General features: G+C 63.1%; 127 protein-coding genes, 2 tRNA genes, 1 pseudogene and 1 riboswitch (2 of these 131 running past the window's edge). Of the genes and pseudogenes, 54 read left to right on the top strand and 76 right to left on the bottom strand.

Going from position 1 to position 108,486, the window contains the following annotated elements:
• The 8 genes from QEG70_RS15785 to QEG70_RS15750 form a co-directional block, all read right to left on the bottom strand.
• On the bottom strand, positions 1-207 hold the beginning of the coding sequence (locus tag QEG70_RS15785) for a tyrosine-type recombinase/integrase (protein ID WP_308721483.1). It extends 639 nt beyond the left edge of the window; the window shows 207 of its 846 coding nt (coding positions 1-207); it begins with the start codon at positions 205-207; its stop codon lies off the left edge, out of view.
• A gap of 62 nt (positions 208-269) precedes the next feature.
• Positions 270-581, bottom strand: a complete 312-nt coding sequence (locus QEG70_RS15780; protein ID WP_308721482.1) for a helix-turn-helix domain-containing protein — start codon at positions 579-581, stop codon at positions 270-272.
• Positions 574-1,017 (bottom strand): hypothetical protein, encoded by a 444-nt coding sequence (locus QEG70_RS15775; protein WP_308721481.1) that lies wholly within the window; start codon positions 1,015-1,017, stop codon positions 574-576. The genes QEG70_RS15780 and QEG70_RS15775 overlap by 8 nt, the downstream gene beginning before the upstream one ends.
• Positions 1,014-1,259, bottom strand: coding sequence for a hypothetical protein (locus QEG70_RS15770; protein ID WP_308721480.1), 246 nt, complete (start codon positions 1,257-1,259; stop codon positions 1,014-1,016). Before QEG70_RS15770 ends, QEG70_RS15775 begins: the two co-directional genes overlap by 4 nt.
• Entirely contained in the window at positions 1,256-1,453 is a 198-nt protein-coding gene (locus QEG70_RS15765; RefSeq protein ID WP_308721479.1) for a hypothetical protein, read from the bottom strand. The genes QEG70_RS15770 and QEG70_RS15765 overlap by 4 nt, the downstream gene beginning before the upstream one ends.
• A complete protein-coding gene (locus tag QEG70_RS15760; protein ID WP_308721478.1) occupies positions 1,450-1,707 on the bottom strand; it encodes a hypothetical protein in 258 nt (85 codons plus the stop codon). Before QEG70_RS15760 ends, QEG70_RS15765 begins: the two co-directional genes overlap by 4 nt.
• Positions 1,704-1,826 (bottom strand): hypothetical protein, encoded by a 123-nt coding sequence (locus QEG70_RS15755; protein ID WP_265001319.1) that lies wholly within the window; start codon positions 1,824-1,826, stop codon positions 1,704-1,706. The genes QEG70_RS15760 and QEG70_RS15755 overlap by 4 nt, the downstream gene beginning before the upstream one ends.
• Positions 1,823-2,014, bottom strand: a complete 192-nt coding sequence (locus QEG70_RS15750) for a hypothetical protein (RefSeq protein ID WP_308721477.1) — start codon at positions 2,012-2,014, stop codon at positions 1,823-1,825. Before QEG70_RS15750 ends, QEG70_RS15755 begins: the two co-directional genes overlap by 4 nt.
• Before the next feature lie 10 nt (positions 2,015-2,024).
• Here QEG70_RS15750 and QEG70_RS15745 point away from each other — a divergent pair.
• Positions 2,025-2,423, top strand: a pseudogene (locus tag QEG70_RS15745) (hypothetical protein); the annotation flags it as partial.
• 99 nt (positions 2,424-2,522) lie between these two features.
• Here QEG70_RS15745 and QEG70_RS15740 read toward each other — a convergent pair.
• From QEG70_RS15740 to QEG70_RS15725, 4 genes are all read right to left on the bottom strand, one after another.
• Positions 2,523-2,858 carry a hypothetical protein gene (locus QEG70_RS15740; protein ID WP_308721476.1) on the bottom strand — a complete coding sequence of 112 codons (336 nt, stop codon included), beginning with the start codon at positions 2,856-2,858 and terminating at the stop codon, positions 2,523-2,525.
• 98 nt (positions 2,859-2,956) lie between these two features.
• On the bottom strand, positions 2,957-3,163 hold the full coding sequence (locus QEG70_RS15735) for a ribbon-helix-helix domain-containing protein (protein ID WP_308721475.1): 207 nt from the start codon (positions 3,161-3,163) through the stop codon (positions 2,957-2,959).
• A 188-nt stretch (positions 3,164-3,351) separates the two neighbouring features.
• Positions 3,352-3,660 (bottom strand): DUF4113 domain-containing protein, encoded by a 309-nt coding sequence (locus QEG70_RS15730; protein WP_308721474.1) that lies wholly within the window; start codon positions 3,658-3,660, stop codon positions 3,352-3,354.
• A 45-nt stretch (positions 3,661-3,705) separates the two neighbouring features.
• The gene (locus QEG70_RS15725; protein ID WP_308721473.1) at positions 3,706-3,888 is read right to left on the bottom strand and encodes a DinB/UmuC family translesion DNA polymerase; all 183 of its coding nucleotides are present in this window, start codon (positions 3,886-3,888) and stop codon (positions 3,706-3,708) included.
• A gap of 86 nt (positions 3,889-3,974) precedes the next feature.
• Between QEG70_RS15725 and QEG70_RS15720 the strand changes: the two genes are divergently transcribed.
• From QEG70_RS15720 to QEG70_RS15710, 3 genes are all read left to right on the top strand, one after another.
• Positions 3,975-4,568, top strand: coding sequence for a hypothetical protein (locus QEG70_RS15720; protein WP_374762620.1), 594 nt, complete (start codon positions 3,975-3,977; stop codon positions 4,566-4,568).
• Positions 4,569-4,776: 208 nt separating this feature from the next.
• A complete protein-coding gene (locus QEG70_RS15715) occupies positions 4,777-4,935 on the top strand; it encodes a hypothetical protein (protein ID WP_308721471.1) in 159 nt (52 codons plus the stop codon).
• Between the two features lie 200 nt (positions 4,936-5,135).
• Positions 5,136-5,738, top strand: coding sequence for a hypothetical protein (locus QEG70_RS15710; RefSeq protein ID WP_308721470.1), 603 nt, complete (start codon positions 5,136-5,138; stop codon positions 5,736-5,738).
• Positions 5,739-5,795: 57 nt separating this feature from the next.
• Here QEG70_RS15710 and QEG70_RS15705 read toward each other — a convergent pair whose 3' ends face one another.
• The 4 genes from QEG70_RS15705 to QEG70_RS15690 form a co-directional block, all read right to left on the bottom strand.
• Complete coding sequence (locus QEG70_RS15705) at positions 5,796-6,248, bottom strand: hypothetical protein (protein ID WP_308721469.1); 453 nt, start codon at positions 6,246-6,248, stop codon at positions 5,796-5,798.
• Positions 6,245-7,969, bottom strand: coding sequence for a putative bifunctional diguanylate cyclase/phosphodiesterase (locus QEG70_RS15700; RefSeq protein ID WP_308721468.1), 1,725 nt, complete (start codon positions 7,967-7,969; stop codon positions 6,245-6,247). Before QEG70_RS15700 ends, QEG70_RS15705 begins: the two co-directional genes overlap by 4 nt.
• 108 nt (positions 7,970-8,077) lie before the next feature.
• Positions 8,078-10,315, bottom strand: a complete 2,238-nt coding sequence (locus QEG70_RS15695) for an EAL domain-containing protein (protein ID WP_308721467.1) — start codon at positions 10,313-10,315, stop codon at positions 8,078-8,080.
• 172 nt (positions 10,316-10,487) lie between these two features.
• Positions 10,488-11,609, bottom strand: coding sequence for a lysophospholipid acyltransferase family protein (locus QEG70_RS15690; RefSeq protein ID WP_308721466.1), 1,122 nt, complete (start codon positions 11,607-11,609; stop codon positions 10,488-10,490).
• 206 nt (positions 11,610-11,815) lie between these two features.
• On the opposite strand from QEG70_RS15690, the gene QEG70_RS15685 reads away from it, so the two are divergent.
• Positions 11,816-13,018, top strand: a complete 1,203-nt coding sequence (locus QEG70_RS15685; protein WP_308721465.1) for an ABC transporter substrate-binding protein — start codon at positions 11,816-11,818, stop codon at positions 13,016-13,018.
• Here QEG70_RS15685 and QEG70_RS15680 read toward each other — a convergent pair.
• From QEG70_RS15680 to QEG70_RS15665, 4 genes are all read right to left on the bottom strand, one after another.
• Positions 13,009-13,740: a CbtA family protein gene (locus QEG70_RS15680; protein ID WP_308721464.1), complete on the bottom strand. Its 732-nt coding sequence runs from the start codon at positions 13,738-13,740 to the stop codon at positions 13,009-13,011. The two genes, QEG70_RS15685 and QEG70_RS15680, sit on opposite strands and share 10 nt — an antisense overlap.
• Positions 13,741-14,103: 363 nt before the next feature.
• Complete coding sequence (locus tag QEG70_RS15675) at positions 14,104-14,727, bottom strand: peroxiredoxin (protein WP_308721463.1); 624 nt, start codon at positions 14,725-14,727, stop codon at positions 14,104-14,106.
• Between the two features lie 34 nt (positions 14,728-14,761).
• Entirely contained in the window at positions 14,762-15,895 is a 1,134-nt protein-coding gene (locus QEG70_RS15670; protein ID WP_308721462.1) for a transglycosylase SLT domain-containing protein, read from the bottom strand.
• A gap of 163 nt (positions 15,896-16,058) precedes the next feature.
• Positions 16,059-16,892 (bottom strand): aldo/keto reductase, encoded by an 834-nt coding sequence (locus QEG70_RS15665; RefSeq protein ID WP_308721461.1) that lies wholly within the window; start codon positions 16,890-16,892, stop codon positions 16,059-16,061.
• A 188-nt stretch (positions 16,893-17,080) separates the two neighbouring features.
• On the opposite strand from QEG70_RS15665, the gene QEG70_RS15660 reads away from it, so the two are divergent.
• The 4 genes from QEG70_RS15660 to QEG70_RS15645 all read left to right on the top strand — a co-directional run bounded on the left by QEG70_RS15660 (position 17,081) and on the right by QEG70_RS15645 (position 21,126).
• The gene (locus tag QEG70_RS15660) at positions 17,081-18,106 is read left to right on the top strand and encodes a dipeptidase (protein WP_308721460.1); all 1,026 of its coding nucleotides are present in this window, start codon (positions 17,081-17,083) and stop codon (positions 18,104-18,106) included.
• Between the two features lie 79 nt (positions 18,107-18,185).
• Positions 18,186-19,484 (top strand): adenosylhomocysteinase, encoded by a 1,299-nt coding sequence (gene ahcY, locus QEG70_RS15655; RefSeq protein WP_308721459.1) that lies wholly within the window; start codon positions 18,186-18,188, stop codon positions 19,482-19,484.
• Between the two features lie 66 nt (positions 19,485-19,550).
• A complete protein-coding gene (locus QEG70_RS15650; RefSeq protein WP_308721458.1) occupies positions 19,551-19,946 on the top strand; it encodes a DUF3597 domain-containing protein in 396 nt (131 codons plus the stop codon).
• Between the two features lie 79 nt (positions 19,947-20,025).
• Positions 20,026-21,126: a transporter gene (locus QEG70_RS15645; RefSeq protein ID WP_374762619.1), complete on the top strand. Its 1,101-nt coding sequence runs from the start codon at positions 20,026-20,028 to the stop codon at positions 21,124-21,126.
• Positions 21,127-21,140: 14 nt separating this feature from the next.
• Here QEG70_RS15645 and QEG70_RS15640 read toward each other — a convergent pair whose 3' ends face one another.
• Both QEG70_RS15640 and QEG70_RS15635 read right to left on the bottom strand, forming a co-directional pair.
• Positions 21,141-21,365: a hypothetical protein gene (locus QEG70_RS15640; protein ID WP_308721457.1), complete on the bottom strand. Its 225-nt coding sequence runs from the start codon at positions 21,363-21,365 to the stop codon at positions 21,141-21,143.
• Between the two features lie 127 nt (positions 21,366-21,492).
• A tRNA-Gly gene (locus tag QEG70_RS15635) sits at positions 21,493-21,567 on the bottom strand.
• Between the two features lie 223 nt (positions 21,568-21,790).
• Between QEG70_RS15635 and QEG70_RS15630 the strand changes: the two genes are divergently transcribed.
• The 3 genes from QEG70_RS15630 to QEG70_RS15620 are packed head-to-tail and all read left to right on the top strand — an operon-like array spanning position 21,791 to position 23,754.
• The gene (locus tag QEG70_RS15630) at positions 21,791-22,756 is read left to right on the top strand and encodes a tetratricopeptide repeat protein (RefSeq protein WP_308721456.1); all 966 of its coding nucleotides are present in this window, start codon (positions 21,791-21,793) and stop codon (positions 22,754-22,756) included.
• Positions 22,753-23,523 (top strand): LON peptidase substrate-binding domain-containing protein, encoded by a 771-nt coding sequence (locus QEG70_RS15625; protein WP_308721455.1) that lies wholly within the window; start codon positions 22,753-22,755, stop codon positions 23,521-23,523. Before QEG70_RS15630 ends, QEG70_RS15625 begins: the two co-directional genes overlap by 4 nt.
• 36 nt (positions 23,524-23,559) lie before the next feature.
• On the top strand, positions 23,560-23,754 hold the full coding sequence (locus QEG70_RS15620) for a Trm112 family protein (protein WP_061273711.1): 195 nt from the start codon (positions 23,560-23,562) through the stop codon (positions 23,752-23,754).
• Positions 23,755-23,819: 65 nt separating this feature from the next.
• Here the strand turns inward: QEG70_RS15620 and panC are convergent, their stop codons facing one another.
• On the bottom strand, positions 23,820-24,677 hold the full coding sequence (gene panC / locus QEG70_RS15615) for a pantoate--beta-alanine ligase (protein ID WP_308721454.1): 858 nt from the start codon (positions 24,675-24,677) through the stop codon (positions 23,820-23,822).
• A 176-nt stretch (positions 24,678-24,853) separates the two neighbouring features.
• Here panC and QEG70_RS15610 point away from each other — a divergent pair, with 176 nt between their 5' ends.
• The 5 genes from QEG70_RS15610 to QEG70_RS15590 all read left to right on the top strand — a co-directional run bounded on the left by QEG70_RS15610 (position 24,854) and on the right by QEG70_RS15590 (position 29,815).
• Positions 24,854-25,003, top strand: a complete 150-nt coding sequence (locus QEG70_RS15610) for a hypothetical protein (RefSeq protein ID WP_019087433.1) — start codon at positions 24,854-24,856, stop codon at positions 25,001-25,003.
• 86 nt (positions 25,004-25,089) lie between these two features.
• A complete protein-coding gene (gene cysG, locus QEG70_RS15605) occupies positions 25,090-26,487 on the top strand; it encodes a siroheme synthase CysG (RefSeq protein WP_308721453.1) in 1,398 nt (465 codons plus the stop codon).
• Between the two features lie 98 nt (positions 26,488-26,585).
• Positions 26,586-28,658, top strand: a complete 2,073-nt coding sequence (locus QEG70_RS15600; protein ID WP_308721452.1) for an FUSC family protein — start codon at positions 26,586-26,588, stop codon at positions 28,656-28,658.
• Positions 28,658-28,852 (top strand): DUF1656 domain-containing protein, encoded by a 195-nt coding sequence (locus tag QEG70_RS15595; RefSeq protein ID WP_061273645.1) that lies wholly within the window; start codon positions 28,658-28,660, stop codon positions 28,850-28,852. Before QEG70_RS15600 ends, QEG70_RS15595 begins: the two co-directional genes overlap by 1 nt.
• 12 nt (positions 28,853-28,864) lie before the next feature.
• Positions 28,865-29,815, top strand: a complete 951-nt coding sequence (locus QEG70_RS15590; RefSeq protein ID WP_308721451.1) for an efflux RND transporter periplasmic adaptor subunit — start codon at positions 28,865-28,867, stop codon at positions 29,813-29,815.
• Positions 29,816-30,025: 210 nt separating this feature from the next.
• Here the strand turns inward: QEG70_RS15590 and QEG70_RS15585 are convergent, their stop codons facing one another.
• On the bottom strand, positions 30,026-30,295 hold the full coding sequence (locus QEG70_RS15585; RefSeq protein WP_308721450.1) for a hypothetical protein: 270 nt from the start codon (positions 30,293-30,295) through the stop codon (positions 30,026-30,028).
• A 135-nt stretch (positions 30,296-30,430) separates the two neighbouring features.
• On the opposite strand from QEG70_RS15585, the gene QEG70_RS15580 reads away from it, so the two are divergent.
• On the top strand, positions 30,431-30,961 hold the full coding sequence (locus QEG70_RS15580) for a hypothetical protein (RefSeq protein WP_308721449.1): 531 nt from the start codon (positions 30,431-30,433) through the stop codon (positions 30,959-30,961).
• Positions 30,962-30,989: 28 nt separating this feature from the next.
• On the opposite strand, the gene QEG70_RS15575 is transcribed toward QEG70_RS15580, so the two are convergent.
• The 6 genes from QEG70_RS15575 to QEG70_RS15550 all read right to left on the bottom strand — a co-directional run bounded on the left by QEG70_RS15575 (position 30,990) and on the right by QEG70_RS15550 (position 39,649).
• Entirely contained in the window at positions 30,990-31,535 is a 546-nt protein-coding gene (locus QEG70_RS15575) for a hypothetical protein (RefSeq protein WP_308721448.1), read from the bottom strand.
• A 147-nt stretch (positions 31,536-31,682) separates the two neighbouring features.
• Positions 31,683-34,103: a TonB-dependent receptor gene (locus QEG70_RS15570; RefSeq protein ID WP_308721447.1), complete on the bottom strand. Its 2,421-nt coding sequence runs from the start codon at positions 34,101-34,103 to the stop codon at positions 31,683-31,685.
• A 238-nt stretch (positions 34,104-34,341) separates the two neighbouring features.
• Positions 34,342-36,393, bottom strand: coding sequence for a M1 family metallopeptidase (locus QEG70_RS15565; protein WP_308721446.1), 2,052 nt, complete (start codon positions 36,391-36,393; stop codon positions 34,342-34,344).
• Positions 36,394-36,504: 111 nt separating this feature from the next.
• Positions 36,505-38,613, bottom strand: coding sequence for a penicillin acylase family protein (locus QEG70_RS15560; protein WP_308721445.1), 2,109 nt, complete (start codon positions 38,611-38,613; stop codon positions 36,505-36,507).
• Between the two features lie 208 nt (positions 38,614-38,821).
• Positions 38,822-39,358 carry a nucleoside deaminase gene (locus QEG70_RS15555; protein ID WP_374762618.1) on the bottom strand — a complete coding sequence of 179 codons (537 nt, stop codon included), beginning with the start codon at positions 39,356-39,358 and terminating at the stop codon, positions 38,822-38,824.
• A 39-nt stretch (positions 39,359-39,397) separates the two neighbouring features.
• On the bottom strand, positions 39,398-39,649 hold the full coding sequence (locus QEG70_RS15550; RefSeq protein WP_308721444.1) for a hypothetical protein: 252 nt from the start codon (positions 39,647-39,649) through the stop codon (positions 39,398-39,400).
• Between the two features lie 128 nt (positions 39,650-39,777).
• Between QEG70_RS15550 and QEG70_RS15545 the strand changes: the two genes are divergently transcribed.
• Together QEG70_RS15545 and QEG70_RS15540 are read left to right on the top strand one after the other, a co-directional pair.
• On the top strand, positions 39,778-40,095 hold the full coding sequence (locus tag QEG70_RS15545; protein WP_374762617.1) for a helix-turn-helix transcriptional regulator: 318 nt from the start codon (positions 39,778-39,780) through the stop codon (positions 40,093-40,095).
• Between the two features lie 213 nt (positions 40,096-40,308).
• Complete coding sequence (locus QEG70_RS15540) at positions 40,309-40,620, top strand: hypothetical protein (RefSeq protein WP_308721442.1); 312 nt, start codon at positions 40,309-40,311, stop codon at positions 40,618-40,620.
• 152 nt (positions 40,621-40,772) lie between these two features.
• Here the strand turns inward: QEG70_RS15540 and QEG70_RS15535 are convergent, their stop codons facing one another.
• The 4 genes from QEG70_RS15535 to QEG70_RS15520 all read right to left on the bottom strand — a co-directional run bounded on the left by QEG70_RS15535 (position 40,773) and on the right by QEG70_RS15520 (position 42,796).
• Entirely contained in the window at positions 40,773-41,483 is a 711-nt protein-coding gene (locus QEG70_RS15535) for a M15 family metallopeptidase (protein ID WP_308721441.1), read from the bottom strand.
• 33 nt (positions 41,484-41,516) lie between these two features.
• Positions 41,517-41,750: a DUF2171 domain-containing protein gene (locus tag QEG70_RS15530; protein WP_308721440.1), complete on the bottom strand. Its 234-nt coding sequence runs from the start codon at positions 41,748-41,750 to the stop codon at positions 41,517-41,519.
• A gap of 215 nt (positions 41,751-41,965) precedes the next feature.
• Positions 41,966-42,424, bottom strand: a complete 459-nt coding sequence (locus tag QEG70_RS15525; protein ID WP_308721439.1) for a hypothetical protein — start codon at positions 42,422-42,424, stop codon at positions 41,966-41,968.
• 153 nt (positions 42,425-42,577) lie between these two features.
• Positions 42,578-42,796, bottom strand: a complete 219-nt coding sequence (locus tag QEG70_RS15520; protein WP_308721438.1) for a DUF6911 family protein — start codon at positions 42,794-42,796, stop codon at positions 42,578-42,580.
• Positions 42,797-43,222: 426 nt separating this feature from the next.
• Here QEG70_RS15520 and QEG70_RS15515 point away from each other — a divergent pair, with 426 nt between their 5' ends.
• Positions 43,223-45,763 (top strand): excinuclease ABC subunit UvrA, encoded by a 2,541-nt coding sequence (locus tag QEG70_RS15515; protein WP_308721437.1) that lies wholly within the window; start codon positions 43,223-43,225, stop codon positions 45,761-45,763.
• A gap of 96 nt (positions 45,764-45,859) precedes the next feature.
• On the opposite strand, the gene QEG70_RS15510 is transcribed toward QEG70_RS15515, so the two are convergent.
• A complete protein-coding gene (locus tag QEG70_RS15510; protein ID WP_308721436.1) occupies positions 45,860-47,269 on the bottom strand; it encodes a GntT/GntP/DsdX family permease in 1,410 nt (469 codons plus the stop codon).
• A gap of 331 nt (positions 47,270-47,600) precedes the next feature.
• Entirely contained in the window at positions 47,601-48,125 is a 525-nt protein-coding gene (locus QEG70_RS15505; RefSeq protein ID WP_308721435.1) for a hypothetical protein, read from the bottom strand.
• Between the two features lie 340 nt (positions 48,126-48,465).
• Here QEG70_RS15505 and QEG70_RS15500 point away from each other — a divergent pair, with 340 nt between their 5' ends.
• Positions 48,466-48,645, top strand: a complete 180-nt coding sequence (locus tag QEG70_RS15500; RefSeq protein WP_308721434.1) for a hypothetical protein — start codon at positions 48,466-48,468, stop codon at positions 48,643-48,645.
• A gap of 41 nt (positions 48,646-48,686) precedes the next feature.
• On the opposite strand, the gene QEG70_RS15495 is transcribed toward QEG70_RS15500, so the two are convergent.
• Positions 48,687-49,214, bottom strand: a complete 528-nt coding sequence (locus QEG70_RS15495; RefSeq protein WP_308721433.1) for a hypothetical protein — start codon at positions 49,212-49,214, stop codon at positions 48,687-48,689.
• 149 nt (positions 49,215-49,363) lie between these two features.
• The gene (locus QEG70_RS15490; protein ID WP_308721432.1) at positions 49,364-49,975 is read right to left on the bottom strand and encodes a hypothetical protein; all 612 of its coding nucleotides are present in this window, start codon (positions 49,973-49,975) and stop codon (positions 49,364-49,366) included.
• Positions 49,976-50,290: 315 nt separating this feature from the next.
• On the opposite strand from QEG70_RS15490, the gene QEG70_RS15485 reads away from it, so the two are divergent.
• A complete protein-coding gene (locus QEG70_RS15485; protein ID WP_308721431.1) occupies positions 50,291-51,211 on the top strand; it encodes a hypothetical protein in 921 nt (306 codons plus the stop codon).
• A 101-nt stretch (positions 51,212-51,312) separates the two neighbouring features.
• Here QEG70_RS15485 and QEG70_RS15480 read toward each other — a convergent pair whose 3' ends face one another.
• Both QEG70_RS15480 and QEG70_RS15475 read right to left on the bottom strand, forming a co-directional pair.
• Positions 51,313-51,681: a hypothetical protein gene (locus QEG70_RS15480; protein WP_308721430.1), complete on the bottom strand. Its 369-nt coding sequence runs from the start codon at positions 51,679-51,681 to the stop codon at positions 51,313-51,315.
• A 94-nt stretch (positions 51,682-51,775) separates the two neighbouring features.
• Complete coding sequence (locus QEG70_RS15475) at positions 51,776-52,213, bottom strand: surface-adhesin E family protein (RefSeq protein ID WP_308721429.1); 438 nt, start codon at positions 52,211-52,213, stop codon at positions 51,776-51,778.
• Positions 52,214-52,387: 174 nt separating this feature from the next.
• Here QEG70_RS15475 and QEG70_RS15470 point away from each other — a divergent pair, with 174 nt between their 5' ends.
• The gene (locus QEG70_RS15470) at positions 52,388-53,575 is read left to right on the top strand and encodes an aldose epimerase family protein (protein WP_308721428.1); all 1,188 of its coding nucleotides are present in this window, start codon (positions 52,388-52,390) and stop codon (positions 53,573-53,575) included.
• 82 nt (positions 53,576-53,657) lie between these two features.
• Positions 53,658-53,831 carry a hypothetical protein gene (locus tag QEG70_RS15465; protein WP_308721427.1) on the top strand — a complete coding sequence of 58 codons (174 nt, stop codon included), beginning with the start codon at positions 53,658-53,660 and terminating at the stop codon, positions 53,829-53,831.
• Between the two features lie 22 nt (positions 53,832-53,853).
• Here QEG70_RS15465 and QEG70_RS15460 read toward each other — a convergent pair whose 3' ends face one another.
• Both QEG70_RS15460 and QEG70_RS15455 read right to left on the bottom strand, forming a co-directional pair.
• Entirely contained in the window at positions 53,854-54,009 is a 156-nt protein-coding gene (locus QEG70_RS15460) for a hypothetical protein (protein ID WP_244192101.1), read from the bottom strand.
• Between the two features lie 407 nt (positions 54,010-54,416).
• The gene (locus tag QEG70_RS15455) at positions 54,417-54,593 is read right to left on the bottom strand and encodes a hypothetical protein (RefSeq protein WP_308721426.1); all 177 of its coding nucleotides are present in this window, start codon (positions 54,591-54,593) and stop codon (positions 54,417-54,419) included.
• 181 nt (positions 54,594-54,774) lie between these two features.
• Between QEG70_RS15455 and QEG70_RS15450 the strand changes: the two genes are divergently transcribed.
• The gene (locus QEG70_RS15450) at positions 54,775-54,936 is read left to right on the top strand and encodes a hypothetical protein (protein WP_308721425.1); all 162 of its coding nucleotides are present in this window, start codon (positions 54,775-54,777) and stop codon (positions 54,934-54,936) included.
• A gap of 102 nt (positions 54,937-55,038) precedes the next feature.
• On the opposite strand, the gene QEG70_RS15445 is transcribed toward QEG70_RS15450, so the two are convergent.
• Complete coding sequence (locus QEG70_RS15445) at positions 55,039-55,509, bottom strand: phosphate-starvation-inducible PsiE family protein (protein ID WP_308721424.1); 471 nt, start codon at positions 55,507-55,509, stop codon at positions 55,039-55,041.
• Between the two features lie 258 nt (positions 55,510-55,767).
• Between QEG70_RS15445 and QEG70_RS15440 the strand changes: the two genes are divergently transcribed.
• Together QEG70_RS15440 and QEG70_RS15435 are read left to right on the top strand one after the other, a co-directional pair.
• Positions 55,768-55,944, top strand: coding sequence for a hypothetical protein (locus QEG70_RS15440; protein ID WP_165165659.1), 177 nt, complete (start codon positions 55,768-55,770; stop codon positions 55,942-55,944).
• 267 nt (positions 55,945-56,211) lie between these two features.
• Positions 56,212-56,634, top strand: coding sequence for a hypothetical protein (locus tag QEG70_RS15435; protein WP_308721423.1), 423 nt, complete (start codon positions 56,212-56,214; stop codon positions 56,632-56,634).
• 82 nt (positions 56,635-56,716) lie between these two features.
• Here the strand turns inward: QEG70_RS15435 and QEG70_RS15430 are convergent, their stop codons facing one another.
• The 3 genes from QEG70_RS15430 to QEG70_RS15420 form a co-directional block, all read right to left on the bottom strand.
• Positions 56,717-57,049 (bottom strand): DMT family transporter, encoded by a 333-nt coding sequence (locus QEG70_RS15430; RefSeq protein ID WP_308721422.1) that lies wholly within the window; start codon positions 57,047-57,049, stop codon positions 56,717-56,719.
• 2 nt (positions 57,050-57,051) lie between these two features.
• Complete coding sequence (locus QEG70_RS15425) at positions 57,052-57,255, bottom strand: hypothetical protein (RefSeq protein ID WP_308721421.1); 204 nt, start codon at positions 57,253-57,255, stop codon at positions 57,052-57,054.
• A gap of 320 nt (positions 57,256-57,575) precedes the next feature.
• Positions 57,576-58,667, bottom strand: coding sequence for a restriction endonuclease (locus tag QEG70_RS15420; RefSeq protein WP_308721420.1), 1,092 nt, complete (start codon positions 58,665-58,667; stop codon positions 57,576-57,578).
• A gap of 72 nt (positions 58,668-58,739) precedes the next feature.
• Here QEG70_RS15420 and QEG70_RS15415 point away from each other — a divergent pair, with 72 nt between their 5' ends.
• Both QEG70_RS15415 and QEG70_RS15410 read left to right on the top strand, forming a co-directional pair.
• Entirely contained in the window at positions 58,740-59,426 is a 687-nt protein-coding gene (locus QEG70_RS15415; RefSeq protein WP_308721419.1) for a GDSL-type esterase/lipase family protein, read from the top strand.
• Between the two features lie 48 nt (positions 59,427-59,474).
• Positions 59,475-59,870 (top strand): hypothetical protein, encoded by a 396-nt coding sequence (locus QEG70_RS15410; protein ID WP_308721418.1) that lies wholly within the window; start codon positions 59,475-59,477, stop codon positions 59,868-59,870.
• Positions 59,871-59,953: 83 nt separating this feature from the next.
• Here the strand turns inward: QEG70_RS15410 and QEG70_RS15405 are convergent, their stop codons facing one another.
• Positions 59,954-61,609 (bottom strand): phosphoethanolamine transferase, encoded by a 1,656-nt coding sequence (locus QEG70_RS15405; RefSeq protein WP_308721417.1) that lies wholly within the window; start codon positions 61,607-61,609, stop codon positions 59,954-59,956.
• Positions 61,610-61,841: 232 nt separating this feature from the next.
• Between QEG70_RS15405 and QEG70_RS15400 the strand changes: the two genes are divergently transcribed.
• Complete coding sequence (locus QEG70_RS15400) at positions 61,842-63,062, top strand: NADP-dependent isocitrate dehydrogenase (protein WP_308721416.1); 1,221 nt, start codon at positions 61,842-61,844, stop codon at positions 63,060-63,062.
• 75 nt (positions 63,063-63,137) lie between these two features.
• Here the strand turns inward: QEG70_RS15400 and QEG70_RS15395 are convergent, their stop codons facing one another.
• Positions 63,138-64,397, bottom strand: coding sequence for a dicarboxylate/amino acid:cation symporter (locus QEG70_RS15395; RefSeq protein ID WP_308721415.1), 1,260 nt, complete (start codon positions 64,395-64,397; stop codon positions 63,138-63,140).
• A gap of 1,050 nt (positions 64,398-65,447) precedes the next feature.
• Between QEG70_RS15395 and QEG70_RS15390 the strand changes: the two genes are divergently transcribed.
• Positions 65,448-65,936, top strand: a complete 489-nt coding sequence (locus QEG70_RS15390; RefSeq protein ID WP_308721491.1) for an RrF2 family transcriptional regulator — start codon at positions 65,448-65,450, stop codon at positions 65,934-65,936.
• A gap of 9 nt (positions 65,937-65,945) precedes the next feature.
• Here the strand turns inward: QEG70_RS15390 and QEG70_RS15385 are convergent, their stop codons facing one another.
• The 14 genes from QEG70_RS15385 to rlmB all read right to left on the bottom strand — a co-directional run bounded on the left by QEG70_RS15385 (position 65,946) and on the right by rlmB (position 76,829).
• The gene (locus tag QEG70_RS15385; RefSeq protein ID WP_308721414.1) at positions 65,946-66,533 is read right to left on the bottom strand and encodes a DedA family protein; all 588 of its coding nucleotides are present in this window, start codon (positions 66,531-66,533) and stop codon (positions 65,946-65,948) included.
• A 369-nt stretch (positions 66,534-66,902) separates the two neighbouring features.
• On the bottom strand, positions 66,903-67,031 hold the full coding sequence (locus QEG70_RS15380; protein ID WP_308721413.1) for a hypothetical protein: 129 nt from the start codon (positions 67,029-67,031) through the stop codon (positions 66,903-66,905).
• A gap of 3 nt (positions 67,032-67,034) precedes the next feature.
• Positions 67,035-67,400, bottom strand: a complete 366-nt coding sequence (locus QEG70_RS15375) for a hypothetical protein (RefSeq protein ID WP_308721412.1) — start codon at positions 67,398-67,400, stop codon at positions 67,035-67,037.
• Positions 67,401-67,414: 14 nt separating this feature from the next.
• On the bottom strand, positions 67,415-68,059 hold the full coding sequence (bluB, locus tag QEG70_RS15370) for a 5,6-dimethylbenzimidazole synthase (protein ID WP_308721411.1): 645 nt from the start codon (positions 68,057-68,059) through the stop codon (positions 67,415-67,417).
• 13 nt (positions 68,060-68,072) lie between these two features.
• Positions 68,073-68,717, bottom strand: coding sequence for a hypothetical protein (locus QEG70_RS15365; protein ID WP_308721410.1), 645 nt, complete (start codon positions 68,715-68,717; stop codon positions 68,073-68,075).
• 108 nt (positions 68,718-68,825) lie between these two features.
• Positions 68,826-69,053 carry a hypothetical protein gene (locus tag QEG70_RS15360; protein WP_308721409.1) on the bottom strand — a complete coding sequence of 76 codons (228 nt, stop codon included), beginning with the start codon at positions 69,051-69,053 and terminating at the stop codon, positions 68,826-68,828.
• A 187-nt stretch (positions 69,054-69,240) separates the two neighbouring features.
• Positions 69,241-70,110: an aldose 1-epimerase family protein gene (locus QEG70_RS15355; protein WP_308721408.1), complete on the bottom strand. Its 870-nt coding sequence runs from the start codon at positions 70,108-70,110 to the stop codon at positions 69,241-69,243.
• 61 nt (positions 70,111-70,171) lie between these two features.
• Positions 70,172-70,702, bottom strand: a complete 531-nt coding sequence (locus tag QEG70_RS15350) for a hypothetical protein (RefSeq protein ID WP_374762616.1) — start codon at positions 70,700-70,702, stop codon at positions 70,172-70,174.
• 143 nt (positions 70,703-70,845) lie between these two features.
• Positions 70,846-71,283 (bottom strand): CHRD domain-containing protein, encoded by a 438-nt coding sequence (locus QEG70_RS15345; RefSeq protein WP_308721407.1) that lies wholly within the window; start codon positions 71,281-71,283, stop codon positions 70,846-70,848.
• Positions 71,284-71,445: 162 nt separating this feature from the next.
• Positions 71,446-71,583: a hypothetical protein gene (locus tag QEG70_RS15340; RefSeq protein WP_308721406.1), complete on the bottom strand. Its 138-nt coding sequence runs from the start codon at positions 71,581-71,583 to the stop codon at positions 71,446-71,448.
• A gap of 341 nt (positions 71,584-71,924) precedes the next feature.
• Positions 71,925-72,926 (bottom strand): SDR family oxidoreductase, encoded by a 1,002-nt coding sequence (locus QEG70_RS15335; protein WP_308721405.1) that lies wholly within the window; start codon positions 72,924-72,926, stop codon positions 71,925-71,927.
• Between the two features lie 208 nt (positions 72,927-73,134).
• Positions 73,135-73,485 (bottom strand): RidA family protein, encoded by a 351-nt coding sequence (locus tag QEG70_RS15330; RefSeq protein ID WP_308721404.1) that lies wholly within the window; start codon positions 73,483-73,485, stop codon positions 73,135-73,137.
• Positions 73,486-73,603: 118 nt separating this feature from the next.
• Positions 73,604-75,748, bottom strand: coding sequence for an FUSC family protein (locus QEG70_RS15325; RefSeq protein ID WP_308721403.1), 2,145 nt, complete (start codon positions 75,746-75,748; stop codon positions 73,604-73,606).
• Positions 75,749-75,998: 250 nt separating this feature from the next.
• A complete protein-coding gene (gene rlmB, locus QEG70_RS15320; RefSeq protein ID WP_308721402.1) occupies positions 75,999-76,829 on the bottom strand; it encodes a 23S rRNA (guanosine(2251)-2'-O)-methyltransferase RlmB in 831 nt (276 codons plus the stop codon).
• 118 nt (positions 76,830-76,947) lie between these two features.
• Between rlmB and QEG70_RS15315 the strand changes: the two genes are divergently transcribed.
• The 10 genes from QEG70_RS15315 (at position 76,948) to QEG70_RS15270 (ending at position 85,653) form a co-directional block, all read left to right on the top strand.
• Positions 76,948-77,033: transfer RNA gene (locus QEG70_RS15315), tRNA-Tyr, on the top strand.
• A 163-nt stretch (positions 77,034-77,196) separates the two neighbouring features.
• Complete coding sequence (locus QEG70_RS15310) at positions 77,197-77,523, top strand: colicin immunity domain-containing protein (RefSeq protein WP_308721401.1); 327 nt, start codon at positions 77,197-77,199, stop codon at positions 77,521-77,523.
• Between the two features lie 15 nt (positions 77,524-77,538).
• Positions 77,539-77,889 carry an immunity protein Imm33 domain-containing protein gene (locus QEG70_RS15305; RefSeq protein WP_308721400.1) on the top strand — a complete coding sequence of 117 codons (351 nt, stop codon included), beginning with the start codon at positions 77,539-77,541 and terminating at the stop codon, positions 77,887-77,889.
• A gap of 193 nt (positions 77,890-78,082) precedes the next feature.
• Positions 78,083-78,535, top strand: coding sequence for a cupin domain-containing protein (locus QEG70_RS15300; protein ID WP_308721399.1), 453 nt, complete (start codon positions 78,083-78,085; stop codon positions 78,533-78,535).
• A gap of 218 nt (positions 78,536-78,753) precedes the next feature.
• Positions 78,754-81,282, top strand: coding sequence for an EAL domain-containing protein (locus QEG70_RS15295; RefSeq protein ID WP_308721398.1), 2,529 nt, complete (start codon positions 78,754-78,756; stop codon positions 81,280-81,282).
• Positions 81,283-81,555: 273 nt separating this feature from the next.
• Positions 81,556-81,783, top strand: a riboswitch (cobalamin riboswitch).
• 149 nt (positions 81,784-81,932) lie between these two features.
• Positions 81,933-83,552: a carbohydrate porin gene (locus QEG70_RS15290; protein ID WP_308721397.1), complete on the top strand. Its 1,620-nt coding sequence runs from the start codon at positions 81,933-81,935 to the stop codon at positions 83,550-83,552.
• Complete coding sequence (locus tag QEG70_RS15285) at positions 83,552-83,677, top strand: hypothetical protein (protein WP_308721396.1); 126 nt, start codon at positions 83,552-83,554, stop codon at positions 83,675-83,677. The genes QEG70_RS15290 and QEG70_RS15285 overlap by 1 nt, the downstream gene beginning before the upstream one ends.
• Positions 83,678-83,760: 83 nt before the next feature.
• A complete protein-coding gene (locus tag QEG70_RS15280) occupies positions 83,761-84,339 on the top strand; it encodes a hypothetical protein (RefSeq protein WP_308721395.1) in 579 nt (192 codons plus the stop codon).
• A gap of 166 nt (positions 84,340-84,505) precedes the next feature.
• Positions 84,506-85,138: a hypothetical protein gene (locus QEG70_RS15275; RefSeq protein WP_308721394.1), complete on the top strand. Its 633-nt coding sequence runs from the start codon at positions 84,506-84,508 to the stop codon at positions 85,136-85,138.
• A 17-nt stretch (positions 85,139-85,155) separates the two neighbouring features.
• On the top strand, positions 85,156-85,653 hold the full coding sequence (locus tag QEG70_RS15270; RefSeq protein WP_308721393.1) for a peptide deformylase: 498 nt from the start codon (positions 85,156-85,158) through the stop codon (positions 85,651-85,653).
• A gap of 90 nt (positions 85,654-85,743) precedes the next feature.
• On the opposite strand, the gene QEG70_RS15265 is transcribed toward QEG70_RS15270, so the two are convergent.
• Both QEG70_RS15265 and phoU read right to left on the bottom strand, forming a co-directional pair.
• The gene (locus QEG70_RS15265) at positions 85,744-86,472 is read right to left on the bottom strand and encodes a response regulator (RefSeq protein ID WP_308721392.1); all 729 of its coding nucleotides are present in this window, start codon (positions 86,470-86,472) and stop codon (positions 85,744-85,746) included.
• A 5-nt stretch (positions 86,473-86,477) separates the two neighbouring features.
• On the bottom strand, positions 86,478-87,182 hold the full coding sequence (gene phoU / locus QEG70_RS15260) for a phosphate signaling complex protein PhoU (RefSeq protein ID WP_308721391.1): 705 nt from the start codon (positions 87,180-87,182) through the stop codon (positions 86,478-86,480).
• A gap of 179 nt (positions 87,183-87,361) precedes the next feature.
• Here phoU and QEG70_RS15255 point away from each other — a divergent pair, with 179 nt between their 5' ends.
• Complete coding sequence (locus QEG70_RS15255; protein WP_308721390.1) at positions 87,362-89,689, top strand: TonB-dependent receptor; 2,328 nt, start codon at positions 87,362-87,364, stop codon at positions 89,687-89,689.
• Here the strand turns inward: QEG70_RS15255 and QEG70_RS15250 are convergent.
• From QEG70_RS15250 to QEG70_RS15240, 3 genes are all read right to left on the bottom strand, one after another.
• Positions 89,638-91,011, bottom strand: coding sequence for an MFS transporter (locus QEG70_RS15250; protein WP_308721389.1), 1,374 nt, complete (start codon positions 91,009-91,011; stop codon positions 89,638-89,640). The two genes, QEG70_RS15255 and QEG70_RS15250, sit on opposite strands and share 52 nt — an antisense overlap.
• The gene (gene panB / locus QEG70_RS15245) at positions 91,008-91,838 is read right to left on the bottom strand and encodes a 3-methyl-2-oxobutanoate hydroxymethyltransferase (protein ID WP_308721388.1); all 831 of its coding nucleotides are present in this window, start codon (positions 91,836-91,838) and stop codon (positions 91,008-91,010) included. Before panB ends, QEG70_RS15250 begins: the two co-directional genes overlap by 4 nt.
• Positions 91,839-92,117: 279 nt before the next feature.
• On the bottom strand, positions 92,118-92,255 hold the full coding sequence (locus tag QEG70_RS15240; RefSeq protein ID WP_308721387.1) for a hypothetical protein: 138 nt from the start codon (positions 92,253-92,255) through the stop codon (positions 92,118-92,120).
• Positions 92,256-92,265: 10 nt separating this feature from the next.
• Here QEG70_RS15240 and QEG70_RS15235 point away from each other — a divergent pair, with 10 nt between their 5' ends.
• The 3 genes from QEG70_RS15235 (at position 92,266) to sodC (ending at position 96,292) form a co-directional block, all read left to right on the top strand.
• On the top strand, positions 92,266-93,261 hold the full coding sequence (locus QEG70_RS15235; RefSeq protein WP_308721386.1) for a hypothetical protein: 996 nt from the start codon (positions 92,266-92,268) through the stop codon (positions 93,259-93,261).
• A gap of 168 nt (positions 93,262-93,429) precedes the next feature.
• Positions 93,430-95,454, top strand: a complete 2,025-nt coding sequence (locus QEG70_RS15230; protein ID WP_308721489.1) for an AAA family ATPase — start codon at positions 93,430-93,432, stop codon at positions 95,452-95,454.
• A 277-nt stretch (positions 95,455-95,731) separates the two neighbouring features.
• Positions 95,732-96,292: a superoxide dismutase[Cu-Zn] gene (sodC, locus tag QEG70_RS15225; RefSeq protein WP_308721385.1), complete on the top strand. Its 561-nt coding sequence runs from the start codon at positions 95,732-95,734 to the stop codon at positions 96,290-96,292.
• Positions 96,293-96,390: 98 nt separating this feature from the next.
• Here the strand turns inward: sodC and QEG70_RS15220 are convergent, their stop codons facing one another.
• Positions 96,391-97,236, bottom strand: a complete 846-nt coding sequence (locus tag QEG70_RS15220; RefSeq protein WP_308721384.1) for an acid phosphatase — start codon at positions 97,234-97,236, stop codon at positions 96,391-96,393.
• 155 nt (positions 97,237-97,391) lie between these two features.
• On the opposite strand from QEG70_RS15220, the gene QEG70_RS15215 reads away from it, so the two are divergent.
• A complete protein-coding gene (locus QEG70_RS15215) occupies positions 97,392-97,601 on the top strand; it encodes a hypothetical protein (protein ID WP_061274818.1) in 210 nt (69 codons plus the stop codon).
• Positions 97,602-97,710: 109 nt separating this feature from the next.
• On the opposite strand, the gene QEG70_RS15210 is transcribed toward QEG70_RS15215, so the two are convergent.
• Both QEG70_RS15210 and QEG70_RS15205 read right to left on the bottom strand, forming a co-directional pair.
• Positions 97,711-98,475: an SDR family NAD(P)-dependent oxidoreductase gene (locus QEG70_RS15210; RefSeq protein ID WP_308721383.1), complete on the bottom strand. Its 765-nt coding sequence runs from the start codon at positions 98,473-98,475 to the stop codon at positions 97,711-97,713.
• Between the two features lie 103 nt (positions 98,476-98,578).
• Positions 98,579-98,962, bottom strand: a complete 384-nt coding sequence (locus tag QEG70_RS15205) for a YidB family protein (RefSeq protein WP_472369435.1) — start codon at positions 98,960-98,962, stop codon at positions 98,579-98,581.
• Between the two features lie 202 nt (positions 98,963-99,164).
• Here QEG70_RS15205 and QEG70_RS15200 point away from each other — a divergent pair, with 202 nt between their 5' ends.
• The 3 genes from QEG70_RS15200 to QEG70_RS15190 all read left to right on the top strand — a co-directional run bounded on the left by QEG70_RS15200 (position 99,165) and on the right by QEG70_RS15190 (position 102,000).
• Positions 99,165-99,482 (top strand): hypothetical protein, encoded by a 318-nt coding sequence (locus QEG70_RS15200; RefSeq protein ID WP_308721381.1) that lies wholly within the window; start codon positions 99,165-99,167, stop codon positions 99,480-99,482.
• A gap of 93 nt (positions 99,483-99,575) precedes the next feature.
• Complete coding sequence (locus QEG70_RS15195) at positions 99,576-101,009, top strand: cryptochrome/photolyase family protein (protein WP_308721380.1); 1,434 nt, start codon at positions 99,576-99,578, stop codon at positions 101,007-101,009.
• A gap of 352 nt (positions 101,010-101,361) precedes the next feature.
• The gene (locus QEG70_RS15190) at positions 101,362-102,000 is read left to right on the top strand and encodes a hypothetical protein (RefSeq protein ID WP_308721379.1); all 639 of its coding nucleotides are present in this window, start codon (positions 101,362-101,364) and stop codon (positions 101,998-102,000) included.
• 276 nt (positions 102,001-102,276) lie between these two features.
• Here QEG70_RS15190 and QEG70_RS15185 read toward each other — a convergent pair whose 3' ends face one another.
• From QEG70_RS15185 to QEG70_RS15175, 3 genes are all read right to left on the bottom strand, one after another.
• Positions 102,277-102,483, bottom strand: coding sequence for a hypothetical protein (locus QEG70_RS15185; protein ID WP_308721378.1), 207 nt, complete (start codon positions 102,481-102,483; stop codon positions 102,277-102,279).
• A 117-nt stretch (positions 102,484-102,600) separates the two neighbouring features.
• On the bottom strand, positions 102,601-103,245 hold the full coding sequence (gene grxB / locus QEG70_RS15180; RefSeq protein ID WP_308721377.1) for a glutaredoxin 2: 645 nt from the start codon (positions 103,243-103,245) through the stop codon (positions 102,601-102,603).
• Between the two features lie 10 nt (positions 103,246-103,255).
• A complete protein-coding gene (locus QEG70_RS15175; protein ID WP_308721376.1) occupies positions 103,256-103,441 on the bottom strand; it encodes a YqaE/Pmp3 family membrane protein in 186 nt (61 codons plus the stop codon).
• Positions 103,442-103,601: 160 nt separating this feature from the next.
• Between QEG70_RS15175 and petA the strand changes: the two genes are divergently transcribed.
• Positions 103,602-104,237, top strand: coding sequence for a ubiquinol-cytochrome c reductase iron-sulfur subunit (gene petA, locus QEG70_RS15170; RefSeq protein ID WP_308721488.1), 636 nt, complete (start codon positions 103,602-103,604; stop codon positions 104,235-104,237).
• 242 nt (positions 104,238-104,479) lie between these two features.
• Here the strand turns inward: petA and QEG70_RS15165 are convergent, their stop codons facing one another.
• The 3 genes from QEG70_RS15165 to QEG70_RS15155 form a co-directional block, all read right to left on the bottom strand.
• Positions 104,480-105,571, bottom strand: coding sequence for an L-dopachrome tautomerase-related protein (locus QEG70_RS15165; protein WP_308721487.1), 1,092 nt, complete (start codon positions 105,569-105,571; stop codon positions 104,480-104,482).
• Positions 105,572-105,788: 217 nt separating this feature from the next.
• Positions 105,789-106,325, bottom strand: coding sequence for a DUF1269 domain-containing protein (locus QEG70_RS15160; RefSeq protein ID WP_308721375.1), 537 nt, complete (start codon positions 106,323-106,325; stop codon positions 105,789-105,791).
• A gap of 133 nt (positions 106,326-106,458) precedes the next feature.
• A complete protein-coding gene (locus QEG70_RS15155; RefSeq protein WP_308721374.1) occupies positions 106,459-107,205 on the bottom strand; it encodes a lytic transglycosylase domain-containing protein in 747 nt (248 codons plus the stop codon).
• A 122-nt stretch (positions 107,206-107,327) separates the two neighbouring features.
• On the opposite strand from QEG70_RS15155, the gene QEG70_RS15150 reads away from it, so the two are divergent.
• The 3 genes in view from QEG70_RS15150 to QEG70_RS15140 are tightly spaced (each overlapping or abutting the next) and all read left to right on the top strand, a layout consistent with a single transcriptional unit that may run on beyond the window.
• Positions 107,328-107,549, top strand: a complete 222-nt coding sequence (locus tag QEG70_RS15150) for a hypothetical protein (protein ID WP_308721373.1) — start codon at positions 107,328-107,330, stop codon at positions 107,547-107,549.
• A complete protein-coding gene (locus QEG70_RS15145; protein WP_308721372.1) occupies positions 107,546-108,448 on the top strand; it encodes a TrbG/VirB9 family P-type conjugative transfer protein in 903 nt (300 codons plus the stop codon). The genes QEG70_RS15150 and QEG70_RS15145 overlap by 4 nt, the downstream gene beginning before the upstream one ends.
• Positions 108,445-108,486, top strand: the beginning of a protein-coding gene (locus tag QEG70_RS15140) for a TrbI/VirB10 family protein (protein WP_308721371.1). Its footprint extends 930 nt past the window's final position; only the first 42 of its 972 coding nucleotides appear in the window; its start codon is at positions 108,445-108,447; the stop codon falls past the right edge of the window. Before QEG70_RS15145 ends, QEG70_RS15140 begins: the two co-directional genes overlap by 4 nt.

The raw sequence follows: 108,486 nt of genomic DNA, 5'->3' as shown, positions 1-108,486 counted from the left end.
GGTGCCGTCACTGATGGGGCGCCACTGCCCGGCAGGCAGCCCGCGCCATCCCTGCTCACGGCGTTTGTCTGCATAGCCACGGCAGACCTGCGTTGTGAGATCATCGGGTTTCAGGAAGCCTAGATGCTCACATAAAGCTGCCGCTGCGTGTGCAAGGGTCTGAAAGCTCGCGACCCGCTCCCGCCGGTCATTCAGGTAACCCTCCAAGATCATATCCACCGAGGGTTCAGATGGGGGTGCAGGGGATGCCACCCCTGCCATGAGCCGCCCTAGCGCGCGTGTTGCTGCTGACCGATCTTTTGTCCCAAGCGAAACACGTCTCTTGCCCCGCTGGGGATCCCACCACTGGGCGTAGAAATAACCGTTTCGGACTGCGAGGCTGTAGGTCGGGGCTGGTCGGTCTGACATTTCTCTCGGTTTTCGTAGGCGACAACATCATCTGGGCGAATACGGAACAGCGATCCGATTCGGATGGCCGGTAATTCTCCCCGCTTGATCAGGTTACGAACATGCTGGTGGGAGCAGCCCCAGGCTGTCGCCACATCCGCAATACGCAGGCGCTTTTCTGGTAACTCACCCATTGGGATCATCCTTTACTTCGGTCTCTTTGCTTACCCATGCCTGCACACCACGCGCCCGGATCAGCCTGACATCGCCTTCCCTGACCAGAGGCCCACGGAAAACAATCCTGCTAGGGCCGCTCTCCTCGAGCACGATGCCGAGGTATTCACCCTGACCGTTGCCATAGATCTCGACATCGTAGATCTCCCGGCCGAACTGGAGGCCCCGCAGGCAGGGATGCGCCTGGTCATCGAGGGCATGAGGTTTCAAGCCCTTGGATGCGTAGGCCGCCGCGATCAGGACATTGGCAGCAGCCCGGCGGTAGGTCTGCCAGTTGGGCACTAACGTATTGCCTTTGATCGTCACGACCATTGCATCGGGGCCATGCGGGTCATTGTATGACTCACACAGTGCACGGGCAGCCGCTTCCACGACCGCGCTGGGAATGGTGGTCATGAGGCGACCTCCTTGAGCGATGTGAGCACGGTCTTGACGGTGCACAGTTCGATGATACCCAGAACAGTGTCCTGATCCATGCCAAGCGCTTCCCTCACCGATCCGATCGTTGCTCCAGAGCGGATCATATCGAGAGCCTGCTGACGTTGCGGCTGAGTGAGGGCGCGTGCTTTCTTTTTCCATCCTGCTTTGATGGTTGCGGCTGTGATGCGCCTGAATTTCATCGGGTTGGCGCTACTCATCTCACCTCTCCCGTAATGGCCAAACGACGCATACACTCCGGCATGGCGTAGCCCCTGCGTCTGCACGCGGCATAGTCAGGGTTGCTGAAATTGTCGTCATGGACGTAACCGAACACCAGCGACCCGACAGCGCAGCCGGCCAAGGCAAGGATCACCCCGATATATTTCAGGCAATCTGTTTGCTCGTAGCTCACGCTGCACCCCCTATCCTGCCGGGCATGCTGTAGGTGACCACGAACTCGCCGCGCTGGTCCTGATGGCCGCTGGTGGCGAGCAGGCCCTTGTCGACCAGGCTGTTCAGGATGCGCGTGACGTGCGACCGGCGTTTGAGGCCGGGCATGCAGCGCCATACGGTGCGGGCGGTTACGGACGGCTCGCGGGTGATGCGGATCGCCTCGCGGTGAGCGCCCAGAACCTTTTCCTGCATGTCGCGCTCTTTCGGCTTCATGGCAGGCACTCCAGCACGAGCAGCAGGCTGGCGCCCCACATGAGGGCGTAGAACACCACGCAGCCCAGCACCTGCTGGGTGGTGGGAAGCTGCTGGCGGATTGGCCGGGGTAGCCTCATGACCGCACCTTCCCCGCCTTGCGGCGCTGGGCGAACAGGCTGGCCTCGATCTCGCCGCCGGTGCGGTCGATGGGGGCGCCCCCCAGCAGCATGTTTTCCATGTCCTGCCAGCGGGCATCGGCCTGCCTTGTGGCATGGCGGCAGGCCTGCGGGATGCCCTCGGCCCTGGCCTGCTCAGCATCGATCATGAAGCGGTGTGACCTGAATGGCGTGCGCAATGTCATGGCAGGCCTGTCGGCAGCCTATCTCGGCGTGCAACTTGCCGATGCCGATCTGTGGGAGGATGAGAACGGCGCGCTGGCTCCGGTGTGGGATACCGGCACCCCGGCCGGACATGGTGACCCGACCCCCAACCCCGCGAACGGCCATTGCCTGCTGGGCTGGGATTATACCGGCACCGATGACACGGACATCGTGACCCTGCTCACCTGGGGCACCACGCAACGCGCGACCTGGCGCTGGGTGCGCTCGCGCATCATGGAAGCGCACGCGCTCGCCTGGCGCCAGCTGCTGCCCGCCTCGGCTCTGGCCCCGAGCCAGCCGGACTGGGAGGCGCTGGTCGCGGCCAATGATGCGTATCTGCAAGGCATGGCCTAAAGCACCAGTTCGGCCCAATTATTATATACAAAACACCCTGCTCCCTCTCCCTGTTTCATTAAGTATGAGACAGAGATTAAGAACAGGGCATGTCTAATGTTACTCTTTCTTGTGACCAGAGGCGGTCCCAAAATAGAAACCTACTACAGTCGCAACGATCGGAACGATCGAAGCCATTACCGTTGAGATGAACTTAATAACATCCTCATCAGGTAGTCTTTTCTTGTGGAATGCAAGAAGCAACCCACCCAGAAAAATAATAGTCAGAAGACCTAGCACGAGATAACGCGCAATGTCCCCACGGGTATTTTCTCGAGTTTCTTCGACGTCGATCTGGTCTCGCGCAGCCTCATCGTCGAGCGAGATAGGACCTTTACTCCCTACCTCCTCTACTGTTAGATTAGCAGCGATATTGCCTAGTTTGATTTCTTCCATGCTTAAATCTCCTTTTTGTTATTGGCATTAGATAAGTTCCTTGTAAATCGAATGTTTTCAAAATGATTATCGTATAAACATCAATTATGAACAGTATTTTACGCTGACATAAGTATCTGTTTTTTTTCTCCATCAGGAGAAAGAACGGTTAGAGTGTTACTGCTGTCTGCATTCTGGTTCGCGACTAGTGCCAATGCCAGTGCTTTTCGAATGACTTGAGCGTTTGTTTTTACACCAAAAGATTTTTTCAAACTTTCAAGTGCCTTCATCGTATTGGCATCGACCGCGAAAGTGGTCTGAGCCATGCTGTGTTACCTCCTTTCTTTGTTACATTCTGGAACCTAGACCAATCCTATGGGAATGTCAAGCAAAAATGGTACCATTTTGTAAGTTTTATGCACACGCTCTTGGGTGACTACCCTTTGAATATAAAAAAGCCCCTCTGCCCCACTGTGCTTCAAATAAGCATATAACTTTCCAAATATTTCTCCCATCACCATATTTTCGCCTCCGTGATGTCCCAGAGGTACGTCGCATAGACTAGGAAAAGCATGTTCTGCTGGGCACGCCATGTCCGGTCGAGACCGGTGGAAAGAGACCTAATCGTGCCTCGGCCATAGCGCCCATTCACCGCATCGGGCGCATCCATGAGCCGGGACGACTTCATCAGGTCACGCATCTGGCACAGACCGCCTTGTAGCCCGGCCGGGCACAGACCATCTAGCATCACATCCACCTTGAAATACCGACACCCCTGCTTCCAGATCTTGCATAGGAGCCGGAGCACCTCGGTGATCAGCACCAGCGTGCCGTAGGTCGGCTCAATGCCGCATAACTACTGATTGGCTTACCAGCCTGTATCCTTCTGATACGGGTTGGTGTGGATAAACACGGTCAGGAACGATGCGGTCATTCCCTCGGCCCGCAGCTTTTCCGCTGCCGTGGTGGCATAATGGGAAATGGCCATGCCCAAGTCTATCGGCCCCTCGGCGCTGTCAGACGCAAAGTCCGTGTCCTTGTCCCCTGACATAATTCGCCCATCCCTCTCAGATATGAAATGAACATAACATGAACAAACTAAACAGTGTCAAGTTTGTTCTCGTAATGTTTTGCTGCATGGTGCTGTCTGCCTGCGCAAACCATCCCGCGAGGATCTCCACCACCATCCCGCAGGCCATGGCGGGCATCCAGTCCAGTCTGGCGCAGGCCGGGGTGGTGTCGGTCTCGCATGCGGGTGACTGGACGGCGGAACAGGACGCCCGGTTCACGCGCGCCGTGCGCACTGCCCAGTGCAGCCAGCATACGCCCGACCCGGTGATCGGCACGATTGCAGGCGACGTGACGCTTCAGCTCTCCGGCCAGTTCACGCAGGGCGGCCAGTTCAGCGTGGGTGCAGCCACTACGGTGCCCACATTCGGGGTGCAGGCCGATGCCAGCCGGACGCGCGGGCAGGCTATCAGCCTGCCGGTGGCCTATGCGGCGCTGTCGTCCATGCCTGACGTGGAAATGGGGCGGCAGCTTGGCTATGAGGCATCCATGTTCGCACAGAACGATGATGCCCGGCACGCCGAGGCTGCCAGGATGATTGCCGACCGCGAGGAATTGTGGGGAAGGGTGCAGGCGATGATTGATACCTGGTCCGCCAAAGAGTGCATTGGACCTATCCCGGTCGCCCCATTCGTAGGCAACCCGACTCGACATCGACGATAACGAATCGAGAAATACCCCTCTGGTCCACTGGACCAGAATCGCATGCACGAATCGATGCCACGTTTAATTTATTGGCGGCATTCTTGACGGAATGCCTCTGATTTTGCGGGGAGGATGTGTTTTGGTAAGGGAGAGGTCGACAGTTCAATCCTGCCCAGCAGCACCATTTTTTCCCGATCAATTTAAAAGCCCTCAGGGGCCTGCCAGAATGATTCTTGTGGCTTCCACGCCCAAGCCCTGTCAGCACGCGAATGCGGTCCGCTACTGCGCATGGCGCATCCGGTTGCCTGCCCGCGCAGCCAGAACTTCCCCCACCCTGCCGCGTTACCGTCTCGATACGCCAGATGGCTTCAGGACAACGCACTGATAGAAATAATGAAAGTTTTTAAGTGTCGCTTTTTTTCAAAAGGGCGACATTTGCCGAAGCTTTTTTGAAAAAATATTCACCGGCAGCGCCCTACAGTTTGCAGGCGCAGGCTTGCGTGCCGGCTTTCACTTTATTCACTCACGCGCGGCCCTCATCGCCACACCGGGCCTGCACGGGTCCAGATATTTGACAGAGGCACCATGCATGCACCCGTAACCACCCGTTTTACTGCCCTGCGGCCCTGCCTGCGCCTGTGGCAGGCTACAGCGCTTGTGGCAGGGCTGGTGGGCCTCAGCGGCCTTTCAGGCTGTGGTTATACGGATTCGCGCGCTGCCCATCGCGCGCAGATGACCATGATCGGCATGAACAGCACGGATGTGCAGTCCTGCGTGGGCATTCCCGACAAGACCAAGAAAATCAGCGATGCAGTGCAGATTTTTGAATATTCGCGCACCCTGAACATTCCCTCCACCAATGATTCGACGCTGATCCCGCTCCAGTCGGTCGTCAACCTGACCGAAACGACACTCGGTGGCGCAGGCAAGACCTGCATTGCCGATATCCGCTTTGAAAACGACCGGGTCACCCAGGTACATTACAGCGGCGATGATGATGAAATGATGGGCACGGATGGTGTGTGCTCCATCGTCACCCGTGGCTGCGTGCGCCAGCCGCTTGCGTCCATGCGGCATGTGAAGAAAGGGGTCTTCGGCCCCGTCTCCGCCTTTCACTCGCCCAGGCTCGAGCCACAGCCCGCTACGCCGCCGACACCAGACACGCCAGCACCGGCAAGCGCAAAATAAAAGTTTCTGGGTGCCGCCTTTTTTCAAAAAGGCGGCATTACCTGAAGCTTTTTATAATCAGGAAGTCATCTCGAGCGGCAGCGCCGCAATATCCGCAGGCGGTCCGGCCAGCATGCAGGCAACACCGGTCGTGCGGTCAACAAGCATGCGGATCTCGACCGGCCCTTCCTCCGCCCCGAACAGGTCGGATGTGACATCATAGACCGGGCGCAAGGGCGCGTCCTGCGCCGCATCATGGCGCACCACCTCGGTCATGATACGGCCAAGGGCGCGCTCGAGCCCGTCCATGACACGCGAGGGCGCGAGGCGGGGCCGGTCGCCCTCCCCCGTGCAATGCAGTTCCAGCAACCGCGCCCATGAGGCGGCGGGAATGAACATGGGCATGCGCGAGCCATCATTATGCCGCTCCGCATGCATGATGCGCCGCGTATTGGCCAGCTCAATCACGTCCACGCGCGGCAGGTCATCGCCAATGCGCGCGGCCACCATGCGGGGCGCATCATCGCTCACAGCGTCACCCCTTCAAAACGCGCGGGCAGCTTGAGAATATCCTGGGAAGACAGTGCAGACGAGACAAAGAAACCCTGGATGCGCTCGGGCCTGAGCGCCTTGACGAGTTCAAACTGCTCGCGGTTTTCAACACCCTCGACCGTGACTTCCATGTTGAAGCCCTGCCCCATGTCGATCAGGCTGGACAGGACCATGCAGGCATCGGGGTTGCCCACGATGTTAGTCACCATGCTCTGGTCGATCTTGACCTGCGAGAACGGCAGTTCGCGCAGGTGGTTCAGCACCGTGATGCCCTTGCCGAAATTATCAAGCGCGATCCGGAAACCCGCCCGCGCCAGTTCACGCAGGTTGCGGATGCCCTGCTCGGCCCGGCGGCCATGCAGCATGGCTTCCGTCACTTCCAGCACAAAGCTGTCGGGCGACATGTTGAAGCGCCGCAGCGATTCCTCAAGCTCGCGCTGGTAGTCATCGCGGATCAGGTCCATGCGCGAGAGGTTGATGGCAAGCTGGCGCGGCGGCTGGCCTTTCTCGTTCCACATGCACACATCGCGCCGGAAGGCCTCGATCATGCGCGGCCCCATCGCCTGGGCGAGGCCCGCATCGGTAAACACGTCGGAGAAGTCTTCCGCCGCGAGCAGCCCGCGCTCGGGGTGCTGCCAGCGCAGCAGCGCCTCGATCTGGTCCACCTCCATCGTGTTGCAGTTCACGATCGGCTGGTAATAGACCTCGAACTGGTTGCGCTCGACCCCGCACCGCGCCTCGCTCAGGATCGAGACACGCGCCTGTGCGCGCTCGCGCAGGTTCCTGGTGAACATCTGCGACTGCTTGCCGCCCGCGCGCTTGGCAGCGTACATCGCCATGTCGGCGTTTTTCTGCACGTCTTCCATCGTGTCGGTGCCATCGAGCAGCACCGCGCCAATACTGCCCGCAACGCTCACCGTTACCGTCTCGATATCGATGGGGCGTTCAAGGATGGCCTGCAGGCGGTCCATGTACCGCTCAAGCGATACATCCTCGAGCGTGCGGTGCAGGATGACGGCAAACTCATCGCCACCCAGCCGGCTGACCGGATCATCGGGGTGGGTAAGCTCGATCAGCCGCGAGGCAATGGCACGCAGCACGATGTCACCCGCATGGTGGCCATGCACGTCATTGATCTGCTTGAAGCCATCGAGGTCGAACATGGCAAGTGCCGGGTGGGCGGTCATGCCCGGCTCGCGGCAGCGCGCGATCTCATCGGCCAGCGCCGTGTTGAAGCCGCCGCGGTTGAGCAGGCCGGTCAGGGTATCGGTCTCGGCCAGTTCACACAGCCGGTCGCGCGTGTTCATGAGTTCGGTAATCTCGAACCGGCTGGCCACATACCCCGTAATCGTGCCCTGCCGGTCGATCTTGGGAATGATGGTGGTGGCCACCCAGTACAGCGACCCATCCTTGGCGCGGTTGCAGATATTGCCCCGCCACAGTTGCCCCGCCTTGATGGTGCGGTACAGATCCCGGAAAAAATCGGCATCATGGTAGCCGGAATTGACGATCCGGTGCGTCGATCCCACCAGTTCCTCGCGCGAGTACTGGCTTATCTCGCAAAAGCGGTCATTCACGTAGGTGATGACCCCCTCGCTATCCGTAATCGCGACAATGAGGACATTATCAACCAGATCAGCCCAGAAATCCGCATCCTGGTGCGTCAGGGCCCGCAGCCGATCATCGTGTTGCAATGCCATGTTCCCGCCTGGAATCCGTAATGAAAAACAAACTGTTATGCGTCATGAACTCAAACCGGCCCCCGCATGCCCCTGAAACACCGGTGCCAGTGCGGGGCACCACATGCTCTATGCCGTCGTTGGAATAAGGAAGGAGCCACGCTCCTGCCGCTCGCGGAACCATTTTTCCAGTTCCGCTGGCGGTAGTGGCTTCGAGAAAAGATAGCCCTGCATCACATCGCAATGCAATTCCTCCAGAAGGCGCCACTGCTGCTCGGTTTCCACGCCTTCGGTCACCACCGTCATGCCCAGCCGCGAGCCGATGCCGATCACTGCCATGGTCACGGCCTGGGCGTTGGTGTCATGCTCGAAGTCGTTGATGAAGCTGCGGTCGATCTTGATCTCGGTCAGCGGCAGGCGGGTCAGCCGCGAGAGCGATGAATACCCCGTGCCGAAATCATCCATCGACAGCCCGACATCAAGCCTGCGGATGGCATGCAGCACCTCCTCGGTCTCGCTGCTGCTGTCCATCATCACGCTCTCGGTTATTTCCACCGTCAGGCGGTCCGGCGTCAGGCCATGGTGCTTGAGCAGGTTGGCAATGTGCTCGGGCAGCCCGCGGTTGCGGAAATGCACGGCGGAGAGGTTGACCGCCACGGTCGGCACCCGCACGCCGTCGCGGTCCCACTTCACCATCTGGCTGCACGCTTCCTCAAGCGACCAGCGGCCAATGGCCTCGATCTGGCCCGTCTCCTCCGCCACGGCAATGAAGCGGGAGGGATAGATGTTGCCCAGCGTGGGGTGATGCCAGCGCGAGAGCGCCTCCACCCCGTAAAGGCCGCCGGTCATGGTCTCGACCTGCGGCTGGTAGTTCAGGTTGAGCATGCCCTTGGAGAGCGAATCGCGCAGCGCCGAGCCCAGCACCAGCCGGTCCTGCGCCACTTGGTTCTTTTCCTGGCCGGCAAAGCGGAACAGGCCACGCCCGTCCTCCTTGGCCTGGCGGGTCGCGGCATCGGCATGGCTGAGCAGGGATTCGCTGTCCGGCCCGTTGGCGGGGAAGGTGCTGATGCCAACGCAGCACGAGATGCTGAGCGTGTTCTCGCCCACCTGCAGCGGCCTGGCGATGGCGTTGATCAGGTTCTCGGCAAATTTCTCGGCGCGTTCATGCGAGCATTCAGGCACGACGATGATGAACTCATCACCGCCGGAGCGGCTGACAATGTATTCATCCTTGACCAGATGGCGGATGCGGCGACCGATCTCTATGAGGAAGCGGTCGGCATTCACATGGCCAAGCGCGTCGTTGATATCGCGGAAGCGGTCGATATCAACCATGAACAGCGAGAACTGGCTGTCGCCGCCGCGCATGATCAGGCGCTCGATGATATTGTGCAGCGACGTGCGGTTGAGCAGCCCGGTCAGGCTGTCGAAATTGGAAAGCTGGGCGATATGTTGGCGCGTCTCGCTCTGCTCGATGGCCAGCGCGCAGAACGGCATGCTGGTCGAGACCACGCGCTGCGCCCAGGCCAGATCGGCCTCGTCGCCACGCAGGTACAGCGCGAACACGCCCATGACCTGCCCCGTGCGCGAGATGATGGTGGACGAACAGCACCGCTCCAACCCCAGCGAGCGGGCCAGCGAGGCGTAGCCATCCCACACCACGGTGTTGCTGCCGGCGGGGTTGGCGCGCAGCATTTCAAGCTGCTCGGGGGTAAGCTGCATGCTGTCGAGTGCCGCGCGGTAGCGCTTGGGCATGGAGGGCGAGGCACTGACCGAAAGCCTGCGCGAGCGGTCGATCAGCATCAGCGCGCCAACCGCGCCGGGCACGAAACTGTCCGCCCGGCGGCACAGCAGGTCGCCCACTTCCTGTATGCTCATGTCGGATGCGAGGGCCTGGAGCACATCATTTTGCAGCACCAGTATCTTGCGCTGGCGGCTTTGCTCGGTCACGTCCTTCATGACCGCGATGTAGTAGATCTTGCCGCAATCATTCACCTGCACGCGCGAGATGGACAGCTCGCCACAGACATACTCGCCATTGGCGCGACGGAATTCGACCTCGCGCGAGGTGCCGACAATCCGGCCGACCCCGGTCTCGCGATTGCGGTTGATGTAGTCATCATGGCGATCGCGCTCGGGTTCGGGCACGAGGCAGCTCACATTGCGACCCATGACCTCTTCGCGCGAGCAGCCCCATATCTTCTCGGCCGCCGCGTTGAAGAAGATGATGAGGTTATGCTCATCAATCACGACCATGGGATCAATGGCCTGCTCCATAGCAGAAAGCAGGACATCGGCGCTAATCTTCGGCTGATCCACCGTAAACTCCAGAACATCGGCACGCCCAACCGCGCCATGTAAGATCATTTTCCTGACCTGGGCAGGCATCCGCCTGGCGCGTCATCAAGCGGTCAGATTCGATCATGGCCATGCGGAAACAGGCATCGGGACCACTCGGCGCAGGCATCATACTATGATTTATGCCCATGCGGAAACATGACATGCCTCAATCTTGACACAAAGCCGCCAGCGTCGCGCCTTATCTGCCGTGGCGTTCAAGATCCTGCGGCAGCATGCCCGCAAGCGGGCGGCAGGCATAGGCGCTGTCCTGCTCGGGCTGGGCCTGGTTCTGGCGCAACTCTGCCGCACCCGCCGCCACCGCACGCCAGGCCGCCTGCGCCAGCGCCTTGCGGCTGGGAAAGTCGTCGGGGTCGAGTGCGGGGTGCAGCAGCACGGTCGCGCGCATGGAGCGCCATTTGAGCAACTGCCACACATGCGGCCCGAGTTCCATGTCGCCATACCACGCAAAGACCGGGCGGCGGGCATGGTTGACCGGCAGGCCCTCAAGCTCGTCATACACCACCGAGACCGGCTGGATCAGCGGCGTCATGCCGGGACGCGCGGCAATGGCGGCGGCCTCGCTGTCGGGCTCGACCGGCCCCTTGCCTTTGGGCAGGCGCGGCGGCTTGGCAATGGCGAAGAAGGCCGACAGGAAGGGCAGCACCCTTGAGCCGTCCGATGACGTGCCTTCGGGGAACAGGATCAGGTTGTCGCCTTCCACCATCAGGCGGTGCAGCATCTCGTCGCGCTCGCGCCCCGTGGTGCTGCGCTGGCGACTGACGAATATGGTGCGGCCAATGCGCGAGACCAGCCCCATGATGGGCCAGCCCTCGATATCGCCCTTGGCCACGAAGTTGGATGGCAGCACCGTGCCAAGCACCGGCACGTCAAGCCATGTGGAATGGTTGGAGACGTAAATGACAGGCCGCTCGCCATTCTGTCGGGCCTTGCGCCCGCCCACGCCACCGGCCCTGCGCCCCACCACCCGGATGCGCAGCGACAGAAGCAGGCACAGCCCGCCCCAGACCATGCGCGTCCAGCGGATCTTGGCGGTGCCGGGCACGAGCAGCAGCACGGCCTCGAACCCGACCGAAAGCGGCACCCACACCGTAATGGCCGCAAGCCGCCCCACGCCGCGCGCTGTCCGGGCATAGTCGCGCAGGCGGCCCGCGGGCATGACCGTGGTGGTGGCAATGGCCTGCGCCGCCTCCGAGCCCGGGGCGGGCGCGATCACCTGCCGCGAAGCCCGCACGGCGGATCGGGACATGGCAGGTGAGGCGGAACGACGCCGGGCAAGGCGGCGGATGAAATCGGCGATCATGCGGCTATCCATAGCCCGCCATCATGGCGCGCGACAATATGGGGCAAACCGGCAGGCAGCCCGGCGTGTCGTGCACGCCACGCCTGTCATGACACGCGCCCGCGCCCGTTGGGCGTGCGGAATGACCGCGCGAAACGCCACCTGTACACTGGACCTCACTCCCCGACCCGTTCATGCTGGGGGTTGATCCTGGAGGAGAATTTCCCATGCCCGCACGCAGCCGTCGCAGCGCCCTCGCTGCCGCGACCGCCTTCTCGCTCCTTGCCGCCATGGCGCCTGCGCCGCTATGGGCGGCTGACGAGGTTCTGAACGTGCTGACATGGTGCGACCATGAGGACCCCGAACTGCTCGGCCCGTTCGAGCAGGCCAACAGGGTGCGCATCCATTTCAAGGATATTGACGGCACCGAGGCCGTGCGCGGCATCCTGCGCCAGGCCCAGCCCGGTGACTGGGACGTGGTGATCATGGAGGAGACGGCCGCCGCGCAACTTGCAGCAGCAGGCCTGCTGGCCCCGCTCGACCCGGCGGATTTCCCCAACACCGACATTCCCCCCGCCATCGCCAACCCCGCAAGCGGGTCGTATCAGGGCCAGCTTTATTCCGTGCCGGAAAAATACGGCTTCCATGCCGTGGCCTTCAACCAGGCCCGCGTGCCCGCCGCCGAGATGGACGACATCAACGCCCCGTGGCAACCAAGCCATAACGGGCACATCGCCATCTATGACAGCTACCTGCTCATCCTGTCCTACGTGGCGCTCGCACTCGGCCTTGACCCTGCCCATCTGACCGAGGCCGACCTGCCTGCCCTGCACGACAAGCTGGCCGCCCTGCGTGCCAATGCCACGCTGGTGGGCGATACGGCGAGCGTGCAGCAGGCCCTGGCCGACGGGCAGGTGGATATTGTGGTGGGCGGTGGCGGCTGGACCACGGCAGGCGTGGATGAAGGCGGCACCGTGACAACAGCCGATGCCCATGCCCCGCAGCCAAGGCCGGACCTGACCTTTACCCTGCCCCGGCAGGGCGGCATCCGCTGGCAGCATGGCATCTCGATCGTCGAGGCCTCGCAGCGCAAGGCGCTGGCGCTGGCCTTTGCAAAATACCTGCGCACGCCCGCAGCCCAGGCGCGGCTGGCCACCTCATCATGCTACTGGGGCATGCCTGCCAACACGCGCGCGCCGCTTGATGACACGACACGCGCCGCCCTGCACTGGGCGCAGCAGCCCGCCTATATCGCGGCAAGCCACACCTTCCCCATCGTGGATGACGCCATGGATGCCAAACTGCGCGCACTCTGGGCCGATGTGATGAAGGATACCGCGACAGCCAGCCCGCCTACCCCCGCCAGCATGGCCACACCGCGCCCTGCGGGCGATGCAGCCACAACGGATGCGCCAAGCTCTCAGCCGTAATGGCGCAGGGCGTTCGGGCGGCCGAGCACGCGCTCGGCCAGCAGGCCGAAGCCAAAGCCCATGCCGCCCCATAGCACAAGCTGCATGCCCAGCGCCGCCTCGCGGAAGTGCCACAGCACCTGGGCGGGAAAGTTGTCGGGCACTTCATTGACGCTCGGCAGCGCCCATTGCAGCAGGCCCGCCAGCACCACAAACGCCACCACGCCGCACAGGCTGGCATTCCAGTTGCCCAGCCTTGGCGCAAGCCACCGCCCGGCCAGCACCGCCATGATCAGGGCGCAGATGGAAAAGACCACCATCTCGAAATAGGCCGCCGTGCGCAGGCCGATGGTCTCGTGGTTGCCCACGCCGGGCGGATTGGCCGGGTATTTGAGGTCAGGCACCAGCACCACGGCCAGAAAGCCCGCTGCCGCCAGCAGCATGGCCAGCATGCGCGGCGAAAAACGGCCAATGCGGCCATAGGCGGTGGCGAATACCAGCGCGAATACCCCGCCATAGGCCGCGCCATACATGACCGCCGCCGTCAGCAGCCCCGCCGTGGCCTGCACCGCGCGGCTGACAAGTTCCACCTCCGGCGGCTCGCCCGCAGCCGCATCCATCGCGGCTTCATAGCCGATGGCAAGATTGACCTGGGGCTCGCCAAACACGCGGGCGAAGAAAAAGGCAAGGCAGGCGGCCACGATGCCGGCCAGCATGCCACGCAGCAGCAGGCGACCGGCCATCAGGCCACGCCCCGGCATGAGGGGAAGGAAAGGAAAGTCATGATGGCTATGCTCCTGTCGGGAAAGCGCGTCCCGTATCGGAAATGATGCTTGTGAACTGTCGGGGAGGTCTGACTTCCGCATGGTCCATGCGGTGCACAGTGGCGCGACCGTGCCGGAATCCCACCGGCTTCCCCCCGATGCAGGGTGAGCGTGCAGTCAATAGCGCGCATGCCCGCCAAGTCAATGTCGCGGCGGCGACGCACGCCACCCCCCACCCGGACCGGCAAGGGGCAGCAGGATGCGATTTCAGGGACTGTTTTTGCAGAAAGCCTGAAAGAACGCCGCCGTTTTGAAAAAAGGCGGTACCCGTAAATTTTTATCCTATTGAGCCGTAGGGGCCGCGGGCAACGCCACTTTGCTGGCCTGCCCCCGCGCGGCCTGCCACTGCCGCAGCGCATCAAGCGTCTTGCTCACGTGGCCGGAAGGCGAAAGCGCGCTGTAGGCGTAGATCACCTTGCCATCAGGCGCGATGACATAGGAGGTGCGACTCGCGCGGTTGAGCAGCGGCAGGCGGCTGTCATACTTGCGGGCAATCTCGCCATGCGGGTCGGCCGCCACGGGAAAGCGGCCATGGCCCTCACTGACCGAAAAACGGTCCAGCGTGGGCATGTCATCGGTGGAAACGCCAATGACCGTGGCCCCAAGCGCCTTGTACTGGTCCATGGCATCAGCGAAGTCATGCGCTTCTATGGTGCAGCCACGGGTAAAGGCGGCGGGGTAGAAATACAGCACCACCGGCCCCTGCCTGAGCGCATCAGCGAGGCGAAAGCTGAACTCGCTGCCATTGCGCGTGGCCTGGGCATCGAACAGCGGCGCCTCGCTGCCCACCGGCAGGGCGGCGCGCGCGGGCGAGAAGCAGATGAACCCGGCAAAGGCCATGAGGCCCACCAGCGGCAGGCACAGCCCCGGCAATGCCCCGCGCGGACGCCTGTAAAAATACCTCATGTTTCCTCACACCCCGTTACAGAGGTCAATGTCATCATGTGGCCGGCGGCAAAATCTGACACCCGGAACCACCAAGCCTCTGGCACAGCTGCTGGGCTGCATCGTGCGAAAGGCCGGTCAGCCTTGCACGATAGACATGACCATGCCCCGATGCAACGCTTGCAACATGGGTATGCACGCCGCTGAGCGAAACCTTGGCCCGTGCCTGCCCCGCTGCATGCTCCGCCTGCCCTGCCGAACCATAGGCGCCGACCTGCACGCCCCAGTCATGCCCCCCCGCCATGCTGATCACGCCCGGGTGCTCGCCCGCGGCCACCATGGGGGTCATGCCGTCCTGCGTGCGTGCGCGCCACGCCGCCCGCACGGCGGCGGCCTCGGGCGAGGGGGTCTCGAGCGCGGTGCCGTTCGGCACGGAGGCCAGCATCCGCTGCCCACGGCTGCGGCTGCTCAGGCTGTTCTGGGCAGCCTGCGCGCGGGCCATGGCACGTGCCTCGACAAGCAGGTCGGCCTGCGAGCGGTTGACGGGCGAACTCCCCGCGATGCGTGGCCCGATGGCCGCCACGTAGTTGCGCGTCTCCTTGGGCAGGGTGCGATAGTGATCGACAAAATCATCCAGCCGCCCCGGCCCGCTGTTATAGGCGGCCAGGAAGCCGGGCGAGCCGTAGATGTCATACATCTCGCGGATATAGGCGGTGCCCGCCATGATGTTGTCATGCGGCTCGAAGGCATCGGGGCCAAGGTCGTAGCGCGCGCGCATCGTATCGTAGGTGGGGGGCATGAGCTGCATCAGGCCCATGGCGCCGGGCAGCGAGGTCACGAACTGCCCGTTGCGGTAAAGCTGGCCACCCGATTCGCGGTGCATTACCTCACGTATCCACACCGCGGGCACGTCAAAGCGCTGCGACGCCTCGGTAATGTAGGGGCCCCACGGGTCATCGGGCGGGCCGGGCGGGGTATAGCTGCTATGGGCACGGGCGCGGTAGGCCTCGGCCTCGTGGACCATCTGCTCTTCGCTCATGGTGCCCACGCTGTTATGGGCGCAGGCGGCAAGCGCCCCCGCAAGGCCAAGCGCCAGCCAGCGCAGAAGGCGGCGGGGCGATGGACGAAATGGCCAGCCAACCCGATTGTCCGTTTCACCGGATGGTGCGTATGCCTGCGCTACTGCCATGTCGTGCCGTAATCCTGCTCATGCCCGCACACCCAATGAAGGACGTGCCAACATGGCCCGCCCGGCATGGAACGGGCGCCGCACCATAACAGCGTGAATCCGGCTTGCGCAATCCTGCCCTGCCGCCCCGTGGCCACGGGGCGGCAGGGCCATTCCGGCGTGGTTATTCCTCGATATAGGTGGCCGGGTCGCCGCCGGTGCGATGGGCCGGGGCATCAAGGGTGGCGAGGTCGCGCATGTCCTCATCGGTCAGTTGAAAATCGAACACCCGCAGGTTGGCGCGCATGCGCTCGGGGTGGGCACTTTTGGGAATGGGCACCGAGCCTGTCTGCACCACCCAGCGCAGCATGACCTGCGCGGGCGTGCGGCCATGCCGCTCGGCCACGCGGGCCAGCGTGGGGTCCTTGAGGATGGCGCCACGCCCCAGCGGGCTCCATGCCTGCGTGAGAATGCCGAGCTTGCCATCAACCTCGCGCTGTGCAGCCTGCGCGAAATCGACATGCATCTCGATCTGGTTGACCGCGGGCGTCACACCCGTTTCATCCACCAGGCGCTGCAGGTGCTCGGGCAGGAAGTTGGAGACGCCGATGGAGCGCACCCGCCCCTCCTTTTGCAGGCGGATCATCGCCTTCCAGCTCTCTACGTACAGATCCTTGGCGGGCAGCGGCCAGTGGATGAGATACATGTCGACATAGCTCATCTTGAGCCGCTCGAGGCTGGCCTCGAAGGCACGCAGCGTGCTGTCAAAGCCCTGCTCGGCCCCGCGCAGCTTGGTGGTGACAAAGATGTCTTCCCGCCCCACATCAAAGCTGAGCAGGCCGGTGCCGACCCCGCTTTCGTTGCCGTAGCGCGCTGCCGTGTCGAACAGGCGGTAGCCTGCGGCAAGCGCCTCGCGCACGGCGGCCTCGGCCTGCGGGTTGTCGAGAGGGTAGGTGCCAAACCCGATCGCGGGGATCTTGCGTCCATCATTGAGGGTCAGCAGGGGGATGGTGGTCATGGTCGTTCCTTCGCCTGGCGCCCCGGCGTTGCATGGTGCCCCGGCGCAAGGGCGGCAGGGTGGCGACCTGGCCGGGGCAGGACGTGTCGCCGTCTGTCACCCTAACGACATCACGCGGCTTTTGTTTTATGCCCAGTTTTCAGGACTGGGCTGCATGTGGTTCATTATCAGCACCAGACGAGGACCGAATGACCGATACATCCGCCGACCTGCACCACACCATCCTGACCCTCGATACCCATGTCGATATTCCATGGCCCGACCGGGGCGACTTCGCCACCGGCAGCCCCTCGCGCCGGGTGGACCTGCCGCGCATGCGCGCGGGCGGGCTGCGGGCGGCCTGCCTCGTGGCCTATGTGGGCCAGGGCGCATGCGATGCAGCCGGGCATGCAGCCGCCTCGGCCCGCGCGCTGGCCATGCTGCGCGTGATCAACGATGCGGGCCGGATCGGGGGCGTGCGCGTGTGCGATACGGCGGCAGGCGTGCGCGCGGCGTATGAAGCCGGTGACATCGCCATCGTACCCGCCGTGGAGAACGGCTACGCGATGGGCGACAACCTCTCGCTGATCGGGCAGTTCCGCGCCCTGGGCGCGCGCTACATGACGCTGACCCATAACGGCCATAACGCGCTGGCCGACTCGGCGCGCCCCATGCACCACCTCAACGACCCCGACAGCCTGCATGGCGGCCTGTCGGCGCTGGGCCGGGCTGCAATCGTGGAAATGAACCGCACCGGCATGCTCATCGACGTGTCACACACCGCGCGCGACACCATGATGCAGGCGGTCGAACTCTCGCGCGCGCCGGTCTTTGCCAGCCATTCCTGCGTGCGCGCGCTGTGCGATCACCCCCGCAACCTCGATGATGGCCAGCTTGATGCGCTGCGCGCATGTGGCGGCGTGATCCATATCACCGCCATGGACGCCTTCCTCCGCCCGCGCGACGTGCGCGACATCCGTCCCGTCACGGTGGCGGATTTCGTGGACCATATCGATTACGCCGTGCAGCGAATCGGCATCAAGCATGTCGGCATTTCATCGGATTTCGATGGCGGTGGCGGCATTCGCGGCTGGGCCGATGCCTCGGAATCGGGCAACCTCACCGCCGAACTGCTGCGCCGGGGCTATGACCACGCCCAGATCGCGGCCCTGTGGGGCGAAAACTTCCTGCGCCTGCTCGACCAGGCCGATGCGGTTGCCCGCACGATCGCGTGAAGACAAATCCCGCCCGCTCTGGATCAGTCGCGCCCAAACGGGTATATCCTGTGCCGAATTAACGAATACAGGATAAAACATGACCACCAGCACCGACTACAAGGTCAAGGACATCTCGCTCGCCGAGTGGGGCCGCAAGGAAATCTCGATCGCTGAAGGCGAAATGCCGGGGCTGATGGCGCTGCGCGCGGAATATGGCCCCTCCCAGCCGCTCAAGGGCGCACGGATCGCAGGCTGCCTGCACATGACGATCCAGACCGCTGTGCTGATCGAGACCCTGACCGCGCTCGGCGCCGAGGTGCGCTGGTCGTCATGCAACATCTTCTCGACTCAGGACCAGGCCGCCGCCGCCATCGCCGCGACCGGCGTGCCCGTGTTCGCCTGGAAGGGCCTGACGGAAGACGAGTTCAACTGGTGCATCGAGCAGACCATCCACGGGCCGGATGGCTGGACGCCCAACATGATCCTCGATGATGGCGGCGACCTGACCGTCATGATGCACGACAAGTATCCCGAACTGCTCGAGAACGTGCGCGGCCTGTCGGAGGAGACCACCACCGGCGTGCACCGCCTGTGGGAGATGGAAAAGAAGGGCACGCTCAAGGTGCCTGCCATCAACGTCAATGACAGCGTGACCAAGTCGAAGTTCGACAACCTGTATGGCTGCCGCGAAAGCCTGGTTGACGCCATCCGCCGTGGCACGGACGTGATGATGGCGGGCAAGGTGGCCGTGGTGGCCGGTTATGGCGACGTGGGCAAGGGTTCCGCCGCATCGCTGCGCAACGCGGGCTGCCGCGTGCTGGTGACCGAGGTTGACCCCATCTGCGCGCTGCAGGCCGCAATGGAAGGCTACGAGGTCGTGACGATGGAAGAGGCCGCGCCGCGCGGCGACATCTTCGTGACCGCCACGGGCAACATCGACATCATCACCATCGAGCACATGCGCGAGATGAAGCACCGCGCCATTGTGTGCAACATCGGGCATTTCGATTCCGAGATCCAGATCAATGCCCTGCGCAACTACACGTGGGACAACATCAAGCCGCAGGTCGATGAGGTCGTCTTCCCCGACGGCAAGCGCCTGATCGTGCTGTCCGAAGGGCGGCTGGTGAACCTTGGCAATGCCACGGGCCACCCCTCGTTCGTCATGTCCGCGTCGTTCACCAACCAGACGCTGGCGCAGCTTGAACTGTGGCAGGCGCCCAAGGGCAAGTACAAGAACAAGGTCTACACCCTGCCCAAGCATCTTGATGAAAAGGTGGCCTTCCTGCACCTGGCCAAGGTCGGGGCCCACCTGTCGCGCATGACGGATGAGCAGGCAAAATACATTGACGTGCCGGTCAACGGTCCGTTCAAGAACAAGGATTACCGTTACTAAGGGCCAGTCACGCGGCCTGAAAGGCCCGGCACCAGCCGGGCCCATATTTATGGAGTTGAAGATACCATGAGCATTTTTGGCACGATCCTGTCCAAGATTTTTGGCAGCCACGCTGCTGCCGCCACCCCGGCCGCAACCCCCGCAGCCGGCGCAACTGCCCCTGCCGCCGCGGCTCCCGCAGCAGCCCCCGCAGCCCCGGCCCAGCCGGTGGACGTGAATGCCGTGCTGAGCGCGCTGGCAGCGAAGTACCCCCAGAAGCTGAACTGGCAGGTCTCGATCGTTGACCTGATGACGCTGCTCGGCCTGGACAGCTCGCTTGCCGCGCGCCGCGAACTGGCCACCGAACTGCACTACACCGGTGACATGAACGATACCGCCCCCATGAACATCTGGCTGATCAAGCAGGTCATGCAGAAGCTGGCGGAAAATGGCGGCAAGGTCTCCCCTGACCTGATGAAATAAGGCGCAACTGCGTGATGGCGGGCGGACGCGTGGCCTGTGGCCGCCGCCCGCCCGTTTTCATGTCAGCCACCGCCCGGACATGACAGCCGCAGCAGGCGGCATGATGGAGGGACAAGCGATGGAAACCGTTCCCGACTTTCCCGTAGCCGACGCCGCCATGCCGATGGAGGGCAGGCCGCCCGCCACGTCCATCTCGAACGGGCTGGTCTGGGCCATTGGCTGCCAGTCCGGCCACCGCCCCGTGCGGCTCAATGACGAACAGATTACGCGCGCACTTGAAGGTGGCTCGCCCGCCAGCCCCGATTCATGGGTCTGGCTGCATTACGATATCGTCCACACCGCCAGCCGCGCCCATATCCAGGCCATACCCTGCCTGCCCGAGGAAGTGCGCCTTGCACTTGGCAGCACCGACCGCGGCACCAATGTGGAGGCGGAAGGCGACATCGTGTATGGCGCCCTGCCCGGCTTTGATGATGCCATGTCGGAGGATGACAAGAACCTCTCCGCCTGGCGCTTTGCCGTGCTGCCCGACCTGCTCATCACCACGCGCCGCCAGCCCGTGCCCGCACTTGGCGTGGTGTACCGCGCGCTGCAACGCAATGAATCCTTTGATTCGCCTGCCGAGGTCGTGGACCACACGCTACTGGAATTCGCCGATACCGTGCGGCGCAACATCGCCATGCTCGATGACCAGCTCGACCGCGCCGAGGACCTGCTGCTGACGCTGGACCAGCACACCGATTTCGGCCGCATCAGCGGGCTGATCGGCCGCGTGCGCCGCCGCTCGACCGAATTGCGGCGCGTGATCTCGCCCGTGGACCGCATCTTCCACAACGAAGACCTTGAACTCCCCGAATGGGCGGAAGATGACATACGCGACCGTTCGCAGCGCCAGATCCACGCGGCCCTCGATGACCTTCTTGCACTCCAGGACCGCGCGCGCTCGCTGCAGGATGAACTGGCATCAGGCCAGGCGGAAGAAACCAACCGCCGCCTTTACACCGTCTCCATCGTGACCACGCTCATGCTGCCCGCCACCTTCGTAACCGGTTTCTTTGGCATGAACACCGGCGGCATGTTCCTCGCCTCGGGCGGCATGGGCACGGTGGAGGCAGGCGGCATCTGCTTCATCTTCATGATGATTACGTGGTTCCTGCTCAAGGTCATGAAGCTGCTCTAGCCCGGCGCCCTGCTTCAGCCTGCGCTATCTTCCTCGCCATCATGCTGCGGCAGGGTGAGCGGATCGGGCAGGTCGGTGGGAACGGGCTCGGGGCGGGGCTTTTTGCTGGCATCAGGATCAGGCCGGGCCTCGGGCGGCGAACTGACGCCGGGGGCCGGATAGCGCTTGCCTTCGCCTTCGCCAGGGCCAGATTTTTCAGGGTCATCATGCGGCATGGCCTGAACCTTCCCATCATCCATCACCACGCCAACGCCTGTAGCACCAGCGGGTTGCCCCGTGGGGCAGGACAGCAGACAGGAAAACGCCCCAAAACGACGAAAGCCACCTTGCGGCGGCTTTCTCGTATCCAACTGATTTTTTACAATCTGGAGCGGGCGATGGGATTCGAACCCACGACCCCAACCTTGGCAAGGTTGTGCTCTACCCCTGAGCTACGCCCGCGCTCCGTGTCGGTGAAGCGGGTTTTACGGTAAACCCGTGGGGGCCGCAAGAGGGAAAAATGCATTTCCTGAAGTTTTTTTTCATCGCCCCACAAGGCGGTTGCGACACTCGCGGGGAATGCCAATCTATTGCACAAGAACGAAAGAACGAACCGGCAGGACGGGCCATACTGCGCGAGCACCCCGCCCACGCCTGCCGCCAGACCGACAGGATATGCGACCATATGGACTACATCATCGGCCAGACCCCCCGCCCTGACAGTTCCGGCCCGGCAGGCGCAGTGCCCGGCGGTGGCCCCGACCCGGTCATGGACGGCACGCAGAACACCTTCATGCACGACGTGGTGGATGCAAGCCGCGACATGCCGGTGCTGGTCGATTTCTGGGCCACGTGGTGCAACCCGTGCAAGCAGCTCACCCCGGTGCTGGAAAAAGTGGTGCGCGCGGCCCGCGGGCGCGTGCGTCTGGTCAAGATTGATGTCGATGCCAACCGCGCGCTGGTGCAGCAGCTTGGCCAGATCGGCCTGCCGGTGCAGTCGATCCCGCTCGTGGCCGTGTTCTGGCAGGGCCAGATCCTGGACATGATGCAGGGCGCCAAGCCCGAGGGCGAAGTGCGGCGCTTTGTCGAGAATGCCCTCAAGGCCGCAGGCGGCGGCGCCCTGCCCGCAGCCGAGCTGATCGAGGCGGCGCGCAAGGACATGGCCGAGGGCCGGGCGGAGGCAGCAGCGGGCCTGTTCTCGCAGGTGCTGGAAATCGAGCCCGAAAACCCTGCCGCATGGGGTGGCCTGGCCCGCGCGCTGATCGAGATGGGCGATGATGAAGGCGCCGAGACCGCACTCAATGACGCCCCCGCCGCCATTGCCAGCCATGCCGAGATAACGGGGGCGCGGGCGGCCCTCGAACTCAAGCGCGAGGGCCGCAAGGCTGCGGAGGAAGCAGAAGAAATCCGCGCCCGCATTGCCGCCAATCCGAAGGACTACGCCGCCCGCTTCGAGCTGTCGGCCGCGCTGAACGCCGCGGGCAAGCGCGCGGAAGCCGCTGATGAGCTGCTGACCATCATGAAGGAGGACCGGCAGTGGAACGATGACGCCGCCCGCCTGCAGCTCATCCGCCTGTTCGAGGCCTGGGGCCAGACCGACCCCGACACCGTGGCCGCGCGGCGGCGCATGTCCTCGCTGCTGTTTTCGTGACGCGGCATGACGAAAGCGGGGTGGTCGTCATTCATGATGACATCCCGCGCCGCATCCCGCTGGTGAGCGAAATGACGCTGGCGGACTTCCCCGCCGAGCTCGGGCTGTTCCCGCTTGATGAAGCCCTGCTGCTGCCGCAGGGTCGGCTGCCGCTCAATGTGTTCGAGCCGCGCTACATTGCGCTGGTGGAGGACGCGCTGGCCAGCAACCGGCTGATCGGCATGATCCAGCCCCGCCTGCTCAATGGCATGGATGACACCCCGCTTGACGATGAGGCCGATGACCCCGGCATGGATGATGGCTACAGCCACACCCCGCCGCTGTACAACATCGGCTGCGTAGGCCGCATCACCGCCATGACCGAGCGGGCGGATGGCACCTACGCCATCACGCTGACCGGCATCGCGCGCTTCCGCCTGCTGCGCGAGACGGGGCTGCGCCGTGGCTACCGGGTGGCGCGGGTCGATACATCGTCCTTCGTGGCCGACCTGACCGATGTGGAAGACGAGATTCCCTTCGACCGCGAGGGGCTGCTCAACGCGCTGCATGATTTCTGCGAGGCGCAGGGGGTCAGCACACAGTGGGACGCGCTGCACCAGATGGATGACGCCGCCCTGCTCGTCACCCTGCCCATGATCTGCCCCTTTGGCACGGCGCCGCGCCAGAAAATGCTCGAGGCCCCGACCCCTGCCGACCGCGCGCGCATCCTGCGCGATCTGCTGGAAGGGTCTGGACAGGAACCCGATGAGGGTGCATCCCCCGCATGACCATTACCCACCGCAACCTGCATGGAACCCGCCACCATGACCGAAAAGCCCCTCGCGCCGCCTCTCGACCCCCGGCTGCTGTCCATCCTCGTCTGCCCCGTGACCAAGGGGCCGCTGGTCTATGACCGCGAGGCGGGTGAACTGATCAGCAAACGCGCCGGTCTGGCCTTTCCCGTGCGCGACGGCATTCCCATCATGCTGCCCGATGAAGCCCGCAGGCTTGATGCCTGAACATAATGAACGTTTCTGGTGACGCTTTTTGAAAAAAGGCGGCACCCAGAAACTTTCATCTTTATTCAGCCTGCCAGCGTGGGCACGGCCATGCCATCGATCAGCCGCACATCGCCCAGCCATGCCGCCGCCAGCACGCGCGCGGGCGTGCCCGGCGGGCAGGTGGCCAGCGGTTGCAGGCTCTCTGCGTGGCGCAGTTCCACATAATCCACCGGGCCGAAGCCTGCCGCGCGCACCTGCTGCGCCACCCGTTCCAGCGCCGTGGCCACCTCCGCGCCGGTGGCGATCTCGTCCGCGCAGGCCGCGAGCGCACGGGGCAGCGCCACCGCCACCTGCCGCTGTGCCGCGGTCAGCCGCCGGTTGCGTGAGGAAAGCGCCAGCCCGTCCGCCTCGCGCAGGGTGGGGCAGGAGATGATCTCGATGGGCAGGTCGAGGTCGGTCACCATGCGGCGCACCACCTGCACCTGCTGGAAATCCTTCTCGCCAAAAAAAGCGCACTCGGCCAGCGTCTGCATGAACAGCTTGCACACGACCGTGGCCACGCCATCAAAATGACCGGGGCGGGCGCCACCGCACAACCCCTCCGACACGCCCGACACGCTGATGCGCGTGGCGAAGCCGGGCGGGTACATCTGCGCCACGGTGGGCGCATACAACAGGTCCACCCCGGCCTCGGCCAGCAGCCGCCCATCTTCCGCCAGCGTGCGGGGATAGGTTGCCAGGTCATCAGCGTTGTCGAACTGGATGGGGTTGACGAACACCGTGGCGATCACCCGGTCCGCCTGCGCGCGCGCGGCCCGCACCAGCGACAGGTGCCCTGCATGCAGCGCGCCCATGGTCGGCACCACGCCCACGCGCGCCCCTGCCTTCTTCCATGCACGCACATGCGCGCGCAGTTCGGCCACGGTGCTTACGGTTTCCATCAGCGGCAACTCCCTGTTCGTGCCCCGGCATGCCATGTGGCCGGGCCAGCGTGGCTTACCATCTTTTGCCACTGGCGTGTGAGGGGACGGAAGCGCATGTGCATACATGCATACGGGGCGTGGTGATGGCGGGGCTTTTCTGCTAGGCTTGCGGCTGCGTCGTGCAGGAGGTTTTTTTGGCCCGTTTTCTTCCCGTTCTTGGCATCTGTGCCATCGTGCTGTCACTGGCCGCCTGCGCCACCAACACGCCGGGATCGGTCAAGGACCGCTCGACATGGGCACGCTGGGGCTATGCCGAAGGCGTCAAGAACGTCGCCTCCCACTAAACCCGCCCCACGCCCCTGCAAGGCGCGGAAACCGACAAGCCTTCCCCAGTTGACAGGACGCCGGCACGCCCGGCGACTTTAAGCGCATGACCAATATTTCCGAACCCGCATGGTTTCCCATCGCGCTGCGGCTGGACGGTGTCCGGGTGCTGGTGGTGGGGGGCGGCATGATCGCCGCCAACAAGGTGCGCCTGCTGCTCGCTCACCGCGCAAGGGTGGAGGTGATCGCAGGCCGCCTCGATGCCGAGATGCAGCGGTGGGAAGATGAGGGCAGCATTACCCGCATTGCCTCCACGGCGGATGAGGCCACGCTGCGCGCCGCCATGCCCGGCTGCCGGCTGGTCTATGCCGCGACCGATGACCGGGATGTCAACCGGGCTGCCGCCGCGATCGCGCGCGCCATGAACATTCCCGTCTGCGCGGTTGATGACCCGCAGCCTTCCACCTTCATCACGCCTGCCCAGATCCATCGCGGGCTGGTGCGCATCGCCATTTCCACCGGGGGTGCCGCCCCCGTTCTGGCGCGCCGCCTGCGCGAGCAGGTGGAAAGCACCATACCCGAGGGCACCGGGGCGCTGGCCGTGTTCATGCAGCAGCAGCGCGAGCACGTGGGCACCGCCTGCCCCGACATTTCGCGGCGCAGGCAGGTATGGGAAACCTTTCTCGATGGCGCGGGCGCGCAGGCGGCGCGCAATGGCGATGCCCCGCGTGCGCGTGCGATACTCGATGACATCATCGCCACCACCGCCACCCGGGGCGAGGTCTGGCTGGTGGGCGCAGGCCCCGGCGACCCGGACCTGCTCACGCTGCGCGCCCTGCACCTGATGCAGAATGCCGATTGCGTGCTGTATGACCAGCTTCTCTCCCCCGCCCTGCTCGACCGCGTGCGCCGCGATGCGGAACTGGTGTTCGTGGGCAAGCGGCGCAACAACCACACCATGCCGCAGGAAGAAATCAACGCTGAACTGATCCGCCGCGCGCAGGCGGGCCAGCGCGTGCTGCGGCTCAAGGGCGGCGACCCGTTCGTGTTCGGGCGTGGGGGCGAGGAAATCGAGGCCTTGCTTGAATGCGCCATCCCGTTTCAGGTCGTGCCGGGCATTACGGCGGCCAATGGCTGCGCTGCCTATGCGGGCATTCCGCTCACCCACCGCGACTGCGCGCAGGCCTGCCTGTTCGTGACCGGCCATGCCCGCGCCGACGGCACGCTGCACCTGCCGTGGGACAGCATGGCCCGCCCCGGCCAGACGGTGGTGATCTACATGGGTGTTTCCGCCCTGCCCGCTCTATGCGCAAAACTGGTTGAGCACGGCCTGCCGCCCCAGTGGCCTGCCGCCATTGTCGAGCGCGGCACGCGGGCCGACCAGCGCGTGCTGACCGGCACGCTGGGCGACCTGCCCACGCAGGCCGCGCAGGCGGGCGTAGCCAGCCCGGCGCTGATCATTGTGGGCGAAGTGGTGCGCCACCGGGTGCTCTCGCCTGCATGAAACCTGCCTCCGGGCCAGGGCGCGTACATCATTTGTTATGAATTTGCTGCAACTTCCGTTGTATGGAATGCCAAGACCACCGAACGGTCAGGGAGACCATGTCCGATACATCGGCAGCAAACGCAGGACAGCGACTGCGCGACATGGCACGCCTTTACCTTCCCTGGACAGACAGGTTGCCAGCCGGATGGCTGGGCTTCAGCCTGCGCACGTGGTTCTCGCTTGTCATCGGGCTGGCCACAGCATTCTGGGTCCAGATCGACAATCCGCTCCTTGTCGGCGTGACCGTGATGATCCTGGCGCAGCCGCTGCGCGGGCAGGCGCTCTCCAAGGCGTTTTACCGCATTATTGGCACGGTGGTGGGCATGGGCGTGTCCATCGTGCTCGTGGCGGTGTGGAACCAGCAGCGCGGGCCGTTTCTGGGCGGGGTTGCGCTGTGGCTGGCGGCGTGTGCGTTCGTGGGGTCGCTCGAGCGTGACTTCCGCTCCTATGGCGCGCTGCTGTCGGGCTATACGGTGGCGCTCGTGGCGGTCAACTGCATCGACACGCCACAGAATGTGTTCAACATTGCCGTATCACGCGCCTCGGCCATCACCATTGGCGTGTTTGCGGTGGCGGTGGTCAATATCCTCTCCGGCTCGCCCGAGGCCACGCGCGGGCTGGCCGACGGGCTGAAGCAGCTTACCCGCCCCATCAGCGAGACCGCGCGCGCGGCCCTGCAACATCTGTATGACCGGGGTGCGCAGGCCGACATCAAGCTGGCCGGAGGCATTCTGGCGCTGACCACGCGCCTGTCCTATGCCCGCACGGAGTTCGAGCGTGGCGGCATGCGGGCCAACGGGGCGCGGCTGGCCATGGTGTCCATGCTGACGGTGCTTGACTGCGCGCGCGGCCTTGGCCGCCACACGGGCCACGGCAACATCGACCCCGCCGTTGAGGAGGCCATTGCCCGCATCGCGCGCCAGACCGACCTGCGGCTGGACCAGGCGGGGTTTACGCTGCGCATCCTTCAGGCCATCCGCGATGCGCTTCCTGGCCATGTGCCCAATGCCGATGAAGCCTTTGCCATCGAACGCGCCGCCCGCATGCTCACCGCGCGCGTGCGCCTGCATGCAGGCCAGCAGATGCTGGTGGACGGCACCGGCAGCGCTGCGGACAGCAAGACCATTGCCATTGCAACGCAGCCCAACATCCTGCTTGCCTTCATCGGGGCGCTGCGGGTGCTGGTAGGCTTCTCGTTTGCGGCGGCAGTATGCGTGATCACCGGCCTGCCGGGTGCGACCGTGGCACTGGCCCAGACGGCGCTGACCCTGACGCTGGCGGCCACCAATGTCGATACGGCCCGCTTTGGCATGGGGGCGGTCATCGGCATTCCGTGCAGCGTGCTGGCTGCGGCGGCGCTGAACTTCTTCGTGCTTCTGCACGGGGCGGACATGCCTTTCCTCGCACTGGCGCTGCTGCCGCAGACCTTTCTGGCCTGCCTTTTGCTCATGCGGCCGGGCACGGCGGCGATCGGGTTCAATTACGGGGTGTTCTTCTTCGCCATGCTGGGGCTGGACAACCACCAGAGCTACAACCCCACCGAATTCCTCAACCGCAACATCTTCTACCTGCTCGCCGCGCTGCTGGCCTTCATCATCCTCGTGCTGCTGTTTCCGCCTTCGGCGCGCAGGCAGCGCTTCTGGATGGCATCGACCATCGTGCGCGCGCTTGAACGCCAGATGGCGGGCCGGGGCGAGGCCGATGGGCCGACCCGCCTCACCCGCGCCTATGACCGGCTGGCCCAGATGCAGTTCTGGAATGACCGCCTGCCGCCCAGCCCCAGCGGCGCCCGGCAGCTTGAAAGCTTTACCGCCTTTACCGAACTCGATGGCGCGCTGGCACGCGCACGCGCCTATGCCCACCAGGCGCAAGGCCATGCCCTGCTGCGGCCCGCGGCCGAACTGGCGGCACGCGAACTGCGCCTGCACGCGCCGCCCTGGGGCGACCTCGAGGCGCGCCTGCAACACGCCTGTGCCGCCGTTCCCGCCCCCTCCCCCCACCTGCCGCAGCCCGATCAGGTCGCGGCACTCAACCTGCTGGCGGGGCTCGATGCGGTGCTGCACACATGGCGCGCAGCCCAGCCCCGGCTGCGCCATTACGGCATCATCAAGACAGGGAAGGCAGGCTGATGCGGCAGGTCGTGGATGTGGAAGGCGTGCTGGTCTCGGCCTTTGTCATGAACCTCGGGCTGGCGCTGTGCACGCTGCTCGTGCTGCGGGCCGCGCTGTCGTGGTTCAACCTGTGGCGCTTTGTGTGGAACCCGCCGCTAGCCCAGTTCGGCCTGCTGATCTGCCTTGTCGGCCTTTATACCCTGATGTTGTGAAAGACTGCTGACGTGTTCGCATATGCAAACCGCTTCGTGCGCCTGGCCATTACCGCGACCATTCTTTTTGTCGCGGCCATCGTGGTGATCGTGCTGTGGGATTACTATACCGCCTCGCCGTGGACACGGAACGGGCAGGTCCGCGCGCAGGTGGCCAATATCGCGCCGCGCATTTCGGGCCAGATCAATGAAGTGCGCGTGCATGACAACCAGTTCGTGCACAAGGGCGACGTGCTGTACGTGATCGACCCGTTCGACTTCCGCGTGAAGGTGGATGTTGCCGAGGCGGCGGTAAACGAACGCCGCGCCGACCTTGAGTTCAAGACCTCGCAATACGAACGCCGCCAGAAGATTTCGGGCGTTGCGGTATCGGGCGAGGAAAAGCAGCAGTTCGAGGCCGTAGCCCAGCAGGCGGAAGCCCAGTATGCCGCAGCCTTGGCCGACCTGCGGCAGGCGCGCATCGACCTTGAACGCACCGAGGTGCGCAGTTCGCTCAACGGTTATGTCACCAACCTGACCATGCGCGCGGGCGACTATGCCAGCGCGGGGCATGTGAACATCCAGATCATCGATGTGGATTCTTATTGGGTGGACGGGTATTTCGAGGAGACGAAAATCCATTCCATCCGTGAAGGCGAGCCCGTGCGGCTGGACCTGATGGGATTTCATGAACCCCTGTTCGGCCATGTGGAAAGCATTACGCGCGGCATTGCCAGCAACAACGCCGCCACCTCCATACAGGGGCTGCCGGCGGTGGACCCGGTCTATACCTGGGTGCGGCTGGCGCAGCGCATTCCCGTGCGGGTGCATATCGACACCGTGCCGCCCGGCCTTGTACTGGCAGCCGGCATGACGGCTACCGTAACTGTGGTGTCAGAGGCAGGAAACCGCCGCCACATGTCGGTGCGCGACGCGCTACGCCATGTGGGCGATGACATGCAGCACCTTGCGGGGCACCGTTGAGGGCAGGTGAGAAGACGTCGCCTTTTTGAAAAAAGGCGACACCCAAACACTTTATCTTCTTTTCATCGGCTCTGTGGGCATCTGTTTATCCCCAGATTCGGGGGAAGGATGTCCGGGCAACCCTGTGGAAAGACCTGTCAGAAACAGGGGAAAACGGGCACGTTTGTCACGAATCCTTCACATAACAGGCACGATGGCGACCGCCCGGCTTCAGCCTTCACTCGCACGGGAGGGCGCGGCGTAAGGGTCCACCACAGGAGCGGCGGGGGCCACCCCCAGCCGGTGGGCGCGGTAGAGCAGGCCATGGCCAAGCTTTTCAATCAGCAGGCCGCGACGCTGCAGGCGTTCATGGCTGATGGCATAACCGGTTTCGCGCACGATCTGGCCCCACAGCACCTGCAACCAGCCCCGCAGGGCAAGCTTCATCCGTGTCATATCGCGCGCACTCCCGTTCACCGCCACGTCAGTTATTATATTCATGGCAGATAAGCCTTATGCGCATGACATTCAAGTCAACACATATGGCCTGAACGGTTATTTTTATTTAATTCCTGTCATGACATGAAGGCTGCCCGCCACCGGGCGCACCATCATGCCCGCCCATCCATGACAGGGATGAACCGGTCTAAGTCCGCCATGGGGGATATCTTGCGCCATCTGTTCGTGTTTCTTGCCCTGCTGGGGTGGGGGTGTGCCACCGCAGCCGCCCAGACACCGGCCTCACAGGTCATCAGCACCCTGTTTTCTGACAAGCTGACCATGATGGACCTGGGCCTGATCCGCGCCGAGCGCGCCATGCAGCACGAAATCGACAGCCTGCCCGACACCTATGACAGCGACATGGTGCCGGTGGCCGATTTCGACCCGAGGCGCAACAGCATCCTGGTGGGCATATGGTACCAGAACCATGACAGCTTCAGCCGCCCGCAATGCGACAGGCTGCTTGATACGATCCGCAAATCATTTGGTAACCAGCCCACCACCATCATCGCCTCATGGTTCCGCCATCATGGCTATACCTCGCTGCGCGATGCGGGGCAGTTCTATACCGGGCTGCGCAACATCATCTGGCTGGTGGTGACCGATGGCGACCGCGCCTGCTCGTATTCCATGGCGACAGGGCAGACGACGGTGAACGGGTTCTAGCGGGCAGGAAGCCACGGACGGTGTCGTGCTATTTTCGTAGCAGCAGTTTGGCCACCACTGCCGATACCTGATTTTCATACCCGCCAGCCGCCATGCGGCTGAGGCGTTCACGCAGCCACGCCTCATCCCACAATACCCAACCCTTATCGACGAAATGGGTTTCAAGCTGCATGCGGTCATTTGCATTCCGAATCTTGCCGCAGGCAAGGGCCAGCCGGATAACCGGGTTTTCCCGGCAGGCCCCCATGGCAACAAACTGCTGCTGAAGCCGCCCGAAAACAACATCGCGCAGCGCATCATCAGTAAAGAGTTTGTAGCGATTGGCCTGCGCGGTATTACCACCCACAAAGGCCGCAGCATGAACGCCGCTTGAATCAAGATAGCTCTTGCATTCAACAACCTGCAGCACATTATCGCGGGCACAATATCCCACCAAATCCAGTTCCCAACGCGGAGCGGATGGGCGACCGATCGCACGCTTCTCTTCCTTGGTCAGTTCGACTTTGACCGAAGTGCGGACCCAATACCCTTCCTGCCACAGAATTTCACTGACAAGCTGTTCAAACGCATCCATGTCGGGAACTTAGAGAGTGTTTAAAAACAAATCATTGATAAAAAACAGGAACAGTTTTGGAGTGTCGCCTTTTTGAAAAAAGCTTCACAAAAAACTTTTGTAATTCCAATATATTAGCAGTTTTTAGAAAAAATCTTTACCACCCGATCAGAAGCTTGCGCCAACCGTCAGGAAGAACATGCGCGGCGCCATGGGGTAGGCCGTATACTGCCCGCTTGCCTGTGAGGTACTGAGGGTGGACCAGGCACGGGTATTAGTCAGGTTGGTGATATTGCCCTGCACCTTGAGCCCCTGCACATGCGGAATGCCCTTGATGGTATAACCGGCATTGATGCTGAACAGCGCATAGGACCCGACCGAAAGGTCGTTGGTATAGGTGGTGTAACGGCGACCGATGACATCACCGATGAACTGGCCATAGAAACGGCCCCAGTTGGTGGAGGCCACGAATTTTTCGGTCCAGTCAGGCAGGCCGACAACATTCTTGCCCGCCGTATGCACCTGTGTGGTACCTGAGAAATAATCATCATTATAAACGGACTTGTTATAGGACAGCGCATTATAGAACGAGAAATGCGGGCCGAACTGTGCCGTGAACGAGAAATCCATACCATCGGTCGAGACGGAACCGACATTGGTCAAGATGGTAGATGAACCGATAATATAGGAAACATTGCTGTTGTACGCCGATGATGCCACGGCAAGCAGGCGGTTGGAGAAATGGACGTGATAGTATTCAAGCTGCCCGCTGATATGGGTCAGCGGGCCGAGCTTGACGTTGCGGTTGGTACGCAGGCCGGTTTCATAGGTCCATGATGTTTCGGGCTTGCCGTTTTTCTTGAAGTTCTCGAATGCGGACTGGCTGGTCATGCCCCAGGGGCTGGCATTGCCGTAGCCCGTATCCTGGAACGAACGCATGTTCTCCTGAATATTGGCGAACCACTGCTCATGCGGCGTGAAATTCCACAAGGCGCCAAAGGAAGGCAGGAACGGCCTGACCGTGGCAATCCGGCCACCGGGAATGGTTTCAGCCGTTTTGGGGGAAAGCGACCCCGGCAGGGCGGCAACCGGCAGGGTACCGTTTGTATAGACCAGCTCGGACTTGAAGCCCGCATTCAGCATGAAGTTCTTGGTAATCTGCCAGCTATCCTGCAGGTGCGTGGTCCAGGTATTGGTATAGAAATAGTTTGTGTACTGGTGGATCAGCGGATTCTGCTGGCGGTCATAGGGGGTGGTGGGGTTGTTGATGTCAAAGGCATACCAGCGCCGGGCCTGGGTGTTGTTATTGCGCTCGTACCAGCCGCCAAGTTCAATATGGTGGTGGCCAACCTCATAGCGCAGGGTGGATATCAGGCCGCCGCGGTTATCCCAGTATTCGGTTGTACGCGTTGCCATGCCCGAGCCGCCAAACACGTCGGACAGGTCGCCAGAAGATGCATTGGGGTAATAGGCCCCGAAAAGAGTCGGCAGCCCGGCAGCACTGATCGGACCAGCCACTACGCCCTCGCCCATGTCATGATGGTAGTAGATCTGGTTGGTCCAGTGCAGGTGCGCGCTGAAATCATGCGTCCATTTGGTATAGGCCAGGAAATCTTCACGCTGGGCATCGGAGTAATAGTTACGGTAATTATTACCTGCGATATTGGCCGCGTTCTTGTAATAGTTCACGGCTTCGTTCAGGTTGGGGTACAGGAACGGGCGCACGTACATGTTCCCGCCTGATGGCTCGACAATCCCGTCTTCATTGGGTTCCACCTTGTCGGACCAGTCAAAGAAAGTCGTGATCTTGTCGTGCGATCCGTCATGCACGAACTTGGCATTGACCTGATTGCCACCCTGATGGCCCGCAAAGTCCCATGCCCGCGCATCCTGTCGCGCCCATGAAACATAGGCCGAGTTGTTATGGCCAAAATCGCCTGTATCAACCCGGGCAAAGGTGCGGAAGGTGGACCAGCTGCCGAAGGTCTGGGAAAGCTGGCCACCAGCCTTGTGCAGCGGGTCCTGTGTCGTGAATTCCAGCGAGCCGCCAAGGTTGCTAGTCGAGGCCGTGCCAAGCGCGCCCGCACCCGTTGCAACGGTAGCGGAACCGATATTCTCGCTTATGGCCGCGCGCTGGGGCGAGAGGCCGTTGTAATTGCCATAGGACTGGTCACCCAAAGGCACGCCATCAAGCGTAAAGCCAAGCTGGTTCTGGTTGAAGCCGTGAATGTAAAGCGATGAATTCTGTTCGTTATTGCCCCACGGGTCAGCATTTTCAAACACGACGCCCGGCAGGATCTCGAGCGCCTTGACCGGGTTGATGCCGGGCAGGATGCGCTGCAACTGGGTGCGGTTGACGGTCTGCTCGGAGCGTGTGCGGCGGGCGGTTGCCATGATCTGCTCGGCATTGGCGGAAGCAGACCGCGCATCATCCTTATGGACTCCGGCCGCCTTTTTATACGACGCCCGCTCAGGATTTTTGTCTCTGGAGGAAGGCTGGAGCGTCTGTGCATGCGCCGTGGAGAGCGCCAGGGCAGAACAGAACAGGCCAAAAGCAACATGACCATTACGTAGTAACTTGATCGACACCTGAAGGTCTCCGCGATGAGAAGGCGGACCACCGTCTATCAGCGCAGTTACACTTTTTGATGTGAAGGTTTCATGACAGTGCGGCAATGCCACACCCCTGAAACAACATTGGTTTACTTGTGTGAAGTTTTTATGAAGGCACCCGGATCGCACGGACTATGCTGCCATACCCGTTGTTTTGTTTCTTGCACGTCATTTTATATATTACCCCGATAGCCCCCTTGTTTTCTGCTGCCTGTCACGGCCTTATGTTGCGCCGCGCCACGACCATGTTCATGCCAACAGCCACCGGCGTTACGGACGTGCTTTCATTGTTGCTGCGGTCGATATCGGGAATGGCATGGTCGGGGTCGAGACTGACCGCGCGGACCGGCCTGCCACCGGGCAGGGTCACGACAGCCTCGTTGCCTTTCGCCCATATCTCGGTCGGCAGGATGCGGCGGGTGGTCGTGCCATCGGCCCAGGTTACCTGCAACGTGACCGGCAGCGGCAGGGCACCCTTGTTCCGCACCGTCACCTGCACCCCTTTTGCCGGGTCGTTCCCGACATATTCCAGCCCCGCCAGCGCGTAATCAGGGGCGGCATTGGTAAAATACCAGCCGCGCCAGAACCATGACAGATCCTCGCCCGCGTCGCTTTCCATCAGGCGGAAGAAGTCGGACGGCGTCGGGTGGCGATAAGCCCAGGCGGCAATGTAATGGCGAAACGCCGGGTCAAACCGCGCAGGGCCAAGGATCTGGCTGCGCAGCAGTTCCAGCCCGTACGCCGCCTTGAAATAGGGCATGGCATGCCGGTCGCCCCGGCCGGGAATGTAGGAAGGCGCCATGAGCGGCTGGTAGACCGGGTCCTTGAGCACCCTGACGATGTCATCAGCCGGCCTGCCGGTATCGGGTGCGTATTCGCCATCATGCTTGGGCGCGAACTCGCCGTTGTTGAAATGCAGCGAGGCCAGTGAATCGATAAATGTGTTGAAGCCCTCATCCATGAAGCCGTTACGACGCTCGTTGGAGCCGACAATCATGGGGAACCAGGTGTGGCCGAGTTCATGGGTGGTAATCCAGAACAGCTTGGCATCGCGGTCGTGCATGCCATCAAACACGATGCCCGGATATTCCATGCCCGCGCCATGCCCGCCTACATTGATCGCGGTGGGCCACGGGTAGGGGTACCAGTCGTGTGAGAAATACGCGATCGTGTGCCTGACATATTCGGTCGAGCGGTCCCATGCCTGCGGCCCCACGCCTTCCACGGGGTAGACCGACATGCCAAGCCGGGCCTCGGGCTTCATGCCCGGCGCGGGGGCCATGGGCGGCAGGTCCAGCTTCGCCGCATCCCACAGCAGGGCGGGCGAGGCGACGAAGGCCACGTCGCGCGTGTTGTCCATATGGAAGCGCCATGTGCGGCTGCCTGCGGGTGGCGCGTGGGCTGCCGCCTCCACATCCGCCAGATCGCGGATCATGACGCGCGTGTCGCTGCGCCGGGCCTGAGCAAGGCGCTGCTGCTGCGCGGGCGAGAGCACCTGTGCCGGATTGACCAGCGCGCCGGAGCCTACGACCAGAAAACTGGCGGGAACCGTGACCGCGTAATCAAAATTGCCGTAATCGAGATAAAACTCATCGCCCACATAGGGCAGCGTGTCCCACCCGCGCACGTCATCAAACACCGCCATGCGGGGGTAGAACTGCGCGATTTCATAAATATCGCCGTTTTTTGAGGGGCTGACCGCCGTGCGCCCGCCCCATGCGCCCGGCATGGTGTAATGCCACCGCACCTGCAACACCTGCGTCCTGCCCGGTGCCAGCGGGTGCGGCAGGGTGATCTGCATGCGGGTATCGGAGACCAGCGGGGTGACCTCCTGCATCGCGGCGCCCTCCATGAGGGTCACCGACCCGATCTGCATCCCATCTGTATGTGGCGCGCCAGCGGGACCGGACAGGGCGGCACGCCTGCTGTCGGCGCGGTACATGTTCTGGTCAAGCTGCATCCACAACACCGGCAGGCTGCTCGGGCTGTTATTGTGGTAGGTGAGTGTTTCCTCGCCCGTAAGCTCATGGGTCGTGGGGTCGAGGGTAACGGCAATGCGGTAATCGGCCTGGTTTTTCCATGCCATCGGCCCCGGCGTGCCATCACCCGAGCGATAGGCGCTGACCGGTGTGGGCATCGTGACCGGGCTGAAAATCTGGTTGGGGTCAGGCACCACACCCTGCGCCCGAACCGGCCGGGGCGAGAGGCTGACCAGCACACCACAGGTTACGAGGTAACAAAGCCGCATCGTGTAAGGGGCTGACATTAAGGGGCGTCTCCTTGCCACCCCGGAACGGGGAGCAGCATGCATTGCGGCATTATGCGAAGCTTTTTGAAAAACGCTTCGCCAAAAACTTCTTTCATGACCGGCGGCCCCTCAGTCAGGCAATGGATCAACCGATTCCACATGCTGCGTCACCACATCGCGGCTCAGCCACAGGTCACGCAGGGTCTTGCTGCTCAGATAGGAGAGCTGGTCAGAATGATGGGGCGAACCGGGCTGGCTGGAATTGCCGTAGCTCAACAATCCCTTCGCCTGCATGGGCGTGGAAAAACTGACAAGTGACACCCATGTCTCGCCATGCAGGGGCGTACGCTCGCCATTTTTCATGGCCCCCCACGTGATGGTGCGGAAAATGCCGGTATTGCCAAAGCCGCCATTGCCCGGCAGGTCGACATTATTGATGTGAAAGCGTGATACATCGCCAAACGGTCGGTCGATTGCGCCGTACAGCTTTCTGGTCTCGACCGCCGCCTGCGCCAGCAGGTCGACCGCGTGGGCAGGGTCACCCAGCCCCGAGGGCGTGCCGATCGGGTCATCAAGCGACCATTGCCGGGCAAACCCGTCCGAACCTGCAAATTTGGGGCCCATGAACAGCCGCGCCCATGTCTCGAACAGCAGGGCGCCCCGGCTGGTGGCGTCATCGGCGCCATCCCAGTTTTGCAATACCCTCACGGCTGCCTTCACATCCGCACGGCGGTCTTTGCGGGCGGCTGTGAGGAGTTCGGGCAGGATCCGCTCGGCCAGCAGCGAATGGGTGTTGAGCTTGCGGGCCATGATATCGTCAAACGACATTTTCACGTCACCCGCCAGCATGCGGGTCGACATCTGGGCGCGCAGCGTCATCGGGCCGGTCTGCGCCACATAGGCCGGATAGGCTTTGGGGTCGAGCAGGCGCGGATAGGTGGCAAGCCATGGCGGGTCATTGGCATTCTGCACAAAGCCCGATGGCGGGTCGATCACCTTGGGCAGATTGTCATAAGCGACAACGCCCTTGGGTATGTTATCCGACCGGTCACCCGGCACGATGTTGTTCCAGTAATCAAAGTCGCCATTATTGTGTTTTGGCAGGATACCGTTGTCGAGATACATGACGTGCCCGTCATGATCGGCATAGACAATGTTGAACATGGGCACCTGCAGCGTCTTGAGCGCGGCCTGGAACTCACTGAAATTGTGGGACCGCGCCATATCCCAATACTGCCTGAGCATGCCGGGGCGATCGAGGCCCGCCACATACAGCGCAATGGGCGTGCCATCCGCCTCGTTGAAAACCGGCCCCTGTTTTGCATAACGCTGCACGAAGCTGTGGGTGACCAGCGTGCCATCGGGCTGCCTTACCTTGTAGGACAGGGTGCGGGTGGTGAATTTCCGCTTCCGGCCATCGAGCCGGTATCCATCGCCATCAGGGGTGAGCCTGTAGCGCACGGCGCCCAGAATGGTGTTGACGGTATTGGTAAAGGCGACATCGGGCGTAAAGGCAAAGCGCAGCACCGGCAGGCCCACCTGTGTTGCGCCATAAATGCTGAAGCCGGGGCCATTAAGCTGCGCTTCGTAATAAGTGTAGAACGGCGTGCTCCATGGCAGGTGCGGGTTGGCCAGCAGCACGGCATGCCCGTCAGTCGTGCGCGAGGGCGCAATGGCCCAGGCATTCGACCCGCCCGCCCTGCGCTCGGGCGCATCGCCGAGCATTTTCCGCTCCTCGGCAATATAGACATAATTCATCAACCGCAGGCCGTGGGCCACGACATCAACGCCACTGACCGGCAGGACGGCACGCATGTCATCGGCAATATCCGCCGGGTGGCGGGCCGCATAATCGTTTATGCCGCGCGCGAATGCATCGAGATCCCTGCGAAAGCCCGGCATCTGGCGGGCATAGAAGATTCTGGCGCGTTCATACACGCCATTGCCCCGCACCCAGCGATCCGACTCTTCTTCCGCCGCACCCCAGTATTCGGCGGCCCGCCCGCGGGCGGTGCCATACAGCTTCAGGACGATATTGCCGTGACTATGCGCCTGCGCCCAGCCAAAGCCGTAGAAGGCACCGGCCTCGGTCGTGGCATAGATATGGGGCACGCCAAACGTATCCCACAGGATTTCATCCTGACTGGCCCCTGCAGCCCTGGCCACGTAACTGCCACCCGCCATGGCCAGGCCCGCACCAAGGCACAGCCCCAACCGCCATTTCCGTGCCAATTCCATATGCCTCTCCCTTAACCGCCGCGGCATCACGCTCGATTTTGTCCGGCATTATAGATTGAATCCGAAACGATTTGCCAGAAGCGCGCGTGCAAGAGAGAGGCAATATTCGGCTCACGGCAGGCAGAACAATAGACGTACCGAGCACCGCCTTATTTCAAAAATACGTTATTATTTCAAAGCTTTTTGAAAAAATCTTCACCAGAACATTTTATGATCGGGCAGCTTTGTTTTCGTTCCAGAAAGCCTGCTGCAGGGCGGCGGCCTCGGCTTCAAGCAGCGGGCCGATCACCGCCACCGGGCGCTGGCCTGCGGCAAACACCGCGCGGCAGGGCAGGTCGAGGGTCGGGTTCTCGGGGTGGTTGCCCGTCATTTCCTTCAGGCTGTGTTCGCTCTGGCCAAAAACCACACGGCCAATGCCGCTCCAGTACACCGCACCCGCACACATCGCACACGGCTCAGCTGATGTGTACATGGTGTGCGACGCCAGCACGGCGGGCGGGAAGCGCTTCGAGGCCCGCGTGGCCAGCAGGCGTTCGGCATGGGCGGTCATGTCCCCGCCTTCGGCGGTGTAGCCATTGCCCTGTTCCAGCACTACCCGGCCCTGCGCATCAACCAGAATGCAGCCAAAAGGATGGTCGCCGCCCTGGCGCGCCCGTTCGGCCACCGCAAAGGCGCGGCGCAGGAAATGCGCGTGATCGAGATCGGGCAGCAGGTCGGTCATGGCGCATTCCTCATCATGCAGCATCCGCCTTGTCCGGGCGGCTCTGTTCAGACCCCGACCGGCCTATTCCGGCAAGGGGTGCGCCATGTGCTGGCGCAGCGTCTGCATCTCGTCATCAAGGTAACCCACGATGTCGGTGCTGTCATATGCGCCATCAAACCGGGTGGCAGCCAATTCGGCCCGCATGGCGGCAATCCGCTCAAGCTGGCGGGCAAGCTGGGTGGTGTAGCGGGTGACCCAGGCAGGCTCGTCAGGTGCGAATCGGGCATCGATATCAGCCTGCGTGCACCCGGCGGGCAGGTAGGGACTTTGCATCTGTTTTCGCTCCATGTGTGCCAATAAAATACACAATGGATAGGAAGGTAGCGATGAAGGCGCAAATGTTCTCATAAAGTTCTTGCTGTATGTGTGGTTTTTCAGCACATACTCTGTGTATGAAAAACATGCACAACATCACCTCCACAGCATCCGCCCCTGCCCCGCCACGCCGCACGCGCCCGCCGCGCGTTGACTGGGCCAGCCTTGCCCCGCGCGTGGCCAGCCTGCGGGCACAGGGCTGCTCCACGCGCGAGACCGCCCGCAGGCTGAACATGAACATCAAGACACTCGAAGCCCATCTGCGCCGCCACCGCATCCGCCATGCCATACCGATGGACCGCCCCGACCAGGTGCGCCGCACCTGCCTGAACTGTGACACCGCCTTTGTGGCCGATGGCCGCTTTTTACGGCTGTGCCCGGAATGCCGGGCCATGTTCAGCTAACACCGCACGGAGACTGCCTGAAAAGTCAGCCCCGAAAACATCCAGAACACTTCGAAGAACGCCGCATTTTTGAAAAAAGGCAGCATTCAAAAACTTTTGTCATTGTTATCAATAAGTTGATTTGAAACGGTTTCTCACATTCCCGTGATGCAGGAACCGGAACGGAGATTGCCCACTTAAGGCTGCATATGACATCGCAACAGGATATCGGGCATGGATAGCGCCTTACGCAACCGCACGCACACCCCTTCCGGCACGGAGCCAGCCCGCCTCCAGTTCCGCATTGCCCTGCACCATTTCACGCCCGCACCGGCCGCACCACGGCGGCGCCTGCGCTCCGTTGCCGCCCTTGGCCTGGCCCTGATGGTGGCAGCTACGGGGCTGAGCGGATGCAAGCGCCACCACGAGACGACGGGCGAGAAAATCGATCATTTTGGCGACAAGATGCAGGACACCTTTGATCCGCCCAAAGGCCCCGGTGAAAAGGCAGGTCGCACGATCGACCGCACTCTGCATGATGACTGATATTTTTTAGAACAATACTGAAAAATGCCGCCTTTCACTTCAAAAGGGCGGCATTTTTATTGCCATGCAGGCAAAAGTTTTTGGTAAAGCTTTTTTCAAAAAGCTTCGTAAAGAACACCGCTTTTTTGAAGAAAGGCGGCATCCAGAAACTTTCACGCCTTTTCAGCCTGCGCCACTGCATCAAACGAAAGATCAAGCACCGGGTAATCTGCCCAGTCCGCGAAGTCGAAATGCCACCATTCCTCCGCCAGCGGCACAAAGCCGCTGGCCTGCATGATGTGTGCAAGCAGGTCACGCCGCCGCCGTGCCTGGGCATCACCCCCCGCATAGTCAACATGGGCGCGCGGCGTCATTTCATCAAAGCCCGATGGCATGGGCACAACACAGCGCGTTGCCAGCTCCCACAGGGTCAGGTCAACCGCACAACCCCGGTTATGGCGTGAGCCGGTGGCCGGATCACCCACGAATTCATGCAAGGACTCCGGCACGGCAGCACGGAACAGCGCCGTGACATGCCAGGGTCGATACGTATCATAAACCAGCAGCCCATAACCATGCTGCCCGGCCAGCCTGCGCGCGTGCGACAGGGCGAGTGCTGCCGGGCGCTGCAGGAACGCCCGCGCCGCCGGATAAACCGGAAAGCCCAGAAAATTCCGGCGGCCAGCATAGCGGATATCAAGCGCAATCGCCGGATCAACCCGCGTTATGTCAACAAGGTCCGCAGTCCTGCGTGCTGGCGCAAAGGCGGGCATGACTGCCTGCCCGGCCAAAGCCTGCAATGCACCGGGCGCAAGGCGCGCGGGCACGCGAAACAGGTCATCGGCCTCCAGCACAGGGCCGGACGGGGAAGCGGGTGCATGCATTACCACATCCCGCTCAGGGGCAGCGCAGACCCTTCAGTTCGTGGGGGGCGTGTAGGCCTGTACATCTTCCACCGTATGGCTGAGCAGGATCTTGCCGTTATCGGCAGACTGCACCCATGCTGCGGGAATGGTAAAGGCGCTCTCGGCCGGGCCATCAACAGTAACCTGAATCGTGCCATCCGTATTGACGGCCGTGAGCGTGCCCATGCGGCCCGTGCCTGCCGCGATCACGTCCTGACCCAGCATGGCCTGCGTTACATCCGTCATGAATTCCCTTTCCTTGCCGGGCATGCGGGCTGGCACCTGCGTGCCGCCCCTGCCCCTTTTCTCGCATGGCAAGCCCTGTCGGCCGCCTTCTGTGCGCCGGAGTTCTTTACAGTCCAACCACTCCGGACTTTCCCCCATGCCGCACACGCCCGGCACGGGTCGCTGTGGGCGCATCTGCACGTTGAACGCCCGGCATGGGCTGAAGTTGTTTTGGCCTAGTTCACACCAAACTGGCTGCGCTGGGCCATGACCTGATTAAGCTGCTCGTTGTAATGGTGATAGGTGCCCTTTGGCACGCAGCCCATTTCCTCAAGGTCTTCGAGCTTGATGCTGTCATTGAGCCAGGAATTGACCTCATTGAACTGGATCTTCGCCGGAACCGGGCGCCCGCTGAAAATGACCGGGTCATCCTGGCCCTGCACATAGCCGAATTTTTTATACACCCCATCGGCAGGCGGGTTGTGTTCCGCCATCTCGCCGCACACGACGGCTGCGCCATCCATGGCATGCACCACGGCATTGCGGAAGGTGGCGGCATGCGGGTCGGGCAGGGTGGCGGCCACATGGCGCTCGGCCTCGGTGATGACGGCCGAACTGCCCCGCCCGCTGCCCGCCGCATGGGCCAGCCCGGAAAACAGGCACAGGGACACGCCTGCCATAATGACTCGTTTCATGCTTCCACCGCCTGCTTACTCATTTTTAGCCATAGCTTGCGCTCATCCATATCCCTGCCGTAGCAGACTGGATCAATCACTAACAGTGCCTAATTCTCATTGCAGGCCTTTGTGTATCGTTTTATTGAAACACGACCTTGAATTGTAAAATATTCATACCATAAATCCTTCTGGTATATTGCCGTTTTTATAAAATTCTGTGAAAATATGCGTAACAACATCATAATTATTCGTTAATGTTCTTAAATCATAAAAATCTCCCAATATAATAACCATATTGTCAGGCTTGCTATCATCATACAATGTTTTGACAACTACATCATCATCTTCATCGTCATCGCATAAGTATGTAAGAAGACATTCTTCCCCCATCGCATCTTAATTGTAAATCTGATGTTTCATTTAAATAGTCCAAACCAACGACTCCCCAAAATTTATGGGTCATCTCCAATTGGCGTATTAAATGCCCCAGTGTGAAATCTTTTAAATTTCCACAGCCATGGCATCCTTTCTCACCAATGTACCAATACATCTTCCTGCTTTTTTCCATGGGAGGATCAATCCATATCCTGAACCGTTCGCATAGCGTAAACCCAACATAACTTCTTACCGCTATTGGGATGCGTTGCCTGACCTGACCGGTCAAGCCGAATGCCCCGTAATCCAACAATAGCAATACCGTTATGAGTGATAATATGAATACCGCAAGAGGGGGCGTGAACCACGCGCCAGCCGGGTTATAACAGGTTCCTCCTGCCGGCCCCGTGGCCGCCCATTGCATCAAAGGCCCGTCTTGCCATGTCACAGCGCCCCGTTCCTGCTCCCGCGGCTGATCCGTCCACCCGGCCCGACTTCGTGCATGTGCGCGGCGCGCGCGAGCACAACCTCAAGGATGTCAGCGTGGACATTCCGCGTGACCGGCTGGTCGTGTTCACCGGCGTGTCCGGCTCGGGCAAATCCTCGCTGGCGTTCGGCACGCTGTATGCGGAGGCGCAGCGGCGCTACCTTGAATCGGTCTCGCCCTATGCCCGCAGGCTGTTTCGGCAGATGCCGGTGCCCGATGTCACATCCATCGAGGGGCTGCCGCCTGCCATTGCGCTCCAGCAGCAGCGCGGCACCGGCACCGGGCGCTCCACCGTGGGCAGCATCACCACGCTGTCGAACCTGCTGCGCATGCTCTATTCCCGCGCGGGGCATTACCCTGCGGGCATGACGCGGCTGGAGGCGGAATCGTTCTCCACCAACACGCCAGAAGGCGCCTGCCCGCAATGCCACGGCCAGGGCCGCATCATGGACACCACCACCGCGCTGCTGGTGCCTGATGACAGCCTTTCCATCCGCGAGCGCGCGGTCGCGGCGTGGCCTACGGCATGGCAGGGGCAGAACCTGCGCGATATCCTGATCACCAAGGGCGTGGACGTGGACTGCCCCTGGCGCGACCTGCCGGAAAAAACCCGCAACTGGATCCTCTACACCGAGGAAACGCCCACCTACCCCGTCTATCCCGGCCTTGACCACGCAGCCGTGCAGCGCGCGCTGCGCGACAAGGTGCCCCCTGCCTATAACGGCACCTTTACCGGTGCGCGGCGCTACGTGCTGCATACCTTTGCCACATCGCAGAGTGCGAACATGCGCAGACGGGCCGAGCGGTTCCTCACCGCAACCCCGTGCCCCACCTGCCATGGCGGCCGCCTCAACCCCGATGCGCTGCGCGTCACCATCGCGGGGCTGAACATTGCCGAACTCACGCGCCAGCCGCTGGCCACCATCGCGCGCACGCTGGCCCCGCTGGCTGACGGCACGCAGGCACCCGAGCACGCCCCGCAGGCGGGCGACGCCACCGCCATTGCCGCGCGGCGCATGGCCACCGACCTGCTCGGCCGCATTGCGGTGCTGGAGCATCTGGGCCTTGGCTACCTGCAGGCCGACCGCTCGGTCACCACCCTTTCGCCGGGCGAATACCAACGCCTGCGGCTGGGCACGCAGATCCGCTCCAGCCTGTTTGGCGTGGTGTATGTGCTTGATGAACCTTCAAGCGGGCTGCACCCCGCCGATGCCCACAACCTGCTTGATGCGCTGGAAGGGCTGAAGCAGGCCGGCAACTCGCTGTTCATTGTCGAGCATAACCTCTACCTCATCCGCCGGGCGGACTGGATTGTCGATGTCGGCCCCGATGCGGGCACGGGCGGGGGCGCGGTGCTGTATAGCGGCCTGCCCGATGGCCTGCGGGGGGTCAAGAACTCCCGCACCGCGCCCTACCTGTTTGGCAGTGACGCCCCGATAGCGGGCACGCCCCGCCCGGCCAGGGGGTGGCTGAAGCTTGCGGGACTGACATGGAACAACCTGCACGATCTGAGCGTGGAGATTCCACTGGGCACGTTCGTGACCGTGACCGGGCTGTCAGGCTCAGGCAAGTCCAGCCTTGTCAGCCAGGCGCTGCCCGCCATCATGGCGCACGCGCTGGGGCAGAAACTGCCCGATACGGCAGATGCCGATACCATCGAGGACATGCCCGAAGGCACGCCGCAGGGCCATGTGGTGTCGGGCGCCAAGCAGATCAGCCGGCTGGTCATGATCGACCAGAAACCCATCGGCCGCACCCCGCGCTCCAACCTTGCCACCTATACCGGCCTGTTCGACATGATTCGCCAGATCTATGCCGCAACCGATCTGGCCAGGTCGCGCGGGTATGACGCGGGTCGTTTTTCGTTCAACCTGCCCAAAGGCCGCTGCCCCACCTGCGAGGGCGCAGGCTCGGTGATGGTGGAGCTGCTGTTCCTGCCCAGCGTGTATTCCCCCTGCCCCACCTGCCACGGCACGCGCTACCGGCCCGAGGTGCTGGAAGTGACCATAGGCGGCAAGTCCATTGCCGATGTGCTGGCCATGACGGTGGATGAAGCCGCCGCCTTCTTTGCGCATAACCCGGCCCTGTCCAGCACGCTCGCCACATTGCAGCAGGGCGGGCTTGGCTACCTGCGGCTGGGGCAGCCCGCCACCGAGCTTTCAGGCGGCGAGGCGCAGCGCATCAAGCTTGCCACCGAACTGCGCAAGCAGCGCCGGGGCCATACGCTCTATATTCTCGATGAGCCCACCACCGGCCTGCACCCTGCCGATGTGGACCGGTTGCAGGCCCACCTGCAATCGCTGGTGGATGGCGGCCACACCGTGGTGGTGGCCGAGCACGACATGCGGGTGGCCGCCCGAAGCGACTGGATGATCGACATGGGGCCGGGCGCGGGCGACGGGGGCGGCACGATCGTGGCCGCTGGCACGCCGCATGACGTGGCGCGTGCGAAAGGCAGCGCGACTGCGCCATTCCTGCTGCCCCTTACGGGCTGAAGTACAGAACAGAGGTTTTTGGATGCCGCCTTTTTTCAAAAAGGCGGCATCCTTCCGCAGCTTTTTGAAAAAAGCTTCACCAAAAACTTTTACCTGTTACCCGCGCGAGGCGGGCAGCACGCCCCACAGCGCCGCAACACCTGCAAAGACCAGCAGCGATGCCACCAGCGTCATGAGGCTCCAGCTCCGCAGCCCCTCGCGCACGTTCACGCCGCACAGCCTTGTTACGATCCAGAACCCCGCGTCATTGACATGAGACAGCGCCATGCCCCCCGCCCCCATGGCCAGCGCCATGAGCGCCAGATGGGTCTGGTCAAGGTGCAGGCGGCCGATCATGGGGCCAAGGATGCCCGCCGTGGTCATCAGCGCCACCGTGGTCGGCCCCTGGGCTACGCGCAGGATCATGGTCAGCACGAAGGCCAGCACCAGCAGCGGCAGGCCGGTAGAAGCCAGCAGGCCACCCAGCGCATCGCCTACGCCGCTCCCCACCAGCACCTGCGCAAACGCGCCCCCCGCCCCGGTAATGAGAATGATGATGGCGGTGCCCGGCAGGGCGGCGGCCACGACATCGGATACGGTAGCCAGCGCCATGCCACGCCGCAGCCCCAGCAGCCACGCGCAGAGCAGCACGTCCAGCCCCAGCGCCACGAAGGGAATCCCGGTAAAGACCAGCACAGTGCGCAACCGCCCTGAGCCCATCAGCTCGCCCGCCAGCGTGCCCGCCACCATCAGCACCACCGGCACGGCGATGACGGTCAGGATCTCGCCCACGCTCACCGGGCTGCGCACGGTGGCCTGCGTGAAGGCGCCTGCCGCGTCATCACCCGCCCCCTGCCCCTGTGCAGGCGTGCGGGCCTCCTCCACCACGGCGCGGATATCGGGCGCGCAGCCCAGCGGTTGCGCCATGATGGGCCGGGTCAGCACATAGGTCAGCACCGTGGCCACGGCTGCCAGCGGCAGGCCGAGCAGCAGCATGTGCCCTGCCCCCACGCCAAGGGCTGCCGCAACCGCCACCGCGCCGGGGTGGGGCGGCAGCAGGGCATGGACGGTCAGCATGGTCACGGCCATGGGAATGCCGAACACGGCGGGCACGCAGCCCGTCTGCCGCGCCATGCCATAGACCAGCGGCATGAGCATGATCACGCCCACCTCGAAAAACACCGGAATGCCCACGCCAAAGGCGGCAATGACCAGCGCAAGCGGCACATGGGCGGACCCCACGCGGCGGACCAGCGCATTCGCCACGGTTGCCGCCCCGCCCGAGAGGTCAACCATGCGCCCGATCATGGCCCCGAAGGCCACGATAATGGCGATATGGCCCATGATACGGCCCATGCTGCCCTGAATGGCATCAGCCAGTTTTGCAACGGGCATGCCGGTGAGCAGGGCCACGGCCACGGCCACGGCCAGCAGGGCTATGAAAGAATGCAGCCGGAGTTTGAGAATAAGCAGGAGCAGAACGGCAATGGAACCGATGCCGGTCAGGATCAGCGTGAACGAAGTCATGGAGCGGTCCCGTGCATGAGAGCGGCCAGTCTCATCCAGCCAGACGCGCCTTGTAAGGGGCAGCCATGCGGGAAAGCAACAACCTTGCACGCACCCCCCGAAAGCCTGCCCGGCACGGAGGCATGCCCAAGGCGGGCCTGCCAGCGTTTGAGAGACTGCCTGAAACGTCAGCCCGGAAAATATCCAGAAATCATGAAGCGTTTTTCAAAAAGCTTCAAAGAATGCCGCCTTTTTGGAAAAAGGCGGCACTCAGAGACTTTTATTATTTTTTATCAATGCGTTGTTCTCAAACAATGCCTGAAAACCGACAATGCGCGCACAGAAAAGGCTTTTACTTCAACGAGTGCACGACACCCGCTGCATAGAACTCGGCCTTGCTGATCTTGGCAGTGCCTTGGGCATTGCAGATCAGTTCCTTGGTTTCCCCCGCAAACTTGCAGGTGCCAGTCGCATCTTCAGCATAAGACTGACCATTGGTGATGACCTGGATCCCGTTGATGTTCTGGCCAATGGTTGTACTATTGCTCGCAGCATCTGAAAAGAAACCATAAAATACGACCTGCATATTATTGTTTCCGAATATTTCCGTGCTGATGAACAGCCTGTTGTTCACTTTGTATAAGGCAACATTGCAGGTGTCTGACCGATCAGACCCGTTTTTGTATTCTACGCGGACATTACATTTCTCATGCGTGGCAATGGAAAACAGGTTTTTGGTATCCGGGCTGGCCATGGCCGCCCTGATCTCGGGCACGGCCTGCTGTTCACTCGGGGTAGACGCGTACGCACCTGGCACAACCGTCAGGCAGGCTGCCGCCATGATCCACTGATAAAAACGCATGAGCTGTCCTGTCATCCATTCATTGAAAACGGGGGCTTATACCCCACTCTCGACAGGCGCAGTCCTGTTGGTCTGGCTCCCATGACCGTTCAGCCAGACACCTTGACGGCATCCATACGATTCTTCCCCCAACGGCTGAGGGCACAGGCACCTGCGGCACGACCGCCCTGCAGGTAAAACATGCATGCGTGCGTGGAAACAGCCTGAAACCGGGATTTTTTTCCACCTGCCAACTCCATGCCGCGCCTGCGGCCGTTTTTCATGCTTGACAGCGTGCCGCCATGTCTCCATTACGCGCCACCGGTTACGCACCGCAGTCGCTTTTTTGGGCCCTAGCGCCCCGGGACGTCACGCCATGACAACCATGCTCAATCCATCCCTGTCGCCCATGCGCAGCCCGGCCACGCGCCGCGCCATGACGCATGTGACAACCTTCATCCGCGAGGCGTGGATCGTGCCGATGGTGGTCATGGGCAGCATGCTGTGCGGCGGCGTGTTCACCCTGCTCTCGCATCTGCTAGGCCACGCGGGATAAAAAAACGCCGCCCGTTTTTCAACTGGGCGGCGTCTTTCAAATCAGCGGGCGGCCTGCCGCATGGCGCGATGGCCATCACCCTTTTTGGGGGCCGGTTCCGCCAGCCAGTGAATGCGGACCTGACGCAGCTCGAAATTGCGCTGGCTCTGCACGCCCATATCCCCAAACGGGTCATAGACCACGCCGGTCACATCGGCACGGCACTGCTCATGCTGGCCGGTATCCCCACAGATCTGCTGCGCCTTGCGAAAGGAGGCTTCCTCCATCGTGGGGCCATCGAGCGGGATGGCGCCATTCCAGTCCACCTTGCCCGGCAGGTCGGCAATGCGGAAGGCCGCGCAATCCGCCCCGCCCGAATTGGCCGAGGTAATGGTGCACCCCTCAATGTGCACGGGCTTGCCCACATACTGAGCGGCCTGCGCCTGAAAGGAAGCGACATCAAGCGTGGGTGGCGGCGCGGGCGGGGCAGCATGCCCCCTGGGGTCGCGGGCCATGGCGGGTGTGGCGGCCATGCCCGTGGCCATGAGAGCCAGCCCGGCCAGCGCACCAAGTTGAAAACGTCGCCTCACGTCGTGTCGTCCTTCCGTCAAGAAATCAGCCTGCGGCCTGCATTCGGCAGGGCCATTTTTGCCATAGACACGCAGCCTGTGACCACAACGCAACGTGCGGGCAGCCATGCATGCGCGGCTGGACGGCGGCTGGACGGCCGGTCAGACGATCAGAACGGCGAGGATTTCTGCCCCGCACCCTGGCCAAGATCGGCAAAATGCTGGGTTTCCGCGCAGCCACGAAAGCGGTCGAGCACGGGCACGCTGCCAGCAAGATTGACGCTGAGCGGCGGCTGGTTGCCAAAACGCACCACCGCAAGGTGCTGGTGGGCCATGGCATCGAGCAGGCTGGTCATGTCGGCTGCGGGCATGTTGGCGACCAGCGTCGTGGCATCATTGGCCTGCATGTGAAAGACATGCGTATAGGCGCCAACCGTGACCGTCATGTCCCCCTTTTCGCCATTGGCGAGGGTCCAGTGATCATCCGCGCTGCGCACCTGTAGCGAGTCGGCATCGGCGCGGAACATCAGGATCTCGCTTTCCGACCCGGCGATGCACAGGTCGGTATGCACCCCGGCATCGGGCGTGTGATGGATGGCGACCCAGCCGCCGCCATGTTCATCAACGAGCATCTGCGACGGGCTGGGACTGCTGTCTTCATCCTGCGGCTGCATGGCCACCGGCATGGCATGCGCCGTGTTGTCATAGGACTGCGCCCACGCCCCGCCCGGCAGGGCAAGACAGGTGAGGCAACCCAGAAGAACCTTAAATTTCGTGCTCACTTTGCGACAATCCCATTGCAACAAGGACCGACGAATCGGAATGGTGGGTGATTTCAGCTTCACCCAGGCGTGATGTTGACATATATTGTCATAATTGTGGATAAGGAAAGGGCCTGCCTGCCCCGCGACAGAGCATGTCGCTCCACCCAGCCGATGCCTGCCACGCGGGCACGCATAATAATACTAAAGAAGATTTTCATTTTCCCATCCCCACACGGCCGCCGTGCGCGCACGGCATTGGCCTGCGGGCGCGGGGCCGTTATCATGTGGTTCGCCCACACTGTTTTTTCATGGATCTGGAAGGAAAAAGCCGGGATGCGCCTGTTACCTGCTGCCATCCTGGCAATCGGAACCCTTTGCGCCTCAACACAGGCGCGCGCGGCCGATCCGGACTGGATCTTTGCCAATAGCGGCCCCGGCGGCCAGCCCATGGTCATATCGCATCAGGGCACGCTGGATGTGATGTTCTACCGCGCGGCCAGCGGCACGCTGGGCATTGCCTTTCACCAGCGCCATGGCAGGTACCGCAACCCCAAGGGCGTGGAAACCGCCATGGCGATGATCGGCAAGTTCACCATAGCCCTCCAGACCTTCCTGACCGGCCAGAAATGGGACACGGCGGGTGGCGACCTCAAGCCCGATACCGTGCCCGACCTGGTCAACGCGCTGAAAAACGCTGGCACCGGCGCGCTCATTCCCTTCGAGCATGATCCCATTTCGTTTTCGCTCAAGGGCGCGATGCCCGCCCTTGAGGACCTGGCCCATTACGCGATGGCCCATGGCGAGAGCCTGCCACCACCGCTTGAACCCGCCGTTGCCACAGCCCCCGCCCAGCCGGGGCTGGACATAGAAAAACTGGCCCACCACCCCTATGACACCCAGCGCGGACGCAGGGTGGCGCTGCCGCAATACGACATTGCCGCCAACTGCGACCGCGCCCATGTGGAAATGCTCGATACGGATGGCGAATGCGTCAGCGCCGAGCAGAAAAGCCAGGCCGCGCTCAGCACACACTGGACCGGCTATGACAGCGACCTGCGCGGGGCCTGCCTGTCGCTGGTGAATGATCCGGGCCGGCTGGAAAAATATCAGGCCCTGCTCATGTGCCTCTCGCGCTATCAGGATGACCGGCGGCAGTGGCAGCTCGTATCAGGCTCGAGTGGCAGCGATGACATCCTGCCCGCCAAGAACGCAGCGCCAGCCGCGACAGGACAGGCCCCTGAGCAGAAACAGTAAACGGTTCTTTATGGAAAAAGGCGGCAGCCGGAAACTTTCATGATCTGAAAGCGGTTGCGGGCACAGTCATGCAACCTGCGGGCGGCACCACCGTTGAAGTGTCAGTTGGCCGCGTTGTCGCGCCGCAGCGCCTGTATGAAAAAGATCACGCCGCTCAGCAGCAGGCCGAACAGGATGACCAGCGGCTGCACGTAAAGCACCACCAGCACCACGAAAAGCACAAGAAGGGAGCCGTATTTCAGCTTGCGGTCCTCATTCGAGAACAGGTCGATAAACCCGTCTGAAATCAGGCGTAGGGCGGATTCGCCACCTGCGGAGGTCACGCTCAGCCCCTGCTGTTCAAGCCGCTGCATGAAGGCGCGGGCCTGCTCGCGCGCGGCGGGGGTGAGAGCGGGGGTTGCCCCGTCCCCTTCCAGGGCTGTTGCCACGGCGTCAATCACATGACTGTCCACAGTCGCCTGATCGCTCATTTTTATCTGTTCCCTCAGCCATGTGGTGCGTAAGCCCGTGGCTCGTCCACCCGTTTATCCACATTATTTACTGTTTTATCCACAGGGTGAAAACTCATTCCCCCTCGCCATGCGCTCCCTTGCCGCAGGCAATGCGACGTCCATCGCGCAGGGAGGGGTCAACCGTCATTTCGCCACGCGGCACCGGGCCATCGGCAATGCGGTGGCCGGTGCCCATATGCCCCGACCAGGTGGAATAGGCCATTGTGCGATAGGTATCGCCCGCGCAGTTATAGACAACGGAAAACCGCACCGAGGCAAAAGGCAGCCCGTGGCGGATCATGTCCTCGTCAAAATCCTGGATGAAGGTGGCCGACGAATGGGTGCCACGCGCCTGCACCGAGGCAAGGTCGATATATTCGTTCACCTTGTTCTGGTACGGCGGCAGTTTCTGCAGGTTCGCCGCCACGTGCGGGGCGGGGGAAGCAGGTTCCTGCGCCAGTGCCGCCCGCGCGCCGCCCGCCAGGCCACCGCAGGCGAGTCCTCCGGCCATCACCGCCAACACTACCCTGTATCCCATTGTCTCCCTTTCATTGCATTGCATGGACGATGCCCATGCATGCCAGACCCTACATCACGAGACTGTTTTGCAGGATCATGCCAGGAGCGGCAAGACAAACCACCCGCAAACACGTCGCATATCGCTTCGCGCTGACAGGAAGCCGCCATGCAGGCCCTTTTTTCACGCCCGAACGCCGCCCTGCTCGTGGCGGCCCTGCTCATGCCCGCCCCAGCCGGGGCGCAGCCCCTGCCCGCGCCCACCGTGACCCGCGCGCCATTTGGCGCCGCGCCCGACGGGCAGCGGGTGGAACGGTTCACCCTGGGCAATGCGCACGGCATGCGCGTGCAGGTGCTGAGCTATGGGGCCATCATTTCCGCCATCGAAGCGCCGGACCGCACCGGCCATGTCGATGACGTGGTGCTCGGCTTCCCCACGCTGGCGGGCTATACGGTGGACAGCGCACAGGGCGGCCTGTTTTTTGGGGCGACAGTGGGCCGCGTGGCCAACCGCATCACCAACGCTACCTTCGTGCTTGAAGGCCAGCGCTACCATATTCCCCCCACCGAGGGCACGACCGCGCTGCATGGCGGCCGCAGGGGGTTTGATAAACAGGTCTGGACCGTTGAGGCTACGGGCCACACGGCAGACACCGCCAGCGTGACCCTGAAGCTTGTCAGCCCCGACGGGCAGGAAGGCTTTCCCGGCACGCTGACCACGCATGTCACGTTCGCGCTCAACACGCGCAATGAACTTTCACTGCACTACCGCGCCACGACAGACCGGCCCACGGTGGTCAACCTGACCAACCACAGCTACTTCAACCTGAGCGGCGAGGGCAGCGGCACGGTGGAAAACCATGTGCTCCAGCTCAATGCCGATGCCTATACGCCCACCGATGCCAATGCGCTGCCGCTCGGCACCATCGCCCCGGTGGCGGGCACGGCGCTTGATTTCCGTACGCCCCAGCGCATCGGCGCGCGCCTGCGCGACAGCATGCCCCAGATGCTTCATGCCCATGGCTATGACCAGAACTGGGTCATCAACCGCGCCCAGGCCGCAACACTGGTGCCCGCGGCCCGGTTACGCGACCCGGAATCGGGCCGGGTGCTCGAGGTGCTGACCACCCAGCCCGGCATGCAGGTCTATACGGCCAATTCCCTTGATGGCGCCTATGCCGGGCCTTCAGGCCGCACATACCGGCAGGGTGATGGCATAGCGCTCGAAACCCAGCATTATCCCGACAGTCCCAACCACCCGGACTTCCCCTCGATCACACTCCGCCCCGGCCAGACATATGATGAAATGACAATCTACCGCCTTGGCGTGGAACCCGTTGCAGCCTCCGCCCCTTGAAGATGAGGGGGAAAGGCTTTGATTCTGGCAGCAATGTCCTTACATACCTCGCCATATCGTGATCGAAGGACGCAAACCCTCAATGAAAAAAATTACCGTTCTGCTGCTTCTTGCAGGGCTGGCAGCCTGCCAGGCCGGCCATCCGCCCACCGATCCCGACCAGAGCGGCGGCGTGGGCGGCATGACCGGCTCGCCCGGCCAGGACTCGCTCAGCGACGGACCGGGCGGCTCAGGCGGCCCCGGCATGGGCGGTTAGGCCCCACGGCCCCGGCGGGCGGTCAGTCACGCCCGCCACTTATGTTGATGATTCCCAGCCCCAGCAGGCCAAGCCCAGCAAGCCCTTCGGCCACCATCCATGAGATGGGGCCAATGCCATCAGCCGTCATGCCGCGCACCAGCACGCCCACGCTGCCCATCATCAGCAGAAGGGACACGATGGTCCCCCATTTTACAATCTTGCCGCGGTTCATCAAATCTCTTCGCTGTCTGTCTGGTTCCCGGCGGGGCCGGCGTGCGTACTTCTATCACCATGTAACTACAACCGTCCAAACCCGACATGCGCGGCGGCAATGCGCCAGCCGGGCAACGGCGCATTACTCATGCAGATGTGATACCCGCCCCGGCCACTTTCATGCTTGCATTTCGTTACAGGGATAACCGGCTGGCCTTCTGGCCCGTCCACCTGTGCAAAAGCATTCAAGGAGCACGGCCATGCAGATACTGACAGCCCCCGCGCCCGCCGCCGACTGGTCTGGCCGCATGATGCATCTGATGCGGAGCTGCATGGCCTATCCATACGCCTTTCTGCGCCTGTGGGATGGGGACTGACCACACGCCCCCGCTATTCGTGGCGCAGGTCGCCCGTCGAGAACCAGGCATCATTACCGGTCCTGTCGTTACGAACGCGCACCTGCCCGTTTTCTATCATTTCCACGATGGCCCCCTTGAAGCCACGCTGCTCGGGGCTGACCGCGGCATTATCCTTCACCACCACGATATCGCCGTCCTTGAAATCCATCAGCCCTTACTCCTTTCCCTCATGCGCGTTGAAATTCCTTCGCGCATCATGCCAGCACGCCTGCGCGCTGCAAGCCACTGATGCGCCATGGCATACCACATCCGCGCAAAGAACAGGTTGCGCCATCCCCAACGCATTCCGACATGAACAGGAGCAACATTTTTCATGGAGCCAGTTTCATATGTCCGCAGACCATCACATGCCGTCCAGCACCGACCTCGAGCGTGAACTCGAGCAGGTGCGCCGCGACCACGCCATTGCACTCAAGGACCGCCCCGAGCACGCCCATGCGCTTGCCGCGCGCATGAAAAAGCTTGAAGACGACCTCGCCCGCGCAAAATAAGACCTGAAAAGATAAAAATTCCTGTTGAAGCCTTTTTTCAAAAAGCTTCGTAAAAAACGCCGCCTTTTTGAAAAAAGGCGGCACCGGGAAGCTTTTGTTCTTCTACTCTTCAGGCGTGGTGGGTGCCGTGGCGCCGGGTGTTGGCGCGCGCACCAGCCAGTAGACAATGCCCAGTGACAGCACGGCCGCCGACAGGGCCAGCAGTTCCATCACATCGACTTCCTTGAGGTCGATGACGATGAACTTGCGCACCGTGGCCAGCATGCCGATCAGCAGCACCGAGCGCATGCGGATCATGCTGTGCGGCTGCGCATCGGGCAGCACCAGGATGGAATGCTTGAACTCAAGGGCAATCAGCACGGTAAAGAACATGCCGAAAATGCCCTGCAGCACCTCCGGGCTTGTCGGGTTCAGCCCCGAGGTCAGTACCATGCGCCCCACCGCCACCACCACATGCACAAGCGACGTGCCCGCGATCACCACGATCAGCAGGGTCAGGATGAGCATCACCCCCTCCTCGAACAGGTCGAACAGGCGGGCCATCTGAAAAAAACCGGGCAGGCGCTTCATCATATGCGGGGCGGTATCCTTGCTGGAGGGCGCTGGCGGCCATCATGCCGCGCCACGAAAGGCAACCCTTGTAACAAGCTTACCCCGCCCCGTGCAAAACCGGCGGCTGGCCTCTGTATCGCGCGGCGCCATGTCAAGATTGCGCCGCGGCATCCTGCCATGCAGGCGCGGGTCTGGATGATGGCCCTGTGCCACCCCAATTATGGTGGAACGGACACCGCGTGTGTCCCTGATACACAACATGACGAACAGGATGCCATCATGAGCAAAGCCGTAGCGACCGGACCCGACGCACAGGGCAAATTCGCGCTTGAAATCAACATCGGTGGCCTGACCGGCGCCATTGCGGGGTTCAGTTCCAAGATGGAAGCGGAAGACTACGCAACCTCGCTGCTGCGCCGCGTCAAGGAACTCGCCAAGGCCGATGGCCTGAAATAAGCGGGCTGGCCGGGATGGGAAGGTAATGCCTTCTCCCCCGGCCTTTCCCTTTTCCCACGGCGGGAAAGACGTGCAAAAAACGGCGTTTTTTGCGGCGTTGTGAAAAAAGCTTCACCAAAGACGTCTTTGCGTGAAAAAACAGGACCACGGTTTCCCCACGCCCTTGCATGTGCGTGAAAAGACCGGAACAGTCGCCTTAATGCACTCATATGCGCCCCGCAGGCTCAGACCCTGCCTCCGCAATGACAATCAAGGACGAGCTGCCCCATGAAAAAACTGACCCGATCCCTCTGCGTACTGGCCGTGGCCAGTGGCCTGAGCGCCTGCGTGGACGGTCCGCCCGGCCGCTATTATGGCGGGTATGGCGACTACGGTTATGGTGGCGGCGGCTACTACAGTGGCTATGGCGACTATTATGGTGGCGCACCGGAATATATCGGGCGCGGCGGTGGTCCCCGCGGTCCCCGTGGCGGTGGCTTCAGGGGTGGCTTTGGCGGCCCGCGCCGGGGTGGTGGCGGTGGCCCGCCGATGGGCGGCGGCGGACCGCGCGGCGATCATGGCGGTGGCTTCGGTGGGAGTGGCCACGGGCCTGGGGGCGGCGGCGGACCGGGAGGTGGCGGGCGTGGCCCCGGCGGTCCGGGTGGTGGCGGCGGTCATGGTCCCGGCGGGGGTGGTGATCATCACCGCTGAACATGACATGGGCTGGCTCCACGCGGAGCCAGCCTTTTTTAATGGGCGGCATCCAGCTTGAAAAAAGCTTCGCCAGACCTTTTCATCCGTGCTGCCCTGCTCCGGAAAGCAGGTTCATGACCAGCACGCCGCACACGATCAGGGTCATGCCCGCAATGGCGGCCAAGTCGAGTTTCTGCCCCAGCACCACGCGGCAGACCAGTGTAATGAGCACCGTGCCAATACCCGACCAGATGGCATAGGCCACGCCGGTGGGAATGACCCGCAACGCCAGCGACAGCGCATAAAACGCCACCCCATACCCCACCACCGTCACGCATGATGGCCCCACCCGTGTAAAACCAACGGACAGGGTCAGGCAGAACGTGGCCGTCACCTCCGCCACGATGGCGATGATCAGGTAACAGTACGCCACCCTCAATCCCTTGCGGGCGGCGTCGCGCGCGGGGGCAGGCCGCGCAGGCGGGTGCGGGGCGCACGCGGCCGCGGGGGTGTTTCATCGCGAATCGCCACGGCGTTCTGCCCTTTGGCCTGCAGGGCGGCGGCAAAGCGCTGCACATGCGTCCACTGCGCGCCGGCATAGAGTTCACGCCCGTCCAGCATCACACGATGTCGTCTCAAGCCCTGATCCTGTCCTGTTCTGTTCCGCCCTACAGATGGGGATGGCGGCCATGAGGCGCAACAGCAGCATAAAATGCGGCCATTTTTCAGGAAACCTTCGCTTTTACGAAACGATTCATGTATGAAGAGGATAGGAGGTATGATCCATGAGCAACTCTGCACGTATGATCGCCCATCTGCTGATTACAGTTCGGCTGAGCACGCGTAATCGGCCTTCTTCAACAGTTTCCCAGCCCACGAAGGACTGACCGCCTCTCCCGCAGGGTGGGGCGCGCAAGCGGGTGGGCAGGCACCTGTCATGTTATGACATACTATGTCCGTCACGCCTTCTTTCGCGCCCGCGCCAGCCGGGCGGCAAAGGCTGGCAGTTCATCGTGATGCAGCAGGAACACGTTGTTGGACCGCGCAAGCTGCCGGGCCGGGATCGTGTAATCCGCATTCGAGACCACGGCCGCCACATCCGCATGGTAATGCAGGCGGGCGGCTGCAATCTGCTGCACGGCCTCATTGCCCACGGCGTTGCGGTACAGCTTGCACTGCACCACCAGCCGCACAGGACCATGCACGGCAATAACATCCGCCCCCTGGTCACCGCCCGGCGGGGTGGCGTGGGCATCCCAGCCACAGGCCCGCAGGCGGTCGGCGCAGTACCGCTCATAGGCGATGGGGTCCATGTCAGGTGAAAAGCCATCCGCTGCATCACTGCCGGAGGGGGCCTGACGCGCCACCTGATCAATCAGCGCCAGCACGCGCCGGGCGAGGGCAGGCCACGTTGCCGCCAGCCTTTTGCCGCGCAGGGCAGGCTGGATGATCGTCTTGACGAATTCCGCCTGCTCGCGCTCCCATTTCGTGGTGCGCTCCACCCCGTAACTGTTGAACTGCACCAGTTGCCGGCGGCGGATGCGCAGGGCCTCGCCATGATGGTGCACCAGTTGCCTGCACAGCCGCCACGCCCGCCTGCGCCGCCACCATCGCCTGCCATAACGCAGCACAAGCCACAGCACCATCACCACGCCGCCCGCCAGCACAAGCCGCCATACCCCTGATGGCAGCACTGCGGGCGTGGCCCCCGCCACACCCACGGCACTGACGGCACTGGCGGCAAAATATAGCGGCGTGTTTCCCCGCCGTGCGGGCAGCGGGCGCAGCCGCGCCACGGTGTCGTCGTCGCGCCTGCCCAGTAATTGCCATGTTCCCGCCCCGTCAACGCGCTGGCAATGCAGTTGCGCCAGCGCCTGCGCGTAAGGAGCAGCAGGCATGGAAAGGGACAGCTCCCCCACCCGGCGCAGGCTGGCGGCCTGCATGCACCCTATGGCGCCAGGCGCGACCTGATAGGCGGTGGGGGCTGCCAGCACGGGCACGGGGACCAGCAAAAGCCACAAGCCCAACCCTGGCGTGATGCCTGCCCGCATTTGTATTTCTGCTCCCCTGCATTCGTGACGCAACCAGTCTAAAACGTGAGAACAAAATAAGAAAGTAGAGAAATGCCAGTGCCTTCGCACCGGGTGTGGGCCTATCATGCCCGCATGCGACTCTGCTTTATCGGTGACAGCTATGTCACGGGAACGGGCGATGAAACCTGCCAGGGCTGGGCCGGTCGGCTTTGCGCAATCGAGCGGCAGGCGGGGCATGATCTCACCCTCTACAACCTTGGCGTCAGGGGCCAGACCAGCCACGACATCGCGCAACGCTGGCAGGCTGAAGCACAGGCCCGCCTGCACGGGCGCGATGATGGCGGCATAATCCTGTCATTCGGGGCCAATGACGCAAGGGTCGATGCCGCAGGCCAGCCCCGGCTGGCGCTACAGGACAGCCTGCATGCCACCGAACGGATCCTGCGCAGCACCCGCGCCACGTGGCCAACCCTGATGATCGGCCCTCCGCCCGTAGGGCGGCCCGGCCCCGACCAGCGCACCCGCGTGCTGGAGCAGGCGATGGCGGCATTATGCAGTCGGGCTGGCGTGCCCTTCCTGTCTGTCTGGGCACCGTTGCTGGGCAGCGCCGCATGGTGTGGCGGGATTGCCCAGGGTGACGGGCTGCATCCCGGCGGGGCGGGCCATGCCGTGCTGGCCCGGCTGGTGCATGACTGGCCCGCCTGGCGGAACCTGATGGCCGGGGCGAAACGCATATCCCCATTCCCCTTGGCAGGAACAGGCATTATGGCCACATAAGGCACGCAGCTTCGTGCCGCGCTTTTTCGAATGAAGGCATACAGAGACATGAACAAGATCATCACCTGTGCCCTGCTGGGCGCGCTGGCCGTGGCCTGCATGCCCGCCGCCCGCGCCGACGTGCCCGAGGCGGAACTGAACTCGCTGTATATCCGCCCCGAGGTGCAGCTTGCAGCACCATCGCTGACATTCCCCAACTATCCGGTGGTCGATGTCTGCACCACCGAGTTTGGCGATGAAGTAACCAATGCCTGCGTCACGGCGGAAAAGGAGCGCGCCCTGGTGCTGCAACCCGCATGGGAGGAATACAAGGACAGCGACAAGATCGCCTGCCAGGAGGAAGTGACCCATATCCGCCACATCCAGCTCTATCGTGACCTGGCCTACTGCCTGGACAAGCGCCGCTATGACGCCTGGCGCAAGGACCACCCCAACGGGAAGTAAAATCCTGAAAAAATAGAAGTTTTTGGGTGCCGCCTTTTTTCAAAAAGGCGGCATTCTTTCGAAGCTTTTTGAGTCATAAGCGGTCAGTCGCTCGCGATATGACAGCTCTGGTCGTCATGGCTTTGGTCGTAATCCACGTTCTGGTTGGCAGCATTATCGCCATGCACGATCCGGCGCGGGCGGGCCGGGTCCGCTGACAGCACCGACAGGCTACGATCCAACCCCGCATAGGCCAGCCCCGCCGCCTCAAGCACGCTGGCGGGCATGCTGGCCAGCGTAAACGGCGCATGCACGTTGGCGCGCGCGGCCTGCATGGCCGGGGCGTGGGCGGCCTGCCAGTCAGGCGAGGCCCAGAAATAGAGCGGCACTTCATAGGCTGCGCGCACATCGCCATGCGCGGGAATGCCGCCGGTGCATTCATTCACCCGCACCCCATGGTCCGGCACGTAAAACAGGGCCGATTCCCCCCCATGCGCCTGCAGGCTGGCCTGCACGCGGGCAAGGATGTGGTCGGTATAGGCAATGCTGTTGTCATAGGCGCTGCCCAGATGGGCGAAGCCCGGCGGGGCGCGGTCCGCCGCGTTCTCATGGCTGCCAAACAGGTGCAGCACGATCAGCACCGGCCCCTTCGCCCCGGCAACCGCCTGATCGAACACGGGCAGCATCCGTTCATCAAGCACCGGCCTGCTCATCACGCCACCCTGCACGGTGGTATAGGCGATGTGATGCGCCTGCTCCGAATAGGCGCCGATCACGCTGTCATACGGGCCAAGGCGGGGGTGGTTGCTGATCCACCACGTATCGAACCCCGCCGCGTTGAACACGGATACAAGGTCATGCCCCGGCACGGCCCCCGGCTGCAGCCGGTCATAGCCTGACAGGATGACCGGCACGGCACCCACCGTGTAGTCAAACGGCGTAACCACATTGTCAAAGCGCAGCAGGCCGGGCAGGCGGTCCATTTCCGGCGTGGTGGGCAGGGCGTAGCCAAAGCCATGATGGTGGTCGCGGCGCGCGCTCTCGCCAATGACCAGCACGATCACCTGCCGCGCATCGGTTGCGGGCGGGGTCAGAAAGTGGACCGGCTCATGGCTGATGCGCCGCGCCATGGCGGTCACGCGCCATGTCTCGCGCCTTGCTGCTGCATAGCCGGTCAGCAGGCTCCACGGCCAGGCGCGGTCAAAGCGGGCATGGATGGCCACCAGCGGGTTGTCGGTACCCGCGCGGGTGGGCGGCAGGCTGTGCCACAGCCGCATCACGGGCACCACCAGCATCGTCACCAGCACCGCCACCGCGCCAAGACGCCACCGGGCAGGCCACGGCACCACCGCCCCACGCGGGCGCGATACGTAAAGCGCGGCCAGCCCCGACCAGAACACCGCCCACGCGCACAGCCACGGCAGCACCGGGGCGACATACCCCATCACCACCGGCACCGAGCAGTAGAACAGGATCAGCCATAACGGATAACCCGGCGGCACCCCGCTGATATGGATGTAATACAGCGCGCCGGGCAGCAGCACGACGGCAGGCAGCAAGACCGCCAGCAGCACCCGCCTGCTGTTGAAGGCGAGCGCGATCACCCCCCACAGCATGAGCGCACGCGCAATGCCCTGCAACGCCGTGCAGGCAGGCAGCAATGCCAGGCCAGCCATCAGCCCCAGCAGCACGTCAGGCCAGGCCTGCCGCCATGAGGGCTGCCTGCGCCACAGCGCGCGTGGGGGGAAATGCCAGTTCATGCCGCCTTCATGCCACGGGCGCGAACGGGCGGGTAGACCCGCGCGCAATGGCGGCAAACGGCCACGCGCCGCGGGGCTGGCACGTTTGTGAACGAACCGGCAGGCGGCAATGCTTTTTATCGTCCGGGCACGCGCCTAATAATGCGGGCCGCCGGGAGGGCCCGCGCAGACGGGCGCCACAAGAAAACACCCTTCAAAAAAACCAGATTCAACAAAGGCACACAGACGTACCATGGCAAAGATCAAGGTCAAGAATCCCGTTGTCGAGATGGATGGCGACGAGATGACCCGCATCATCTGGCATTTCATCCGCGAGCGGCTGATCCTGCCCTATCTCGATATCGACCTGAAATATTATGACCTCGGCATCACTCACCGCGACGAAACCGATGACCGCGTGACCGTGGACGCCGCCGAGGCCGTGCGCCGCTACGGCGTGGGCGTGAAATGCGCCACCATTACCCCCGATGAGGACCGGGTGAAGGAGTTTGGCCTCAAAAAGATGTGGCGCTCGCCCAACGGCACCATCCGCAACATCCTTGATGGCACCATCTTCCGCGAGCCGATCATCTGCACCAACGTGCCGCGCCTCGTGCCGCACTGGACCCAGCCCATCGTGATCGGCCGCCATGCCTATGGCGATATCTACCGCGCGGCCGAAACGCGCATTCCCGGCCCCGGCAAGGTCACGCTGCGCTACACGCCCGCCGATGGCGGCCCCGAGCAGGTGCTTGACGTGCATGACTTCAAGGGCCCCGGCGTGGCGCTGGGCATGCACAATACCCGCGCCTCGATCGAGGGGTTTGCCCGCGCCTCGCTGGCCTATGGGCGCGACCGGAAGTTGCCGGTCTACCTGTCCACCAAGAATACCATCCTCAAGGCCTATGACGGCATGTTCAAGGATGTGTTCCAGGAGGTGTACGAGCGCGAGTTCAAGGCCGAGTTTGAAAAGCTGGGCCTGACCTACGAGCACCGCCTGATTGATGACATGGTGGCCTGTGCGCTCAAGTGGAAGGGTGGCTATGTGTGGGCGTGCAAGAACTATGATGGCGACGTGGAAAGCGACATCGTGGCCCAGGGCTTCGGCAGCCTTGGCCTGATGACCTCGGTGCTGCTCAACCCCACGGGCGACGTGGTGGAGGCGGAAGCCGCCCACGGCACCGTGACCCGCCACTTCCGCGAGCACCAGAAGGGGCGACCGACGAGCACCAACCCCATCGCCTCGATCTTTGCGTGGACGCGCGGCCTGGCCTATCGCGGCAAATTCGATGACACGCCCGATGTCACCCACTTCGCCCACACGCTCGAGCGCGCGTGCATCGAGACGGTGGAAGGTGGCCAGATGACCAAGGACCTCGCCCTGCTCGTGGGCAAGGACACCAAATGGCTCGACACCCAGCCTTTCCTTGACGTGCTGGATGAAAAGCTGCGCACGGCGCTGGCCAAGGCATAAAACAGAAGTTCTAGGGTGCCGCCTTTTTTCAAAAAGGCGGCATTCTTTCTGAAGCTTCTTATGCTTTGCAGGAGGTTACTCGCCTTCCTCCAGCGCATGGTCGGCCAGTTCGCCTTCCCACCGGGCGGCCACGGCGGCAGCATAGCCATTGCCCAGCACGTTGGTGGCCGTGCGCGCCATGTCGAGAAAGTGGTCGATGCCCAGGATCAGCGCCAGCCCCGCCTCGGGCAGGCCGAACTGCGGCATGACGGCAGCCAGCGTGACCAAGGCCGCGCGCGGCACGCCCGCAATGCCCTTGCTGCTCAGCATCATCACCAGCACCATCGCGATCTGCTGGCCCACGGGAATGTGGATGCCATAGGCCTGCGCGATGAACAGCGCACCAAAGGACTGGAACAGCACCGAGCCATCAAGGTTGAAGCTGTAGCCTAGCGGCAGCACGAAGCCGCTGATGCGGTCGGGCACGCCAAACAGCTCCAGCCGCTCGACAAGCAGCGGATAGACCGCCTCGCTGCTCGCGGTGGCAAAGCCGAGCAGGATGGGCTGGATCAGCAGCTTCGCCAGCGCGAACACCCGCCTGCCCAGCACGCAGAAGGTCATGGTGGTGAGCAGCACCCACAGCACGCCCAGCGTGCCGTAGAACTTGCACAGGAACACGCCAAACAGGCCCAGAATGCCAACGCCGCTATGGGCCACGCTGCCCATGACCGAGCCGAACACGGCCACGGGGGCGGCATACATCACCATATCGGTCATGCGCAGCATGATGCGGGCGAGTTCGGTCGTCCAGGGCAGGATCATGCGCTGCGCCCCCTTGCCCGCCGCGGGCAGGGCCAGGCCAAACAGCACGGAGAACACCACGATCTGCAAAATGTCGTTGCGGCCCATGGCATCGAAAATGCTGGTGGGCACCACATGCAGCACGAACTCGACCGGATCGAAATGCGCATGCGCCAGCCCCGTATCGCCTGCTGCCGTGGGCACGGTAAAGCCCACGCCGGGCTGGAGCAGGTTGGCGGCGAGCAGGCCGGTCACGAGCGACAGGAAGGAGGCGACGATGAACCACAGCAGGATGCGCCCGCCAATGCGCAGCACCTGCGTGCCATCGCCAAGGCTGCCAATGCCCGACACAAGGGTGGCGAAAACAAGCGGGGCGATGATCATGCGCACGAGCCGCAGGAACAGCCCCGTCAGCAGGGTGGCGCAGCGGGTGGCTGCGTCGATCGCAGCCGGACCCGCCGCATGCAGCCCCAGCCCCACGACCACGCCGAGCAGCAGCGCGACCACAATGGCGCGCGTGCGCCCGCTGGCATTACGTTTTCCGGGCTGGGCCAAATCAAGAATCCTGCTGCCATTAATCAGAAGATAACGCCGGAACTAACGCACGCCCCCCCGGTTTTGCAAGGCGGACACAGGGCACGCCCACGGGTGCAGGCCCTGAAAGCCCTGCCCCGATCCGGCGCACAGGCAGGGGCATGATAAAAAATTCATTGATTATGCATCTACCCACCTACCCTTTTGGGTAGGATGGCGTTATAGGATGACCATCGTGGGTGTATGTACCGCGTCATCTTCTTCCTCACCCCGTGGGGCGCATCCTGGACGGGAAGGAGAGATGAAGCGGACAGACATTCGCGAAGGATGGCGCACCACACCGAAGCAGGCTGGCAACTGGCTGATTCGGGCTGGTCAGTTATCGTGCTGGCTACGTCGCAACCGCGCGCAGTGCAGCAGGATGCAGCGGTGCCGTCCTTTTCAGGCCACCCTTCAGCACTGCTGGGGAAACGATGCCGCGAATCGCATTGTAAAATGCGGGCCGCATCGAGGGAGAGCCATGAGCCTGCAGGCAGGCCTGCCACCGGAGGTGGCGGGCTGGTTTCGTGCGCGCCCGTTTTTGGCAGTTTTTCTTGGTTTTTAATATTGTCTCAATGCATCGGGCATAAAGAAGATCCTGTGCTCAGGGTCTGTCTGATGCATGAAAGATCGGCTTTCGCCACCTGTTACGCAGCGGCTTATTGCTCAACCTGATTACTCGCCTGATGGAATCGTATGCCAGCCTCCCATTCATCCTGCAGCGCAGGCCGTGCCGTAGCATGATGCCCTGCCCGGAAAACCGCTGAAAACAGGCAAATTCCTGGCAGAACAATACGTCCTGCCAGCCCGGTTCACGGACAGGATTCACGCTGAGATATCGTGGCAGGATGATGGCGGTTATCTGTTACTTCAATCACATTACCGTGATAGTAGAGCACCGCATTTGTCGCCTTTAAGGGTATTCAATGCCCTGAAATCAAGGGTTGGAGAGAGTTTTCCCCTATAATATGCATTTATTATGCAATTTATAGAGGTCTGTTTCTGCTTGTTCGCCCCATGCTAGCTATCGGTATGCGCCTGACCCTGCACACTGATTATGCCTTACGTACGCTGTTATACATGGGACTGCATGCCGACAGGCGTGTCTCGATCCATGAGATAGCCAGCGCGTACGACATTTCTGAAAATCATCTGGTGAAAGTCATTCACCGATTGTCCCGCCTCGGGCTGGTTGATGCCCGGCGCGGCCGTGGGGGTGGTCTTGTGCTCGCCCACGCCCCGGAGGATATCCGCATTGGCGATGTCGTGCGCCAGACCGAGGATGACCTGCAACTGGTGCACTGCGTACCGAGCCACCCAGAGGGTAACTGCTGCATCCTCTCTGACATGTGCAAGCTGCGCGGCGTGCTCTCGACGGCACTTGGCGCCTTCATGAGCGTGCTTGATGGCACAACGCTGGCCGACCTGCTGCCGGCGCATGACCGTCCGCACCTGCTGAGCCGCCTGCCCGGCCCGTCACAGATGCAGCAGGTACAGCAACCGCTGGCCAAAAGCGCCTGACCCGAGCGGTCAGGCCGCCTGCGTTCCACCCGCTGCATTTTCCGCCTCGGCCTCACGCAGGGCCTGCGCGGTCAGGCGCTGTTCATTGCGGCGCAGGAATACCGCACTCGCCACAAGCCCCGCCGCCACCGCAATCCCAAGCCCGATACTTGCCGGCCCCGATACCTCCGTGACCTTGCGCCCGAGGTAATACGCCCCCGTGGCATACCCCCCTGCCCAGCACAGCCCGCCCAGCGCATTAAAGATCATGAAGCGCGGCCAGGGCATGTGATTGGCCCCGGCCAGCAACGCCACGAAAACGCGCAGCAGGGCAATGAACCGCCCGAAAAACACGATGCCACTGCCATGATGGCGGAACAGGAAGCGGCCAAGCAGCAGCCTTTGCGGCGTCAGCTTGATGCGGCTGCCATATTTCTGCAGCAGCGGCAGGCCCACGCGGCGCCCGATCATGTAACCGATATTATCGCCAATGACGGCGCCCATCACGGCGGCAAGGGCCACCCAGCGGATATCGAGCCGGTGGGTGGCGGCGCAATAGACGGAGGCGGAAATGATCAGCGTCTCGGCAGGCAGCGGCAGGCCCATGCTCTCCAGCATGACAATGAAGGTAATGACCCCATAGCCATAGTGCTGGAACAGGGATTCGAAATGGTGCAGCAGCGTTCAGTCCTCCGTGCCGGGCAGGTCATCATGATTTCTTAGCGGAACATAGACAGGGCACGCCCGGACCAGATACGCGATACAAAGCCGCAGGGCGCCTGCCCCCCGGCCTGAAATCCGGTCGGTACAATGGGTGAAACAGACGCAAGGCAAAACCGGATTTAACGAATATCTGCCACCCGTTTTTTCAACCATCCGTGAAGATGGCCCATAATACCGGCCCCCGATACGCGATAGCCCCATGTAACCGCGCCACGAATACACGCACACCGGCAAGTCTGGCCCGTATTCCTGTGCGCCTGCCCCTCATCCGCGCAGGCAGAGCTGCGCCTTTACAAGGGCTATGTCATTGCGTGATGTCAGTTCCAGCACCGCATCGTCATAACCCGACAGATCAGGGGCCAGCCAGTCCTGACCGGGGCGGTGGCGATGCATCTTTCACACAACGGCGTGCCGCACACTGCCCGCCACCCGGCTTTTCGAGATCAGGCACACAAGGCCATCACGCCTGCCGTGCTGCTGTTCCCATAACGCAAAAACCGCATCGGAAAACCCGAGGGCGGCGAGCAGCACATGGGTCCGGTACCAGTCTTCCACATGCAGGGAATTGACCCAGCATTCCCGCCCCGTCTCATCAAGCCCTGCGGGCAATGCCACGCGCGTGCGGCAATAGGCCAGGTAGGTACATCCGCCTTCATCCACAATGCCCGCATCCAGCACCGGGGCAAAACGGCGCGCCACGTGCAGCACCGTGCGGGCAGGCACGCGGGCCAGGGCGCGCAGCATCCGCTCATTGGCACGCATGGCTAACGGCGCGCCTAGCGCCGGATCCACTGCCGCCGCTCGGGCGCGCGGCGTTCCCAGCCGCGCCGCTCCAGTTCAGGGGTGCTGGCAGGGGCTGCGGGGTAACCCACGCACAGATAGGCCACGAGTTCGAGTGCGGGGTCCATCTCCAGCACGGCAGCAACCCGGTCGGGATCGATGATCGAGACCCAGCCCACCCCAACCCCTGCCGCAGTCGCCGCCAGCCAGAAGGTATGGATGGCCATGACGGTGGACCAGGTGGTGGTCTGCGGCATGGTTGCCCGCCCCAGTCCGCGCCCCTGGGTGGGGTCGGGGTGCGAGAACACGGCCACATGGTGGGGCGCATCATCCAGCCCGGCCAGTTTCAGCCGCGCGTAGCGCTGGGCATCCGGCCCGTCACGATCGGCCAGGGCGGCTTCGTTGCAGCGGGCAAAATCAGCGCGGACCGCAGCCCGCCGGGCCGCGTCATCCACCCGCACGAAGCGCCACGGCTCGCTTAGCCCGACCGAAGGCGCAAGGCAGGCCGTACGCAGCAGGTCATCGAGCACGGGTTCGGGCACCGGGTCGGGGCGGAAATGGCGCACGTCGCGCCGCCAGCGCAGCAGGTCGCGCAACTGGTCCATGAAGGGGGATGAAAATTCCGGCGCGGTGGTGGTCATGCCTGTTTGTGGTTCATCGCAGCCCGTCTGTCACCCCCAGCCCCTCATCGCCCGCGCCGGGCAGGCCCGTGGCGGTGGGCTGGGCCGGGGGAATGCCTTCCTCCTGGGTTGCGGGCGTGGCGTAGGCGGGGTCTTCACTGAACTGGGCCGAGACTTCCTTGATCTCGTCAAAACTGGCCTTGTACCAGTCCACCTGCGTCATGGTGTGGCTGCGCACGACAAAGCTGAGGAAGGTCGGCTCGGATACGGCATAGCCGTACAGCGCATCGTCCTGCCCCGCCCGGTTACGGAACATGAACCGGCACGTCGCCGCATCGGTATAGCGCAGGAAGGTATGGTAGATGATGGTCGGCACGATCTCGTGCATGGCCTGGCCGATATAATATTCGGGCCGTTTGTTGATGAGATCGGTCGTGGCGTTATCGAGAATGCCCTCATTTTCCAGCGCGGTGGCACTCTGGGCAAAGCGGGCGGGGTTGACGCGCACCGTCACCTCGCAGCGCCGCACGTGATAGGCGGAGGAAACCGTAATGCCGAATTTCTCGTAATCCGGCATTTTGTTGAAGGCGGTTGTCGCCGCCCCGGCCGTGCCCCCATGCGCCAGCATGGCAAGGCCAATCCCCCCCATGCAGTTCAACATGCGCCTGTGCATTGCCATGTGCCTTCCTGTCTGCCCGCGCCATACGGCACGCATGAATATGGCGGCACACCGGGGTATGCCGCCATATACAATATCACAGAACTGGCCTGCCCGCAGGCAGCAGCTTCAGCCGCGGTCCCAGCCGCGCAACGCGAGCAGCGAGGGGCTGCCCTCCATGCCGCTATGGCAGCCCGAGGGCACGGCCACGCTGGGCAGTGTAGAGAGCAGCATCATCCCCTGCTTGCGATAGGCCGCACCCACCCACGCACTCACGCGCTGGCGGAAGGAACGGATCGGGAGGGAAGGGGAAGACGGGGAAAATCCCACGGCGGGGACAGGAGAAAAACTACGCATCAAGGCGTTTCCCGTGAGCCTAGCGGGCGATACTGCCGCATGCTGCTCCTGTTGCTCTACTACGCTGCAACCAACGCCTTGCACATCCGATATTTTCGCAGATTTACGGGCCGATCCATGCTGTTTTCGCAAGGCTTATTCCGGCGGGTGTTGCGCGGAAAATACACCCGCCGGACCCCTGCCATGCTCAGATGCAGCCGACCTGCCAGCCAGCCCGCCATTCCTGCCCCGGCTGAAGGTGAAACACGCCCGGACGGGTGAAAAATTCACCGCTGAAACCCACCGGGCTTGCAATGCCATGCCAGGGTTCGATGCACAGGAAATCACCGCCCGGCTTCATCCACAGGCCCAGATAGGGAAAGCCCTCCCATGTCAGCCGCAGGCCCGGCCCATCGGGGATATGGTAGGTCAGCCCATGGCTGGCCAACTGGTCGAGAATCAGCGCGTCCGGCGCGAACAGGGCCTCGTCAAGCGCCAGCGTGCGGCCCTTGATGGGGGTAGGCAGGGCTTCGGGCAGCAGCAGGCCGCCGTGCAGGCGGCGGATGGGGGCAGGTTCGGGTTCATCAAAAGTAATGACATGCCGGTTCTTGGGCACATCGGGCGCGAGTGGCCAGATGAAGGCCGGGTGCGCGCCAAGCGAGGCTGGCAGCACGCGCGCACTGTCGGGGTTGGTTACGCAGTAGCTCACCGACAGGATGCCATGCGCGATCCGGTATTCGATGACGAGGCTGAAGGCGAAGGGGAACATCGCGCGCGTCCCGTCCGTATCGACAAGTTCGAGGCGGCAGCCGGTCTCGTCGCGTTCAAGCCAGCGGAAGGTGCAGTCGCGCGCAAAGCCATGCTGGGTCATGCGGTAGGGCCTGCCCTCCACGAGGGCGGTATCATCGACCAGCCGCCCCACGATGGGAAACAGCACGGGCGACTGCCGCTGCCACGGCGCGCCACCGCCCCATAGCAGGTCGCGCCCGCCCGCGCGCAGGGCGCATAGTTCGGCCCCCCTGGCATGCACGCTGGCGGCAAGGCGGCCATCGCCAAAACTATGGGTATTCTCTGTCATGCTGGCGGCTCCATCAGGTTTCATGATGGAGCCTACCATGCACGATCAGGGGGCCACCTGCCTATTGGTGTGATGCAGGGCTGGTGGCCGGCGCGGGAGCGGGCGCCGTGGCAGGCTGCTGCGCGGGCAGCGTGGTGCCGGGGTTGAGCCGAATGGTCAGGCGCTCGACCGAGAAGGCAAGCCGCGCGCCGCTGCTTGTGGAAGTGAACTTGATATAGATGCCGTTATTGTTTTCCATAACGGCCCCACCCTTGCCAGCCCCCACCGTGGCCTCGCCCTGAACGGACCAGTACGTGCCCTCGATATCCTGCACGCGGTACAGGTTATAGACGGTGCCCACCGCCTTGGTGCGTGAAAAACCGATGGCGGCTCCCGAACCACCACGGATGCGGAAGGGATAATCATGCCCCTCGAAGGTCAGCACGCCCTTGCCCCATGATACACCCGCCCCGACATCCGCCGCTGAAATGGCAAAGGTGATCGTTCCCGTATGGTCACCAAGCGCATCCGCCGCGCGGGCATGGGCGCATAGCGGACCAAAACCGGACAGGGATATAACAGCCGCGGTGGCGGCCACACATGCTAGGCGCAAAAGCAGACTCCCTGACTTCTGGCGAAATGTATCGCCCGGCTCCATGAAGGATTGGCATGGCTTCCATGCCGTAACGCCAACAGTGCCGCACAAATAGCAGCCATGCAAACCCTATCATGGACTTTATGCCAGGCAGGCCCGCTTTACGGCCTGGCCGGCGGGGTCAGGCGCTCGATCTGGGCGCGCGCCTCGCCATTGGGCAGGGCGGCAGTGTGCAGGTTGACGTAAACCTGCCCGTTCTGCAGCGCCTGCGCCTGCTCGGCCGAGAGCAGCACCGCGCCATGCTGGCCGGATTTGTAGGGGCTGGGAATGGGCACGAGCACGCCCGCCTCCTCGCCTGCCGGGGCGGGGCCATGGAAATGCGCTGCCGTGACCGGGCCGCTCAGGCCGCTCCATGTAATGACATACTTCACAAGGTTGGTGCGCGTGTTCAGCGCCGCTTCGACCTTGCCCTCGGGGTGGGATGTCGCGCCATGTTCCCCTGCAAAATGCCCTTCAAGACGCACGACCGATGCCAGCGCGGGCGAGGCGAAGGCAACACTGGCCACGACAAGGGCTGGCAGGGTGGAAAAACGGATCATCTCTCTGACTCCAGTGCGGGTATGGCCCGCATGCCTTGTTCCGGTTTTTATGGGATACGCGTAACGTGAATGCGTATCACATGCATGAAGCCTGACGCAGCGCAACACAAATCCCTGTAGGGCCATGATGTTGCCAGATACTTAATCCTGATGGCGCTTTTTTCAGATATCCAGCGGGCGGGGCCGCTCCATCCAGCGCATGTCGGGGATGAGCCACCTGGCAAGGCGCCGGTAGCACAGGCTGCGGCGGGGCCATAACAGGCCCGCAAGGCCCGGTGTGGTGACATCGTGATCAGTCATCCTGTCATCCCCTTTACCGTCAAGACACTGCTTGAAAAGGCAGACCCGATAATGCCTTGAAATGATAAAAGTTTGGGGTGCCGCCTTTTTTTAAAAAGATGGCGTTTCTTCGAAGCTTTTTGAAAAAAGCTTCACCAAAAACTTTTATCAAAACGCTGTTTTAAAACGCTCTTTCATGAAGGCACGCGTCACCACGGATGGGAGTCCGAGATGAACCGCCCGGCATCGGTAATCATGCCTATGGCGAAATAACACGCTGCAACACCAAGGAGCATCAGCAGGGCAGGAATGATCATGCGCATGCCTGTGCTGTGCCACCGCGCGCAGCACAGCGCAAGGCTTCAGCCCACCCCCGTGCCGCCCGAGGCCGCATAGACCTGCCCGGTGATGTAGCTTGCCTCGGATGAGGCCAGCAGCACATAGATCGGCGCGATTTCCGCCGGCTGGCCTGCACGGCCCATCGGGGTCTCGCCACCGAAATTGTGGATGTTCTCCTCCGTCTGCCCGCCACTGACCTGCAGCGCGGTCCAGAACGGGCCGGGGGCGACAGCGTTGACGCGAATGCCCTTGTGCACCATCTGCTTGGCCAGCGACTTGACGAAGGCGACAATGGCCCCCTTGGTCGCGGAATAATCCAGCAGGATCTCCGATGGGCTGAACGCATTGACCGAGGCCGTGGCGATGATCGCGCTCCCGCGCGGCATGAGCGGAATGGCGGCCTTGCTCAGGTGGAACAGCGCATAGATATTGGTGCGGAAGGTCTCGTCGAACTGCTCGTCGGTAATATCAAGAATACTGGCCTGATGGCGCTGGCGGCCCGCGTTGCTGACCAGTATGTCCAGCCCACCGAGTTCATCATGCGCGTGCTGGACGAGCTGGGCGCAGTATTTACTGTCACGCAGGTCACCGGGCAGGGCAACCGCCTTGCGCCCGGCCTCGCGAATGAGGGCCACGACTTCACGCGCATCAGGTTCCTCCTGCGGCAGGTAGGCTATGGCCACATCCGCCCCCTCACGGGCATAGGCGATGGCGGCGGCGCGGCCGAGGCCGGAATCCCCGCCTGTAATCAGCGCCTTGCGCCCGGCCAGGCGGCCCGAGCCACGGTAGCTTGTCTCGCCATGGTCGGGGCGCGGGTTCATCTTGCCCGCAAGGCCGGGCCAAGGCTGTGACTGCTCGGGAAAAGGCGGGCGGGGATAGGCGTTTTCCGGGTCGACCAGTGGCGGGCGGGGGGCTGCCATTTCGGCTGCCTGCGCCCGGCCAGAGGCCGCCGCTGCCGTTACAAGACCTGCTGCTGCGGCCAGCACGGTGCGGCGGGAGGAGGCAATATGGCTGTCATCTGGCATGGTGCAGGCTCCGTATCTGTAACAGGGGGCTTGTGACCCCGGGGCTACAGATCAAACAGTGCGCCTGCCGCGCGGTTGCATGCGGAGCGGGTTTTGTGACCGTCCGGTACCAAAACGACTTCGTGGAAATCCTATCGGGTCAATAGGTTGCACATAGAAAGACGCCGCCTTTTTGAAAAAAGGCGGCACCCAGAAACTTTTATCTTTTTCAGGACAGGGCAGCGATGCCCGTGATCTCGACCTTCCATTTCGGGTTGGCCAGGCGGGCTTCCACCGTGGCGCGGGCGGGCTTGCTGGCGGGGTCGAGCCAGGCATCCCATGCGCGGTTCATGGCGGCCATGTCGTTCATGTCGCTCAGGAAGATCTGGACCGAAAGCAGGTTGGCCTTGCTGGTGCCTACCTCGGCAAGGATGGCGTCAATCTGGCGCAGGATGTCGGCGGTCTGGCCTTCGGCATCGAGGTTGTCATCATCGGCGACCTGCCCGGCAAGATGGACAAGGCCACCATGCACGACAGCCCCGGCGAGGCGTTCTTCAGGTTGCAGGCGTTTGATGGTCATGAAACAAATCCCTTATTACTGAGAGTTTTCAAGAATAACACCTTATGAAAATAATAAAAGTTTTTGGGCGTCGCCTTTTTTCAAAAAGGCCGCGTTCTTCTGACGCTTTTATCCTGATCTATGCGCCGCCCTTGCCCGCCCCATCAGGCGGCAGGTGAAAGCGGCGCGTCACATCGAAAAACCGCGCATTCATGTGCAGTTCACGCACCAGTATTTCCAGATAGGCCATGCACCACCCCAGATCGAGGCGGCGCGACAGGTTGGTCTCACCGTCCACCGCGCTGCCTATCTGCGCAAGCGTGGCTGCCACGATGCGGGCCAGCCCCTCCGGCGGGCCGCCCTTCCACGAGCCAAAGGCGGCCAGCGTGCGCTCCACCGCAGCCCCAACGGCAGGTGGCAGGCTGCCGCGGGCCAGCAGGCCGCGCAGGCGGATCAGGTTGAGCCCCACCGTCATGGCCGACAGCACGCCATCCAGATACGCATTGGTCTGCGCATCGGACATGGTGGACGCATGCCGCACCAGCCGCGCAAAGCCGGTGGTGAGCCGGTTCACCCATGCGCCGGGGTCGGGTATGGCGGGGGCAAGGGCAATGCGGCGCAGGTCGCGCACGATCTGGCGGCGCATGCGCCACCGCTCGGCATCAAGGTCAAAGGGCAGCACGAGGCGAAACACCAGCACGCTGCACCCGATACCCAGCACCACCGCGCTGTTGGTATTGAAAAAGGTCAGTTCATCCAGCCGCGACTGGTTGCCCGGATAGACCATGAACGGCAGGAAGTTGTTATAGGGTGCTGCCGTGCCTGCCGTGCGCGCATCGCGCAATGCAAGGCCGCCCACCATCATGGGCAGGAACAGCGAGAGCACCAGCGTCTCCCACACCGCCTGGTCAGGCAGCACCATGAAGGTGATGATGGCCGCAACCAGCACCGACCACACCGCCCCGCGCAGGAAGCCGATGCTGTCGCGCACCGGGTTTTCATTGGCGGCAAAGCGGCTGCAGGTCACCACCACGAACATGGCAAACGTCGCGCCATCGGGCCAGCCGGTACACTCCCATACCAGCCCACCCATCAGCACCGCACCCGCCGAGCGGATGCCGTTATGCCACGCCGCCGTGCGGTCGCGCCATGGCGGGATGGAGAAATGAAAGCGATCATGCGCAGGCGCCACCTGCGTTGCCGCCAGATGCCCCAGCGCCGCATCAAGCCGCACCAGCAGCACGCCAAGCGAGGCGTTGAGGATATAGCCATCAAGATGCTGCTGCCCCGCCGCCCGGCCCGGCGGGGCAGAGCCGGATGCGGCGATGATGTCATTGACAAGCTGCTGGCGGCATTCCGCCCCAAGGTTGCGCAACTGCGCGCGCAGGGCATCAATGGTGGCCAGCGGGTCAGGCCCCGCCATGGCGGCCTGGATGTTGGCAAACAGCGCCTGCGCGCGCGCAAGCGGGGTGACGAAGGCAGGCGGCAGGGCAGCCGTGGCATGCATGCGCGCACTCAGCCCCAGCCCGCGCGACATCACCACCGCAATCGAGGCAAGGGCTGCGCGCGCATGATCGCCCGCATGGGTGCGGTGCTGCATTTCCACCTCGCTGAACTCGATCTGGTCCGATACGGAAAAGACCGAGCCCAGCAGCGTGCGTGACTTGAGGAATGCCCCCTCGCGCCCCTGCATCATGCTGCCGAGCGCCTGCACTGCCTGGCCTATGGCGGCGCCCACCTTCTGGCCGATCTCGCGCCGGGCCACGTCAATCAGGCTAGGGGCGAACACGGCGGCCAGCGCGCTCTCGCACAATATGCCCACAAAGATGTAGGTCGAGCGCGACAGGGCAATGTCGAACACCTGATGCGGCGCATTGGCGGCATTGAGCGCAATCAGCCCGCTGGTAAACGCCATGAGCACCAGCGCATAGGAGTGAAAATTGCGCAGGAACGTGGCCAGCCCGCAGCACACCCCCACCCACAGGGCCAGCACGGGAAACAGCAGCCACGCCGATTGCGGCATGGCGGCAATCAGCGCAACGCCCGCTACTGCGCCAAGGCAGGTGCCCAAAAGCCGCCACCGCGCCTTGGACATGCTCTGCCCGCGTGAATTCTGGGCCACGATCCATGTGGTCATGGGGGCCCATTGCGGGTCGTCCATCTCCATCCACAGCGCCAGCACAAGGGCCAGCAGGGCGGCAATGGTCGTGCGCAGCGCAAAGCCGAAATCCGCAAGGCGCGGGGCGTAAAGCCAACGGAACCGACGCAGGAAGCCATCCGTCATGCCGGGCGCCACAGCCCCCTGCCCCACCTGCCGCGGGCTGGCGCAATGGCCCTATCACGTAATCGTGTCATGCCCTCCCAATGACAATAACGGGGGCACAAATCTACATGTTATAACGTAAATAGTTTTTCATGTTTCCCAGCCCTTTGCCACGCGTTACGGGCGATGGCCCACACCCCGCGCAGGGGCGCGATCAGAACTGGGCGGGTCCGGTTTGAATGGACACATTCAAACTGGTGAAGAGGCGGCGCTAGCGGTGGCGGAACATCTCGTACAGCGCCACGGCGGCCGCGTTGGATACATTGAGGCTTTCCATCTGGCTGCTCATGGCAAGGCCCGCGATTTCATCGCAATGCTCACGCGTCAGCCGCCGCAACCCTGCCCCTTCGGCCCCGAGCACAAGGGCGACCCGGCGCTGGTGGAAGGCCGCGCCATCAAGAACGCCACCCCCCGCATCAAGCCCCACCACCCACAGGCCACGCGCCTTGAGCGCATCAAGCACGCGCGAGAGGTTGACCACGCGGATCAGCGGCACGATCTCGAGCGCGCCCGAGGCCGCGCGCGCGAGCGTGCCAGTCTCGTCAGGGGCATTGCGGTCCTGCATCACCACCGCCACCGCGCCAAAGGCCGCCGCCGAGCGCAGGATGGCACCCACATTGCGCGGATCGGTCACCTGGTCGAGCACCAGCACCGGGCCGGGCTGCTCGAGCACCGTATCAAGATCGGGCGGGGTCAGCATATCGGCCAGCAGCGCCATGCCCTGATGCACGGCGTCAGGACCACACAGCGCATCAAGCTGGGCGCGCTCGGCGCGGACGGCCTGGATGGGAAAGCCGCCTTCAAGCCTTGCTGCCAGGCTCTCCTGCGCTTCCGCCGTGACCAGAAGCTGGCGCAGCTTGCGGGCCGGGTTTTCAAGCGCGGCCTGAACCGCATGCAGGCCATACAGCCAGCACGTGCCGTGCGGTGCCGATGCGGCCCCACGGCCACCCCGCCTGCCGCCCCTTTCGGGTGTGGCGCGGGCGGAAGAAGCGGAATGAGCCCCGGGCGAGGCCCCACGGCGGCGGGGTGTGCGCATGTTCATGATCGCTCTTTAAGCCCAACGCGCACCGGCGTCATTCCCCCAAACGAAAATTGTCGCAAATTTTTCACCCATGCCCTTGACTCACCCCCCTCATACCCCGTATTTACCCGCCCAACCTGGAGGGATGCCCGAGTGGCTAAAGGGGGCGGACTGTAAATCCGCTGGTGTACGCCTACGTTGGTTCGAATCCAACTCCCTCCACCAACTCCCTTTCACATGCAGTAGCATCATGTATCAAAGCGCTGGTTTTCCGGCGCTTTCCGTGTTGCTGCGCTGTGATGCAGACCGGCCATCATTGCCAGGATTTGCCGAACCGGCTTTTTCAGGTAGCCTCCTGATATTATACCGATAAGTTCATGGTGGCCTGATGGCAGATTCCCCGCGCGAAAGAAATATCCCACAACAGATGATCGCCTTATGCCACGACCGCCTGAAGGCAAGGGTCAGCCCGGGTGAATTTGCTGACCACTATATTTCTTTATGGAAAAGCGTGCGTGACAATGGCAATTTCAGCCTAAACCATCAGGATGGCACAACACGCGGGGCATTCGACAAAATCTTTACTGCATCAGTCAGTTATGAACCCATGAAAAAAGACCGGGATGCATACACCATTGGGGCAACGGAACTCGATGCCGTCATAAACAGGGCGCTGCCTGTCATCAAAAAATCCGTGTCCGGTCGGTCATCATGATGAATATGCCCTGACATGGAAAACAATCCGTATAAAGAAATCCAGATGGATGTCTGTAACAGGTTCCATGCGCCTTATTACGATTGCGGGTGGAATCTGAAACTGGGCATATCAAGAAATGTCAGGACCGGGCTGCTCCCCATAAGGGGCGTGCGCACGCCGCCCGAAAACGGCACGAGTGGCTGGTATATCTGGGCCGGGGAGGAAATGTCGCAGGCGGAGGACTTTTTCGTGCCGCTGCATACCCACCATATCCCGCACTGGTGCAAAATCGTCATTCCCTATCTGGGCCTAGCGCCGGGATGGCGCTTTATTGTTACGCCTGATTATGAAGATGTCTGGCATAAGGATAATACAGAAGGATAAAACCTGGCTGCTTTCCAAAAGAAAGCCTCACCAGAAACGTCCTTATGATTTCTGGATGTTTCCCCGGCCAACGTTCCAGACAGTCTCAAAAGGGTGTGAGGCAGCGCGTTTACCCTTAACGCAATGGAAACATGCCGGGGCATCGCACGCTATTTCCCCACGGAGTACCAGAACTGACGGGAAATGCGCCACGATGCCAAGAATACACACCACCCTTGCCCTGGCCATCCTTGGCCTGTCTGCCGCCCTGCCCCTTGTGGCCCATACCCAGTCAGTCGCCTCGGGGCATCGGGACATCCTGCTTCAGGCCGATCATTCATGGAATGGCGTGGCGTACGAACCCTACCCCGCCACGCGCCCCGAACTGACCATGATCCGCCTGACCATTCCCGCCCATACCGCGCTGCCATGGCACACCCACCCCATGCCCAACGCAGGCTACGTGCTTGAAGGGCAGTTGACGATTCATGATCGTGACAGCGGCAGGACTGAAACTTTCCATCAGGGTGAGGCGTTCGCTGAATCCGTCAATGACACCCATCGCGGGGAAACAGGGGATACCCGCACCGTGGTGCTGCTGACCTATGCCGGCACGCCGGGCACGCCCACCTCCGTTCCCGCGAAGGGGGAAAAACCGGAATACTGATCCACCGCCACATTATGCCCCTGTATGTGCAGGTGATGGAACAGTCAAAACGAAACATGAATCGGTAAATACACTACAAAAGCAGGCCATAAAACTGCCGCAATAAAGTTAAAGATACGCCAATGCCCCTTATCGCCTGAAAAACCGCGCATTTCATGCCCCGTCATCATGGGCGTGCCATGCGGCAAAGGACCAGGACCTTGTGGAAAGACGCCATCATGCCAGACATCACACAGATTTCTTCCCCGCTTCTGGAGAAACTGCCGTTGGCGCTGATGATGGCGGACAGCGCGGGTCATGTACTCTATGGCAACGCATGCGCCTGCGCCATGACCGGCTACAGCGCCACGGAACTCGCCGCCACCCGCCTCGGCCGCCTGTTTACCCAGGGCATGCGGCCCGGTGCGGATGCCGCGGCCACGCCGGGCCTGCCGGAACAGGGGACAACACCATCGCACTGCACCACGCTGCGCCGCAGGGATGGGCTGGGCCTGCCCGTGCGCCTGTACCGTGAACATGTAGAATGGGATGGCGTGCCCTATGAACTGATCGCCCTGCATGACCGCACGCACGAGGATCTGGTGCGCGAGCAGGCCGAGATCAGCGCCATGATCGTGCAGGCGACCGACCGGGGCATTGTGGTGCTCGATGCGCAGTACCGCATCACCCATGCCAATGCCGCCATCGCCACCATGCTTGGCGTGGAGCGCGACGCGCTGCACGGCGCGCCGTTTGGCACGCTGCTGGCGGGGGCGGAAAACGATATCGGCACCCTGCGCCAGTTCCGCGCACACCTTGCCCGCCGCACCGGCTTCGAGGTGGATGTGCAGGCCCGTGGCCCGCAGGGCGTGGCGCTGTGGCTGCGCTGCGCGGTCACGCCGCATTACGCGGATGACGGCACGCTGGCCGATATCATCATCATCATCCACGACATCACGCATGACCGGCAGTTGCGCAACCTGCAGCGCGACGTGGTCGAGGCACTGACGGACCAGTTCTCCCTGCGCGAGATGCTTGATTTCATGTGCCGCCGCATCGAACTCATCGCGCCGGACTGCCTGGCCGTGGTCATGCTCAGCAACGGCGGCGTGCTGCATGCCGGTGGCCACGGCGCCATGCCCCTGCCCGTGCTGCAGGCATTCGAGGGGCTGGAGGCCGGCACGGCAGGCGGCGCATGCGGCACGGCCATCGCCACGGCAAAGGAAGTGGAGGTGCCCGATCTTGCGGCGGAGGAGCGCTGGCCCGCCCTGCGCGCGGTCGTGGCCGAGCATGCGCTGGCAGCCGAGTGGGCGGTGCCCGTCATCCTGCGCAATGGCGAGGTTGCGGGCAGCTTCTCGCTCTATTTCCGCACGCCCGGCCAGCCGGGGGCGTGGCACCGGCGCATTGTCAATGCCTGCGTGCATCTGGCCATGCTGGCCATCGAGCAGCAGCGCAGCCGTGAATCCATCATCCGCCTGTCCTATACCGACCGGCTGACCAGCCTGCCCAACCGCCTGTGGCTCAACCGCCGCCTCAACGAACTCGTGGCCCGGCCGCCTGCAACAGCGCTGAGCATCATGGTCATCGACCTCGACCGTTTCCGCAAGATCGTGCAGGCGCTCGGCCAGGGCCGGGCCGACCAGATGCTGCTCGAACTCGCGGGCCGCCTGCGCCACGGCATTGTGGGGCGCGACGTGCTGGTGCGCACGGAGGGCGATGAATTCGTGGTGCTGACCACGCAGGACGCCACCGACATCACGCATCTGGCCGAGCGCATCCTCCACACGCTTGAAGAGCCGTTTACGGTCGATAACATTCCCATCAACATTTCGGGCAGCATTGGCATCAGCACCCATCAGGACGGGCAGGCCGTGGAAGAAACCCTGCGCCAGGCCTATACCGCGCTCGCGCAGGCCAAGAAGGCGGGGCGGTGCTGTTACCGCTTCTTCCACCCTTCCATGAACCGGCAGGCGGAAGATCACATCATCCTCGCCTCCGCCCTGCGCGAGGCCATTGCCGATAACCGGCTGAGCCTTGTCTATCAGCCCCAGGTTGACCTGAGCACGGGCGAACTGCATGGCGTGGAGGCGCTCTCGCGCTGGAACGATGCGGTGCTGGGCATGGTCTCGCCGGGGCGGTTCATTCCCGTGGCGGAGGAAACCGGGCAGATCCGCGCCATTGGCGTGTGGTCGCTGCGGGCGGCGTGCGCGCAGATGGCGCAGTGGATCGCGCACGGCATTCCCGTGCCCACCGTATCGGTCAATGTCTCGGCCATCCAGTTCCAGGACCCTGAACTCGTGGCGCAGCTTGCCACCATCCTGCACGAGACCAACGTGCCGCCCGAACGCCTGATCGTGGAACTGACCGAGACCGCCATGATCGAGAACTTCGAGCAGACGGTGGCCACCGCCCGGGCCATCCGTGAACTGGGCATCGGCCTGTCGATGGATGATTTCGGCACCGGGTATTCCAGCCTGTCCAACCTTGCCAGCCTGCCCATAAGCGAGGTCAAGATCGACCGCAGCTTCATGAACGGCTTTGGCAGCACCGGCAACGTGCGCCAGGTGGTGACCGCCATCATCCGCATCGGCCACACGCTGGGCATGACCGTGGTGGCCGAAGGGGTGGAGGACGCCGCCCAGTGCGCCCAGTTGCGCAACATCGATTGCGACGTGATACAGGGCTATTATTTTGGCCGCCCGATGGATACCGCAGCCCTTGATACATGGATCAGGGAACGCCGGGCCGAGCCTGTGCCAGCAGCCTGAAAACCGGCCTGTGAACCATAGGAAAATTTCCGGTGAAGCTTTTTTCCAAAAAGCTTCATAAAACAGCTGTCTTTTTTAATAAAATTGTTTCCTGTCAATATATTAGATGCCATACCCTTCCCGCAGGCACAAAAAGCCCGCCCGGCGTGCAGGCCCCGGCCACGCACGCATAACCGGGCCTGCGCGCCGCATGGCACGGCCCATGCCTGCACCGGGCGGAGCAGCCGCGCGGTAACACGCTGATCTTGCACATTGATCCGCGCACGGTATAGTCCAGCCCGACAAGTCAATGGTCCCGTGCAAACGGGTGAAAAAGGGAATGCCGTAAGCTTCGGCAGGGTCTTCAGGCCCGGGGGCTCAGTCGGCAACTGTACCCGCAACTGTAGGCGGAGAGTGCTTCATCTGGTGCCATGCCGATGGCAACCACTGGCTCCGGCCGGGAAGGGAGATGGCGTGCAATGACCCGCAAGTCAGGAGACCTGCCATTGTCCTTTAACGATATCGCCGGGCGGGCATGACCGGAGATGGATATGAGACCATGCGCCCTCCGACCTGACATCCCGTATGCCGTACCAGCGATGGGCCTTTGTGTTGGCCTGTCATCTTCTGGCCCTGTAGCGCCAGACCCATCCTGACGGGATGTTTCCACCATGAAATTGCCTATTCTCCTCCCGCGCCGGCGGCGCCTGTCGCGCCTGCTGCTGCTGTCGGGCGCCCTGAGCGGCGCGTATTGCACCGCAGCCCATGCCCAGACCCAGATCGCGCAGGACCGCGCCCGCCTGGGCAACTCCACGCCATTGATCGTGCAGATCGACCCCGCCACGGTGCGCGATTCAGAACGCGCCACCGCCGAAGCGGAGGAAAAAGCCGCGGGTGACGGCGATAAGCTCGACACCAGCGGCAACCTTCTGGGTAATATGTGGGGCGCGCGGCCATGGCTGTACAGGCACGGCATCAGCTTCGACATTCAGGAAGTCGATGAAGTGTGGGGCAACGGCACCGGCGGCACGCCATCGGGCAATGATGGCGCCAGTGGCTCGGGCACGGGACCGTCCTATGATGGCGTGACCATGCCCACGCTTACCGTGGATACCGAAAAGCTGTTCGGGCTGAAGGGCGGCCTGTTCAATGTCAGTGCGTTGCAGACGCGCGGGCGCTCGATCTCGCAGGATCATCTGGCCAATTTCAACCCCGTCAGCGGGTTCGAGGCCGACCGCTCCACCCGCCTGTTCGAACTGTGGTACCAGCAGTCCTTCCTCAAGGGCAAACTTGATGTGAAGATCGGCCAGCAGGATCTTGATACCGAATTCCTGATCAGCGATTACGCCTCGCTCTACCTCAACGCAAACTTTGGCTGGCCCATGGCGCCCTCGGTCAACCTGTATGGCGGCGGCCCGTCCTGGCCGCTGTCGTCGCCTGCCATCCGCATCCGCTACCGACCGAGCGAGAAGTTCACCTTCATGTTTGCCGCAGCCGACGACAACCCGCCGGGCAACCGCTACAACTCCCTGCCCATCCAGCAGGCCACCGGCTCGGCGGCCGGCAGCAACTCCGACCCCACCAGCCAGACCTATAACGGCGCCAACGGCACCAACTTCAACATGGGCACCGGCGCGCTGCTCATCACCGAGCTGCAATACGCGCTGAACCCCCAGCCCGCCGACATGGCGCACGCGACCAAGAACCCCGGCCTGCCGGGCGTGTACAAGCTGGGCGGCTACTACGATACCGCGAAGTTTGCCGACTACCGCTACAACAATCTGGGCCAGGCGCTCGGCAGCCCGAATGACACCACCGGCATCCCGCGCTGGGACCGGGGCAACTGGATGGTGTATGGCATCATCGACCAGATGCTCTGGCGGCCTTCCATCACGTCAGCGCGGTCGCTGGGCCTGTTCGTGCGCGCCACCGGCAATAGCGGCGACCGCAACCTGATCAGCTTCGCCATTGATGCGGGGCTGAACCTCAAGGCCCCGTTCAAGGGCCGCGATAACGACACGATCGGTCTGGGCTGGGGCATTGGCCGGGCCAGTTCGGGCGAGCGCCAGTTCGACCGCAACTCGGCCCTGAGCGCCTACACACCCGTGCAGGGCAATGAAAACCACCTTGAACTGACCTACCAGGCACAGGTCACGCCGTGGATGGTCATGCAGCCTGACTTCCAGTACGTGTGGAACCCCTCGGGCGGCGTGCCCGATTATGGCGTGAGCTACAATCGCCGCGTGGGAAACGAGGCCATTTTTGGCCTGCACAGCAGCATTACGTTCTGATGGGTGACCCCGCCACCCCGCGCATGCGGGGCTGGTCGGGTGCTATCGTGCTGCTGCTCATGGTGCTGCTTTTAGCGCCCGGACGGGCCAATGCTTCCCCTCCCCGCAACAATACATCCCGGTAAAGGCAAAAAGCACAGGGCCGCATTGAAAATTTGTATTCTTGTTACGTCCTCCCCCCGCCCTATAAACAAAAGGGGAGGAATCCATGTCTTACTACGACAGGTTTGATGATGTCCGGACCATCATGCGCACGGCGGCAAACGGGCGCTGGCTGGCATGCTCCCCCATCGACCCCAAAGGCAGGACCACCTTCATCCTGCTCGACATCTGCAATATCATCCAGTTGAAGCTGGAATATGATGGCACGGCCCTGTACCGCAATATCGGCGATGCCCTGCGCTATCCGCTGCATGATTTTGATGCTCCCATCCATGAACTTGCGGGCAGGCTGGGCGTAAAAACCATCACGCACATCATGCAGCCGGACTACATCGTGCTGCATGACCTTGAGGATTACGAAATACTGGGCGCGGGTGCGCCAACACGGGCGCAGCCCGGCCCGGCCTATACCGTATGCAGCATGATCCATTGCGCGACATATGCCCTGTATGCCCGCCCGCCCACGCCGGTCTGCATCGTCTATGACTACGCCAGCGTCACCCTGCGCTATAACCCCACCCTTGCACGCAGCAAGCCCAGACAGCGCAGGCGGCGTGGTTTCTTCGGGCTGGTGAAATGGTTCTTCACGCCGCCGGGCCGCGGCGGCGGAAAATACGCGGCGTAAGGCCGCCCACATGCGCTGGCGCGTAGCTGCCTTGAAAAAACATCGCAGCCATCAGGCAAAAAACAGTTTCACGCCTTCTTTTTGCATTATATGCAGCCTTGATGATCCGGCCCGAACAACCCGCCGCATGACGGGTTTGCGCGCCCCGCCAAAAAGGAAAAAACCGTTGCGCCGTCTTGTTGCTTTATGTCTTCCGCTCGCCATGGCCGCCTGCGCGCAGCATGCACCCCGCCCCATGGTCAATTACTGCAGCCAGCCCGCCATTACCGCGGCCATCGTGCGCACGGCAAACCAGGGCGCGCCCAAAGCCTCGCCCGCCATCCGGTTCGAGGGGGGCACGGTCAAGAGCTCGGTCTATAACGACCACGTTCAGGTGCTCGCCTGCCATGGCAGCCTCGTGCGCGGCGATGGCACGCGCGAGGATGGCGTGGCCATTGCCCGCCTGTCGCACATGCATACGGACTGGAAGGCCCTGTGGAGCACCACGGCTGCAACCCACCAGTGGATGTCGGATGCCGATATCGCGCGCAACCAGCAGGACCGTTACGCCAATTATTACGAACACACGCCGCAGGCCTGCAAGCCCTACGCGCATGACCTGTTCTATGGCGCCCCGAAATCGGACAAGGAAACCGACCACCTGCGCGAGACGCTGTATGACTGCCTTGCCGAGCATAACGTCAAGCCGCTGCGCCCCGTCTCGGGCGTGGAGCATACCTACAGCCCGTTTGGCCTGAATTTCTACATTCCCTACTACACCAACCTCAACGCGGATGATAACGGTCCCTTCCTGTACTGAAGCCCGGAACACCCGCCATGGCCATCGTGCCGATCATCCGCTACCCGCATGCCTGCCTCGAACAGGTCGCCCGCCCCGTTGACGCCACCAGCGCCGAAACGGCCCGACTGGCCCACGACCTGCTTGATACCCTGCGCGCGGCACCGGGCCTGGGGATTACCGCCAGCCATGTGGGCCAGCCCCTGCGGCTGGTGGTGATCGACCTGCATGATGGCGCGGGCGCGCATGTCTATGCCAACCCCGAGATCATCTGGCACGCGGATGACACCGCCACGATGGAGGAAGGCAGCCTGTCCATGCCGGGCATCCACGCGCCCGTCACCCGGCCTGCCCGCGTGCGGGTGCGCTACGACCGCCCCGACGGCACCGTGGCCGAAGACGAGGCCAGCGGCCTGCTGGGTGCATGCCTGCAGCACGAGATCGACCAGACCAACGGCATTTTCTGGACCCGGCGGCTGTCACGCCTGCGGCGCGAGCGTGCGCTCAGGCGTTATGCCAAGCTGGAGCGGGGATAAGCGTTTTCAGGCGCCGCCTTTTTTCCAAAAAAGACGTATTTTTCGAAGCTTTTTGAAAAAAGCTTCACCAAAAAATTTTATCGGTTTTCTTCAGTCCGCCTGTCCGTCATCAAGCATGTAGCCGCTTGAACGCACGGTGCGGATCAGGTCCGCCCCGCCGGTGGCGTTGAGTGCGAGGCGCAGGCGGCGGATATGCACGTCCACCGTGCGTTCCTCCACATGGATGCGGTCATCCCACGCGGCGGCCAGAATTTCAGCGCGCGAGAACACCCGGCGCGGATGGCGCATGAGATGCAGCAGGATGCGGTATTCCGTCGGCCCCAGTGCAATGGTGCTGCCCGCGCGTGACACGCGGCGGCCGCCATGGTCGATCGTGACATCGGCAAAGGTCAGGACATCGCCCTCTGCCACGGCAGCCGCCGCAGCCCCGCGCCCGGCGCTGCGCCGCATCACCGCGCGCACGCGGGCATGCAGCACATCCATGCCGCAGGGCTTGACGAGGTAGTCATCCGCCCCGGTATCGAGCGCGTGGATGGAATCGCGCTCCTCGCCGCGTGCGGTGAGCATGATGATGGGCAGGTAGCGCGTGGCCGCCGCCATGCGCAGCCTGCGGCACAGATCCACCCCCGACAGGCCGGGCATCATCCAGTCCAGCAACACGAGGTCGGGTTTCCAGCTTGTCACCCCGGTCAGCGCATCGAGCCCGTTATCGACCGGCATGACCGTATGCCCCGCCGCCTCGAGGTTGTAGGTGAGCATGACGGACAGGGCGGCGTCATCTTCCGCAACAAGGATGCGGAGCGGCTGATCAACCTGCACGGGGTCTAGCCTCCCTGGCCCGAAAACCCGCCGCGTGGCCGCACCACGGGCAGGATCTCGCCGGTGGCGGTGTAGTACACGCGCTCGGCAATGTTGGTGGCGTGGTCGCCAATACGCTCAAGGTTCTTGGCAATGAACAACAGGTGGGTGCAGGGCCCGATATTGCGCGGGTCTTCCATCATGTAGGTCACGAGTTCGCGGAACATGGCGTTGTAGAGTTCATCCACCGCCGTATCGGACTGCCACACCTCGCGCGCAAGATCGGGGTTGCGCTGGCTCATGGCATCAATGGCGCGGCGCAGGTTGTCCTGCACCAGGCGGCCCATGCTGCGCAGGCCGCTGAGCGAGATGCGCGAGGCCAACAGTTCGGCCCGCAGCGAACGCCGCGCGATGGAGGCGGCGCAATCGCCAATGCGTTCCATGTCGCCGGTAATCTTGAGTGCGGAGACCACTTCGCGCAGATCCCCCGCCACGGGCGAGCGCAGGGCGAGGATGCGGATCACCATCGCCTCTACATCGCGCTCGAGCGCATCGACCTGCGGGTCGAGGTCGGCGGCGATGCCGGCGGCGTTCTCGTCACGGTCGGCAATGGCGGCAACGGCCTGCGAGGTCTGGCGTTCCACCAATCCGCCCATGCGCGCCATCATGGAGCGCAACTGCTCGAGTTCCTGCTCGTAACTGCGTACGATATGTGCTGATTCCTGTCCCACCACCCGCAACCTTTTTGCCTGCCTGCCCGCGTCACTCCGCACGACCCGCCCGATAACAGGGCTTACGATGCCTTGCGGGACTATACTATATCGGTCCCCGATTTGTTCAAGACGATGTCATATCCCACCCGGATGAGACAGAATAATGAAATAAAAAGATATTTTTCAGGAACGCCCCCATGCCGCGCCCACCTCGCCGCCCCGTTGTGTTCCCCGCCGCCTCCGCGGGCCACCTGCATGTGCTCACGCTCGCCCTCAGCACCCTGCTTGGCCTCGGCCCGGGCATGGCAGCGGCTGATGACACCGCCACCATGCCTGCTGCTACAAAACCACCCCGCCCGCCTGCCACGGGCAAGGTGGAGCGGCTGACCGTGACCAGCCAGCGCGTGGTGGGCACCGAGCCCGGTGGCGGGCTGATCCGGGCGGAGGATGCGGCGAAATCGGTCAGCACCATCGGCACGGATTTCATGCGCAAGCAGGCGCCAAGTGCCACGGCGTTCGACATGGTCAGCCTGCTGCCCGGCGCCAATGTCTCATCCTCCGACCCGCTGGGCTTTTCACCACAGACCAATATCAGCGTGCGGGGCCTGGGCGGGGATTCGCTGGGCTATGTGCTCGAGGGCATGCCGCTCAATGATATTGCCTATTACAACGGCTATCCCGGCCAGTTTGCCGATACCGAAAATTACCAGAGCGTCTCGCTCGCGCAGGGCTCGGCGGATATTGACTCCCCCGTGCTCAACGCGGCAGGCGGGCTGATGAGCATGACCTTCCGCGATCCGTCCATGCGGGCGGGGGGATATGCTGATGTGTCCTATGGCTCGTACAACACCAACCGCCAGTTCCTGCGGCTGGAAACCGGGCAGATCGGGCATACCGGCCTGCGGGGCTTCGTGTCCTACTCGCATGGCTATACCGATAACTGGCGCGGGCCGGGCCATGACGAGCGCCAGCATATCGACTTCAAGTTCCTGCGCGAATGGGGTCAGGGCAACCGGGTCTCGCTGATCGGCACATGGAACACGATGGTGGCCAGCTACTACCCGCCGGTCGACAAAACCGACTGGCAGGCCCAGGGCGTGCATGGTGCGGCCAACAACCTCGCCGCCACCTACAACCCCAATAACGCCGCAGGCGGCACCGATTACTGGGCGCTGTACCGCCAGCCCGAGCGCATTGCCTACCTTGCCGCCCCCGCGCGCTTTACACTGGCACGCGGGCTGCACCTCAAGGTCACGCCCTATGCGCAGTGGAGCTACGGCAACGACCCCGGCGGCACGACGCTGGGCGATGCCGGGCTTTCAGGCGGGGCGGATGCGGCCACGGTGGTGCGCTCGAACTGGACCCAGACCAGCTACCGCTCGGGCTTCAACGCAACCCTCGACTGGCAGCTTGGCAACCATGACCTCGTGTTCGGCTACTGGTACGACTACTCCGATGACAGCGAGCACCAGCCCTTCACCGCCGTGAACGCGCAGGGCTATGCGCCCGATATCTGGGTGGACCGCATCAGCCGCACCCTGCTTGATGCCAGCGGCCAGCAGGTCGATGCGGGCAGCTACCACATGATCTCCCAGACCAACGCGCTCTATATCGGCGACCGGATGCACTTCCTGCACAAAAAACTGATGGTCGATGTCGGCTTCAAGGAAGTGATGCTCGACCGCACCGGCACCACCACATCGGGCGGCGTGCAGACGGCAGCGGGCAGCAACAGCGCCACACCGCTGCCGCGCATCGCCATCCGCTACCAGATCACGCCGCGCCATATGGTGTTCTTCAACACCACCACCAATTTCCGCACGCCTGATGAAAGCGCGCTGTTTGGCGGCGTGACGGCCAGCGGCACCACGACACAGCTTAAAAACGAATATTCCGTGTCCGAGGAACTGGGCTACCGCTACAATGGCGACCTGATCGTGGGCAGCCTGACACTGTTCAACTATGACTTCACCAACCGCGAAATCCAGACCCTGCTCAACGTGAATGGCGCGCAGGTGGATTCCACCATCAATGGCGGCGGCCAGACCTCGCGCGGGGTGGATGTGGAGATCGGGCTCAGGCCGTGGCACCACTTCGCCCCCTACCTGTCCGGCGAATACCTGCACGCGACCATTGATAGCGACATTCCATCGGCTACCGGCACGCTGGCAACCCGTGGCAAGACAGCGGTGGAAAGCCCGACGCTGCAGGCATCAGCAGGGCTGAGTTATGATGACGGGCATTTCTTCGGACTGGCCTCGGTGCATTATACCGGGCGGCAGTATTCAACCTTCATGAATGACGAGCGCATGCCTGACCACACCACGGGCAACCTCGCCATCGGCTACCGCATGGATGACCACGCGTTTTTCTCGCATCCCGAATTCCGCATGAACTTCATCAACATCACCAACCAGCATTACCTCTCCGGCGTGGCGACACCCACGCTGACCAAAGCCGACGGGCCGCAATATTACGTGGGCGGCGGACTTGCGGTGCTGTTTACCGCCGCCACGGGGTTCTGAACCCCAAGGCCCCGCAGCACCACCGTGCCCGCCAGCAGGTACAGCACGGCAGGCACCAGCAGGCAGCCCGCATGAATGCCTGCCTGCGCCTGCGCCGTCTGATGTCCCGCGCCACTGGCCAGCCCCGCCGCCGCCAGCACGCCCGCCAGCAGGCTGCCACCCACGTCAAATGCCATTTTTGATGCCATGGAATTGAGCGCCCAGCCCAGCCCCACCGTGTGCAGGCCATCCGCCCCGCCTTCGTGCCGCATGGCGTGCGCCAGCAGGGTGAAACAGGCCGGGTTGCACACGCCCACGCACAGCCCGAACAGCCCCAGCCCGGCCCCGGTCAGGTCCAGCCGCGCAGGCAGCCCATAGGCCAGCAGCAGGATGCACCCCGCCGCAACCGTGCCGCAGCGCATGACCACACCTGCGCCCCACCGGGCGCACAGGGGCAGGGAAAGCCCGCACCCGGCCAGCACCATCAGGCTCATCATGCCCAAAAGCCAGCCCGCCATGTGGTCGCCCGCATGCAAAACGTAGCGCACGTCATAGACCAGCGCGCCGAACAGGAAGGTGCTGCCCAGCATGGTCAGCAGCATGGCCCCCGTCAGCCGCCGCCATGCCCGGTTGGCCAGCAGTGATACAACGAGCTGCCGGGGGGGCGCATCGCCGCAATCCGTCGCCACCCGCTCGTGGCACAGCCGCGCAGGCAGCCACACCAGCGCGCCCACCACGCACGCCACCACCATCATGAACAGGGCAAAGCCCGCCTGCCGGTTGCCATGGCCCAGAAAATCCACGGCAGGCAGGGTGACCATGCTGACCACAAGCCCGCCCAGTGTTGCCCCCACCATGCGGCTCGTGGCCAGGCGCAGGCGGATGGCGGGATCGGATGAAATCAGGCTGGTCATGACCCCGTAGGCGGTATTGACCACTCCGTAGCTTACGCACAGCCCCATATAGGCCATGCCCGCGCACAGCCCGCGCGCCACGATGGGCCAGCCACGCGGCAGCGGCACGAAGGTCAGCACCACCAGCACCATGAACGGCACAAGCCCGCCGCGCAGCAGCGGCAGGGCCTGATGGCCCGCGGGCCTGCGGTCGATCCACAGCCCCACGGCGGGATCGGTCACGAGGCTTGCCGCGCGTGCTGCAAGCAGCATGAACCCCACCATGCGGGCAGGGAAAAAGCAGATATCGGTATAGAAATACGCAAGGTAGCTGAGCATCAGCCCCCAGATGATGTTGAACCCCGCATCACCCGCGCCAAATGCCACGATCTCCTTCAGCCCCACGCGCAGGGCAGGAGGAGGGGGCACCGGCGCGGGCGGGCGCATCATCCCGGCGTTACTGCGCGGCGGGTGCCAAAACATTCTTCCGGCCCCGGAAAGCTGCGGGTGCGCACATCCTCGGCATAGCGGGCCACGGCGCCGTCAATCACATCGCCCACATCGGCGTAACGGCGCACGAAGCGCGGGGTGTCCGTGCCGAACACGCCCAGCATGTCATCGACCACCAGCACCTGCCCATCGCACGCAGGCGAGGCCCCGATGCCGATGACCGGCACCGGCACGGCGGCCACGATCTCGCGCGAGACGGATTCGACCGTGCCCTCGAGCACAACGGCAAAGGCGCCCGCATCCGCAATGGCATGGGCATCATCACGCACCTTGCGCGCCTGCGCCTCGTCACGCCCCTGCGTGCGAAAGCCGCCCGTGGCGTTGACCGCCTGCGGCATCAGCCCCACATGCCCGCAAACGGGAATGCCGCGCTCGGCCAGGAAACGCACGGTTTCGGCCATTTCCACCCCGCCCTCGAGCTTGACCGCGCCACAGCCGGTTTCAGCCATGAGGCGGGCCGCGTTGCGAAAGGCCTGCTGCGGTGATTCCTGATAGGAGCCAAAAGGCATGTCCACCACCACCAGCGCGCGCTGCGAGGCCCGGACCACGGCCGCGCCATGGGCAATCATCATGTCCATGCTCACGGCCAGCGTATCGGGCATGCCGTACACCACCATGCCCAGCGAATCCCCCACCAGCATCACGTCAACATGCGCATCGAGCCTGCGGGCCATGGGCGCGGTATAGGCCGTAAGCCATACACCGGGTTCCGCGCCCTTGCGCACATCGCGGATGGTCCGCCGCCGGGGCTGTTCGCCCTTGCCCATGCCTGCCATTTTCCTGCCATATCCGTTGCATTATGATGATATCTGGATATTGCAGCCCATCGGTCTTGGCAAATCCCCAGCCCGCCTCGATCGGGCGCGCGCCCGATCCGGTCGGAACCACAGCACGCGCCACACCGTTGATTTACAGAACTGAAAGAGACCTATCCGTTCGACCGGGGAGAAACCTGTCCTGGATTTAATATGATATTAATTACTATTATCACATAATATGCCTATGATATACATCAATACGGCATTAAACGATCCACCCTGCAGGCCTCACTCCATAACAAGGCGCATGCCGTAGCCCCCCATGTGGCCCGCCCCCATCGACTGTGGCGCATGGTTCCACGCGGCGCAGGCCCCTCCTGCCCGCTCCACCACCAGTACCAACCGTTCTGGCCACAGATACTTCAAGGACCGTCCGATGCGTGAAACACGTACCGCCATGGCTGCCTGGCATCTGCAGCATTCCCGCCCCGAATGCCTGGTAAGCTATTTCGACCCCTGGCAGCCCGTGGCCCGGCAGCTTGACCTGCTGGCCAGCCGCTTCGGGGCCGTAAAAGCCCTGTGCGATGCCGAACGCGACAGCCTCGCCACCGAGGATGACGCGCTGGCGCAACTGCGTGATTCGCTGGCCTTTCACCTGCTCAGGGCCTGCGTGTGGTGGCAGGTCGATTTCTCGCCCCGCGCCGTAACGGGGCTGTCAGCGCCCAATTTCATGGCGCACGCCCACCGCCATACCGCACGGCACGTGGATGACGAGACGCTGCTCGATGTCATGACATGGCAGCATTACATGCACCGCGCCGATAGCGGCCACATCATGGTGACCGGCACCGACCCGCTCTATCGTGGCAACACCACCATCGTGTACGGCATCGACGGGCATCGGGGCTTCCGCTTCGCCATGCAGCGCCCCGGCCAGCCACTGGCGTGGAACGACATCACCCATGCGGATTTCATCGCCGCCAGCCTCAACGCCCGCGCGCTGCACTGCCTGATCGAGACGGAATGCGCCGCCATTGGCGAATGGGATCAGGCGCGCGAGGAGCACATCCAGGCCGCCCGCCACCATGCCCGGCACTTCCACATCGTGGGGCAGGCCGATCCCGTGGCGCGCTATGCGCGCGCCCTCGAGCAGTTCAGCCAGTGCCAGTCGCGTTTCGGGCGCTTTGCGTTCGAGAACATCGTCAACCACATGGCCTTTGCCGTGGCCCATGCAGCCCATGAGCAGGGGCTGAGCCTGGCCGAACTCCTGCACCAGGGCGACGGGCACCCGGTCAACCCCAACATGGTCGACAGCCTCAAGCGCCGCGCGCATGCCCATGTCACCACCGGCACCGACCCGCTGCGCCAGGCGGAACTCGTGGCCATGCTCAACCGGGTTGAAACCGGCTTCGCCCTCTCGGGCGGACGATAAGAGGCCGTAAGACCGGGGGGAGGCGAAAACATATTCTTCTCCCCCCACGACATCCGGGCCTGCACTCCCTATATTCAGCAGGAATAGCAGGAGACCCGATATATGGCATTGGCCAAGAGCAGACGACCGGCACCCCGCCGCAGGACGGTACAGCCCCGCTCGCCGCGCGTGCGCGGCGAGACACGCCGCCTGCTGGAAATGCTGTGCGTGCTGCATGGGTCGATCCATCGCGGATCGCGTGATGCCGGTGCCCTCGTGCGCTGCGTGGTACAGGCCCAGCCCGATCTTGGCCTGTCCGACAAGGACCTGCCCGCCGCCCCCCGCCATGATGGCGAGAACCCACCCACCGCCACGGAATGGAAGCGCCTGGGCCATGCGCTGGAGGAAATCCGCCTCCAGCACATGAACGACCGGGGCTACGTGGATGCCTGGCTTGATGAACTCAGCCACGCCACCGGCCTTGGCAGTGTGGCCAGCGAGGTGCTCGGCCTTGCCATGTGCTACCGCCTGAACGGGCATTTCGAGCAGTTATGGGATGATCTGTGCGAGAACCGCTCGCGCGGGCCGTTCCTGTGCGAGGACATTCCGCTGCTGCACCTGCTGCTCGGCCAGGAGGAGGATGACATCGCCACCGCCCTCGCGCCTGATGGTCAGTTGCGCATGAGCGGGCTGATGACCGTGGACGAGGACGGCGACATCACGCTCCTGCCCCGGCTGATGGCGCTGATGAACCGCCGCGCCAGCGTGGTGGGCGATATCCGCTCCATGCTGCTCGGCCAGCCCCGCACCGCCACCCTGCCGTGGGAGGCCTTTGCCCATCTGGGCCAGCAGGCCGAGATTGCGGCAAAGCTGCTCAAGGCAGCGGTGGCCACCCATGCCAGCGGCATCAACATCCTGCTTTATGGGCCGCCGGGCACCGGCAAGACCGAGTTCGCAGCCACCCTTGCGCGGCATATCGGGGCCACGCTGTACCCCGTGGGCGAGGCCGACAGCGCGGGCGATGAACCCTCGCGCCATGAGCGCCTCGCCGACCTGCGGTGCAGCACGCGCCTGCTGCGCAACACCGAGTCCATCCTTCTGTTCGATGAAGCGGAGGACCTGTTCACCTCCAGCCTGTTCGACGCGCCGCAATCCTACAGCCGCGTGTTCTTCCACCGCCTGCTTGAGCAGGGGGGCACGCCGGTCATCTGGACCGCCAACGACCTTGATACCCTCGGCCCCGCCATTGCCCGGCGCATGGCGCTGTGCATCGAGGTGCGCCAGCCCGGCATCAGCGTGCGCACGCGGCTGTGGCAGGACATGGCGCGTGAGGAGAAAGTGGCCCTCGCCCCGCAGGATGCGGCCGACCTTGCGCGCACCATACCGGCAGCGCCGGGCATCTTTCGCAACGCCCTGCGCTCCACCCACCTTGCAGGCGGCGATTCGGGCATGGCCAGCCTGATCGCCACCGGCATTGCGCGCGCCGCCGCGGGCGGGCAGATGCCCATGCCATCGCAGCCCGACGTGACGGATTATGACGCGACCCTCATCAACGCCGATTGCGACCTGCAGGCGCTGACAAAACGCCTTGCCCGCCCCGGGGCACCCCGTGCGGTCTCGCTGCTGCTGTCCGGGCCGCCGGGTTCGGGCAAGAGTGCCTATGCCCGCCACCTCGCCGCCGAGATGGACATGCCAGTGCTGCAAAAGCGCGCCTCCGACCTTTTGGACAAATATGTGGGCCAGAGCGAGCAGCAGATTGCCGCAGCCTTTGCCGAGGCGTGCGACAGCGGGGCCTTCCTGATCATTGACGAAGCCGACAGCCTGCTGGGCGACCGTCGCTCCGCCGAGCGGTCATGGGAGATCAGCCAGGTCAACGAGATGCTGACCTGGATGGAGCAGCACCCGCTGCCATTCGCCTGCACCACCAACCTGGTGGAAAAGCTGGACCCGGCCAGCATGCGGCGCTTCCTGTTCCGCGCGCGCTTTGGCTACCTGAACACGGTGCAGGCGGCGCATGCGTTCTCGCGCTTTTTCGGGCAGGAAGCGCCCGCTGCCCTGCGGCACCTGCACACGCTTGTGCCCTCCGACTTTGCGCTGGTGCTGCGCCGGGCGCGGCTGCTCGATGAAAACCCCACGCCCGACGACCTGCTCGAGCGCCTGCGCACGGAAACCGCAGGCCGCGAGGGCAACCGAAAGATCGGTTTTCTTTCCTGAAAAAAAGGCGCCGCCCGGAACCTGTCACCACCTGTTTTTTACCCCTGCTGTCGCAGGCCGGCATCCATCAGGTGCCGGGCATCTGTGAGCATGTTTACAAGGCGGCATTCAGACACAGGACAGTGCGTCTGGTTCCAGGCAGCGGCCTGTCGCGTGAGCGTATTTTCATCGTGGGTATTCCGCCCTCACAAAGAGTTGGATTCCGGTTCCCCGCGCATGGGTCGAGACTGCATGCCCATCCGCGACATCGCGCCTCCGTCGAAAAGGAAATCCATCCATGCCCACACGACGTTTCCGGCTTTCTGGCCTGTTTTCGCTCGGCCTGCTTTCCCTTGCCAGCGGTTACGCGGCGTTCGCCACCCCCGCCCGGGCCGCCGATACGGCATCGGGCGCCCTGATGGGCACGGACGGCACGGCGCGGGGGTCGGTCCATGTGACGGCGGCACCGAAGGGGGTGCTGCTGCGTATCGAGGCCACCGGGCTGATTCCCGGCTGGCACGGCGTGCATTTCCATGAAAAAGGCGTCTGCGGGCCGCCGAAATTCACCGATGCGGGCGCACATGTCCATGCCGCCACACCGGTGGTCCATGGCCTGCTGAACGCCAATGCGAACGATGCGGGGGACCTGCCCAATATCTTCGTCGGGCAGGACGGCAGCGCGACGGTCGAACTGTATTCGACGCTGGTGACCCTTAACGGCACGGATAGCCACCCGGGGCTGCTTGATTCCGATGGGTCGGCCCTTGTCATCCACGCCAACCCCGATGATTACCGCACGCAGCCGATTGGCGGGGCGGGCGACCGCGTGGCCTGCGCCGTCATTCATCAGGGCGGGTAGCCAGTCAGGCACTGTCGGGACGCAGCCCACCGTAATCAGGCAATGAAAACTTCCGGCTGCCGCATCTTTTCAAAAAGGCGGCGCCCGGAAACTTCCGGTCACTGGGGCGGATGGGCTGCGGCGTCGGCCTCGATGGCGCATTCGGCCGCAGGGGGAGCGGCCATGGTGGCGTGCAGCGCCGTCACTTCCGCCCGCGCGGCATCCATTTCCTGCCTGAAGCCATCATCCTGCTCCATGGCCGAATACAGCACGCCGCCATTGAGCCACCCCGCCGCGACATCGGTCTGCCACTGCACGCCACACACCACGCGGCTCTCGCCAAACACGCGGGCGCGCTGCATGATCGCAGCCGTGCGATCAGGCAGGATATCGGACAGGATCAGCCCCGTCACCCAGCCCAGCGTGGCGTGGAGCGAGGGGTAGGACGGATCACGCTTGAGGTCGGCGCGCAGTGGAATGCAGGTGGAAAGTTCAGCCTCGGTAAAGGGGCGGGGGCGATTCCATAGCGCCTTCTCGGCATTGACGGCAGGCGTGAGGCGCTTTTCGATCCGCGCCACAAGGCCCACGAGCTCGGGCAACTGCTCGGGCGGCAGGGTAAAGCCCGCCGCACACGAAAAGGCCGAGACCATATGCGCAGGCGTATCGCGGTTATCGGCCTGCGCGAGTTTCCACCGTGGCGTGCCTTCAAGGGCGCGGGTGGCGGCAAAGATGGAGGCATCGGCCGCGCGCTGCGCCGTGTCCGGGCCGGGTGGGGGTGGCAGGAACACCTGCCCGTCAGGCAAGGGCGGGCCTGCGGGCACATCGGCCTGCGCGGCAGGGTGGGCATGGGCGGCATGATGATGGGCGTGAGGATGCGCCCGGGCCGCCACAGGCGGCATGGCCAGCAGCCCCATTGCGGCACAGGCGGCCAGCCCGCGCGCCATGGCAGAACGATCGAGACGCATCTTGTTCCTGTCAGTTCACCTTTTGCCGCAGGCCACGGCCACACCCTGCCCATAGCATGAGGCGCGGAAGGGGCAAATGCCGCGCGCGCCAGACACATCTTCTGCCCTGGCGGGTTTTATGGCATGCTGCGCCAATAAGCTGGAGGCACGCCCCGATGAACCGCAGAAACCCGATATGGCCCACCACCGTCAGCCCCGTGCGGATCGGGCTGTGCGTGATCGGGCTGACGTTGGTTCTTGTCCAGTTCATTCACGGGCTGAACATCAGCCCTGACGCCATGCCGGGTCAGGTCATGTTCCATATCGCCATGCTGGCCCTTGGCGCCATCGTGTTCGTGGCTGGCATGTGGGGGCCATCGCTTTAAAATAAATCATTGAAAAGTAATGAAAGTTTTTGGCGAAGCTTTTTGCAAAAAGCTTCAAAGAAGAATGCCGCCTTCTTGAAAAAAGACGACACCCAAAACCTTTATATTTTCAGCGCCCGCCCGATACCGTCATGACGCTGCCAGTCATGTACGATGATGCGGGCGAAAGCAAAAACGCCACCGCCTGCGCAATCTCGTCCACATGGCCCACGCGACCCATGGGCACCACGGTCTCGGCCAGTTTCGCGGTCTCGGGGGGGACCATGTCGGTCGCGGTCAGGCCGGGTGCGACCGCATTGACGCGAATGCCCTCGCGCGCGACCTCATTGGCCAGGCCGCGCGTAAAGGTCTCGACCGCCGCCTTGGTGGCGGCATAGGGCACCAGCCCCGGCAGCCCGCCCAGCCGCGCCGCAACAGAAGACAGGTTCACGATCACGCCGCCCCTGCCGCCATGGCGGGTGGACATGCGGCGCACCGCCTCGCCCGCCGCCAGCATGGTGGCGCGGATATTGATGTTGAACAGCGCATCAAGCGTCTCGGCGGTCTGTTCATCCACCCGCACCTTGGTGCCGGTCACGCCCGCATTGTTGACCAGTCCCCACAATGGCCCGAGTTCATGCGCGCGCGTGAACAGGGTGCGGATCTCGCCCGGCTGGGAAAGGTCGGCTTTGATGGCCATCGCGCGGCCACCGCGCTCGGTAATGGCGCGGGCCAGCGCCTCGGCCGGGGCGGCGTTGGTGGCGTAATTGATGGCCACCGCATGCCCCTCACGCGCCAGCAGGGTGCTGATGGCATGGCCAATGCCCCGGCTGCCCCCCGTTACGATCACGACGCCGGGCGTCTGGGCCGGGGCGGGGGAATGGGCATTGTTCATGAAATCATCCTGCCTGCTAATGGGTGTCTGGTCAGGGGATCATAGGCCCCTGCCCCCGCCTGCAAACAGGAAAACGTGCCTGTTTGCAGGCGGGCGGCGTATATCAGCCATCCAGTCGCGCAAGGTGGGGCAGCAGGTCGCTCAGCCCCTTGATGGTGGCAGGATGCGACAGCCCTGTTTCATTTGAGAACCGGTCAATGACGGGCTCGGGGATCAGGGTCGTGACCACGCTTTCATCAACCGATGTGTTGGTGGGGCGGGTTTCCCAGCCGATGACCTGTTCTTCCAGCCCGGCCTTGCGGGCGCGGGCATGCAGGTCCTTGCGGCCGGGGCTGTTGGCATCGCCCATATAGGCAATGACCGCGCTCATCAGGCCCGATGTATCGGTGCGGGCTCCGGTCAGCACATCGGCAACCTTGCCTGCGGCCTGTCCGATCTGATCAGTACGGGTGGTAGCCATGGTATCTGCTCCTTTGTGGTCTGACATTGTGGTCATGACAGGCCAACGAGGGCGGGACGGCATTCGTGCCATCACGGATTTATGAATACTGTCATGTATTTTTCAGGGAACTTTCAAAGCACACCCTTCGCGGTCCTGTTATGACAAAAAGGGTTGACAGTTGTAGCAAACTGCAATGCGCTGTGATGCAGCAAGGTCACGCGACCTTAAACACAAAGGAGAAAATGCAATGCGACGCCTGCCCGATGTCCGGCGCGCCACCACGCATGGACTGCTTGCGCTCATCTGTGTGGCCACGGGTGCTGCCTGCGCCCTGTCAACTGCCCATGCGGCCGAACGCGGGGATCAGGCCAGCGCATGCAAGGGCGATGTGTTCAGGCTCTGCTTTCTCGACATTCCGAACGAAAAGCTGATGACGGAATGCCTGGAAAGCAAGCTTGACCAGCTCTCGCCCAAATGCCGGGCCATGTTCGAGGATGATGACCCACCCAAGCCCACCAACACGCCCGCGCAGCCTGTGCCGCCAGCAGCCCCTGCCCCGCGCTGAAAACGTGCCGGTGCGCGGCGATCGGGTGGTTATTTGACGGCCTGCCATTTGTACCCCACACAAACAGCCGGTATTTTCTGGAACGGGGTCGTCATGGCTGATTATGCTCCCACCATCATGTGGTTTCGTGATGATCTGCGGCTGGCGGATAACCCGGCCCTGTCTGCCGCGGTGGCGGCGGGGCCGGTGGTATGCGTGTATATCCATGACCCCGCGCTGAATCTGGGTGGCGCCGAAAAATGGTGGCTGCACGGCGCACTTGAGGCCCTTGATGCCGACCTGCGCGCGCAAGGCGGCCAGTTATGCCTCATGGCCGGGCCGGAACAGGAAAGCCTTTTGTGGCTTGCCCGGACGCTGGGCGCGCGTGGCGTGGAATGGAACCGCCGTTACGCAGGGCCTGCCCGCACGCGTGATGCCGCGATCAAGACCGCACTGAAAGCCGGGGGCCTGATGGCCCAGAGCCATCCCGGCAATATGCTGCATGAGCCATGGCAGGTGCGCACGAAGCAGGGCAGCCCCTTTCGCGTTTTCACGCCATGGTGGCGGGCGGTGCAGGCCATGGGCACGCCGCCGCCGCCGCTGCCCGTGCCACATGGGCTGAATGCCGCCCTGGCAGCAGCCCCGGTGCCAGATGCCGTAACCGAACGGCTCGTGAAGCTGGCCGGCCTGTCGCTGCGCCCCACCACGCCCGACTGGGCGGCGGGCCTGCGCGCTACATGGCAACCGGGCGAGGCAGCGGCCCTTGAGCGGCTTGATACATTCGTAGCCGAGCGCCTGCCCGGTTATGCCACCGCGCGTGACCTGCCCGCCCGACCCGCTACATCGGGCCTGTCGCCGTGCCTGCGCTTTGGTCACATTTCGCCCCGGCAGGTCTGGCACGCGGTAGAGGCGCGGGGCGCAGGCGACCGTGACAGCGCGAGCTTCCTGAGCGAGCTGGGGTGGCGGGATTTCGCCCATTCCACCCTGTTCGAGTTTCCCGATATGGCAACGCGCAGCCTGCGCCCCGAATTCGATGCCATGCCCTGGCGCACCGACCCTGCCGGGCTGCAGGCCTGGCAGCGCGGGCGCACCGGCTACCCCATCATCGACGCGGGCATGCGCGAATTGTGGCACACGGGCTGCATGCATAACCGCGTGCGCATGATCGTGGCGTCTTTCCTGACCAAGCACCTGCTGCTGGACTGGCGGGTGGGCGAACGGTGGTTTGCCGATACGCTGGTGGATGCCGATGTGGCGAGCAATCCGTTCAACTGGCAATGGGTGGCCGGGTGCGGGCTGGATGCGGCCCCGTATTTCCGTATTTTCAACCCGGTGCTGCAAGGCGAAAAATTCGACCCCGAAGGTGCGTATGTGCGGCACTGGGTGCCCGAACTCGCGCGCCTGCCCGGGCGGGCCATCCACACGCCGTGGAAAGCCGACCTGCCCGCAGGCACGCGCTACCCCGTCCCCGTGGTTGATCTGGCAGGCGGGCGGGCCCGCGCGCTGGCCGCGTGGAAGGCGCTCCAGGGCAACTCCACTGAACCCTGACGCTGTATGTTTTCTCTAACTCATTGTTTATAAATCATCTTCGTCAGTTCGAATGTGTCTATTCAAACCAGATCTGCTCTAGCCCCGATTATGGACGACCCGCCCTGTAAGTGGACAGCCGCTTCATATGATGTTAGGAATTTTCCAGACAGTAACAGGTATTATGTATTAATTATTATATGAAACTAATTTCCGTCATTTCCCAAACGGCATGAAAGTCATCAGCACGCCGCGCCCATGACGGATGGCGGCATTTTTTCAGTTGATCAGCGCCAATATCTTAAAAATGACAATATTTTAATCATGTCTCCCGCGCAGGTGGCATGCATGCAGCACCTGGAGGCAGGATTTCATGGGTAGCAGGAACAGGTATGGCTCCACGCAGGCGGTGTCCTGTGAAAATGGGCAACTGACCCTTGTATCCGGTCATTTCGATACCGATTCGCTCCAGCAGGCCGTGGCCCAGTACCGCAGGGAAGGCCGCATCTCGGCCAACCGGGGCAATCAATGCCCCATCGTTGCGCAGAGCGGCGCGTGGATGAGCATGACCCTGCCCGAACTCGACGGCTGGAACACGGGTGCCCTGCACCTTGATGGGGGCACGATCATCGTAGGCCATGCCCAGTGCACGAGCGTGACCATGCTGCCGGTGAACATACGGGCGGGCGGAGGCACCCTGATGTTTGGCAGGGACACGATGCATGGTGGCAGCCTGCTCGTTGACCTCAAGCGCATGTGCGACTCCCACGCCACGCTGAAGCTGGTCTTTGAAGGCCATGCACGGCAGTTTGCCGCCTATGACCCCATGACGGACATAACCCTTGTCGGTCTGGCCCCCGGCAGTGACACCATTCATGGCTGGGTTGCCCTGCGGCTTGATGGCAACCCGTGGCACATCGTCTGCCCCACGACCGAGGAAGGCGCCCCCCAGCTACGCCGCGAATGGCAGGCCAACGGACAGCCGCATGTGACCATGCACCTGCCGGGCTGAAAAAGGGCGCCAGAACAAATCACGAAAAAAGGAGGACTCTGCATTCCGATGCCTGATCTCCTCAAGCGTCAACAGACTTATCCACAGGCTTGCGTGAAAGATTCCATCTTGCGAATCCTGTTTCCTGTTGCGGCAAAGCGACAATAAATGGCTATTTTCCGCCATAAACAGGATTCTTTTTGCACCCTTCTTTACGCCTGCAGTTTCCTGTGCAGGGGACTCGGGCGGATTACGGTGAAAAAAATCCACACCTGACCCACCCGTTCCATCAGGGACTCAGCCATTGAGCTCCGGTTCACCATCATGTTCCGCAAGGTCAGGGAACATCGGGTCAGGCTGGGCGAGGTGAACCAGAATTTCATGAGGCAGATTTTCGGCAAAGACCCGGTCGAATCGCGCATGCAGCGCCTGACGGACCCAGACCTCGAACGGCGTGCCCCCACGCCTGACGGGGAGGCGCGGCGTGTCGTGAAATGCTGGCATGGTGTCCCTCCCTGTGATGCCGGGCGTGTCCTGCACCGCAAACGGCCAGGCCGGGCTGACAGTTTCCTGCCGCCCCGCCCCGGCGGGGCTGCCATGTGCGTGGCTGGCACGCCCCGCTCAGGCCGCCATGGCGTCAAGCAGCCCAATGCCGGTGGCCTGCGCCATGCGCGTGGCATAGGCCCGCACCGGCTCGGGCCATACAAGCCCCGCCACCAGCGTCAGGTTGCGCAGGAAGGGAAAGAGATGGATGTCATCGGTTGAAAGCTGGCCGTTGACCGCGTCCGGGCTGCGAATCAGTCCGGCCAGGCGCGGGAAGGCCGCATTGATGCGGGCGATCAGGGCCGGGCTTTCAGCCAGGCGCTGATAAAACGGGCCGACCATCTCCTCCTTGTTGCGGATGAAATACAGCCGCGCCGCCGTGGTCGCGAACTCCGGCAGGGGCGTTGCCGCCGTGCGCGGGAGTGTCAGGTTCAGGTAGGGTTCGTGCATCTCCTTCATCCACGCGGTGACTTCGGGGCGCGTGGGGCCGGTCAGCAGGGGTTTGCCATCCATGGCATCGACATGGGTGACGATATCCATGCTTTCCCCCATGAAATGGCCGTCCTGTTCCAGAATCGGCACCATCTTGCGGCCTATCATGCGGGTGGGGGTCTGCACGTCATCATTGAGCAGCACGATATCGGTCACCGGTATGTGCTTGAGGCCAAAAATCATGCGTGGCTTCACGCAGAAAGGGCAGTGGTCGTAGATATAGAGTTTCATGCCGGTCCCGTTAGCGTTTGAGGGCCGCGATCTTGCGGTCGGTGGTGAACTGGCTCAGCGCATAGACCGACCAGATGGCGGCGGGAATCCAGCCAATGACGGTAACCTGCAGGATCAGGCACACAATGCCTGCAAAGGGCCGCCCGATGGTGAAAAACTGTAGCCAGGGCAGCAAAAGGGCCAGGATCAGGCGCATCAACAATACCTTTCTTGGAGTCCGGCAGGGCAGCGGGCATGACGCCATGCACGGATGGGTTCGCCTCATATTTCTGCCTGTGTGGCACGGCTGGGGCAACATGATGCATGTGCGCTGTATCCTCTTCCTTTTGGCGGGGGAGCGCAGTAAAAACATGATGATGGAAAACGCGTCGGATACACAACCCGCCCCCGGAGGGCGCCGGAATTTCCTCGGGCTTGTCACCACCGCCACCGCTGCTGCGGGGGCCGGGGCATGCCTGTGGCCTTTCCTGCAAAGTCTTGCCCCGCGCGACAGCGCCGCCGCTCACCTGCCGGTGGACGTGGACATATCCGCCCTGCCACCGGGGCAGCAGATTGTGGTGACATGGCAGGGCAAGCCGGTTTTCATTACCCACCGCACGCCCGAGGCGCTGGCCGTGCTGCAGGATGCGGCCCAGACCGCCCGCCTGCGCGATGGGCCATCGCACGACAACCAGCAGCCGCCCTATGCCACAAACTGGCACCGCTCGCTTGACCCGCGCTACGGCGTGGTGGTGGGCATCTGCACCCATCTGGGTTGCGTGCCCGCCTACAAACCCCTGCCCGAGGGCAAGGGAGACGCCAGTTGGCCCGGCGGCTATGCCTGCCCGTGCCATGGCTCCAAATTCGACCTCGCGGGCCGTGTGTTCCGTGGTGCCCCCGCGCCCTACAACCTGCCGGTGCCGCCATACAGCATGCCCACGCCGACCGTCATCCGGCTGGGCGAGAACCCGACGGGGCAGGATTTTGACTTCTCGAGCATTCTCCAGCTCTGAAAAACCAGTAAACGGCTGTCTGAAAACAACTCATTGATAAAAAATGATAAAAGTTTTTGGGTGCCGCCTTTTTTCAAAAAGGCGGCGTTCTTCGAAGCTTTTTGAAAAAAGCTTCACCAAAAACTTCCTTATGATTTCTGGATGTTTTCCGGGCTGACTTTTCAAGCAGTCTGTTAAAAAAACTTCGAGAGAACACCGCAATTTTTAAAAGGACGGCACCCGGAAATTTTTATCACATGGCCCTAGCGCACCGGTTTGAGGTGCAGGTCCATGGTGTAGATCGCAACCGGCAGGCGCAGGCGTGATTTTCCATCAGGCTGGAAGCTGGCGGTGCGGTTGAGCTGGACTGCAGGAATCCACAACGTGCCGTGGCTGTCGATCCACATGGCATCGGCCCAGACCAGCCGCCTGTCGCGCACCAGCGTGGTGGCCCTGCCCTGCGGGGTCAGGCGCAGGATACGCAGCCGGTTCACATCCGATACATACAGGTTGCCATCGCCATCAATGGCCGTGCCGCCGGTAGTGGGGGTGTTGTAAAACAGCCGGACAGACCGGGCGAGATCCGGCGCGGGCAGGTCCGGGTTTTCCAGCGCGGCGGTGGGGGCGACCCAGAGCGGGCCGGAACTGGGCTGGAAATAGAGTTTCGACCCATCGGGCGAGACCTCGAGCTGGTCGGCATGCACGCGGGCGGGGTGACCGCCAGTGGTCAGCAATCGGCCCTCGGCATACATCGGGCGTTCATCGGTGGTGGAACGGTCATGGGCCAGCACGCGGCGCTGCTGCCCGGTGCGCTGGCTGACCACGATCAGGGCGGGGTCGCCCGCATCGGTGACGAAAATCGTGTCGTTATGAAAGCGGATATCGTCGATATAGCTGTGCGGCGTGCTGCTGGCGCGCAACGAGATGATATGCACGGGCTGCCCGGTCGTGATGTCAAAGGCCAGCAGCCGTGCAGGCGCTCCGCCCATGGGGTTGGGCGGCCCGCCAACATTGGCATCGCCCGAATCCACCACCCACAGCAACCCGTCCGGCCCGATGCGCAGGGCGTTGACCCGCACGAAAGGCTGCATGTCGCCTTTCGTGCCATCCATATGGTTCCAGCGCACATCGGGGAAGGCATGGGGCACGCCCTGCGTATCGACCTCGGCCACGCTCGGACCGCCGCCACCGCCGCCCCAATACGGGAAAGAGACGAACATGCGCCCGTTATCCGCCACGGCCACGGCATTGAGCACGCGCTGCGAGGTCCAGGCCGTGTGCAGCGCCTCACGCGCGCAAGCCGGCCCCGGCTGGCCAGCCAGACCAAGGGCGAACACCACGCCCGCCACGGCCATGCCGCGCAGGGAAAGGAAAAAATGGGGGAAGCGCATGCCCCTACCCTATCACCCTGCGCCGCGCAGGCGGTTCACGGCTGCGTGTGAAAAATAATCTGAAAATAAATGATTGATGGACGTTTTGGGTGCCGCCTTTTTTTCAAAAAGGCGGCGTTCTCCGAAGCGTTTTGATGACGCTGTTCCCCGCAGGCGCAGCAGCCCTGCGGGGGGCGGGTCTTCAGGCCGCGGGGGCGGCTGCGGCCATCTGGCCAAGCGCTTCGCGCAGCTTGCCTTCATTGGCGGGCGAGAGCGAGGTCTGGAGCACGCGGGCATGGCCCTTGAACTCGCTCAGGTCAGCCAGAACCTTGTCGGGCTGCGACTTGCGCACCAGCACGAACAGGGCGGACGTATTGGCGGGAATGGTCGCGCCAAGCGACTTGATGAAATTGTCATCAATGCCGTAATCGGACATCTTGCCCGCCAGCGCCCCGGCGCCAGCGCCGACAATGCTGCCCGCAACAAAGCCTGCCAGCGGGTTCAGGCACAGAAGGCCAACCAGCGCACCCCAGAAGCCGCCCGAGAACAGGCCATAGGAGGCACCGACCTTTTCAAGGTTGATGCTCTGCTGCAGGTGCAGCTTGCCATCCGCATCACGGATCACGACAACCGCGTCCTCGAGGTCAAGCAGGTATTCCTTTTCCAGCTTCTTGCATTCGGTCAGCGCGGCCGTGGCTTCGTCCTTGTTGTCAAAACCGATAACGATCAGATCGGACATGGGATACTCCGTTGCATGCTACCGCCACGGTAGTGGCGGATGAGGATGTTGATATTACATGCAGCCCGCCCATCTGCCGTGGTGGTTTTGGGCATGGCCGCCGCCTGCGCGATGCAGGTCTGTGTCCAGCGCTTCAGTCATGCGGAGCCGGCCGGGGGGTGAACACATCGCGCGGCGCATGCGTAAAGGCGTCCTGCCCCTGCGGGTCATCACCCTGCGCATCATCGGCCTGCGGGTCGTGGCCGGGCGGGTTTGCGGGCTGTGACGCCTGCGGCGGGGCGTCGTCATCATCGGGTGGGGCGGGCGGGGTCTCAAGTGCGGGGATCATCAGCGTTGTGGGGGCTGTGGGCTGGGCCGCGCGGGCCAGCAGGCCATCGACATAGCCATTGCGCAGGCCCCGCGTGAGGCTGCCGGTATTGTAGCAGCTCAGCGCATGGCGCAGCGCGGCCTGCGGGCTGGCCCCATCGGGCAGGGCCGCGCGGTAGCATTGATGCAGGATGAGGCTGGCCACGCGCAGGTTGCGGCATGGCTCGAGCAGGGCTGCAGGGTCCAGCCCCAGCCGTGTTGCGTTGCGGCTGTTGATCTGAAGCAGCCCCGTATCAAAATCATGCCCGTGGGCGGCCAGCCACCGCACGGTGGCGGTGGCTTCGGCCAGGCTCGCGGGGGGCCGGGGCAGGCGGTACGGGCCATTGACATGAATGGCCCACGGCACGCCCCCTGATTCCTGTGCTGCAACCAGCATGAGCGTGCGGGGCGCGGTATCGGGCGCGCAGCTTTGCGCAAGCCTGGCGAACGGCACAGCGGGCACGCTTGCCCCCGCCGGGCCGATCAGCCCACATGAAAGCCACGCCAGAAGCGCGAGAAGGAACCGGCGCTGCATTTCTTCCTTCCCGGACTTGCCAATAACAGGGGGCTTTTTTATCCTTTTCGCATGCGAACGATGTCAAGAGACGGCTTTGAGCAATCGGTAGCGGTCCGCTTCAGGGTCGGGCTGCCCGGTCTGTGAGCCAGGCCGTCCGCATCTTTTCACGCCTGCGGCCTGTGGGCGCGCGTCTGGGCATGGGCGTGGCGGTGGGCCTGCTGCTGGCTGGCTGCGCGCCCCGGCCCGGCCATGTAACCCAGCCCAACATGTGGCATCTGGTGCCGGTCAACCGCACGCCGCCGCCTGAACTATCGGGCCGCGCAAGCGCCCCTGCCTCCAGCACACAGGCCGCACGCCCATGACCCGCACACTTCGCAGCACCTGGCGCATGGCCCTGATGGCGGCCCTCATGACGCCCGTCCTGTGCGCGGCACCTGCCGGGGCCACGGGGCGCAAGAGCGCCTCACCCTATGACTACCGCATCAAGTCGGTCATCTATAACCCGCGTGATACGGTGGAAATCGACGGCGTGGTAGGGATTGCGACCGACATCACCCTCGCCCCCGATGAACATTACATCACCCACGCCTTTGGCGAGGAAGGCGGCTGGTCCTTCGCCTGCCGCGAGAACCATTGCTTCATCCGCCCCAAGGCGCAGGAAAGCGACACCAACCTGGCCATCGTGACCGACCGCCGCACCTACCATATCCTGCTGCATTACGTGGGCGGCCAGCAGGAAAAGGGGGCGGATGGCGTCACGCGCACCGTCTTCGCCCCCACGCCGTGGGCGCTGGCGCAGGCCACGGTGGAGCTGACCTATGTCTACCCCGATGAGGACGGCGGCAAAAAGGCTGCCGCAGCACAGGCCCGCCACATCGAGGCCGCACTGGCCGACCCCTATGGCGACGGGCCGCACAATACCGCCTATCGCCGCTCGGATGGCACGCAGGACCGGGCCATCGCCCCGCTGAACGTGTGGGATGACTACCGCTTCACCTATTTCCGCTTTCCTGAAAACGGGGTGCTGCCCACGCTGTATGTCATGAACGAAAGCGGGCAGGAAACGGTGGTCAATGCCGTGGTGCTGGGGCGCGACCACAATATCCTCGCCGCCCAGATGACCGCCCGACAATGGCGCATCCGCTACGGCAGCCTCGTGATTGGCGTGGTCAATGACGGGTTCAACCCCTCGCTGGGCAGCACGCCGGGCGGCACCATCTCGCCCATGGTGCGCCGGGTCGTGCGTGACGGGGCATCATGAAGCGCGTGGCCGCGACCTGCGTGCTGGCACTGTGCGCG

The sequence above is a fragment of the Komagataeibacter xylinus genome (genome assembly GCF_031081985.1).
Lineage (GTDB): Bacteria > Pseudomonadota > Alphaproteobacteria > Acetobacterales > Acetobacteraceae > Komagataeibacter > Komagataeibacter xylinus_E.
The sequence above is the reverse complement of the archived record's forward strand: the minus strand, read 5'-3'. Positions and strand labels throughout refer to the sequence as shown.

What these genes read in the sequence shown, in the direction of transcription:
- QEG70_RS15475 (WP_308721429.1), bottom strand. Translation starts at nt 52,213, where the DNA reads ATGGCCGGAGGACTCGCCTGCGGTGGCCTGGCGGGCGGCGCGCGGGCG.
- QEG70_RS15760 (WP_308721478.1), bottom strand. Translation starts at nt 1,707, where the DNA reads ATGAAGCCGAAAGAGCGCGACATGCAGGAAAAGGTTCTGGGCGCTCAC.
- QEG70_RS15435 (WP_308721423.1), top strand. Translation starts at nt 56,212, where the DNA reads ATGAAAAAACTGACCCGATCCCTCTGCGTACTGGCCGTGGCCAGTGGC.
- QEG70_RS15455 (WP_308721426.1), bottom strand. Translation starts at nt 54,593, where the DNA reads ATGGATTTCAAGGACGGCGATATCGTGGTGGTGAAGGATAATGCCGCG.
- QEG70_RS15755 (WP_265001319.1), bottom strand. Translation starts at nt 1,826, where the DNA reads ATGAGGCTACCCCGGCCAATCCGCCAGCAGCTTCCCACCACCCAGCAG.
- QEG70_RS15305 (WP_308721400.1), top strand. Translation starts at nt 77,539, where the DNA reads ATGGAAAACAATCCGTATAAAGAAATCCAGATGGATGTCTGTAACAGG.
- QEG70_RS15540 (WP_308721442.1), top strand. Translation starts at nt 40,309, where the DNA reads ATGGATAGCGCCTTACGCAACCGCACGCACACCCCTTCCGGCACGGAG.
- QEG70_RS15345 (WP_308721407.1), bottom strand. Translation starts at nt 71,283, where the DNA reads ATGATCCGTTTTTCCACCCTGCCAGCCCTTGTCGTGGCCAGTGTTGCC.
- QEG70_RS15465 (WP_308721427.1), top strand. Translation starts at nt 53,658, where the DNA reads ATGAAAAAAATTACCGTTCTGCTGCTTCTTGCAGGGCTGGCAGCCTGC.
- QEG70_RS15160 (WP_308721375.1), bottom strand. Translation starts at nt 106,325, where the DNA reads ATGTCCGATCTGATCGTTATCGGTTTTGACAACAAGGACGAAGCCACG.
- QEG70_RS15665 (WP_308721461.1), bottom strand. Translation starts at nt 16,892, where the DNA reads ATGACCACCATCCCCCTGCTGACCCTCAATGATGGACGCAAGATCCCC.
- QEG70_RS15740 (WP_308721476.1), bottom strand. Translation starts at nt 2,858, where the DNA reads ATGGAAGAAATCAAACTAGGCAATATCGCTGCTAATCTAACAGTAGAG.
- QEG70_RS15660 (WP_308721460.1), top strand. Translation starts at nt 17,081, where the DNA reads ATGACCGATACATCCGCCGACCTGCACCACACCATCCTGACCCTCGAT.
- QEG70_RS15165 (WP_308721487.1), bottom strand. Translation starts at nt 105,571, where the DNA reads ATGGCCGTGGCGGGCGTGGTGTTCGCCCTTGGTCTGGCTGGCCAGCCG.
- QEG70_RS15385 (WP_308721414.1), bottom strand. Translation starts at nt 66,533, where the DNA reads ATGCTGGAGAGCATGGGCCTGCCGCTGCCTGCCGAGACGCTGATCATT.
- QEG70_RS15650 (WP_308721458.1), top strand. Translation starts at nt 19,551, where the DNA reads ATGAGCATTTTTGGCACGATCCTGTCCAAGATTTTTGGCAGCCACGCT.
- QEG70_RS15410 (WP_308721418.1), top strand. Translation starts at nt 59,475, where the DNA reads ATGAACAAGATCATCACCTGTGCCCTGCTGGGCGCGCTGGCCGTGGCC.
- bluB (WP_308721411.1), bottom strand. Translation starts at nt 68,059, where the DNA reads ATGACCACCACCGCGCCGGAATTTTCATCCCCCTTCATGGACCAGTTG.
- QEG70_RS15415 (WP_308721419.1), top strand. Translation starts at nt 58,740, where the DNA reads ATGCCAGTGCCTTCGCACCGGGTGTGGGCCTATCATGCCCGCATGCGA.
- QEG70_RS15210 (WP_308721383.1), bottom strand. Translation starts at nt 98,475, where the DNA reads ATGAACAATGCCCATTCCCCCGCCCCGGCCCAGACGCCCGGCGTCGTG.
- QEG70_RS15190 (WP_308721379.1), top strand. Translation starts at nt 101,362, where the DNA reads ATGGGTAGCAGGAACAGGTATGGCTCCACGCAGGCGGTGTCCTGTGAA.
- QEG70_RS15480 (WP_308721430.1), bottom strand. Translation starts at nt 51,681, where the DNA reads ATGAGCGATCAGGCGACTGTGGACAGTCATGTGATTGACGCCGTGGCA.
- QEG70_RS15155 (WP_308721374.1), bottom strand. Translation starts at nt 107,205, where the DNA reads ATGCAGCGCCGGTTCCTTCTCGCGCTTCTGGCGTGGCTTTCATGTGGG.
- QEG70_RS15530 (WP_308721440.1), bottom strand. Translation starts at nt 41,750, where the DNA reads ATGACGGATGTAACGCAGGCCATGCTGGGTCAGGACGTGATCGCGGCA.
- QEG70_RS15280 (WP_308721395.1), top strand. Translation starts at nt 83,761, where the DNA reads ATGTCTTACTACGACAGGTTTGATGATGTCCGGACCATCATGCGCACG.
- QEG70_RS15575 (WP_308721448.1), bottom strand. Translation starts at nt 31,535, where the DNA reads ATGGATGCGTTTGAACAGCTTGTCAGTGAAATTCTGTGGCAGGAAGGG.
- ahcY (WP_308721459.1), top strand. Translation starts at nt 18,186, where the DNA reads ATGACCACCAGCACCGACTACAAGGTCAAGGACATCTCGCTCGCCGAG.
- QEG70_RS15365 (WP_308721410.1), bottom strand. Translation starts at nt 68,717, where the DNA reads ATGGCAATGCACAGGCGCATGTTGAACTGCATGGGGGGGATTGGCCTT.
- QEG70_RS15235 (WP_308721386.1), top strand. Translation starts at nt 92,266, where the DNA reads ATGCGTGAAACACGTACCGCCATGGCTGCCTGGCATCTGCAGCATTCC.
- QEG70_RS15175 (WP_308721376.1), bottom strand. Translation starts at nt 103,441, where the DNA reads ATGCGCCTGATCCTGGCCCTTTTGCTGCCCTGGCTACAGTTTTTCACC.
- cysG (WP_308721453.1), top strand. Translation starts at nt 25,090, where the DNA reads ATGACCAATATTTCCGAACCCGCATGGTTTCCCATCGCGCTGCGGCTG.
- QEG70_RS15645 (WP_374762619.1), top strand. Translation starts at nt 20,026, where the DNA reads ATGACAGCCGCAGCAGGCGGCATGATGGAGGGACAAGCGATGGAAACC.
- panB (WP_308721388.1), bottom strand. Translation starts at nt 91,838, where the DNA reads ATGGGCAAGGGCGAACAGCCCCGGCGGCGGACCATCCGCGATGTGCGC.
- QEG70_RS15420 (WP_308721420.1), bottom strand. Translation starts at nt 58,667, where the DNA reads ATGCGGGCAGGCATCACGCCAGGGTTGGGCTTGTGGCTTTTGCTGGTC.
- QEG70_RS15735 (WP_308721475.1), bottom strand. Translation starts at nt 3,163, where the DNA reads ATGGCTCAGACCACTTTCGCGGTCGATGCCAATACGATGAAGGCACTT.
- QEG70_RS15330 (WP_308721404.1), bottom strand. Translation starts at nt 73,485, where the DNA reads ATGACCATCAAACGCCTGCAACCTGAAGAACGCCTCGCCGGGGCTGTC.
- QEG70_RS15205 (WP_472369435.1), bottom strand. Translation starts at nt 98,962, where the DNA reads ATGTCAGACCACAAAGGAGCAGATACCATGGCTACCACCCGTACTGAT.
- QEG70_RS15290 (WP_308721397.1), top strand. Translation starts at nt 81,933, where the DNA reads ATGAAATTGCCTATTCTCCTCCCGCGCCGGCGGCGCCTGTCGCGCCTG.
- QEG70_RS15720 (WP_374762620.1), top strand. Translation starts at nt 3,975, where the DNA reads ATGGTGCTGTCTGCCTGCGCAAACCATCCCGCGAGGATCTCCACCACC.
- QEG70_RS15545 (WP_374762617.1), top strand. Translation starts at nt 39,778, where the DNA reads ATGCACAACATCACCTCCACAGCATCCGCCCCTGCCCCGCCACGCCGC.
- QEG70_RS15215 (WP_061274818.1), top strand. Translation starts at nt 97,392, where the DNA reads ATGAACCGCAGAAACCCGATATGGCCCACCACCGTCAGCCCCGTGCGG.
- QEG70_RS15510 (WP_308721436.1), bottom strand. Translation starts at nt 47,269, where the DNA reads ATGACTTCGTTCACGCTGATCCTGACCGGCATCGGTTCCATTGCCGTT.
- panC (WP_308721454.1), bottom strand. Translation starts at nt 24,677, where the DNA reads ATGGAAACCGTAAGCACCGTGGCCGAACTGCGCGCGCATGTGCGTGCA.
- QEG70_RS15300 (WP_308721399.1), top strand. Translation starts at nt 78,083, where the DNA reads ATGCCAAGAATACACACCACCCTTGCCCTGGCCATCCTTGGCCTGTCT.
- QEG70_RS15725 (WP_308721473.1), bottom strand. Translation starts at nt 3,888, where the DNA reads ATGTCAGGGGACAAGGACACGGACTTTGCGTCTGACAGCGCCGAGGGG.
- QEG70_RS15250 (WP_308721389.1), bottom strand. Translation starts at nt 91,011, where the DNA reads ATGATGCGCCCGCCCGCGCCGGTGCCCCCTCCTCCTGCCCTGCGCGTG.
- QEG70_RS15285 (WP_308721396.1), top strand. Translation starts at nt 83,552, where the DNA reads ATGGGTGACCCCGCCACCCCGCGCATGCGGGGCTGGTCGGGTGCTATC.
- QEG70_RS15630 (WP_308721456.1), top strand. Translation starts at nt 21,791, where the DNA reads ATGGACTACATCATCGGCCAGACCCCCCGCCCTGACAGTTCCGGCCCG.
- QEG70_RS15535 (WP_308721441.1), bottom strand. Translation starts at nt 41,483, where the DNA reads ATGCATGCACCCGCTTCCCCGTCCGGCCCTGTGCTGGAGGCCGATGAC.
- QEG70_RS15580 (WP_308721449.1), top strand. Translation starts at nt 30,431, where the DNA reads ATGAACCGGTCTAAGTCCGCCATGGGGGATATCTTGCGCCATCTGTTC.
- QEG70_RS15550 (WP_308721444.1), bottom strand. Translation starts at nt 39,649, where the DNA reads ATGCAAAGTCCCTACCTGCCCGCCGGGTGCACGCAGGCTGATATCGAT.
- QEG70_RS15585 (WP_308721450.1), bottom strand. Translation starts at nt 30,295, where the DNA reads ATGAATATAATAACTGACGTGGCGGTGAACGGGAGTGCGCGCGATATG.
- QEG70_RS15325 (WP_308721403.1), bottom strand. Translation starts at nt 75,748, where the DNA reads ATGACGGATGGCTTCCTGCGTCGGTTCCGTTGGCTTTACGCCCCGCGC.
- QEG70_RS15520 (WP_308721438.1), bottom strand. Translation starts at nt 42,796, where the DNA reads ATGGGGGAAGAATGTCTTCTTACATACTTATGCGATGACGATGAAGAT.
- QEG70_RS15565 (WP_308721446.1), bottom strand. Translation starts at nt 36,393, where the DNA reads ATGTCAGCCCCTTACACGATGCGGCTTTGTTACCTCGTAACCTGTGGT.
- QEG70_RS15715 (WP_308721471.1), top strand. Translation starts at nt 4,777, where the DNA reads ATGATTCTTGTGGCTTCCACGCCCAAGCCCTGTCAGCACGCGAATGCG.
- QEG70_RS15500 (WP_308721434.1), top strand. Translation starts at nt 48,466, where the DNA reads ATGACAACCATGCTCAATCCATCCCTGTCGCCCATGCGCAGCCCGGCC.
- QEG70_RS15270 (WP_308721393.1), top strand. Translation starts at nt 85,156, where the DNA reads ATGGCCATCGTGCCGATCATCCGCTACCCGCATGCCTGCCTCGAACAG.
- QEG70_RS15405 (WP_308721417.1), bottom strand. Translation starts at nt 61,609, where the DNA reads ATGAACTGGCATTTCCCCCCACGCGCGCTGTGGCGCAGGCAGCCCTCA.
- QEG70_RS15485 (WP_308721431.1), top strand. Translation starts at nt 50,291, where the DNA reads ATGCGCCTGTTACCTGCTGCCATCCTGGCAATCGGAACCCTTTGCGCC.
- QEG70_RS15780 (WP_308721482.1), bottom strand. Translation starts at nt 581, where the DNA reads ATGGGTGAGTTACCAGAAAAGCGCCTGCGTATTGCGGATGTGGCGACA.
- QEG70_RS15390 (WP_308721491.1), top strand. Translation starts at nt 65,448, where the DNA reads ATGCGCCTGACCCTGCACACTGATTATGCCTTACGTACGCTGTTATAC.
- rlmB (WP_308721402.1), bottom strand. Translation starts at nt 76,829, where the DNA reads ATGAACATGCGCACACCCCGCCGCCGTGGGGCCTCGCCCGGGGCTCAT.
- petA (WP_308721488.1), top strand. Translation starts at nt 103,602, where the DNA reads ATGGAAAACGCGTCGGATACACAACCCGCCCCCGGAGGGCGCCGGAAT.
- QEG70_RS15560 (WP_308721445.1), bottom strand. Translation starts at nt 38,613, where the DNA reads ATGGAATTGGCACGGAAATGGCGGTTGGGGCTGTGCCTTGGTGCGGGC.
- QEG70_RS15505 (WP_308721435.1), bottom strand. Translation starts at nt 48,125, where the DNA reads ATGACAGGACAGCTCATGCGTTTTTATCAGTGGATCATGGCGGCAGCC.
- QEG70_RS15310 (WP_308721401.1), top strand. Translation starts at nt 77,197, where the DNA reads ATGGCAGATTCCCCGCGCGAAAGAAATATCCCACAACAGATGATCGCC.
- QEG70_RS15380 (WP_308721413.1), bottom strand. Translation starts at nt 67,031, where the DNA reads ATGCATCGCCACCGCCCCGGTCAGGACTGGCTGGCCCCTGATCTGTCG.
- QEG70_RS15770 (WP_308721480.1), bottom strand. Translation starts at nt 1,259, where the DNA reads ATGAGTAGCGCCAACCCGATGAAATTCAGGCGCATCACAGCCGCAACC.
- QEG70_RS15450 (WP_308721425.1), top strand. Translation starts at nt 54,775, where the DNA reads ATGTCCGCAGACCATCACATGCCGTCCAGCACCGACCTCGAGCGTGAA.
- QEG70_RS15470 (WP_308721428.1), top strand. Translation starts at nt 52,388, where the DNA reads ATGCAGGCCCTTTTTTCACGCCCGAACGCCGCCCTGCTCGTGGCGGCC.
- QEG70_RS15400 (WP_308721416.1), top strand. Translation starts at nt 61,842, where the DNA reads ATGGCAAAGATCAAGGTCAAGAATCCCGTTGTCGAGATGGATGGCGAC.
- QEG70_RS15525 (WP_308721439.1), bottom strand. Translation starts at nt 42,424, where the DNA reads ATGAAACGAGTCATTATGGCAGGCGTGTCCCTGTGCCTGTTTTCCGGG.
- QEG70_RS15710 (WP_308721470.1), top strand. Translation starts at nt 5,136, where the DNA reads ATGCATGCACCCGTAACCACCCGTTTTACTGCCCTGCGGCCCTGCCTG.
- QEG70_RS15220 (WP_308721384.1), bottom strand. Translation starts at nt 97,236, where the DNA reads ATGCGTCTCGATCGTTCTGCCATGGCGCGCGGGCTGGCCGCCTGTGCC.
- QEG70_RS15440 (WP_165165659.1), top strand. Translation starts at nt 55,768, where the DNA reads ATGAGCAAAGCCGTAGCGACCGGACCCGACGCACAGGGCAAATTCGCG.
- QEG70_RS15145 (WP_308721372.1), top strand. Translation starts at nt 107,546, where the DNA reads ATGACCCGCACACTTCGCAGCACCTGGCGCATGGCCCTGATGGCGGCC.
- QEG70_RS15750 (WP_308721477.1), bottom strand. Translation starts at nt 2,014, where the DNA reads ATGATCGATGCTGAGCAGGCCAGGGCCGAGGGCATCCCGCAGGCCTGC.
- QEG70_RS15355 (WP_308721408.1), bottom strand. Translation starts at nt 70,110, where the DNA reads ATGACAGAGAATACCCATAGTTTTGGCGATGGCCGCCTTGCCGCCAGC.
- grxB (WP_308721377.1), bottom strand. Translation starts at nt 103,245, where the DNA reads ATGAAACTCTATATCTACGACCACTGCCCTTTCTGCGTGAAGCCACGC.
- QEG70_RS15200 (WP_308721381.1), top strand. Translation starts at nt 99,165, where the DNA reads ATGCGACGCCTGCCCGATGTCCGGCGCGCCACCACGCATGGACTGCTT.
- QEG70_RS15375 (WP_308721412.1), bottom strand. Translation starts at nt 67,400, where the DNA reads ATGCGTGCCAATGAGCGGATGCTGCGCGCCCTGGCCCGCGTGCCTGCC.
- QEG70_RS15695 (WP_308721467.1), bottom strand. Translation starts at nt 10,315, where the DNA reads ATGATCTTACATGGCGCGGTTGGGCGTGCCGATGTTCTGGAGTTTACG.
- QEG70_RS15670 (WP_308721462.1), bottom strand. Translation starts at nt 15,895, where the DNA reads ATGGCAGTAGCGCAGGCATACGCACCATCCGGTGAAACGGACAATCGG.
- QEG70_RS15595 (WP_061273645.1), top strand. Translation starts at nt 28,658, where the DNA reads ATGCGGCAGGTCGTGGATGTGGAAGGCGTGCTGGTCTCGGCCTTTGTC.
- QEG70_RS15555 (WP_374762618.1), bottom strand. Translation starts at nt 39,358, where the DNA reads ATGCTGCATGATGAGGAATGCGCCATGACCGACCTGCTGCCCGATCTC.
- QEG70_RS15295 (WP_308721398.1), top strand. Translation starts at nt 78,754, where the DNA reads ATGCCAGACATCACACAGATTTCTTCCCCGCTTCTGGAGAAACTGCCG.
- sodC (WP_308721385.1), top strand. Translation starts at nt 95,732, where the DNA reads ATGCCCACACGACGTTTCCGGCTTTCTGGCCTGTTTTCGCTCGGCCTG.
- QEG70_RS15640 (WP_308721457.1), bottom strand. Translation starts at nt 21,365, where the DNA reads ATGGATGATGGGAAGGTTCAGGCCATGCCGCATGATGACCCTGAAAAA.
- QEG70_RS15195 (WP_308721380.1), top strand. Translation starts at nt 99,576, where the DNA reads ATGGCTGATTATGCTCCCACCATCATGTGGTTTCGTGATGATCTGCGG.
- QEG70_RS15690 (WP_308721466.1), bottom strand. Translation starts at nt 11,609, where the DNA reads ATGATCGCCGATTTCATCCGCCGCCTTGCCCGGCGTCGTTCCGCCTCA.
- QEG70_RS15775 (WP_308721481.1), bottom strand. Translation starts at nt 1,017, where the DNA reads ATGACCACCATTCCCAGCGCGGTCGTGGAAGCGGCTGCCCGTGCACTG.
- QEG70_RS15340 (WP_308721406.1), bottom strand. Translation starts at nt 71,583, where the DNA reads ATGACTGATCACGATGTCACCACACCGGGCCTTGCGGGCCTGTTATGG.
- QEG70_RS15515 (WP_308721437.1), top strand. Translation starts at nt 43,223, where the DNA reads ATGTCACAGCGCCCCGTTCCTGCTCCCGCGGCTGATCCGTCCACCCGG.
- QEG70_RS15255 (WP_308721390.1), top strand. Translation starts at nt 87,362, where the DNA reads ATGCCGCGCCCACCTCGCCGCCCCGTTGTGTTCCCCGCCGCCTCCGCG.
- QEG70_RS15680 (WP_308721464.1), bottom strand. Translation starts at nt 13,740, where the DNA reads ATGGCCGGTCGCCTGCTGCTGCGTGGCATGCTGGCCGGCATCGTGGCC.
- QEG70_RS15335 (WP_308721405.1), bottom strand. Translation starts at nt 72,926, where the DNA reads ATGCCAGATGACAGCCATATTGCCTCCTCCCGCCGCACCGTGCTGGCC.
- QEG70_RS15185 (WP_308721378.1), bottom strand. Translation starts at nt 102,483, where the DNA reads ATGCCAGCATTTCACGACACGCCGCGCCTCCCCGTCAGGCGTGGGGGC.
- QEG70_RS15675 (WP_308721463.1), bottom strand. Translation starts at nt 14,727, where the DNA reads ATGAGGTATTTTTACAGGCGTCCGCGCGGGGCATTGCCGGGGCTGTGC.
- QEG70_RS15620 (WP_061273711.1), top strand. Translation starts at nt 23,560, where the DNA reads ATGACCGAAAAGCCCCTCGCGCCGCCTCTCGACCCCCGGCTGCTGTCC.
- QEG70_RS15600 (WP_308721452.1), top strand. Translation starts at nt 26,586, where the DNA reads ATGTCCGATACATCGGCAGCAAACGCAGGACAGCGACTGCGCGACATG.
- QEG70_RS15685 (WP_308721465.1), top strand. Translation starts at nt 11,816, where the DNA reads ATGCCCGCACGCAGCCGTCGCAGCGCCCTCGCTGCCGCGACCGCCTTC.
- QEG70_RS15360 (WP_308721409.1), bottom strand. Translation starts at nt 69,053, where the DNA reads ATGCGTAGTTTTTCTCCTGTCCCCGCCGTGGGATTTTCCCCGTCTTCC.
- QEG70_RS15700 (WP_308721468.1), bottom strand. Translation starts at nt 7,969, where the DNA reads ATGGCATTGCAACACGATGATCGGCTGCGGGCCCTGACGCACCAGGAT.
- QEG70_RS15445 (WP_308721424.1), bottom strand. Translation starts at nt 55,509, where the DNA reads ATGATGAAGCGCCTGCCCGGTTTTTTTCAGATGGCCCGCCTGTTCGAC.